Origin of the sequence: Halomonas citrativorans (genome assembly GCF_900163645.1) — a bacterium.
Taxonomy (GTDB): domain Bacteria; phylum Pseudomonadota; class Gammaproteobacteria; order Pseudomonadales; family Halomonadaceae; genus Vreelandella; species Vreelandella citrativorans.
This window is the reverse complement of sequence record NZ_FUKM01000053.1, coordinates 1-113321: the sequence shown is the minus strand read 5'-3', so window position 1 is coordinate 113321 and position 113321 is coordinate 1. Positions and strand designations below refer to the sequence as shown.

The following is a 113321-nucleotide window of genomic DNA, read 5'->3' as shown; positions in this document are numbered from 1 at the left end:
GGCCAAACCCTCAAGCGCGAGACCCTCTTGAGCAGGTGGTTGTTCTCGCCACTGGGTCGAGAACCAGGGCGAAACCGTGTCACTTTCCACCTCGGGCGCAGAGTAAAAGCGCAGCATGTTGTCCGTCGTTAACGCATCCAGATACGCCTGCTGACGCTCAGTGTCCGGCGCGTCCATGCGATACGCGGCATACTGCACATCCTCTACCGGGTAGCGGGATAAACTCATGGAGAGCCGAGTGGCTTCCTGCTGAGGTGCGCCGTGCTGTTGAAAACGAAATGCCTGCTCGCTCAAATCGCGCAGTTCAGTGTAGCGCCAGTCAGCCAACCCATCGTCACGCAGCTGATCAATGGCGGCAAATAGCGTAGCCTGAATATCATCAAGCCGTTCGGCACCGGCGGGCGTCAAGCTAATGGAAACCGTAAACAGGGCATCCTGACCATCACCGCGCTGAACACCTGAGGACAGGCCATCGGCTAAACCTGCGTTACGGAGTACCGCCAAAAGGCTGCCATCCCCTTCATCGCCTAACAAATGCGACATTAAATGAGTGGGTTTTGCGCGATACTCATCTTCGGGGTCTGGGATCGGGAAGTAAAAACGCAGCTGGCGGCGATCTTGCAGTGACTGACGCTCAACGTAGCGTGGCGGGGTATCGGTATCTATCAGCGGTGCGTCAATCGTAGGAACGCTCAGGCCATTGTCAGGAATATCCGCGAAACGCTCCACCACCCACTCTTCCAGCGTATCAAGCGGCTGAGGGGCGACGACGGCCAAGTTCATTACGTTGGCATCGTAATGTTGGTGGTAAAAATCGATGACACGTTCGCGCAGCGTCGCTTCGCCTGCCGGCGGGCTGGCTAACGTCTCGCGGCTACCAACGGCAAACCCTGTGGTGGCATTGTCAGGGTTGAGCAGTTGGTTAAGCACATCGTTTTCGCGTCGGGACTCATCGCGAATTCTTGCCATGTATTCAGAATGAACGATATTGCGCTCGCTCTCTAAATGGTCGGCATTAAACAGCGGTGACAGGAAAAATTCGCTAAAGCGATCAAGCGCTTCCGGTAGGGCGGAGGGCTCGATATCAAAAAAGTAGTTGGTATCTTGCTGAGCGGTAAAGGCGTTATGGGAGCCCGCATGGTCAGAAATAAAGCGCTGATAAGCGTCCGGAGCGGGATACGCCTCGGTACCCAGGAACAGCATGTGTTCAAGGAAATGGGCAAGCCCTTGCAGATCATCTGGATCCTGGGCGCTACCGACCCGGACGTTCATTGATGCAGCGGCTTTGTCAGCGTCAGGGTCGCTTACCAATAGCGCTTGTAGACCGTTTTCAAGCGTCAGCACGCGATAGTCGCGGCTGTCAAAAGGGCTGGCAATCGGTATTACGATGTCTTCTATCGGATCATCACCAGCGGCCAGCACGCCGGGAGAAAACCATACGGTGCTGAGCACCGCTGCCAGTACAACGCGCGAATAAAATAGTCTACTTTTCGGTCGTAACATTACGGCTCCTGTGGGACGGTCCATTGCAGCATTGGCCCAACCGGGTGGGCGCAAGCGGCTGATTGATAGGCAGGATTGTTGACATGCTTGGATACTGGGAACGCACCCAATAGTTCCAAGGGTGCGGGTGTTAATAGTGTCTTTACGGTTTCCAGAGGGCTATCGGGATCAAGCCATGTGGTCAACACATGAGGGGGAATGACCACCGGCAGTCGGTCGCTAAGCGGTGCCAGGCATGCGTTGGCCGGTACGCTAATCAGTGCTGTTGAGTCAGTAAACGCGGTAAGCGTTGTATGGTAGCGACACCATAACGCACCTAGCAGTAAGGGTGCGCGCCTAACCTCTGTGACCAGATAAGGCTGTTTGTGTCGCGGCAGTACTTTCCAGACGTAAAAGCCGCTGACAGGAATAACGCAGCGGCGAGCCTGAAACGCTTCATGAAACATGGCTTTTGAACTTAGTGTCTCAGCTCTGGCGCAGTGCGGAGCGTGATCCAGCACTGTTAGCCACGGCGGCGTTAACCCCCAAAAAAGTGACTCAAGCTGCAACTCACCCTGGGCTAAACGAATAGCCGAAACGGGTTGGCGGGGTGCCAGATTGGGGGATTCCACCAGCGCGGATGGCGCCTTGAGTGAGGGCAGAAGACGCTTGAGCGGTAAATTGTGTACATGTAGGCGTCCGGTCATGCCAGTCTCCTTAAGCAGAATCGACTCAATCATGTCATGGGAGAGGTTAAAGATGCACAAGAATGCGCTAAATGTGGCGCTTTAGTGTCGAAAACAGTGTTCGATATAAGGTATCCTATATTACCCCTTGCTCACGCTAAAGCGCTGTGAGGCATTCTTTCTTGTTATTCGTTGACCTGAAGAGATCGCCATGGCCCGTCCTAGACAGCATGCGCCCGATGCCCTCCATGCGCAGGTCATGAAAGCTTGTGATGATTGGTTGGCTGTACAGTCAGTCCACGATTTATCACTGCGTGCCCTGGCTAGAGAGGTTGGCTGCGCGCCCAGTACGCTGCTTAAACTTTACGGCAGCTTTAACAACTTATTGCAGCACGTTAACGTCGAAACGTTGGCGGGTTTGAAGCAGACCATTACGTCATTATCGGCAGACGCGCCAGAGCCTTGGCTGCGTTCGCTGGCGCATGCGTACTGGCACTTTGCCGAGCAAGACTGCTACCGCTGGAAGCTGCTGTTTGATTACCCCTTGGCACAAGAAGGGGAGCTGGATCAGCGTCAAAGCCATCTAATTGAAGCGCTGTTTACCCAGGTGGAATCCGCTCTCAAAGAGTACCAGCCCACGCTTGATGATCTCGAAGCTCGGCGGCTGGGGCGCACGCTATGGGGCAGCGTACATGGGCTTGTACAGCTGGGATTAAATGAACGGTTGGGGTATTGGCAAGGCCAGCAGCTTAAAGTGGATGAACTGCTGGATCAGTTGGTCAGTACGGTGCTGGCAGGGCTTCGGCTCCGGGAGCCGGCATCGTGAGATGGTGGATCAATGCTGTCCGCCAAGTGCTGCGTAGCCTGATTTATCTGGCTATGCGCCTTTGCTACCGCTTGCATGTGCATGGGCGTTATCACCTGCCCAAACGCGGCGGTGCGCTGGTTGTATGCAACCACGTAAGCTTTATGGATGCTCTGGTCCTGGGGGGCGGTAGCCCTCGGCCACTGCGTTTTGTTATGGATCAGCCAATTTTCGATTCGCCTTGGCTCAAGTGGTGGTTTCAGCTTGTCGGTGCGATCCCCATTGAGTCCGAACGGCGTAGCCCCGGCGCCTTGCGGCGTACGCTGGATGAAGTGAGCCAGGCGCTGCGCCGAGGGGAGGTCGTTATGGTATTTCCGGAAGGGCGGTTAACGCCAGACGGTGATATCCATACCTTCAGGCGCGGGCTGGAAACTATTCTGGCACGCGATAATGTGCCGGTGATTCCCGCTGGGCTGGCAGGCTTGTGGGGGTCCTGGACATCACACTACAACGGTAAAGCGCTTAAAAAGTGGCCAAGCCGCTTTAGGGCACCGGTTAGCCTGCATTTTGGTCCACCCATTAATGTGCAAGAGGTGGATGGGGTTACGCTGCGTGGCTATTTGGAAACGCGGGTGCGAGCGCTAAAAGTGGCCGCCGATAAAGATATTGACGCGCGCTAACGCGCTTCAGCGCTACCTATTATATGCCGTCCCAAGTGCTAGCCATCTCAAGCGCTATCTATCTCAAAGTGCTGTCAGGGTTGGCGTCTTGGAAGACGCACGTTTTGCCAGCAGCGGGCAGAGGTGATCAGGTTGTCGCGGATCTCCAGTATTTCCATACGGATATTGTTAATTTGCAGGCTGGCGGGACCTTCGGGGAACGCTTCAAGATGCTCTAAAATCAACCCGTTCAGGGTCTTGGGGCCATCTGTTGGTAAGTGCCATCCCAGCATTTTATTGATTTCACGAATGTTAGCCGTACCCTCAATCACATGGCTGCCGTCGTCCTGCTGATGAATCTCTTCATCTTCTGATACGTCCGTGGTGAACTCGCCAACGATCTCTTCCAGAATATCTTCAAGCGTTACCAACCCTTCGACATCGCCATACTCATCTACCACGATACCGATACGCCGCTTCTGCTTTTGAAAGTTAAGCAGTTGAGTATGGAGCGGTGTGGACTCAGGAATAAAGTAGGGCTCGCGTGCTTCCTGAACAATCGCCGCTTTGGTTACTTCGTCACGGGATAAAAAGCGCGCGGCATTGCGCAAGTGCAGCATGCCGATGATGTTGTTGATATCGCCTTTATAAACCGGTAAGCGGGTGTGCTGGCTGGTGCGAATTTGGGTCAGAATATCTTCCAGCGAATCGTCCAGGTCAATTCCCAGTACTTCATGGCGCGGCACCATAATGTCGTTGACCGTGACATTCTCAAGGTCCAGGATCGATAGCAGCATGGCCCGGTGGCGGTAGGGAATCAGCGTGCCCGCCTCATGCACCACGGTACGCAGCTCGTCGCGGGTAAGGTTGTCGCCGCCATTTTCCACGCTTTTCACGCCCAGTATGCGCAGTAGGCCGTTCGAGATCATATTCACCAGCCACACCAGCGGATAAAGCAGCTTCAAAAGTGGCTCCAGCGCCATAGAGCTGGGGTAGGCTATACGCTCAGGTTTAATCGCCGCGTAGGTTTTGGGAGTAACCTCGGAAAAAATTAAAATAGTAATCGTTAAAATGGCAGTAGAAATCGCTGGGCCTGATACTTCGCCGAAAAAGTGAATAGCGATGATGGTCGCAATGGACGCCGCAAGGTTATTGACGAAATTGTTGCCGATTAGAATGACGCCAATCAACCGGTCAGGGCGGGTAAGCAGGCGCATGACCCGTTTGGCGCGCCGATCACCGCTGTTGGCCTGATGGCTCAGGCGATAACGATTAATCGACATCATGCCGGTTTCAGAGCTGGAGAAAAAAGCCGATAGTAGTACCAGTAAGCCAAGAAGGCCGAATAGTAATCCCAAGGGGAAGTCGTCGCTCAAGTCGAAAATTCCTTTATGCTGTATCAAGCACGGTTTGTAGAAGCTAGAAGAAGGTGTGTCAAGACAGCCATAGCCGTGTATATGGGCTTAGCGATTGAGCAGTATCTCAAGCACAAACTTACTGCCAAAGTAGGCCAGTATCAAAAGCGTGCAACCACCCAGCGTCCACCGTACTGCGCGCATGCCACGCCAACCGAAACGATAGCGGCCAATCAGCAGGGTTGTGAAAATAACCCACGCACCTAACGAGAGAACGGTTTTATGTAATAAATGCTGGGCAAAAATATTATCAAGAAAGATAAAGCCGCTCACAATCGAGAGCGTTAGTAGCAAAATGCCTGCCCAGACCAACTCAAACAGGACGCGTTCCATCGTGGTTAAAGGAGGCAGCGACTGCACGATGCCGCGAATATGGTGATGGCGTAGCGCCTGGTTTTGTAATCCCACCAGAATTGCCTGTATCGCTGCAATCGCGAGCATGGCAAACGCCAGCGCAGAGCTAATGGCATGCAGCAGAATGCCGGGTGTCAGGCCCGTTTGGCTAGTGTGACTGGGGAGCCAAGTGGCGGTAATCAGCGCGACACCCGCTAAAGGAAAGAGAACGATGCCGACGTTAAGCACCGGCTTGAAAAGGCTCGCTATCAACAGCACATTAACGGCGACCGCCATGAAAAGCGTAGCGCTGGTGGTAAACCCAGGCAGAAGGCCTGGGGATTGCCCCATCAGTTGGACGACCACCGGGATATGGAGCAACAGGCCCAAGGCACCCAGCAGGCGCACCATGCCCTGGCGTGGCGGCACGCGGCGAAAAAGGGTCATGCCCTGCCAAGTGGCAGCAGCAACATAGAGTACAAAAGCGATCGTGGCGAAAGGCAGCGCCTGCATGATGCTATCCGTGCGCGCATTTCGCGCGTTGCAGTAAAAAACAGTCAAGTTAACGTGTACCGACTACTATAACCAATCAAAGCAGTATCGCACAGCCATCGTTAGCCCGCGCGGACAGTCATGGAGACTCAAGGCGTGAGCGCGTATAATCCATGCACATCAGTCCAGGGGCGTAGGCGCCCGGCGACAGCGACGGAGGCAGAGAGGCCCCATGTTTCAGAATCTCAGTGAGCGTCTTTCCCAGACGTTGAAGTCGATTAAAGGTCAGGCGCGCCTGACCGACGACAATATTAAAGATACCCTGCGCGAAGTACGCAAAGCGCTGCTTGAAGCCGACGTAGCGCTGCCGGTCGTTAAGGCCTTTATCGAACGCGTGCGCGAGCGGGCGGTTGGGCAGGAAGTGTCCAAGAGCCTGTCGCCCGGCCAGCAGTTCGTCAAAATCGTCCAGCAGGAGATGGAAGCCATTATGGGCGAGGCCAATGAAGGCCTAACCCTCAAAGGCTCGCCAGCCGTTGTGTTGATGGCCGGTTTGCAAGGGGCGGGTAAAACCACCTCGGTCGCCAAACTTGCCCGCTACCTGCGCGAACGCGAGAAGAAAAAAGTCCTGGTGGTGTCGGCTGACGTTTATCGCCCGGCAGCCATCGACCAGTTGGAGACGCTGGCCAAAGAGATCGAAGTCGACTTCTTCCCCTCGCGCTCTGATCAAAAGCCTGTTGATATTGCCGAAGCGGCGATCAAACACGCCAAAATCCAGTTCCACGATGTGGTGCTGGTAGATACCGCGGGTCGCTTGGCAATCGATGAAGCCATGATGGCGGAGATCCAGGCGCTGCATAAAGCGATCTCGCCTCAAGAAACGCTGTTTGTCGTCGATGCGATGACCGGCCAGGATGCGGTTAATACCGCGAAAGCATTCCACGATGCGCTGCCGCTGACCGGGGTTATCTTAACCAAGGCCGATGGTGATGCGCGTGGCGGTGCGGCGCTGTCCGTGCGTCATATTACCGGCAAGCCCATCAAGTTTATGGGGGTGGGCGAGAAAGTTGACGCCCTGGAGCCTTTCCACCCGGATCGTGTTGCATCACGCATCCTCGGCATGGGCGACATGCTGTCGCTGATCGAGGAAGCCGAGCGCACGGTTGATAAAGACAAGGCTGCTAAGCTTGCCAGTAAGGTCAAAAAAGGCGATGGCTTTGATCTGGAAGACTTCCGTGACCAGCTGCAGCAGCTTAAAAAGATGGGCGGCATGGGTGGCCTCTTGGGCAAATTGCCTGGCATGGGGCAAATGGCGGAAATGGCCCAGGGCCCGGGCCCTGAGAAGGAGTTGGGCAAGCTTGAAGCGCTGATCAACTCCATGACGCCTAAAGAGCGCCGCGCGCCAGATATCATCAATGGCTCGCGCAAGCGTAGAATTGCCGCCGGTGCAGGCCTGCAGGTGCCCGACCTGAACCGACTGCTTAAGCAGCATAAGCAGATGCAGAAGATGATGAAGAAGGCGGGTAAAAAAGGCGGTATGCAGAAGATGATGCGCGGTATGTCCGGCATGATGGGCGGCGGCGGTGGTCCCGGCGGCCCGGGCGGCATGGGTGGCGGTGGTATGGGTGGCCCCGGCGGCCTGCCCTGGCGCTAGGCGCACGCTTAGCCCCCGATTGGCGGGCCAATAAAAGGCCCGCATGCTTTGAAAGCCAGCACCGTTCGGTGCTGGCTTTTATGCTATATGGCGCAGATGAACCAAAATGCTGCCATCGGGTTGGCAGTCATGCAATGGATAGCAGTAGGGCATGTCGCCAAGAGTCGGCTTCGCTTGACTGCCTGGCACCAGGTTGTATTGAAACGCAGGACTGCCCGCAATAGCACTGTAGTGTTGCCCCCACAAAGTGTGGAAGGGCTGATGAATATGCCCACATAGAATGCGTTTGGGAGATGCGCCGATAATAGTCTTGAAACGCTCCCGGCCCTCAATCAGGCTGTAGTCATCCCAGTGAGGGTTACCCGTCATAAAGGGCGGGTGATGCATCACCAGAAACGTTAACGGCTGGGTATGGCGAAGCTGGTTTTCCAGCCAGCCCAGGCGTTCGCTACATAACGCGCCCTGGGGTTTGCCAACAATAATTGAATCCAGACCCAGTAACGTGACACCGTCTGCCTCCACTCTGGAGTGCAGAAACTTCCCAGGCTGTAAGCCCGCAAGCCGATCACCCAGTACTGCGCGCATGGCTTCACGGCGGTCGTGGTTGCCAGGTACGGCCAGAATGGGCATATCCAGCGGCGCTAGCAAACGGCGAATCAGTCGATAGTCGTCTTCGGTCCCGCCGTCGGCCAGGTCACCACTGATTACAACAAGATCGGGTGGTGGGCTAAGCGACACGAGATCGGTCACGATGCGCTCAACCACTTGGGCGATATCCGCACGGGATTCACCGGTTTCAGACTGCGTAGTAAACACATGAAGGTCAGATAAATGGGCAATCAGCATGCACAGAGAACTCAATAACGTGACGCGGGCTGTTAACGGCCCACACGTGACAGGACATCGGCTTTTAGAAAACGCTCAATGACCAACATGAAGCCGACCGACGGGATCAGCAAAATCAATGCGGTGATGGCCGCCACCTGATAGTTGCCGCCCATGGAGGCGTTAAACATCAACAGTGGCAGCGTGGTGATTTCCGGTGCGCCGACAAAAAACGTGCCGGTGAACTCATCAATGCTGTCGAGGAATACGAAGATGGACGCAGCAAGCAGACCAGGCAGCGCTTGGGGCAGGGTGATACCGGCAAACGTACGCAGCGGAGAGGCACCCAGGTTGCGGGCGGCTTCTTCCAGCGAGCGATCCACGGTAGAAAACGCGGCGGTTGCGATCCAAACGGCATACACCAGGCCCGGCAGTGAGTGCACCAGTACTACGCCAATTAACGTGCCGTTAAGCCCCCACTGATAAAAAATGGCGGCGATATTGACGAAAATCGGCAGATTGGGAAATGCCTGAGGCAATAAAAACAGCAGCATAATTACGTTGCGCGCGGGTAATGCCTGACGTGCCAGGGCGTAACCTGCAGGAATGGCCAGCGCCATTGAAAGTATAACGGCGGAAAAGGCAACCAGTACGGTATTGAAAAGCGATGTCCAGGCTCCGGCACGCGGGCGGAACACGCGCTCCCAAAAGGAAAAGCCCCAGCCGGTAGGCAGTCGATTCGGGTAAAACCACTGCTCGGCAAAGGCCCAAAGAGCAAGATTCAACAGCGGCCCGAAAACAATAAAGGCGACCACGCCCAGTAAAAGGCCCAGTCCTATCGGCGAAAGTACGCGGGTGATACTCATGAGGCCACCTCGCGGCGCAGTGTCAGACGCAAATAGATCCATGCGGTTACCGCCGTTAAAGCGTAGGAGAACAGCCCCAGCGCATTGGCGATGCCGTAGTCACCGTAGTAAGTGATTCGGTGGGCCATCATTGAGGTCATCATGGTGGGGTTGCCGGCAATCAGCATCATCGGTACCGAGAGGACCGAAAGCATGGCCACCAGCGATAGAATTAGTCCGACCCAGAGGGTGGGCGCTGCCTGAGGCAGGATAATGCCGAAAAGGCAGCGCAGGCGGCTCGCGCCCATATTGCGGGCGGCTTCAATATGGCTGCGGTCAATCGCGGCCATGGCACCGGCCAAGAGAAGCGTCACAAACGGAATCTGTTTCCAGGCAAAGGTCAGTACTAATCCTCGCCAATCCAGAAAGCTCTGCGCGCTCTCGGGCATCATCAGGCCTGTTTCGATCAGTACGCCGTTCATCATGCCGTTGGTCGATAAAAACGAGCGGGCAATCTGTCCACTTACCACGAACGGAATAAACAGCGGCCAGCGGTACAGCCAGCGCAACAAGCGAACGGCCCAAGGCGTGGTGCCCAGCACTAGATAGCCTGCAATCGCAATGGAGATAACGGCGATGAGCACAAGTGCTGCTGATACGACGCCGATAGAAAAAAGCACGTCGCGGCCATAAAGCGAAAAGGCGCGAACGAGGTGGTCGGTGGTCCAGCCGCCATCACTGTCACGAAAAGCCGTTACTAGCGAGCGCAGCAAGGGCAGCGCATAGAGCAGCGTAATCGCGGTTAGCGCAGGCAGAACCAGCAAGATACCCAGGCTTATGCGTGGGAACCGCTTGCCAGGCATCGCCATGAGATAGGTTGAAGAGGGCGAAGTCGTCATAAACGCTTTCCACAGTGAAGGGGGCACGAAGGCCCCCAGGTAGTGATCATCAAAGCGTCACCATCGAGCGCTTGATCGCCCAGCGATTAGCGGCTGACGTGGCTTTCATAAGCTTCGAGAATGGCACGGAAGTAGTCCGCTTGTGGCATGGAGCGGCCGCGCTCGGCAAGTGTCTCTGGCGATACATCGGCATAGAGCTGCGCCCACTGCTCGTCGCTCAGTTCACTGCGAACGTGTTCGGCGTCAATGCCGGGGAACCAGTTAAACTGGCCGACAATACCTTCAGCCTGTACCTCAGGGCTCGTTGCCAAGGCAATGAACTCAGCCGCCAATTCAGCATGCTCTGCGCGCTCAGGGATCGCGTAGTACATCGGCTGGCCGGGCATGCCGGGTTCGAGCAGTAGCAGGCGGAAATCGGGGTTGAGGCGACCATCGGCCATCCAGGTGTAGTACATGCCCATCCACACCGGACCCATGGCGATTTCGCCGCGGTTCATGGCGTCCATGGTGCCCGCATTGCCGGGTGTCAGGGTGACGTGCTGGTTAAAAGTGCGCAGCTGATCAAGCGCTGTTGTCCAGCGCTCAGACGCGCTCTCTTCCCAGGGGCCGTTTTGCAGCGTGTCGGCCATGTCGGTAAAGGTATACATCCAGCCGAAGACAAAGCCTACACCCGCCATGCCGCCGGTGATGCCGTTATAGCCAAACTGGCCAGGGTTCTCCTCAACCCAGTCGGCAAGCGCTGCGTAGCTTTCTGGCGGCTGTTCCAGAAGGGCCGGGTTGTAGGCGATGGCAATCTGGCTCTGAAACATTGGCATCACGTAGCCTTCTACATCAACGCCCAGCGCATTACGCGCGCTGGCCGCGCTGACCAAATCACCGGTTTCAAGCGCGCTGGTATAGGTGCTTAGTAAACCTTCTTCCACCATCTGCCCAGCCATGCGCTGGTGGATGACTGCAACGTCGACGCCCCACGTCTCTTTATCACGCTGAGCGCTTAGGGTTTCGTAAATAGCCTGGCTACCCGCATCGCCGGGGCCGGTGCCCATGGCGCGGACGCTGACATCCGGATGCATGGCTTCAAAGCGCGGAGCGAGAAATTCATTAATGTACTCGACCATGTTGTCGTCGCCTGCCGTAAACACGTTAAGCGTTGTGGCGGCCATGGCAGGTGTAGCAATGGCGCTGGCGATCAGGCTAAGCGTAAGGGCGAAGGGTTTCATGCAATATCCTCTTGTCGATCAAGTGGCGGCAGATGCCGATCATCCGACCCGAAGGGAATCAGGGCCGATTGCGGTACCTGAACAACGGCAAAGGTACCCGGAGCAATAGGAGTGGCCGACGTAGCACAAAACTCAGCCCGTTCGGCGGCAAGCGATATCTGATAGCCATCGCCGGTGTAAACGCATTCGGTGACCCGCCCTTTGCGCGTCAGCATTGCAGGATGCTGGGGGGCATTGATCAAGGCGTCACGCGTACGAAAGCCAAATGTGGAGGCGGTAGAGGCAATCGCGGGGTCCGACGTTTGCCGAGTAACGGTGTTATCCACACCCAAAAAGCGCGCGGCGGCCAGGTCAGCCGGCTGGTGGTAAAGCGTTTGGGGTGGCGCTATCTGCACGATATGGCCTCCGCGCATTAGTACGATCTGGTCGGCCATTTGGAGCGCTTCTTCCTGGTCGTGAGTCACCATGATGGTGGTGATGCCCAGCGACTTCTGCAGGCGACGTAGTTCGCTGCGCAGGCTGCGCCGAATCGCGGCATCCAGGTTGGAAAGTGGCTCATCAAGCAGTAATAAAGGTGGGTCGATAATTAGCGCACGCCCCAGGGCGATACGCTGGCGCTGCCCGCCGGAGAGTTGAGTGACTGCACGGCTTTCAAAACCGCCAAGCTCCATGCGCTCCAGCATGGCGGCTACTTTTCGGGCGCGCTCCTCGCGAGAGACGCCGCGCAGTTTAAGCGGGTAGCCAAGGTTTTCACCCACGCTCATATGCGGCCATAGCGCGTAGGACTGAAATACCATCGCGGTCTGGCGCTTTTCAGGGGGAAGGTGAGTGATAGATCGTTTTCCCAAACGTATGTCGCCACGGCTTAGAGGCGTGAAGCCAGCAATGGCGCGCAGCAGCGTCGTTTTTCCGCAGCCGGAAGGACCCAGCAGGCAGGTGAAGCTTCCTGGCGCGACATCAAGATGGATGTTTTCCAGGATACGTTTCTGCCGGAGGTCAATCGTCACGTCATTGAGCGTCAATGCCTCGGTGCTCATTCTCAGGGCTCCAGAAAAGGTAGAAAACGGATAACAAACGTATTTTTGAAAGCGCGTGCAAGATTTCAATAAAATTATTTTACGAGGCGTTGATGACGCTTTGATGTAGGTTTTAAAACGCTTAAAAGGCAACCAAGGGGTGCTAGGATGGCGGGATTATCTTGCTGATTGAGCGGTCATCATGTTGAAAAACACCAGAGGCGCTGGCGCATGTCGATACGCGTAACCGCCGATGATGTAGCCCAAGCGGCAGGCGTATCGCGCGCCATGGTCTCACGCGCTTTTACACCCGGAGCGTCGGTGTCGGCAAAAAAGCGCGAACACGTTTTAGCCGTGGCTCAGGCGCTGGGTTATCGGCCTAATCTTATCGCTCGGGGGCTGACGGGGCGTAGCACTGGATTGATCGCGGTGGTAGCCGGAGAGATCTCGCGTCCTTATGAGGCTTGGCTACTTGAGCATTTGGTGTTTGAGCTCAGCTCCCGTGGCTATCAGCCGCTACTATTGCCAGCGCTGCGCGGCGGTAACGTCACCGAGATGATCGATCATGCGTTGGCCTATCAGGTTGAGGGCGCTATTGTGGCGGCAGGCTCTGTGAGTCGTGAGATCGCCGACCGCTGCCGGGCTTCAGGGGCACCGCTGGTATTGATTGGGCGCGTGCTGGAAAGCAGCGGTGTTGATGCCGTGTGTTGTGACAATATAAAAGGTATGCATTTGCTGGTGAATCGGCTGGTCCAGCAAGGACGACGACGGATCGCCTGGTTGGGCGGCACTGAGGATACGTTTTCTGACCAGGAGCGCAGGCTGGGCGTCGAGCAGGCGCTGAGCCATTACGGCTTGACGTTAATGGCCGTGCACCGGGGAGACTTCTCGCTGCAAAGTGGGCTGAATGAAGGGCTGGCGCTGCTGGGTGCCGGGCAGCCATTGGATGCAATTATCTGCGCCAACGACGCCATGGCGCTGGGCGTTGTCGAAGCCGCCGCCCAGCGCGGTATGCGGGTGCCGGATGAGATAGCGGTTACCGGGTTTGATGATGTTCCAAGTGCTGCCTGGGGGCGCTGCCCTTTAACGACAGTGCGTAACCCGGTGCAGGAAACGGCCCTTGAGGCACTGCGCCTGCTTGAAGCAAGAGTGAAAACGCCTACGCGCGCCACGCAGATCGTGAGAGTTGGCGTCACGCTTGTTGAGCGTGTCAGTGCTTAGTCGCCAATGCAGTGGTTGACGTATTGTGAGTTTTCTGGCTGTCAGGCTTTCCAATCAGAGCGCATTTGCGTAGAATGCGGCCTCTTCATGCGTGGGTGTTGGCAAAATATGCGTAAGCATTGCCGTCACATCCGATTATGAAGGCCTAAAAATGGTACAAAGCAGCCACTTATCTTCAAGTGAGCGGCGTATCAAGAAAACAGTATGATGAGTGTTCTGGTGGCGGTTTGCGCTATTTCCCACTCTCGTAACCTCAACCGAAGGATAGTTATCGTATGGTTACCATTCGTTTGGCACGTGGTGGCGCCAAGAAGCGTCCCTTTTATCACCTGACTGTTACCGACTCGCGTAAAGCCCGTGATGGCCGTTTCATCGAGCGTATTGGCTTCTTCAACCCGGTTGCCCGTGGCCAGGAAGAGCGTCTGCGCGTTGATCTAGAGCGTGTTACTCACTGGCAGAGCCAAGGCGCCCAGCTGTCTGGTCGTGTTGCTGAGCTGGTTAAAGAAGCGCGTAAACAGGCGTAAGTCTGTTCACGGTAGAATCTGGACTGCTGTACGTTGAGGTCGTCGATGACGCGTTTTGAAACAAGCCAAACTGACGACACGCATGTGGTGTTAGGCAAGCTGACTAGCCCCCACGGGGTGCAGGGTTGGCTCAAGGTGTATTCTTACACCAGCCCCATGGACAGCATTTTAGATTATCCCGAATGGTGGGTGCGCCAAGGGGAAACCCTGACGCGAATGACCATTATTCAGGGGCGTCGGCAAGGTAAAGGCCTTGTTGTGCAGATTAAAGGCGTAGATGACCGCAATGCCGCTGAAGCACTGGCGCAAGCGGATATCTTACTGCCAAAAGATGCACTGCCTGCACTGTCAGCCGATGAGTATTACTGGCATGAGCTTGAAGGCTTGGCTGTCTTCACTCAAGCCGGCGAGCGGTTAGGACGGGTAAGCTACCTGTTTGAAACCGGCGCCAACGATGTCATGGTGGTTCGCGGCGATGACGACGCGATCGACAAACGCGAGCGGTTACTCCCGTTTTTGCCTGATGATGTGATTGTCGAAATCAGTCTTGAAGATGACCGTATGGTCGTTAACTGGGACTCTGAGTTTTGATCAATGATGAAGCGGCCGATGTGCGAACACCGGTGCTTGGCAATGATGTGGATACGCCCGCCATGTGGATCGGCGTAGTATCGTTGTTTCCTGAAATGTTCGATGCACTCACCCAACAGGGCGTAGTGGGTCGGGCGATAGAGAAGCAACGTATTACCCTGGAGTTCTGGAACCCGCGAGATTACGCCACCGACCGCCATCGCAGTGTGGATGACCGCCCTTATGGCGGCGGCCCGGGTATGTTGATGAAAGTCGATACACTCCGTGGCGCTATCCACGATGCCCGCGAGCGGGCACATCAAGCCACTGGCCAGGTGCCTACTGTGATCTACCTTTCGCCCCAAGGGCGTAAGCTTGATCAAAAAGGCGCTCAGGCATTAGCCGCTGCTGGCCCCCTTGTGGTGGTTGCAGGGCGCTATGAAGGTATTGATGAGCGCGTGGTGGAGAGCGACATCGATGAAGAGTGGTCGATTGGCGACTATGTGCTGAGCGGCGGTGAGCTGCCCGCCATGGTGCTGATTGACGCAGCGGCGAGGTTGGTTCCCGGTGTATTGGGGCATCAGGACTCCGCTATCGAAGACTCGTTTAATGACGGTCTTTTGGACTGCCCGCACTATACCCGTCCAGAAAGTATCGACGGGCGCCAGGTGCCGGATGTGTTGCTAAGCGGTAATCATGCAGCGATCAAGCGCTGGCGGTTGAAGCAGTCTTTAGGCCGCACATGGCAGCGCCGTCCCGACCTGCTAGAAGGTCGCGAGCTTAACGCTGAGCAACAGCAGTTGCTGAACGAGTTTATCGAGGAACACGCTCTGTCTGCCAAGTAGGTTATTTTCAATTACCTGGTACAGGGCGGCGGTGCAGGACGAGAAGGGGTTATACCCTACGGACCTGTGTCACCCATAACGACTCCCGTGTGGCTCGATTCGAGCGCCGGGATCACGGTTTGCCCCTTCCACAACTGCGTGGCAAACCATTCCGTTATTTAGGAGTATGAAGATGAGCAGCAAGAACAAGGTGATCCAGGCGATCGAAAACGAGCAGATGGGCAAAGAGATTCCTTCTTTTGCGCCGGGCGACACCATTATCGTTCAAGTAAAAGTCAAGGAAGGCACCCGCGAGCGTCTGCAGGCGTTTGAAGGTGTTGTTATTGCCAAGCGTAACCGTGGCCTGAACTCCGCTTTCACCGTACGTAAAATTTCTCACGGTGTTGGCGTTGAGCGTACTTTCCAGACCTACAGCCCGCTGGTTGACTCTCTTGAAGTCAAGCGTCGTGGTGACGTGCGTCAAGCCAAGCTGTACTACCTGCGTGAGCGTAGCGGTAAGTCAGCACGTATCAAAGAAAAGCTGTCCTAAGCGACGCTTTCTCGGGCGCGCACTGTTCTTGACGTACGTCTTGGGCATGCGTCGCACTGGATACCAGAACCCCGTCACCGCTTTGCGGGGCGGGGTTTTGTTTATGTGTCCATACACCCAGTAAGAGACGATTAACGTATGAGTGTCATTGATGCCTTTTTGGATGCCCTTTGGTTAGAGCAAGGCGCCAGTGATCATACATTAGCCGCCTACCGGCGCGATTTAACCGCGTGGCAGCACTACCTGATAGCAGAAGGTGAGGATATATTGTCCCCTGCGGGGCAGCGGCTTCCCGTATGGCTGGATGCCCGCCGAGAGCAAGGCTATCAGTTGCGAAGCAATGCCCGGTTGTTATCGAGCCTCAGAAGTTTTTATCGCTGGGCGCGCTTGCACGGGCATGTGGCTAGCGACCCGCTGGTGGATGTTAAACTTCCCAGAGTGCAGCCAGGCCTGCCCAATACGCTGGAGGAGGCGGAGGTCGAGCGCCTGCTGATGGCGCCTGATGTTGATACGCCGCTGGGCGTGCGCGACCGCACCATGCTGGAGCTGCTTTATGCCTGTGGGCTGCGCGTGTCGGAGCTTGTGTCGTTAACCGGTGATGCGGTGAACTTGCGCCAAAATGTGGTGCGTGTGCGTGGTAAGGGGGATAAAGACCGCCTGGTGCCCATGGGGGAGGAAGCAGCAGATTGGCTTGCGCACTATATGAAAACGGCCAGACCTGCGCTAATGAGCGATCCGACAAGGCCAGCGCTTTTTCCAGGGCGCCATGATAAAGCCATGACGCGGCAGACCTTCTGGCACCGCATAAAAGCACATGCCATCACGGCTGGGATCTCGCGTCCGCTGTCTCCGCATACGCTGCGACATGCTTTTGCGACACATTTATTGAATCATGGGGCCAATTTACGGGTCGTACAGCTGCTGTTAGGCCACAGCGATTTATCCACGACTCAAATTTATACGCATGTCGCCCAAGCTCGCTTGGAGCATTTGCATGCTGAACACCATCCGCGAGGTTGAAGATAGAATGCGTCAACGTACGGTTACTCCTTCTTTACGCACGGCATTACTCACGCTCGCCATCGCCAGCGTTTTACCGGTCGCCGCTCACGCAGATGCCATCACGCAACGACTGAGTGAGTCGCTGAGCGTTAATGGTCAGCCGATGCCGGTTGAGCACGTAACGACGACCCCGATGGAAGGCATTTATCACGTGCGTCTGGAAAGCGGCGAGTCGTTCTACACCAACGCCGATGGCAGCCACTTTTTGGTGGGTGATCTTTTCGAAAATGCCGAGACGGGGCTGGTCAATTTAACCGAACAGTCCAAAAACCAGGAGCGTGTTGCGGCACTGGCAAGCATTCCCGAGTCTGAGCGCGTTGTGTATCGCGGTGTCGATGAGCCAAAAGCTACCGTGGTAGTATTCACCGATCCCACTTGCCCCTACTGTGAGCGTCTTCACGAAGCCGTGCCTGAGCTTAATGAGCGCGGGATTGCGGTACACTATTTAGCATTCCCGCGGGCGGGCATGGGCAGTGATGCGGCTACCTCCATGCAGCAAGCCTGGTGCTCGGATAATCGTAGTGAAGCCATGACCCGTGCCCAACAGCGCCAGCCACTATCAGGTCCTTCTGATTGCGATAACCCGGTGGCTGAACAGTATGAGCTGGGTATGGCGCTGGGCGTACAGGGCACGCCAGCGATTATTCTGCCCGATGGCCAAATGGTGCCAGGCTATGTACCGCCAGAAAGGCTTGCCGTCATGTTAGGCTTGGGCGACATCTAAGCCTGATCCGTCAGGCGCAAGTTGCCAAGTGCTGGTTGTGAGGTGCTTGGAAGCGAGACTTTGAAACGAGCACTTCAAAACAAGCACGTTGAAACAAAAAACATGGCAACAGAAACATAGCAACAGGCACGATCAACACGTGCCCACCAATAGAGAGCACCGTTAACGAGCGGTGACGCTGAGACACTGAATTTAAGACCGGGTGCCAAGGGCGCCCACCACGAAAGGGGATGTATTTTGAAACCGGTAAGAGTAGGCATTTGTGGGCTAGGCACGGTTGGCGGCGGCACGTTCAATGTATTGACGCGCAACGCTGATGATATTGCACGTCGTGCAGGCCGTCCTATTGTGATTGAGCAGGTGGCTCATCGCAGTATTCACCCTGACTGCGATATTACCGGTATTAACGCAACCACCGATGTTTTCGAGGTGGCCACTAACCCTAACGTTGATGTTGTGGTCGAGCTGATCGGCGGCTATGACATGGCGCGTGAATTGGTACTCACCGCGATTGCCAACGGCAAGCACGTGGTTACCGCCAATAAGGCGTTGATTGCCGTTCACGGTAATGAAATCTTCAAGGCTGCCCATGAAAAGGGCGTTATCGTTGCTTTTGAAGCCGCCGTTGCGGGTGGTATTCCGGTTATCAAGTCGCTGCGTGAAGGCCTGGGTGCCAACCGCATTGAGTGGGTGGCAGGCATCATTAACGGCACCGGCAACTTCATTTTGACCCATATGCGCGACGAAGGCCGAGCTTTTGAAGACGTGCTTGCCGAAGCGCAGGCGCTGGGTTACGCCGAAGCCGACCCCACGTTTGACGTGGAAGGTATCGATGCGGCGCACAAGCTAACCATTCTGGCCTCGATTGCCTATGGCGTGCCGCTCCAGTTTGAAAAAGCCTTCACCGAAGGTATTTCACGGATTACCGCTGAAGATGTCGAGCAGGCCGATAATCTGGGCTACGTCATCAAGCACCTGGGTATTTCCAAGCGTACCGACCAGGGGCTTGAGCTACGCGTTCACCCGACATTGATTCCCAAAGAGCGTTTGCTGGCCAATGTGCATGGCGTCAAAAACGCCATCGCCATTATGGGCGATGCGGTTGGCCCCACGCTTTACTACGGTGCCGGTGCAGGTGCTGAGCCCACTGCGTCAGCGGTAGTTGCCGACCTGCTGGACGTGGCCCGCGATATCTCCACTGACCATCACTACCGCGTGCCGTATCTGGCGTTCAGCGGTATTGATGAAGACGTCAGCCAACTGCCGATTATGCCGATGGAAGACATCATCACGGCGTATTATCTGCGCCTGCTGGCGGTGGATCGTCCCGGTGTACTGGCGCGCGTAGCCACCATCCTTTCGGAACAGGGCATCTCTATTGAGGCGCTGATTCAGAAAGAGGCGACCGAAGGCGAGCTGGTGCCGATTATTCTGCTGACGCACCGCACCAAAGAGAAGCAGATGAATGAAGCGATTCGTGAAATCGAAGCGATGGCCGATATCGCCGGGCCAGTGACACGCATCCGCGTGGAAAGCCTGAGCGAAGGGGAGTAACCCACTATGCGCTATATCAGTACGCGTGGGCAGGCGCCCGCGCTCTCCTTTGAAGAAGTCGTACTAACCGGCATGGCCAGCGACGGCGGCCTTTACGTGCCGGAAGAGCTGCCCACTCTCTCGAAAGAAGCGCTGGCCGATATGGCCGGGCTCTCTTACGCCGAGATTGCCTTTCGCGTCATGAAGCCGTTCGTGAACGGCGAGATCGACGACGACACCTTCCGCGCCATCGTGACCGAAGCGTACTCCACCTTCACTCACGATGCGGTCGTGCCGCTCAAGCAGCTCGATGCCAACCACTTCCTGCTTGAGCAGTTCCATGGCCCGACGCTGGCGTTTAAAGACGTCGCGCTACAGCTGCTGGGCCGTCTGCTTGATCACTTTTTGAAAAAGCGCGGCGAGCGTGCGGTGATCATGGGCGCCACCTCGGGAGATACTGGTTCAGCCGCTATTGAGGGCTGCCGCCACTGCGACAACCTGGATATCTTTATTCTGCATCCGCACCAGCGGGTGTCCGAAGTGCAGCGCCGCCAGATGACCTCCGTGCTGGCCAACAACGTTTTCAATGTTGCCATTGAAGGCAATTTTGACGACGCCCAGGCCATGGTCAAGGCAAGCTTTGCCAATCAGGACTTCCTGAACGGTACGCGCCTGGTGGCGGTCAACTCGATCAACTGGGCGCGCATCATGGCCCAGATCGTCTACTACGTCGCTTCAGGCGTGGCGCTGGGGGCACCGCATCGCGAGGTCAGTTTTTGCGTGCCGTCGGCCAACTTTGGCAATGTGTTTGCGGGCTACATGGCGTACAAAATGGGGCTGCCGGTGAAGCAGTTTATCATCGCCACCAACTCCAACGACATCCTGCACCGTACGCTTGCCGCCAACGACTTTTCCAAGAAGGAGCTTGAGGCAACGCTCGCGCCTTCCATGGATATCGTGGTGTCGTCGAACTTTGAGCGTCTTCTGTTTGATGCTTATGAGCGTGATGGCGCCGCTGTGGCCGCACTGTTGGAGCGCTTTCAGCAAGAGCCTACGACACTTGCCGATGCGCCGCTTGCCAAGCTGCGCGAGAAGTTCTCAAGCTACAGCGTGGACGATGCGACCATTTTGGAAGTTATCCGCGAAGCGCATCACCGTACTGGCGAAATGCTCGACCCGCATACCGCCACAGGTTACCGTGCCGCTGAGCGGGTTCGTGCCGATCAATCCACACCGATGATAACGCTTGCCACCGCGCACCCGGCCAAGTTTGCCGAAGCTGTGGTGAAGGCAGGTTTCCAGGGCGTACCGCTGCCCACGCATATGGATGATTTGCTGGAGCGTGAAGAGCGCTACACGGTATTGCCTGCTGAGCTGAGCGCCGTACAGCAGTTTGTTGCGGATAACCGTCGTTAACGCATGATGACTGCTCTGTCAGATGCCAATCAGCACACCACACAGCTAAAGCTGGAGCCTCGTCCGTTGGACGAGGCTGTTTACGCCCGTGCCCAGGCACAAGGCTTGAGCGAGCTTCAGGCGCGTCTTCTCGCCTCAAGGCTGCCCGGCTATCAGGGCGAGCTTGCCCCGCTGGTAACGCCTAGCCTGCGCTACCTGGCCCACCCGGAAAAGCTTGCCGATGGACGTCGCGCTGCTGAACGTATTGCTCAGGCTGTCGCGGAGGGTGAATCCATCGGGATTCTGACCGATTACGATGTGGATGGGATTACCTCCCACGTCGTCATTCGCCGTACGCTCGTTGAGCTGTTTGGCGTGCCCGAACATAAGCTTCATAGCCTGATTGGCCATCGTATTCACGATGGCTACGGGATCAGCTTGCCGTTGGTTGAGCGCACGCTGGCGCTCAAGCCATTCCCAACCGTGGTCATTACCGCCGACTGCGGAAGCAGTGACGAGCCGCGTATCGCGCGCCTCAAAGCGGCAGGCATTGACGTGGTGGTCAGTGATCACCATGCGCTGCCGTTGGAAGGCCCGCCCACTTCGGCCTATGCCTGCGTGAATCCTACGCGTGATGACTGCGCCTACCCCGATAAAACCATCGCCGGGTGCATGGTGGCGTGGCTGTTGATGTCGTTGGCGCGTGGCGTATTGGTAGAGTGGGGGGCCTTGCCCGAGGCTACGCCCAAGCTTTCGCCGTGGCTCTCCTATGTGGCGTTGGGCACCGTGGCGGATTGCGTGTCGCTGGGCGGAAGCCCCGCTAACCGAGCCGTGGTGAGCTATGGGTTAACTCTGATCAACCGCATGGACGCCGCCTGCTGGCGCGCCATGGCCACACGCCTGGGTGCGGACAGCGTGCCGTTTAACGCCGAAACACTGGCCTTTCAGATGGGCCCGCGGATTAACGCGCGCTCTCGGCTGGATGACCCTTACGCCGCACTACATTTCATGCTGGCCGAGAGTGACGCCGTCGCTAACCGTCAGTTGGAAGTGCTGGACCAGGATAACCAGTCGCGTAAGGCGATTGAAGCTGATATGGCCGAAGAGGCACGGGCGCTGGCCGCCAGTGCGCTGATCGCCGATGAGCCCGCCGTGGTGGTGTTTCTGGAAGATGGCCACCCCGGCGTTCAGGGCATTGTGGCCTCCCGGCTGGTTCAGTCCTACGGGCGCCCCGCGCTGGTGCTGACGCAGGCGGCGGCACCCAATATGCTCACCGGTTCCGGGCGCTCAATCGATGGCTTGCACCTGCGCGATGCGTTGCAGCGTACTTTTGAGCTGGCCCCAGAGGCGCTGCCACGCTTTGGCGGGCACAGCGGTGCCGCCGGAGTGGGCGTTCCCAGCGAACAGCTGGACGTGTTTAAACAGGCGTTTCTCAAAGCCGTAGCGGAGCAGTTGGAGGGGCGTTCGCTCTATCCCAGGCTATGGACGGACGGCGAGCTTTCCACCGCGCAGCTTTCGCTGGCAACGCTTGAAGAGATCGATGCGCTGGGACCCTACGGGCGTGAATTTGACGCACCGCTTTTTGAAGGGCGTTTTATCGTCGAAGCGCTGCGCCCGGTGGGTGCCGATGGCGCGCACTTGATGCTGGAGCTCTCCATGGGCGCCATCACCTGTAAAGCAATCTGGTTTCGCGCCTTAACACCAGGCGAGCTGCCCGCATTCACCATCGGCGATACGCTGCACTGCGCTTATAAACTTAACCGTAACCGCTGGCGGGGGCGGGAGTCGTTGCAGTTGATGGTTGAGCACGCAAGCGCCGTTTAAAGGGTTTTCATCAGCCCGCCACACTTCATAAGGGCGTTTTAATGCGCGTGGACGATTTACCCAAGGACCCGCACCGCCTCTATGAGGATGTAATGGCGATGCTGCTCGGCACATTCTTCGTTGCCTTGGGCGTTACCTTTTATACCCAAGCGGTGCTGCTAACCGGCAGCACCGCGGGTTTGGCGCTGCTGCTTAATTACGTGACGCAATGGAGTTTCGGGCTTTGGTTTTTTGCCATCAACCTGCCGTTTTATTATCTGGCGATCAAGCGTATGGGGTGGAGCTTTACGCTGCGCACCTTTATCGCCATTGGCCTGGTATCACTGTTTTCTGAATTAACCCAAGGCTGGGTACAGCTCGCAAGCGTACCATCGCTCTACGCGGCACTCATGGGCGGGGCATTGATGGGCATTGGCATGCTGATGCTGTTTCGCCATCGTACAAGCCTGGGGGGCATCAATATTCTGGCGCTTTACCTGCAGGACCGCCATGGTCTACGGGCGGGCTATGTACAGCTAGGCATCGATGGGGTGATTTTGCTAGTAGCGCTTACCCAGCTACCGTTAGACCGCGTTGGCTACTCGGTGCTGGGGGCGCTGACGTTGAACTTGATTATCGCCCTTAACCATAAGCCCGGGCGATATATCGGCGTGAGCTAGCGCGTTTAGCTAAGCCAGAACCACCAAACGACCAGGGCAATGAGCCCGAGGCCTGCCGCGTTAACCAATAAGCTCATGAGACCTCCTGTTGAGAGGGTTTCCAGAATCGTAGGCGATTGGCGTTACTCACCACGGTGATGGAGGAGAGCGACATAGCGACCCCGGCGATAATCGGTGAAAGCAGCATGCCGGTTACCGGGTAGAGCAGGCCTGCTGCAATCGGGATGCACAGCACGTTATAGCCAAAGGCGCCGACCAGGTTCTGCTTGATGTTGGCAAGCGTGGCGCGGCTGATTTCAATGGCTGAGGCCACGCCGTGAAGTGACCCACGCATGAGGGTAATCCCCGCGCTTTCCATGGCGATATCTGTCCCCTGGCCAATCGCAAAGCCGACGTTAGCTCGCGCCAGCGCCGGGGCGTCGTTAATGCCGTCCCCCACCATGCCTACGATTTCCCCTGCTTGCTGTAAACGCTCAATCTCCGCGTGCTTGTCTTCTGGTGTTAGGCCTGCTTTGAATGTCGTAATGCCGACTTCGCGGGCAATCGCTGCGGCGCTATGCTGATTATCGCCGGTCAGCATGACCACGTTTAGGCCATCCTGCTGCAAGCGCTTAACGGCCGCGACGGCATCGTGGCGTAACGGGTCGCTAATCCCGAATAGCGCCGCTAGCTGATTATCCACTGCCAGATACACCAGCGTACGCGCCTTATTTTGTAGCGCGTTAACCTCTTGCTGGGCAGATGAAAGATCAACCCCGGCTGCCTCAAGCAGACGCGTATTGCCCAGCAGCAGCGCTTTGCCATCGCGATTTTCGGCTTTTACGCCACCGCCCGTGACACTTTCAAACCCTTGGATCTCGGCAGGCGCGGCGCCCTGCGCATCCGCGTAAGCGATAAGGGCTGCTGCCAGCGGATGCTCAGAACCGCGCTCCAAGGCACGGGTCAGGCCCAGCGCAGTGGTTTGGTCCATGCCAAACAGATGCACATCGGTGACGCTGGGTTTTCCTTCTGTAAGCGTGCCGGTTTTATCGACTACCAGCGTGGTGAGTTTGCTGGCGGTTTGCAGCGCTTCGCCGTTTCTTACCAGCACGCCCTGCTCGGCGGCTTTGCCCACGCCAATCATGGTGGAAATAGGTGTGGCCAGGCCCAGCGCGCAGGGGCAGGCAATAATCAGCACGGTCGTAGCCGCCACCAGCATATGAATCACGCGTGGCTCAGGGCCAACGTTAAACCATACCAGCGCCGCCAGTACGGCAATAATGATGACGGATGGCACGAAGATGCTCGATACCTTATCCGCCAACTCACCAATTGGCGGGCGTGAATTCTGAGCGCTGGCGACCTGCTCGGTGATTTGCCCAAGCCGAGTATCACGACCCACACGAGTCGCGCGATACACCAGCCCGCCCTGCCCATTGATCGTGCCTGCGCTGACGTCATCGCCGGTTTGCTTACTGACGGCCAGCGGCTCGCCGGTCAGCATGGACTCATCAATATGGCTCTGGCCTTCGGTGACTTCGCCATCGACGGGTAAGCGCTCACCGGGGCGTACGCGGAGTTGGTCACCTTCACGAACCTCATCCACGTCTATTTCCTGCTCCTGGCCGCCGCGAATGACGCGCGCCGTGCGGCTTTGCAAATCAAGCAGGCGCTTTAGCGCATTGCTGGTACGCCCACGGGCGCGAAGCTCCATGGCGTTACCCAGCAGGATAAGCCCAATCACCATCGCCGAGGCTTCAAAGTAGATCCCTTGGGCTATTTCAGGCAGCCAAGGTGCAAACAGCACCACCGCCATGGAATAAAGCCAAGCGGTGCCCGTACCCATCGCCACCAGCGTATCCATATTGGCCTGATGGCGTTTGAGGTTCTTCCACGCATTTACAAAGAAGTGGCGCCCTGGAAACGCGAGCACACCCAGGGTCAAGACACCAATCACCAGCCAATAAATGCGGCCCAGGCCCATGACATGCGGATGATAGATAAACATGCTGAGCATCAGTGGAATGGCCAATGCCAGCGCGATGGCACTGCCCCGCAGCCGCTGGCGGTACAGGGTGGCGTCCTGCTCGGCGCGAACGCGCTCGGCTTCACGCATGTCCACAATCGGCTCCGCCGTGTAGCCCGCTGAGGCGACCGCGTTGATAAGGGCTTGCGTATCGGCGCTGCCCATCACTTGGGCGGTGTGGGTCGCGAAGTTAACGCTGGCGGCATCCACCCCTTGTGTATTTTTCAGCGCATCCTGAACGCTTTTAACGCAACTGGCGCAGGTCATGCCGCTAATTGCCAAGCGTATGTTGGGTCCAGCCGTGGCCGGTATATCAACTGTTTCTGGGGGGGATTCAAGCGCTACCGGCGAGGCGGGTTCGCTGCTGGCCGGATAGCCGGCTTTCTCCAATGTGGCGTTCAGGCGGCGATCGTCCAAACAGGTGGTCACTTCAAGGCGCTTTTCAGCCGGTGTACCCACCACCTCAGCCGCTGGGTCTTCTGCCTGAATCGCCTCGCGCATCCGCTTAACGCAGCCCTGGCAGCTCATGCCACCTACCGTACGGAAAACCGTATGGCGTGAAGAGGTTGTGTCGTTCATAAGACCTCCCTGGAAGAGGGATCGTCGGGAAAGCTTTCAATAAGGCGGCACACGCTATGCCCATCGGGTGTGCCGTCAGGCATATGCTCCCAGCTTCCCAGCGCCTGTTCCATGCGCTGGGCCAGCGCTTCAAGTTCGGCAATCCGTGTACGGATCTGCGGCAGGCGGCTGACCAGCAGGTCGCGCACCAGCGGGCAGGGTGAGTCTCCCTGGTCGGCATGCAGGAGAATGTCGCGTATCTCCGCTACGCTAAACCCCAGTTTGCGTGCTCGCTGAATAAAGTGCAGCCGCTCAAGGTCGGTGCTTGAGAAAAGCTGATAGCCGTTATCTGGATGGCGGCTCGGGAGAAGTAAGCCTTCACGGGTGTAGTGGCGCACTGTCTCTGCCGTTACACCGCCCTGTTTAGCAAGCTCGCTGACTTTCATCGCGCACTCCTTACGTTTTCGTCCGCTGTTAGTAAACGGTGGGAATACACGTAGTGTAAAACCTATGGGTAACACGCAGGTCAAGGTGGGCTGTTCAATAATTCGGTAAAAAGGGCTTAAAACGAATAAAACAATGATTTAAAACGGTCGTACGACTAATGTATGAGCGAAAAATAAAATAAAACGCTCGTTTGCCCTTGAACCAAGGGCCGCATTGGGCGAAAACTGAGGTGTATGCCTACGCTATAAGAACAGTACCAGCGGATGTCGCCATCCACGGGATCATCGGGACAAGAGGCCGACCATGTATAATAAATTTAATAAACTCACTCTAGCAGCTGCGGTTTCGGCAGCTGTCTTCGCAAGCCAAGCGCACGCTGGCGGTTATCAAATTAACGAGCAAAGCGTTAGTGGCCAAGGGTACAGCCATGCTGGGCGTAGCTCTAACGTACACGATGCCACTATTGTGTACGGCAACCCGGCAGGGATGTCGTTTCTTGATCGCGCGCAGATCACGGTGGGGGGCACCTATCTTCATGTAAATACCGATGTCAATAATGCTACCTCTGGGCGTTCTTTGGAAACGCCTACGGGCTCATTGCCTTTGGGATCAGTAACAGGAACCAATGAAGGTGACATGGTGCCTGGTACGCTGGTTCCTTTTGCTTTTTATGCACAACCGGTCAATGAGCAGTTAGCGTTTGGTTTCGGCGTATATGCACCGTTTGGTTCAAAAACAGAGTATGAAGGTGGTTTCGAGGGACGTAACCAAGGGGATTATACGGAGGTGAAGGTAATGACTGCCCAGCCAACCGTCTCCTACCGCTTTAACGAGCAGTGGGGTGTCGGTGCGGGTATTACCTATAACCGTGTTGATGGGGAGCTACGCCGTCAGGTGCCCGTTGCTGTTGGACAGGCAGCTAATGGGGCTCCGATCATTACTGAGGTGGATTCACGTGTTAAGGGTGACGATGATGCATGGGGGTATAACCTGGGGGTGATTTACCAACCGGTGCCCGAAACCACGTTTGGTTTAACGTATCGCTCAAAAGTTGATTTCAATTTGGACGGTAACTTCTCCGCAAGTTCGCCCGTACTTGATCAGCTAGGTATTGGAACCGTAACGGATACTGCCGCGTTAGATTTGACTACGCCTGAAACGGTCAACTTCTCGGTAACCCAGCAAATGAGTGACAATCTCAAGCTCATGTTTGGCGCTTCCTGGTCGCGCTGGAGCCGCTTTGATCAAATACTGGTTACCGGCACTGAGCGTGAAGAGATCACTAACGAGCAGCAAAATTACTCCAATGCTTGGGCGTTTGCCACCGGCGGGGAGTATCAGTTAACGCCTGAGCTGGCGTTGCGAGCAGGGCTAGCGCTGGACTTTACACCAACGCAGGATGCGACACGTAGCGTGCGTATTCCTTCTGATGACCGGCGTATTTTCTCGCTGGGTGCTGGTTGGAGCCCTACACCAGACCTAACGCTTGATTTCGCTTACTCTTATCTAACCGAGCGCTCAACCCAAGTGGATCAAACAAAGACGGATAGCTTCACTGTGGCTGGACAGCAGACACCGCCCATTACGTCTACCTACTCTGCCGGCTATAAAAACGAAGCCCACGGCTTTGGTGCTCAGTTGACCTATCGTTTTTAAGCCCATCGTTTTTAAGCCCATGTTTTAGGCGTCTCGATGGAACAAGTTTCTCACGTGTTAAATCGGTCGCTCTACTCCTGAACCCGGCACTCGCCGGGTTCAGGCATTCGTCGTCATGGCGAGTGGATGCGAGAAACGCCAGGTTTCGTTACAATGGGTTTTCAGAATTTCGCCGCTGTGGTGCTGGCTTGGAATCATCAAGCCAAGACGCCACAGCGGCGCGTCTTTCTTTTGAACCATGTCATTTTGACCAAGGCCAGGGCGATCCATGTTGGAAACCAACCCGATACATAACCAGATCAAAGACCTGTCTGAGCGGACAGACGTTCTTAGGGGGTATCTTTGACTATGCCGAGCGTAAAGATCGGCTAGAAGAAGTCTCTCGTGAGCTCGAAGACCCGAATGTCTGGAATGATCCAGACTACGCCCAAAAGCTGGGTAAAGAGCGCTCTTCCCTGGAAGCCATTGTGGCGACCATCGACGAACTGGACCAAGGCCTTGGCGATAGCCGCGACCTTCTAGAACTCGCCGAGATGGAAGAGGATGAGGACACGGTTGAAGAAGTGCGCCAAGAGCTTGATGGCCTTCAGGCCGCGCTTGAAAAGCTCGAATTTCGTCGCATGTTCTCTGGCGAAATGGATGAAAATAACGCCTACCTGGATATTCAATCCGGCTCGGGCGGTACGGAAGCTCAGGACTGGGCTAATATTCTGCTGCGCATGTACCTGCGCTGGGCAGAAAGCCACGGGTTCAAGGCTGAAATAACCGAGATTTCCGCAGGCGAAGTCGCGGGTATCAAGTCGGCCTCGCTGCATGTTCAGGGCGACTATGCGTTTGGTTGGCTACGTACTGAAACCGGTGTTCACCGGCTGGTGCGTAAAAGTCCGTTCGACTCCGGCGGCCGTCGTCATACGTCGTTTGCGTCGGTATTCATGTCCCCGGAAGTTGATGACCGCTTCGAGGTTGATATTAATCCCTCGGACCTGCGCGTTGATACGTATCGCTCCAGCGGTGCGGGCGGTCAGCACGTTAATACCACCGATTCGGCGGTACGGATTACCCACGAGCCTACCGGTATTGTGGTGGCTTGCCAGAACCAGCGTAGCCAGCATGCCAACCGTGACTTCGCTATGAAGCAGTTAAAGGCGAGGCTCTGGGAGCATGAAATGCAAAAGCGTAATGCCGCCAAGCAGGAAGCGGAAGACTCCAAGGCCGATATCGGCTGGGGCAGCCAGATTCGCTCTTACGTGCTTGATGACCAGCGTATCAAGGATTTGCGCACCGGCGTGCAGTCCAGCAACTGTGACAAGGTACTCGACGGCGACCTGGACCAGTTTATCGTCGCCAGTCTCAAGCAGGGTTTGTAATCTTTTTAGCGTTCGAACATGAATAGGGTGCCCCATGGCTAACCAAGACGCGTCTTCTCCTGAAAACGAAAATCATCTAATTGCCGAACGCCGCGCGAAGCTCACCGCGCGTCGTGAACTGGCCGCAGAGCAAGGGAAGAGTGCTTTCCCGAATGACTTTCGCCGCGATAGCCTGACCGTTGAGCTGCAGGACCTGCTGGGCGAGAAGGAAAAAGCCGAGCTGGAAACGCTTGATCATCACGCATCCGTGGCGGGGCGTATCATGCGCCAGCGCGGCCCGTTTATCGTGATTCAGGACGTGGCGGGGCAGATCCAGCTTTACGTGGATAAAAAAGGCCTGCCGGCGGATGTGCTTGAAGACATCAAGGGCTGGGATATTGGTGATATCGTGGCGGCGCGCGGCCCGGTGCATAAATCCGGCAAGGGCGACCTGTACGTGATGATGGTCGATGCCCAGCTTCTGACCAAGAGCCTGCGTCCGCTGCCGGATAAATTCCACGGCCTGACGGATCAGGAAGCGCGCTATCGCCAGCGCTATGTGGATCTGATCATGAACCCGCAGTCGCGCAAAGCGTTTGAAACGCGGGCGGCGGTGATCAGCTCCATGCGCCGTTTCTTTGAAACGCGTGGCTTTATGGAAGTGGAAACGCCGATGCTCCAGGCAATTCCTGGCGGTGCGACGGCGCGCCCGTTTGTGACTCACCACAACGCGCTGGATATGGATATGTATCTGCGTATCGCGCCTGAGCTTTATCTTAAGCGTTTGGTGGTGGGTGGTTTCGAGAAAGTCTTCGAAATCAACCGCAACTTCCGTAATGAAGGTCTGTCGACGCGGCACAATCCTGAATTCACCATGGTCGAATTCTACTGGGCGTATGCCGACTACAACGACCTGATGGATATGACCGAAGCGATGCTGCGCACTGCAGCCGAAGAAGTGCTGGGCACCACCATGCTTGAGTACCAGGGTGCAAGCTACGACTTCGGCCAGCCGTTCAAGCGTTTGACGCTCAAGCAGTCGATTCTGGATCACGGTGACGGCATTAGCGATGCAGACCTGGATAGCCTTGAAGCGGCGCGCGTGACCGCTCAGGCGCTGGGCATCAAGGTCAAAGACAGCTGGGGCCTGGGGAAAGTCCAAACGGAAATTTTCGAAGAAGTGGCCGAGCACAAGCTCGACCAGCCGACGTTTATTACCGAATACCCGGCTGAAGTCAGCCCGCTGGCGCGCCGCAATGATGCCAACCCGTTTGTCACCGACCGCTTCGAGTTCTTTGTGGGTGGGCGTGAAATTGCCAACGGCTTCTCGGAGTTGAATGACGCCGAGGACCAGGCCGAGCGCTTCCGCGCACAGGCCGCCGAGAAAGATGCAGGCGACCTGGAAGCCATGTACTACGATGCTGACTACGTGCGTGCACTGGAGTACGGCATGCCGCCTACCGCCGGTGAGGGCATCGGGATTGACCGGTTGGTCATGCTGTTTACCGACAGCGCGTCCATACGTGATGTATTGCTGTTCCCGGCAATGCGCCCTGAGGCTGAGTAGCACGCTGGATTGAATGAGGTAGACTAAAAGTTGGTAAGGGCGCGATTTAGCGCCCATAATGGTCAACGTTTCGACGGCGAGGAGAATCCCATGAAACTGCTAAACCGCTCCGCTCTGAGCGTCAGGCCGACCCAGCCCTTTGTGGACTGGATCAATGCGCTGGAACCCACCATGGGAGACGACGACCTGACACTGGACGACGTCGAACGTGAAAGCACCATTTACCTGATTCCTGAAATGGATACCCCGGAAGCGCTCGAAACCTTCGTGCACGACCGCTATGTAGAAATCCTCGAAACCGAGTTGCGCGCTTGGGAAGAGGATGAACGCCAATGGCCAGAGCCGCTTGATTGGGCGCTGTTCAAGACATTTCTTAGCGTTGAGCACAGCTATCTCGCCATCGATTTGGATGATGAGACAGCGCTTGAGATTTCAGACGTTGATGATGCGTTGCTGCTCGACAGCGACCAGGATTAACGTTCGGCACTAGTTAGGCGCTATCTCATCATGACGTAACTCATGACGCACATCTTGTTCTCAAGCAGTTGCGCTCATGCACGTTAAAACCGGCTTAGGCCGGTTTTAACGTGTTAGCCGTTTCGCTTTAGGAATACCCCACCGATGCGACTGTTTCAAACCCGTCCTGAAGACGACGGCCTGCCCGGGCCGGAACGTGCCTTGGCGGTATTGGCCCTGATTACCGGCACGCTAATGGCGGTGATGGACACCACCATGATTAATTTGGCGCTGCCGACCATTGCAGCAGACTTAAACGCCTCTGCCGCACGCTCGGTGTGGATCACCAACATGTTTCAGGTGGTATGTGCCGCCTTCTTGCTGGTGTTTGCCGGGATCAGCGAACTGGTAACGCGGCGGCGTATTTATCTGTTTGGGCTAGGCACGTTTATGGTGGGCGCATTGGGGGCGGCACTGTCACGTAATTTAGAAACGCTGCTGGTGTTTCGTGCCGTGCAGGGGCTAGGCGCCGCCGCCACGCTCTCTATTGGCCCTTCGCTTTACCGGGCGATATTTCCCTCACGCCTATTGGGTAGTGCGTTAGGGTTAAGTGCGCTCGTTGTCGCGGGTGGCTATGCGGCAGGGCCGACGCTGAGCGGCGTTATTTTATCCTTTGCGGACTGGCCGTGGCTGTTTGCACTTAATCTGCCCCTTGGGCTGTGCTCTTTATGGTTTGCCAAGCGCGCACTGCCTCGGGATAAACCCCGCCAGGGAAGTTTTGATTTTCTGGGGGCGCTGTTGTCCATGCTGATGCTGGCGAGTTTCTTCCTGGCCATGGACGCGGTGGGGCACGCGGCATCGTTTGGCCTGGTGGGTGCCTGGGTACTGCTTACCGTAGCAAGTGCAGTGGGGTTTATCATGCGCCAACGTCGAGCACTGTATCCGTTGCTGCCGCTGAGTATTTTTGCTGAAAAGCGCTTCACGCTTGCGGTATCCGCCTCCGGCCTTGCGTTTATTGGTCAGGGTCTGACCTTTGTGGCGCTGTCGTTCTATTATCAGGAGCAAATGGGGCTTTCGCCCCTGGAGACCGCTTGGTTGTTTACCCCATGGCCGCTTGGAATCATGCTGGTAGGGCCGTTGGCGGGTCGCCTGGCGGACCGTATCAATCCCAGTGTGCTTTCAAGCACTGGCCTGGGGCTGATCGTTACCGGCCTGGTCGCGCTGGCGCTGGTGGATGAAACCATGGGTGTCATGGAAAGCCTATGGCGTACGGCACTATGCGGTATCGGTTTTGGCCTGTTCCAGCCGCCCAATAACCGCGAAATGATGGGGAGCCTTCCGCCGGAGCGCAGTGCCAGTGTGTCGGGCGTGATGAGCACGATTCGCACGGTAGGTCAGTCGTTTGGGGTGGCGATAGTAGGGGCAGCCCTAGCGCTTGGGTTTGAGGTTCAGATAACTCTCTGGCTGGGAGCGGTTACATCGTTTCTGGCGCTTCTGGCAAGCCTTTCAAGAGTGTCGCTTGCCCGGCGTGCGCTGGTTGAACGCCGGGCATCGTCTGGTGGCTAGTAAGCGCGTACAATAAAAATGTTGAATATTGAGGAGAGCAGTAATGACGGTGCAAGCACAGATCGAACAGAAGTTAGCGGCGCTAGCGCCGGAAGTCGTGCGCGTGGAGAACGAAAGCCACATGCATAACGTGCCCGCCAACTCCGAAACCCACTTCAAGGTAACGCTGGTTAGCGACATTTTCGATGGCCTGATGCCGGTGAAGCGTCACCAGAAGATTTATGCACTGCTGGCCGGTGAACTTTCTGGCCCGGTGCATGCGCTAGCGTTGCACCTTTATACGCCGGTTGAATGGCAGGCGAGGGGCGGCGAGCGTCCTGATTCACCCAACTGTCGTGGCGGCGGCCAGTGACGCCAGAGGTTACCCGGCGCCACTACCTGGATGCCATGGGCATTACCGCTTGGGCATCACGCTATCAACTGCCCAATGCGCTGCCGACCGAAGCCTGCGAGTGGGATGAAACGCCGCCGGAAAAAACGCCCCCGCGTGAGCGTCTCCAGGCGTTGCTTGATGACGCGCCAACCCCGCGTAGCGAGCCCAAAGCACCGAGCGTTAACTCGCCTGCGTCAGCGCCCTCTTCAGTGCGTGCTTTGCTCGGCCAAGCGCCAGCGGATAAGGCGCCTACTGAACCATTGCCCGTTGAATCCGTACCCGTTGAATCCGTACCTGGCTCGATGCCCGCGGCACCGGCTAAACCGTTGCAGTTTTCGCTTTCCTGCGTGTGTATAGGACAGCGATGGTTGAGCTTGCACCCTGGTGAGATAACGCCCCAGGCGCAGCGTTTGCTTGCCAATATCTGGCAGGCCGTCGGAATCGCGCCGGATGCGTTGTCCAGCGTCACGCTGTTTAAGTGGCCGTTAATGGCCAATACCTTTGCAGAAGACCCTCTTGAAGAAGCCAGAGAAGGGCTCTCTGCGTTTATGTCAGGCTGCGCTAGTCGGCAGGGCTGGGCGCTTGAGCGCGTACTCTGGTGGGGGGAACAACCCGAAGACGATAGCGCTGCTGATATCATTAGCGTCTTGAATATTCAGCAAGCGCGTAGCGATACACTGGAACTGCCGGTATGGCAGGGCGTAGCACTTGAACATCTTGCTAAAAATGGCGCTGCCAAGCGTAACCTTTGGCCCCAGCTGTCCGCATTAGGCCAACAGTGGAAAACGCTCAAAGCCCCCGAAAATGATCGCTGAGCTTCAGGCAAGTGATGGCCTACGGTTAGCAACTCTTGAGGCGCAGGCCCAAAGTGGAGTGAGTGAGCGCCAACTTAATGCGGCATTAGCCGATACAGATGCCTGCGTAGTGGGTTATTTTCAAGAAAATGCCCTGGCAGGCTATGCGCTGGTAGCGCGCTTACCCTTTGATACTGAGCTTCAAGCCATTGGCGTAGACCCTGCTCACCGCCATTTGGGGCTGGGGTATGCGTTAATGCAGGCAGTGATGTTAAAAGCGTCTGAGTGGCAAAGTGAGCGTTTACTACTGGAAGTGCGGGTGAGCAACAAGGCTGCGATTAGCCTTTATCAACGTTTTGATTTTAAGGTGGATGGGCAGCGTAAAGGCTACTACCCGGCAGTACAGGGTGCCGCCGGGCGTGAAGATGCGCTGCTAATGTCGCGTACGCTTAGCTAGCGATCCCTTCAAACTTGCTGAGTAAGCTGTTCAAGCGGCGTTCCCACTCTTCGCGCTCTTGCTTGAGTTTGGTGTTTTCGTCGCGCAGCTCTTCATTTTCCAGCTTCATCATTTCCAACGCTTCCACCGTATCGGTGACTTTTTGCTCAAGCTGATTGAACAGTTCCAGGCTCATGTAAACCTCCAGGTTATAAAAACAAACAACAGGCGTGCCAACAGGTTGAATCAGGCGAGCGTAACGCTCGTAGGCGTCATCGGCAAGCGCTGTTTACGGGGTCTGGCGTTGATAAAGTCGGGCAGTACTTTCACCCGCTTGGGTTTCGCGGTGCAACTGCCAGTTAGTGGGAGGCGTTGGGTCTAGTGAGCGTTCGGTTTCCAGGTAAATCATGGCGTCGGGTGCAAGCCAGCCAAGGGTCTCCAGTGCGTTACAGCAACTCGTAGCAAGCCCCTGGTGAAAGGGGGGGTCAAGAAATACCAGGTGATAAAGGCGAGGCGGCTGGCTCAAGAACGTGTTTGCATCGCACGCAGTGACTTGGCCTCGGGTTGCGCCAAGCGTGGCCAGGTTTTGGGTAATATAGGCGGCTACGCTGTTGTCACGCTCGATAAAGTCAACGTGAGCGGCACCGCGCGAAAGCGCTTCAATACCCAGTGCGCCGGTGCCCGCGAACAGGTCCAGCACATGTTGGCCATAGAGCTGCTGCCCCAGCCAGTTAAACAGCGTTTCACGTACTCTGTCTGGCGTTGGCCGTAAGCCGGGCCGGTCAAGCACAGGTAGCTGGCGGCGGCGAAAGTCACCACCGATAATACGAAGCTTGCCAGGCTGCCGGGTGGGCGTGCCTTTGGAAGCTGATGGGCGAGAGGAGCGTTGTCGTGTCATATCGGGGATTGTAGCGGGCTACTTATCCAAAGTCTTGGTTGGCGGTGGTAGGATGGTCACAATGTTCACCTTTTAAGTCGGATGACTCCCATGTTTGGTTTTTTCAAACGTAAGAAAAAGCACGACTCCCAACAGGAGCCGCAAGAGCAACGCCCGCAGGAACTCAATGATGATGCGCAGCTTGACGAGCCGCCGCAGGAACCGCTAGCCGACGTTGAAAATGTCGCGCCGGTGACAGAGCCTGAACCTGAAGTTGAGCCAGCCCCTGCGCCTCCTGAAATTAAGCCAGAACCGCCTGAGCCTGAAGTTGAGGTTGAGCCCGCACCTGCTCCATCTGAGGTTAAGCCGGAACCGCCTGAGCCTGAAGTTGAGCCAGCGCCTGTGCCTCCCGAGGTTAAGCCGGAACCGCCTGAACCCGAAATTAAGCCAGCGCGTGAGCCCGACACTAGCCCGGTTCCTGAGCCTGAAGTTGACCCGGAACCGGCTGAGCCTGACGTTCAGCCTGAGATCCAGCCCGAGCAGAAGCCTGCACTTCAAGAAAAGCCTGGCGAGAAGAAGGGCTGGTTTGCGCGAATTAAATCAGGGCTGGGCAAAACGCGCGCTAACTTAACCGACGGCATCGCCGATCTGTTTTTGGGAAAAAAGCAGATTGATGATGAGCTTTTAGAGGATCTGGAAACCCAGCTGCTGATGGCGGATGTGGGGATTGAAGCGACCAGCGAGATTATTGGACGCCTAGAAGCACGCGTCTCGCGTAAAGAGTTGAATAACCCTGAGGCGCTTTATCGTGCTCTTCAAGAAGAGCTTGCTGCCATGCTTGGGCAGGTGGCAACGCCGCTTGATTTGAATAAGCAAACGGACGGCCCCTTTGTGATTTTGGTCGTAGGGGTGAACGGTGTGGGTAAAACCACAACGATCGGCAAGCTGACCCAGCGTTTTCAGCGCGAGGGAAAAAGCGTCATGCTGGCCGCAGGGGATACCTTCCGGGCGGCGGCGGTTGAGCAGCTTAAGGTGTGGGGGGAGCGCAATAGCGTACCGGTCATCGCTCAACATACTGGCGCCGATAGCGCTTCGGTCATTTATGATGCTGTCGCCGCCGCCAAAGCGCGCGGCGTGGATATCCTTATCGCCGATACGGCAGGCCGCTTGCACAACAAAAGCCATCTGATGGAAGAGTTAAAGAAAGTCCATCGTGTGATGCAAAAGCTCGATACCACTGCGCCGCATGAAGTGATGCTGGTGCTGGATGCAGGTACGGGGCAAAACGCGATTGCGCAGGCGAGCACATTCAACGAAGCCGTGCCCATCACAGGGATTACGCTAACCAAGCTGGACGGTACGGCCAAAGGGGGAATTATTTTTGCCTTGGCCAAACAGCTTGAGATGCCCATCCGCTTTATTGGTGTAGGCGAGGGGTTGGACGATTTACGCCCCTTCGAGGCAGATGACTTTGTTAGTGCACTGTTTGACCGCCAAGGGGACGATGCCAGCGCATGATCGCTTTTGAGCATGTCGGCAAGCGCTATGGGGGGCGCTTTGAAGCCTTGGCGCACCTGGACTTTCGTGTGGCCCGCGGTGAAATGGTGTTTTTGACCGGCCACTCGGGCGCGGGTAAAAGCTCCTTACTGCGCCTGATTATGCGACTTGAAAAGCCTAGCCGTGGTCGTGTGATCGTGGCGGGGCACGATATTGCCCAGCTTCATGCAAGCCAAGTGCCTTTTTATCGGCGCCAGATTGGGGTGGTGTTTCAGGATCACCAACTGCTGTTTGATAGAAGCGTGTTTCATAACGTCTCGCTGCCGCTGGATATTCAAGGCATTGAGCCGCGGGAGTCGGCGCGCCGCGTGCGCGCCGCGCTCGATAAAGTGGGGCTTTTACACCGTGAGAAGGCCCTGCCCGTTGAGCTTTCCGGTGGAGAGCAGCAGCGTGTCGGCATTGCCCGAGCGGTGGTTAATAAGCCCGCACTTCTCTTGGCCGACGAGCCAACCGGTAACCTGGACCCCCAGCTTTCCGCCGATATCATGGCGCTTTTTGAAGACTTCAATCGCATCGGCACCACGGTAATGATCGCAAGTCACGACCTCGCGTTGATTGCTCGCTTGCGCCACCGTATTTTGCGCTTGCGTGATGGGCGCTTAGTGGCTGATGAGGGCGCAGTATGAAACCATCGGCAACACCGCGTCGCGCAAAAGGCGCTGCACCGAAAGCGGGGCGCAAAGTATCTACCCAGCGTCAGGAAGCTCCACCTCCCAAGCGGCGCGGAGCCAATTCGCAGCAAACGCGTTTTTCAAGCCGTTTACGTGCCTGGGGGCGCCACCATCGGGCGGTGAGTTGGGACAGCTTTTATCGGCTGTTGCGCCACCCCGTCGGCAGTCTGCTGACAATGCTTGCGATTGCCATTGCCCTTGTGCTTCCGGCTGCGCTATGGCTGACGCTGGATAGTGCTCGATTGCTGGATGCCGAGCTGGATGAGAGCGCGACCCTCACGGTGTATTTAGAAACAACCGTTGACCCGGCTCAAGCGGCGCGAATTGATGAAGCGGTAAGCGCTGAGCAGGCGGTGCTAGAGACGCGCTTGATCAGTGCCGAGCAGGGCATGGTCGAGTTTCAGGAGTCGCTGGGGCTGGACGATGCGCTGGCGGGGCTTGATGCTAATCCGCTTCCCGCTAGTATTGTGGTGCGTCCACAAAGTGTGGAGCTGGCATCAATGGAGCAACTGTCTGTTACGTTAGCATCTCTGACAGGCGTTGATGAGGTTCGGGTGGATTTGGCCTGGGTGGAGCGCTTACGCCATTTGGCTGCGCTTGGCCGACGCGTTGCGTTAGCGCTAGGTCTGCTGTTTGGATTAGGGGTGCTCTTGGTGGTCGGTAATACGATTCGTTTGGCCGTTGAAAGCCGACGCCGCGAAATCGAGGTGGTCATGCTGATTGGTGCCACGCACGCTTTTGTACGTCGCCCGTTTTTATACAGCGGGGCGTGGTATGGTCTTGGGGGCGGTATATTGTCGCTGGGTTTGCTGGGCTTGGGAAATCACTGGCTGTCGCTGCCGGTCGCCGCATTAGCGGCTAGCTATGGTGCAAGCTTCTCATTGCCGCAGCTGGATATCACAGGCTCTACAATTTTGCTATCCTGCAGTACACTATTAGGTTGGTTGGGCGCTTGGCTGGCAGTGACCCGTCATCTTTCCAGTATCCGCCCCCGCTAAGCGTGCATGGCGCTGTCTGCGAACGGTAATAATGTTTTATTACTCTGGCTAGTGCCATCGCAAGTCGTTAGCACCAACGCAATCTGGCGGTTGAGTAGTGCTGGTTGATAAAGTAAATCGATGGCACATTTCGGCAAAACAGGCAGCAGAAACAAGTGAACTTTGCCGCTTAGGCAAGGTCTTAATTGTTAATTGAGGCGTACGGACGTAATTTCAAAGACGTACGTCAATCACGATAGATGATAAGGGAGACCACCTGCACATGAGCACTAGTCTTCTACCGGTGGGACAGCTTTCTCCAGGTCACGACTTGGGCGGCTACATTCGAGCGGTTAACGGCATTTCGGTGCTGAGTGTTGAGGAAGAGCGCGAACTTGCTTTTCGTCTTTATGATGAAGCTGATCTAGAAGCTGCGCGCCGCTTGGTTCTCTCACACTTGCGCTTTGTTGTGCATATTGCTCGCAGTTACTCAGGCTATGGGTTGCCCCAGGCAGACTTGATTCAGGAAGGTAACGTCGGCTTGATGAAAGCCGTAAAGCGTTTTGATCCTAACCAGGGTGTACGCCTGGTATCGTTTGCGGTTCATTGGATCAAGGCTGAGATACACGAATTTGTACTGCGTAACTGGCGGATTGTTAAAATCGCCACGACGAAAGCCCAGCGTAAGCTGTTTTTTAACCTGCGCAGCGCCAAGAAACGCCTTGCCTGGTTGAACAACGATGAAGTGGATGCCATCGCTAAAGACCTCGACGTTAAGCCGGAAGTTGTGCGGGATATGGAAGGTCGCCTTTCCGCTTATGATGCAGGCTATGATGCCTCACCGAGCGATGACGAAGAGAGCACGTATCAGGCGCCCGCTTACTTTTTGGATGACGCCTCTGCTGACCCGGCGACTAAGCTTGAAGACAGTGATTTTGAGGAAGACTCAACGCGCCGTCTGCAGCTTGCTTTAAAAGGTCTGGATGAGCGTTCGCGGGACATTTTGCAGCGCCGCTGGCTGACCGATAACAAAGCGACTCTGCATGATTTGGCCGATGTGTACGGCGTTAGCGCTGAACGTATTCGCCAGCTTGAGAAAAACGCGATGAAAAAGCTGCGCCAAAAGATGGGCGATGCTATCGCGGCGTAAGTCTACGTAGTTAGCTGTTCATAGCCAAAAACCGGCCTCTATCAATTAGAGCGCCGGTTTTTTTATGGCTGTTTTATGCACGTATGGAGTGATTTTTAACGCCGTGCTCTGACATATTTCCACAGCCCGCCACCAGGCATTATTAACGCGATAAAGCAGCAGGCTGCTGCTGGCGCTGCAACGTCCAAAAACGAGTCCAACGTCCAGTGATTGAATAAACCATAGAGGTACCACACCTCGTTGGACCCGCCACCCGCATATTCATGCTGGGCTATCTCGCGGCCTAAAAAGACGGCCACTATCAAAGAACCCGCCACCCAGCGGCCAACAAATGGCCATAGCAAGCCTTGAAAGATCAGCGCGATAATAGTGTGCTCAAGATGGGTAATATTCAAAAGCGCCTTCCTTTGGCGGGATGGTTGGGGTAAGCATGTTGGTGGGGGGGAGTCAACGTCCCTGTTGACCAGCTTGATGCTGTTAAGCGGGTTGGGGCGCCTCGAGTAGTAGCTGTCTTGAAAGAAGCGTCCACTGATCTTCCCAGTACTCAGTAGGCAGACGTTTAAAATCGCTGCGCACGTATTGAGAAATGCGCCCTTCCGCTTGGGCGGCGAGCAGGTTAGCGGCCGCTGAGGCCGGAATGCTGGCGCGGCGTCCTTCGCGCAGTTCGGCCTCACGAATAATCTGCTTGAGCTGTAGTTCCAAACGCTCAAATAGCTGATGAACTCGCTGGCGCAGGCGGGCTGTTTCGCCGGTCAGCACGTCGCCGCCCATCACGCGGGCAAGCCCTGGGTTCTTTTCGGCAAAGCCCAGTAGTAGCGCCAGAATAGTGCCGCAGCGGGGGATGGCGTCGGGTACCTCTTCTAAAATACGTGTTATGCGCGCAAAAATGCTCTCTTCAATAAAGTCGATTAAGCCCTCAAACATTCGCGCTTTGCTGGGAAAGTGGCGGTACAGCGCCGCCTCGGAAACGCCGACCTGGCGTGCAAGGGCGGCCGTGGTAATACGCTTTCCACTATCTTCTTCCAGCATTAACGCGAGTGCTTGAAGAATCTGCTCGCGACGGCGAGGTTTACGGTCGTCACTCATGACGTTAGCCCTCCGTTGCAGTTAGCTCGCGTCAGTAATAAGCGTACCTACGCCAGCGTTGGTGAAAATCTCCAACAACACTGCATGAGGAACACGACCGTCGATAATATGCGCACTGTTAACGCCATTTTTAACGGCATCAAGCGCACAGCGTATTTTGGGCAGCATGCCGCCATAAATGGTGCCGTCGGCAATCAGGGTGTCCACTTGAAGCGTGCTTAGCCCGGTTAACACCTCGCCTTCAGCATTCATGAGCCCGGCGACGTTGGTCAGTAGCATTAGCTTTTCAGCGTTTAACGCCTCGGCTAATTTACCCGCCACCAGGTCGGCGTTAATGTTGTAGCTATGGCCTTCATCGTCAACGCCGATGGGCGCGATCACTGGAATGAAGTCGCGGGCAGCGAGCATTTCGATCAGGTCTGTTGAAATGGACTCGACTTCTCCCACATGCCCAATATCGATAATTTCCGGAGCGGTCATTTCGGGACTTTGGTGCTCGACCTTGAGCTGACGAGCACGAATTTGTGCGCCATCCTTCCCCGTTAGGCCTATTGCCTTGCCACCGCTTTGGTTAATCAGGTTGACGATGCTTTTGTTCACCAGTCCGCCCAGCACCATTTCAACCACGTCCATGGTCTGGGAGTCGGTCACGCGCATCCCGTTCACAAAGCGCGATTCGATATTAAGCTTTTCAAGCAGGCTGCCAATTTGTGGGCCGCCGCCATGAACCACCACGGGATTAATACCAACTTCTTTCATGAGCACGATATCACGTGCGAAAGAGTTGATAAGCGTGTCTTCAGTCATCGCATTGCCGCCGTACTTGACCACAACGGTTTTGCCGGAGAACTGCTGAATATAGGGGAGTGCTTCGGAAAGCACCTCCACAACGACCTGCGGGTCGCGACTGGCTGAATTCATCGTGTTGTCCCTTGCTTGCTGTTTTCTTTTATCCAGATGATACGTGGCTAATAAGTATTGTTATCGTGCTGCATATAACGAGTGCGCGGTTAAGCCGGCATTTCGGGAATTTTGAGCGCCGGTGCCACACGAGCTAACGCGTTGACAAAGCGTTCCCGTATACGCATTAGTGCCACGGCACTTTTCCCTTCAAAGCGCATCACCAAGGCAGGTGTCGTGTTGGATGCGCGACATAGGCCCCAGCCATCGGGGTAATCAACGCGAATGCCATCCAACGTGGTTTTAATACCTTCGCCGAAGTCACCTTCACGGGCAAGTGCTTCGATCAGGCCAAATTTTTCGTCATCACTAACGATTATATTAATTTCTGGCGTGCTTGGATCTTGAGGAAAGCGGTCAAAAAAGTCGTCTGCATCTTCGTTATAAAGCGCCAGAATTTCCAGCAGGCGCGCGGCGGAATAAAGGCCGTCATCAAAACCATACCAGCGTTCTTTGAAGAAAATATGGCCGCTCATTTCCCCGCCCAGCAGAGCGTTGGTTTCCTTCATGCGCGCTTTAATCAGCGAATGGCCGGTACGCCACATTTCTGGCTCGCCGCCCGCTTCGCTAATGACCCGGGCAAGGTTACCTGTACATTTAATATCATAGATCACCTTGGCGCCTGGGTTACGCGAAAGCATATCGGTCGCAAAGGCCATCAGGAGGTGGTCAGCGTAGATGATGCGGCCGCGCGGTGTAACAACGGCAACTCGGTCGCCATCACCGTCAAAGGCAAGCCCGATATCCGCGCCGGTTGTCTGAACACTCTTGATCAGGTCTTGCAGGTTTTCAGGTTTGCCTGGGTCAGGATGGTGGTTAGGAAAATGGCCGTCAATCTCACCAAACAAGACCGTTGTTTCAACCCCCAGCTGCTTGATTAGCTCGGGGCCTAGCTCACCGGCTACGCCATTACCGCAGTCTACAACGGCTTTGATAGGGCGCTTGACGCTAGCATCTTCCAAAATACGGGTAAGGTATGCGTGCCGGATGTCGTATTGATGAACGCTGCCTTGGCCGCTGGTGAGTTCATTGGTGTGAATGCGTTCATACAGCGCGGTAATAGCGTCGCCTGATAATGTTTCACCTGCCAGAACAATTTTGAAACCATTGTAGTCGGGCGGGTTATGGCTGCCGGTCACCATGACGCCAGAGCAGCTCTCAGGCATCACGTGGGTGGCAAAGTAGAGAGCAGGAGTGGGCACCATGCCGATATCAATAACGTCGCGCCCAGCGGCTGTTAAGCCTCGAATCAGGGCGGCTTGCAGACGCTCGCCGGATAAGCGGCCGTCTCTGGCAACGATGACACACTGCTCACCCCGGGCGGCCGCTTCTGAACCAATCGCACGGCCAATCCACTCTGCGGTGGATTCGCTCAGCGTGTTATCGACAATGCCGCGGATATCATAGGCACGAAAAATCGAAGCAGGTACATCCATTGGCTACTCCTGTCAGTGCGTAACGTTCGCCCGAGCCTTGTTAATGACGGACAGTGTTAATGCCGACCCGTATTAATGACGGCCAGTGCTGCCAAATCCGCCGCCGCCTCGGGTGGAGTCGGTAAAGGCATCAACAATAGAGAGTTCTGCTTGCACCACCGGCACGAGAACATACTGGGCTAGCCGCTCAAAAGGCGACAGTGTAAAAGCGCTTTGGCCACGGTTCCACACCGAAATCATCAGCTCACCCTGGTAGTCCGAATCGATCAGGCCTACCAGATTGCCCAATACAATGCCGTGTTTATGGCCCAGGCCCGAGCGAGGAAGAATCATGCCAGCAAGGCTTGGGTCTTCAATATAGATGGCAAGACCCGTTCGTACGAGTTGGCATTCGCCAGGATTGAGCGTTAGCGGCTCGTCGAGCAGCGCCCGCAGGTCCATGCCCGCAGAGCCATCAGTGGCGTAGTGCGGCATGTGGTCGTGTAAGCGCTCATCAAGCACTTTGCACTGCAGGCGGGGGCGGGTGGTCATGTAGAACTCCAACATTTAAAAAACGATAGTAAAAAGGATATTGAAAATAGCTTTAAAATCAGGTGCTAAAGACTAGATTAGTGATAGCGCCTGACGAACAATGACCTGCGCAAGCTGAGTTTTTGGCTGAGGGGATTCCAAACGCTGCTCGGTGCCTTGCGCTGTACGCCAGAGCAGCAGCGCGGCATTCTCATTACTGCCAAAGCCCAGGCCCGCTTGAGAAACGTCATTGGCGACAATCATATCAAGCCCCTTGCGCTTAAGCTTATCGTGGGCGTAATGCTCCAGTTGCTGCGTCTCTGCGGCAAACCCTACAACCAAGGGGCGTTGTTCGGTAGGCAGCGCGGCCACATCGGCAATGATGTCAGGATTTTTGATCAGTGTAAGCGTGAACGTATCGCTATCTTCCTGCTTTTTAAGCTTATGTTCGGCAGGCGATGCCGAGCGATAATCAGCCACTGCCGCGCAGCCAATAAATAACGCCGCCTCGGGCGCCCAGTGCATGGCTTCTTGATGCATTTGCTCGGCCGATTCAACGTCAATGCGCGTAACGCCGTTGGGCGTTGGTAAGGCCACAGGCCCGCTAATCAGAGTAACCGTAGCACCCTGCGCCACCGCAGCCGCCGCCAGGGCGTAACCCATTTTACCCGAGCTGTGATTGGATAGGTAACGCACGGGATCAAGCGCTTCACGGGTAGGGCCTGCGGTAATGACCACATGAGGGGCGTTGCCTGCTTTGGGGGCACCTGAAAAGAGGCGTGCAACAACCTCAAAGATAGCATCAGGCTCGCTCATACGCCCTGGACCTACATCGCCACATGCCTGGTCGCCTGCAGCGGGGCCGATAAGTTGCCAGCCATCAGCGTGCAGTTGCGTTACATTGCGTTGCGTCGCCGGGTGGCGCCACATTGCCTGGTTCATGGCCGGGGCGATCAGCCTGGGGGCTTCACTGGCCAGGCACAGCGTGGTGAGTAAATCATCCGCCATGCCGTGGACCAGTCGAGCCATCAGGTCAGCCGTTGCGGGGGCAATCAGGATGATATCCGCCCAGCGGGCGAGCTCAATATGCCCCATCCCGGCTTCCGCTTCTGGGTCAAGCAGAGATGTGCGCACCGGCTCGCCGGATAACGCCTGCAGTGTCAGTGGCGTAATAAACGCCTGAGCACCACTGGTCATTACCACACGCACTTCACAACCGGCTTGTTTAAGCAGCCGCACGATCAGCGCGCTTTTGTAAGCCGCTATGCCTGCACTAATGCCCAACAGAATGCGTTTACCTGCAAGCGTTGAGAGCGTCGTTGGAGTAACAGAGGCAGAAATAGAAACCATGGTAAAGGGCCCACATGCGCGTTCTTAAAGAGGCTTACCATACCATTCGTCTTGCTAATTTGGCATGTTACTACAAATAATGCGTAAGCTAGGTTTACTGAGCTTTTTGCGTACATGTCTTTGGGGTGGGGAGGTAGGGTGATGGGGATAAATCATTGGCCGGAGGGTGAACGGCCACGTGAAAAGCTATTAACCATGGGCGCGCAGACGCTTTCTGATGCAGAGTTGCTGGCGATTTTCTTGCGAGTGGGCGTGCAGGGGCGCTCGGCGGTTGATTTGGCGCGTGATCTACTCACAGCATTTGGCGGCCTGCGTCCGCTGTTGGAAGCAGACCAAACAAGCTTTTGCGCGGCACACGGTTTGGGGAGTGCCAAGTTTGCCCAACTGCAGGCCACGCTTGAAATTTCGAAGCGCCATTTAGCCAGCCAATTGGCACGTGGCAACGCGCTGACATCACCTGAACTGGTGCGTCATTACCTGAGCTCTCAACTGCGCCATTTGGGGCATGAAGAGTTCGCGGTAATTTTTTTAGACACGCAGCACCGAATTATTCGCTATGAATCCCTGTTTCGCGGTACCCTAGACAGCGCATCCGTTTACCCCCGCGAAGTTGCCAAGCGCGCATTAGAACTTAGCGCTGGCGCCGTTATCCTGGCCCACAATCACCCCTCCGGTGTGGCTGAGCCAAGCGATGCTGATCGTCGTATTACAGAACGCTTAAAAGAGGCCCTTGGCCTCTTTGACGTACGCGTATTGGATCATTTCGTGGTGGGAGATGGAGACGTGGTCTCTTTTGCTGAGCGCGGCTGGCTATAGGCAGTAGATAGAGAGCAGGCATTTAATGTCAGCTGTCTAGGTAAAATACCTAAAAAGTGGCTTTTTTACGCCTTTTTAGACGGTTTTGCTTGCTGGTGGTCGAGTGCTCTGGTATAAAGTGCCACCTTTAAACTTGGGTTGAATAACGGATTTGGGTACAGCTAGGCGGTTAACGGCGTCGACTCCCTCTCTTCCGGTTTGCCCGACAGTTTTGAACACTCAGGCTTATACCCTGGCCAAGCGGTTGGAGGCTCTCATGTCCAAAGTATGTCAGGTTACCGGCAAGCGTCCGGTAACTGGTAATAACGTTTCACACTCCCAGCGTAAGACACGTCGTCGTTTCTTGCCGAACCTGCACACCCATCGTTTTTGGGTTGAAGCCGAAAACCGCTTCGTCAAGCTGCGCGTTTCCTCTAAGGGCATGCGCATCATCGACAAGAAAGGTATCGAGACGGTTCTGGCTGATATTCGTAAGCGCGGCGACGCCATCTAAGACAGCATTTTTGGGAGAGTAAAACCATGCGCGATAAGATCAAGCTGGTGTCCAGTGCCGGTACAGGCCACTTCTACACCACTGATAAGAACAAGCGGAACACGCCGGATAAGTTCGAATTCAAGAAATACGACCCGGTTGTCCGTAAGCACGTTATCTACAAGGAAGCCAAGATCAAGTAATCGCGTAAGCGATGATGATCGGCTTCCACTGCAGGCGAGCGCCTGTTGAAAAACCCGGCCCGTGCCGGGTTTTTGCATACATGGGGTTTGTAGATGCAGGCGACTTAATAGTGGCTTCGCATTGCCTGTCTTGTAAGTGCCTATCCTGTCGATATCCCTATCGTTAATCAGGTTCTCTTCATGCCCGAACTGCCCGAAGTCGAAACTACCAAGCGTGGTATTGCTCCTTATCTGGAAGGCCAGGAAATTACCGAGGTGCGTGTTCGTCAGCCGCGCTTGCGTGTTCCGGTGCCTGACGATTTGGCTGAGCGTTTGGTAGGCGCGCGTATCGGCACCCTGACTCGGCGTGCCAAATACCTGCAAATCCCCGTGAAGCAGTCGCCAAACGATGCAACGTTGCTGTGGCACCTGGGAATGTCGGGCAGTTTGCGCATTGCCCAAGTGGGTGATATACCCAAAAAGCATGATCATGTCGATATGGTCACCGCAGACGGCTATGTGCTGCGCTATCATGACCCACGTCGCTTTGGCTTTGTGGATTGGCAGTTAGGCGATGGGACGGCAGACCGGCGCCTTGTCCACCTTGGGCCTGAGCCGTTTGATGAGGCCTTTAATGGCCAGTGGCTATATACGCTTTCGCGTAACAAGCGCGTGGCGGTAAAACCTTTTTTAATGGATAACCGGGTCGTGGTAGGCGCGGGGAATATTTACGCCACTGAAGCGCTGTTCATGGCCGGTATTGACCCACGCCGCGCAGCTGGGCGTATTTCTCTTGCCCGCTATGAGCAGTTAGCGGCGGCTGTGAAAGAAGTATTGGCGGCGGCTATCACTCAAGGTGGTACCACGCTGCGCGATTTTGTGAGCGGCCAGGGTGAGCCTGGTTATTTTGCTCAGCGGTTAAATGTCTATGGGCGCCAGGGCCAGCCCTGCTTACGCTGCGGTATGGAGCTTCGTCGTATTACGCTTGGCCAGCGCGCCAGTGTGTTTTGCCCTGGCTGTCAGCATTGATAGCTGATCACCCTTTTGTTATCTGTTGTCTACGCTTTTGGAGACTGTTGTGACTCAACGCCTGCGCTTAAATAAAAACGCCGATCGCCGCTTAAAAGCAGGCCATCTGTGGATCTACTCCAACGAAGTGGATATTAAAGAAACGCCGCTTAAGAATTTCACTGCTGGCGAAACCGCGTTGGTCGAGGCCTCTAACGGTAAAGTCCTGGGCGTGGCGTATATTAATCCGCACTCGCTGATTGCGGGCCGCGTGATGTCCCGTGATCCGGACATGCGTCTGGACCGTTCGCTGTTTGTACACCGTTTCAATCAAGCGCTGTCACTGCGTGAGCGTTTATATGCCAAGCCTTTTTACCGCTTGGTTCACGGTGAGGGTGACCTGTTGCCAGGCCTGGTGATTGACCGCTTTGGCGATGTGCTGGTTGTTCAGCTAAATACCGCCGGCATGCAGGCGCTGGCCGATGAGATTGTCGATGCGCTTGAGAAAGTGGTTAAGCCTGAAGTAATCGTGTTCCGTAACGATACCGGCGGGCGTCGTCAGGAAGGGCTGGAAGCTCACGTCGATGTAGTGAAAGGCACACTGCCCGACGAAGTATTGATCGAAGAGAACGGCACACGCTTTGCCGTGCCGGTGCTTAACGGTCAGAAAACCGGTTGGTTCTTTGATCACCGCGAGAACCGCGCTTGGCTGAACCAGCAGGTGGCTGGCAAGCGCGTGCTGGATGTCTTTAGCTATGTGGGTGGCTGGGGTGTCCAAGCGGCGGCCAGTGGCGCCTCTGAGGTGCTGTGTATCGATGCTTCAGGCCCCGCGCTTGAGCAAGTGGCGCGAAATGCTGAGCTTAACGGTGTACAAGAGCAGGTCGCCATTGGCGAAGGCGATGCCTTTGAAGCTTTGGCAGCGCTGAAAGCCGACGGCGAACAGTTCGACGTGGTGATTCTGGATCCGCCTGCGTTTATCAAGAAGCGTAAGGATATTCCTAATGGCGAGCGGGCCTATGCGCGCTTGAACCGCGAAGCGATGCGTTTGCTGGGCCGCGATGGCCTGCTGCTTTCAGCGTCGTGCTCCATGCATTTGGGGGCAGATCGCTTGGTAGATGTCGTTCGAGGCGCGGTACGCCATCAGGATCGTCATGGGCAGGTGATCTTCCAGGGCCATCAAGGGCCAGATCACCCCGTTCACCCGGCCATTCCAGAAACCGCTTATCTTAAAGCGCTGGGCGTACGCGTGTTTCGCGATTAACCCATTGAGCCATTAGGCTGGGTGGGCAAGCTGGATTAGCAAGATAGTGGTACAAGGAGCAGAGCAATGGAGTGGGCGTTACCCGATCCCTTTGTGATCGATATTCATGTTAGCGAAGCGGCGATAGATGATTATCAGCACGTGAATAACAGCGAATACCTGCGCTGGGTTGAGCAGGTTAGCTGGGCCCACTCCGAAGCCTTGGGACTTTCCATTGAGCGCTACCGCGAGCTGGACCGCGCCCTGGCCGTACATCGCCATGAGCTGGACTATCTTGCTCCTGCCTTTGCGGGTGATGAACTTCAATTGGCGACGTGGGTCGTCGCGTGTGATGGGCGCTTTAGCCTTACCCGACGTTTCGAGCTTAAGCGGGTGCGAGATGCCAAAATGCTCTTCCAGGCGCGCACCCGGTTTGCGTGTATTGCGCTTTCAAGCGGGCGCCCCAAGCGCCTGCCAGAGGAGTATCAGAGAATCTACGGCGGGGCCTTAATAACAGAATGACGTTAAATTTTCGGTATAAAACCCTCAAACGCTGGATTTTTACTTCTGTAAAACGCCTTAACCGGCGTTTTTTTGTTTTGTGCTTAAGGAGGTGGTGGGTCGCTTGAGCTGTGCTGTAATGCTAAGACAGCCGTTTAACCTTACGCACAAAAAGAGAGATCGCTATGCAGATTGCCGTCCCCAAAGAGATCAAAAACCACGAGTATCGTGTCGCCCTAACGCCCACCGGCGTGCGTGAGCTTGCCCAGCGTGGCCACACCGTTAGTGTGCAGGCAAGCGCAGGCGAGGGCGCAGGTTTTAGCGATAGCGACTATGAGGCTGCGGGTGCGCAGACCGAAAGTGATGTCGACGCCTTGTGGAAAAATGCCGAGCTGATTCTTAAAGTAAAAGAGCCCCAGGTGGAAGAGGTTGCGCGTCTCACTTCCCAGCATACGCTGTTTACCTATTTGCACCTTGCAGCGGAAGAAGCCCTGACGCGGGGCTTAATGGAGAGCGGGGCTACCTGTATCGCTTATGAGACGATTACGGATGCCAATGGTGGGCTGCCGCTGCTTGCGCCAATGAGTACTGTGGCCGGGCGTATGGCTGTTCAAGCAGGGGCGCATAGCCTGGAAAAAGCCCAAGGGGGCGCTGGCGTTCTGTTGCCCGGCGTGCCGGGGGTTGCACCGGCAACCGTCACCGTAATAGGTGGCGGCGTCGTAGGTGAAAACGCCGCGAGAATGGCACTGGGGCTGGGCGCGGATGTCACTATTTTGGATACGTCACTGGCGCGGCTAGATGTTCTGGATCGCCGCTACCAGGGGCGTATCAAAACGGTTTATTCCACCGCTGATGCGCTGGATAACGCCGTGCGCGAGTCCGATATGATTGTTGGCGCCGTGTTAATACCTGGTGCGGCGGCGCCCAAGTTGATTACCCGCGCTATGCTTAGCGATATGAAGCCAGGCAGCGTGCTGGTGGATGTAGCGATCGACCAGGGCGGCTGCTTTGAAACCAGCAAGCCCACCACCCACGCTGAGCCCACGTATATCGTGGATGGAATTGTTCATTACTGTGTGGCCAATATGCCGGGCGGCGTGTCACGCACATCAACCCTCGGTCTCACCAATGCCACGCTGCCCTTCGTGTTGGCGCTGGCCAATAAAGGCTGGCAGCAGGCGCTAAGCGATGATCCCCACTTTCTGCCAGGGCTCAATGTCCATGCTGGCCAAGTGACCTACCAGGCCGTTGCCGATGCCTTTGGTTTGGCGTGTATCGCCCCAGCAAGCGCGGCAACACGATAAGTACGCATTTCCGATCAGAGGCGCTAACCCTCAGGACTCGGCAGTGGGTTTTAATGTTTGTCATCGTTAATAGTGAGGTGGCACCTCATCTTCAGGGCGGCTTTCCCCCTGATGGTCGCCCGCCTGGAACGCTTGATGCTGTTCACGCAGGCGTTCACGCATTAATGCGCTAAGCTGTTCTAGCTTGGCAAGCCGCTTTTCCTGTTGGACAACCGCTTGGTCAAGCGTGTCCAGCCAGTGTTCCTGGTAGGCCAGGCGGCTTTCGAGATTTTCGAAAAGTTGATTTAGCTCAGCAGGAGAAAAGTCTTGTGTCATGGTAACATGGCAACCTTGTGTAATATGTCCGGTACTGTTAGGAATGGGCCTGGTAGTTCGGGTATTGTCTTTCGTTCGTTACCCATACAACAAGAGAGCTTTTATCATCTATGAATCCAAAAGTTGTGTTTCGCTGTTTCTTAATCAGTGTATTACTAGCCGCCCCCACGCCGCTTTTGCTGGCGGGGATTGTTCATTTAACCAACGCGCCTCTGGCCGATTTATGGCAGGCAGAGTTAGCCATTAGCGGCATCAGTGGTGTTTACATTGCCGTTGCCTTGGGCAGCTTCATCGTTTTATTTATAGGTACGTTAGCGTCGGCTGCTCTAGCTCCGCCGCTAGTCGTTAAACCGAAAGTAGAAAGCTCAGGCGACACGCGTGTTAAAGCTGCGCCGCGTCAGCCCCAGCCTGCCGACGAACGGGACGATGAAGAGGAAGACGTCATCGATCCCAACGACGGTCGGGAAGAGGGTGAAGTAAAGTGGTTTAATACCAATAAAGGCTATGGCTTTATTACTCGTGATAATGGCGAAGATGTATTTGTTCACTTTCGTGCTATCCGGGGTCGCGGCCCGCGTATGCTGGCAGAAGGCCAAATTGTGCGTTACCACGTCATGAAGAATGACCGTGGTTTACAGGCCGATGATGTGAGCATTATTGAGTAGCATGTCCACAAGCGTAGTATCAATGTGAACATAATCGACCCCGCCCCGGCGGGGTCGATTGCATTTTAAGAACAGTACTTCAAAAAAACTGTATTTATGCCGTCTTTTTTCAGGCAGCGTTAGCGGCCTGAATCGGGCCACTCAATAGCGCCTTCTTTTCCGCCGGGTAGCACCTGCCAGAAGCGGTCAGGGTCATCGCCTGGATGCCAGCCGCCAAGCGAGCATCGCACTTCCGTTTGCAGCGCCTCTGCGGCGTGTTGCGCGCACTCTTGGTCGGTCATCCAGGGCGTATGGCTACTGTCAAACCATAAGCTTGCAAAGCGGTCAGCTGCTTTTTCGACCAACAGTATGGGCACCTCTTTCCCCTGGTGTTGGCCATGGGTTTTCCACTTGCCTTTGCCGGCAGGGCTTAATGGCGGTGCAGCAAGCGCACTGGCAAGCCATGCGTTAAGCGCTTCCAGTGAAATGCTGGCGACATACACTTCAATGTCCGGGTAGCGCTCCATCATACGTTGACCTCATCAAGCGTGAGTAGGGCCTGAAGCGTTGCCTCATAGATTCGGCTCAAATCATCCAGGTCGCTAGCGCGTACGCGCTCATTCACTTTGTGAATAGTGTCGTTAAGCGGGCCAAGTTCCACCACTTGAGCACCCAATGTAGCAATAAAACGCCCATCAGACGTGCCGCCGCTGGTGGATAGCGCCGGGCGTTTGCCGGTAACGGCTTCTACACCGCGTATGGCCGCGTTGACCAGCTCGCCTTCTGCGGTTAGGAACGGCTCGCCGTTCAGCGTCCAGTCCAGCTGATACGCCAGACCGTACTGGTCAAGAATCGCCTCTGTACGTGCCTTAAGCTGCTCATGCGTGACTTCCGTCGAGAAGCGGAAGTTGAATACCACTTCTACTTCGCCGGGGATGACGTTAGTCGCCCCAGTGCCCGCTCGCAGGTTGGAAATCTGAAAGCTGGTGGCCGGGAAAAAATCATTGCCCCCATCCCAGTGTTCATTGACGAGTGCATCCAGCGCGGGCATCGCCTGATGAATGGGGTTGCGCGCCAGGTGCGGGTAGGCTACGTGCCCCTGAATCCCCTGAATACGTAAAACGCCACCAAGCGAGCCGCGGCGGCCATTCTTGATCACGTCGCCAAGGTGTTCGGTAGAGGAAGGTTCACCGACGATACAGTAATCAAGCCGCTCATTGCGTTCGCGCAGCTGCTCGACCACGGCGCGAGTGCCATCCACCGCAGGGCCTTCCTCATCGGAGGTGATTAAAAACGCAATACGCCCATCGTGGTCGGGGTAGCGAGCCACAAAACGCTCCACGGCGGTTAGCATAGCGGCCAGGCTGCCCTTCATATCGGCGGCGCCACGGGCACAAAGCATACCGTGATCGTCAATACAGGGAGAAAACGGCGGGAATTCCCAGCCGTTCGGTGGCCCGCTGGGCACGACATCGGTATGACCCGCAAGGGCAATCACCGGGCCGTGATGGCCACGTACTGCCCAGAAGTTCTGTACATCGCCAAACGGCATACGCTCAATATGAAAACCGAGCGCTGTTAAGCGCTCGATCATTACGTCCTGGCAGCCTTCATCATCCGGCGTCACTGACGGGCGGCTGAGCAGATCAAAGGCAAGCTGTAGCGTGGGCGACAGCGTGTCAGGCTCAGTTATGGGCATGCAGCGCCTCATTTAGCGCGATGGCGCTTTTATTGGTCAGGCACTCGACGCGGCCATTTTTAGAGTTGCGGCGTAGCAGCAGGTCGTTTTGGCCCGCCAGTTCACGTGCCGCCAGCGTTTTCACTTCGTTGCCCTGATCGTCCAGCAAGGCCACTTTGGTGCCTGCGGTGATATACAAACCGGACTCCACCGTGCAGCGGTCGCCCAGCGGAATGCCGATACCGGCATTGGCACCGATCAAGCAGCCTTCGCCGACCTTGATAACAATATTGCCACCGCCTGACAGCGTGCCCATGGTGGAGCAACCGCCGCCCAGGTCAGACCCTTTGCCGACCATCACGCCGGCTGAAATACGGCCTTCAATCATGCCGGGGCCTTCGGTACCTGCATTGAAGTTAACAAAACCTTCATGCATTACCGTGGTGCCTTCACCCAAATGAGCGCCCAACCGTACCCGCGCCGTGTCGGCAATGCGTACACCGGTCGGCACAACGTAATCGGTCATTTTGGGGAATTTATCGACACAGTCGACGGACAGAGCACGACCGGCGAGGCGGGCTTTTAGGCGCCGCGCTGGCAGCTCTTCGATATCGATGGCGCCTTCGCTGGTCCAGGCAATATTGCGCAGCAGGCCAAACATGCCGGTCAGGTCAAGACCATGCGGCTTGACCAGGCGATGCGATAGCAGGTGCAGCTTAAGATAGACCTCTGGCGCCGTTTGCGGAGCCTGATCCGTTTCCAGGAACATGGCTACCAATGGGCGTTGGCTGGCGGCCAGCGACTCAGCAAGCTCAGCCTGTTCAGGGTGCCCGGCTGCCTCAAGCGCCTTGGCTAAGCGGGTGCAATCTTCTGGCAAAAAGCTAACGGCGACATTGCCATGCGGCGCATCAAGCGCTTGTTTGGCCGCATTTATCAGGCTTTCCTGCGGGCTGAAGAGCGGTGCCGGGTAGTAAATTTCCAGCCAATCGCCTTGAGTGTTTTGCGTGCCAATTCCAAGCGCAAAGCTCAGCATAAAAGTTCATCCTGTTGTTGATAACGTTGTTAACCGGGTCATTAGCTAACGTAAAAGCGGCGGTATAACAAAGTGTTGATTCAAAAATAAGCAAAATAGTAGCGTTGGATCAGCCACTGATTTTATCGTAATCGCCGTCGCGATAACCTACTTTTAAGGCGTCACTGCCGGTATCCAGCAGTGGTCGTTTAAGCAGTGTTGGGTGTTGGAGCAACAGCTGGCGCGCAGAGTTAGCATCCAGGCTGTCTTTGTCTTCCTGGGGAAGGTCGCGCCAGGTCTTGCTGCGCTTGTTGACGACTTCCAGCAGTGGTGCCCGCTCCAAAAGATGCTCAAGCAGGCTCGCCGAAAGACCATCTTTACGCAAATCATGGGTTTTAAAAGGCACGCCGTTCGCTTCCAGCGCTTTGCGCGCCTTACGACACGTATCACAGGTATCAATGACATAGAGTGTAAACATGGTATCTCCTTTCGAGCTGTTCGTGCCGTAAAAGGTGAATTAACCGCGCTCAATAAGCTGGCGGATACGCTGCGCTGCTTCCAGAGTGGGCGCAAGCTCCGCCACCAGGGCTAGGCGTAGCCGCCCCGTGCCTGGATTAATGCCCTGAGCATCAGGACGGCCCATCAAGCTGCCGGGCAGCACGCTAACGTGTTGCTCGGTGTAAAGTCGCTGGGTGAAACCGATATCATCCCCACCTGGTACAGCGGGCCACAGGTAAAAGCTTGCCTCTGGCGTTGGGAAGTCCATCACCGGGGCCAGTACCTCTACCACGGCGCTGAATTTTTCACGGTACGCATCGCGATTGGCGCGTACGTGCGCTTCATCCTGCCAGGCTGCTATTGAGGCATGCTGAACCGGCAGCGACATGGCACAGCCATGATAGGTACGGTAGCGCTTGAACGGCGTAAGAATGTCCGCATCGCCCGCAACAAAGCCAGAGCGCAAGCCCGGCAGGTTGGAGCGCTTGGAGAGCGAGTGGAAGACGACGCAGCGCCGGTAATCGTTACGACCAAGCTCAGCGCAAGCCTGTAATAGCCCCGGCGGTGGCGCGTTTTCATCCAGGTAAAGCTCGGAATAGCACTCATCAGAAGCAATGATGAAATCGTGCTCGTCGGCCAGCGCAATCAGTTGTTTAAACTCATCCATTGACGTAACCGCGCCGGATGGGTTGCCAGGTGAGCAGATAAATACGATTTGCACATCACGCCAGGTGTCGGGGCTGACACTGGCAAAATCTGGCCGAAAGCCATTCTCGGCCGTGCAGTTTAAATACACCGGTTGACCGCCAGCCAACAGCGTTGCACCTTCATAAATCTGGTAAAACGGGTTGGGCACTATCACCTTGGCAGGCCGAGTACGGTCCAATGCGGCCTGTACAAACGCAAAAATGGCTTCACGCGTGCCATTAACCGGCAGTACCTGGCGCTCGGCATCAAGACCCGCAAGCTTAAAGCGCATGGTCGCCCACTCAGCGAGTGCTTCACGTAAGCTTGGCAGGCCGTTGGTGGCCGGATAACGTGCCATATCAAGCTGATGCTTCACCAGCGCATCAAGCGCTGCTGGGTAGGGCGCGTGCTGCGGCTCGCCGATGGTTAAGGGAATATGCGCCAAATGGGCAGGCGGCGTAAGGTCAGCTTTGAGGCCGGCCAGTTTCTCAAACGGATAAGGGTGTAGGGCGGCGAGATCAGAATTCATGGCGTATCCGTTGAGAGCGTTCTATTGAGAGCATGCCCTGCAGGCGTATTAAACGGCAGGCTAAGCGCCGATTATAAGCAAGCCTCGGGGTTGGCTCAAATTTAACCACGGGGCGCGGCGTCTTTAAGTGTTTACACGCCTAGCACCTCAATTAATCGCTCGCGCAGCTCTTGCTGGCGTATCGGATCGGTTAAGGGTTCGCCTGCTTTCGTGGTGATAAAGAAAACGTCCTCAACGCGCTCGCCCAGCGTGGCAATTTTGGCCGCCGAAAGGGCGATACCCTGCTCCATAAAAATACGCCCTACGCGGGCCAGCAGCCCAGGTCGGTCAGGGGCCGTTAGCTCAAGGAGTGTGCGCTCGTTAGCCGGGTCTTGCTCAATCAGCACTTCGGTGGGTACCTTGAAGTGTTTTAACTGACGCGGCGTATGGCGAGTCACAATTTCTGGGTAGTCGTCTGGGTCATCCAGCTCTTCGATTAAGTGTTGGCGCATCTCTTCGATACGCGCCGTGTCGCGAATCGGTTGACCGTGGCTATCCAGCACAATAAAGGTGTTTAGCGTCCAGTTATTGCGCGAGGTAGCAATGCGGGCATCATGAATGGAAAGCCCGAGCTGCTCCATGGCGGCGGCGGTGGCGGCAAACAGGTCATCCACCGAGCGTGTGTGGATAAACACTTTAGTGCCGCCCTCTGCCATATCAAGCGTCGGTGCGCTGATTAATACCAGCGGCAAGGGAGAGGCGTTATGCGCCAGGATGCCTTGGGTTTGCCAGACAATTTCGCTGGGCGCGTACTGGAGGAAATAGTCCTCCCCAAGCGGTTCCCACAGTGCATCAATCTGCGTGCGCCCAAGCCCCATGATTTGAAGTAGCGAACGCGCTTCAGAGCGCGTTTCCCGCACCCAGTCATCACGGTCCGGTGGATTTTTTAACCCGCGGCGTAAGGCGCGCTTGGTTTCAGCATATAGCTGGCGCAAAAGCGATGCCCGCCAACCGTTCCAAAGCGTGGGGTTGGTGGCGTTAATATCGGCCACGGTGAGTACGTAAAGATAATCCAGGCGCATTTCGTTACGCACGATCAGTGCAAAGTCGCGAATGACGTCAGGGTCGCTAATGTCGCGCTTCTGAGCGGTCATCGACATGAGCAAATGGTGCTCGACCAGCCAGCTGGCAAGCTTTGTATCGTGGGCTGAAACATGGTGGTGCTGACAAAAATGCGTAACGTCTTTGGCGCCGATTTCAGAGTGGTCGCCCCCGCGACCCTTACCGATATCGTGAAACAGGCCCGCTATCCACAAAATGTCCAGCCTGGGAAGCTGGTGGATGAGCGCAGCCGCCACGGGGAAGTCGTCTTTGGCATCGGGTTTGCGAAAGCCGTGTAAAAACTTCAGCAGACGCAGCGTATGCGCATCCACGGTGTAGATGTGGAACAGATCATGCTGCATCAATCCTACGGCTCGGCCAAATTCGGGCAGGTACTTGCCCAATATGCCGTAGCGGTTCATACGCCGGAGCTGGCGCGGTACGTTGCCGGGGGCGCGCAGTATTTCCATAAACAGCCGCTGATGGTGAGGGTCATCGCGGTAGTGATCATCAATCTGATGGCGGTGGTCGCGAATCAAGCGAATGGTGTCCGCCCGTACGCCTTCGATTTCCGGGTGCCTGGCCATGAGCAGGAAAAGCTCCAACATGGCTTCAGGCTGCTCACGAAACAGCGTGCGCGAGCGTGCTTGAATATAGCCGCCCTTGGTTTCAAAGCGCTCGTTGAGCTGGATGGTTTCAAGTGCCTCTTTGCCGCGCAAAATCACTTCGTCGAAGTGCTGAAGCAGCATGTCGTTAAGTCCGGCCAGCGCCGTTACGTGGCGATAGTAGCGCTTCATGAACTGCTCAACGGCTAACCGCTCGGGCGTATCTTTAAAGCCAAACAGCTCAGCAATCGTGCGCTGGTGATCAAACAGCAGGCGGTCTTCGGCGCGGTCGGTCAACATATGCAGCGCATAACGCACTTGCCACAAAAACGCTTGGCCCTGGCTTAAGATACGCAGCTCGGCATCGTTCATAAAGCCATTGGCGACAATGTCGGTGTACTGTTCCGTACCGAAGTGGCGCTTAGCGACCCAGCCAATCATCTGAATATCGCGTAGGCCGCCAGGCGAGCTCTTCAGGTTAGGCTCAAGGTGGTATTCGGAGTTGTTGTAACGGTAGTGGCGGGCAATTTGCTCTTGCCATTTGGCTTCAAAAAAACGGTCGGCTGGCCAAATGTGCTCGGCGCTTAAGCGCTCGCGCATTTTTTCGCGCAGTGATGCAGGGCCTGCAATCAGACGGGACTCAAGCAGGTTGGTGATGACGGTGACGTCCGCTTTGGCTTCACGTTCGCAGTCGTTTAATGAACGTACGCTGTGGCCGATTTCCAGGCCGATATCCCATAAAAAAGTGATAAAGGCAGTGAGTGGTTCGCGGTAAGCGGTGTCGTCGTCATCTTCAAGCAGTAGTTGAAGGTCGATGTCCGAATGGGGATGCAGCTCCCCTCGGCCATAGCCGCCAACGGCAATCAGTGCGATGCCTTCATCTGGCCAGGCGTGCTGCGCCCAGGCAATGGCGAGCAGTTGATCCAAATACCAGGCACGCCCTCGCACCAGATCGCGTATATCGGCGCCCGCACGAAACCGGTCATCCAGCTTGGCCTGGAGCTCACGAAGCGCCGTTTTAAACGGCGCTATGGGTGAGCGCGAGCCGGATAGCTCTGTACGAAAAGCATCAAGGTCGTAAAGCGACGTATCCGGCTCGAACCGGTGGTGGTGGAGGAGCATTAGTTATCTAAAAAACTAAAGTCTTCATCGCTACGCGCGGTCAGTACTTCAACCCCGGTCTCGGTGACCAGCAAGGTATGCTCCCATTGCGCTGAGAGGCTCTTGTCCTTGGTAACGGCGGTCCAGCCATCGCGCAGAACTTTGGTTTTGTAGCCACCCACGTTGATCATGGGTTCGATGGTAAAGCACATGCCAGCCTCCAGAGCGATATCGGCGTCTGGCGCGTAACCATCGTAATGCAGGAACTGGGGGTCTTCATGGAAGCCTGCCCCAATACCGTGGCCGCAGAAATCACGAACGACCGAGTAGCCATGGCCTTCGGCGTGCTTTTGAATCACTCGCGCAAGCTCTGAAAGGCGTACGCCGGGTTTTACCAGCGCAATGCTTTTATACAAGCACTCCTGGGTAATCCGGCACAAACGCTCGCCCTGTATGGTTTCGCCGATGATAAACATGGCGCTGGAGTCACCGTGATAGCCGTCGGGGGTTTTGACGGTAATGTCCAGGTTCAGAATGTCGCCTTTCTTGAGTTTTTTACTAAAATCCGGAAAGCCATGACACACCACATGGTTGAGCGAGATGCACGTGGCGTGGGTATAACCGTGATAGTTGAGCGGGGCAGGAACCGAGCCCAATTCGTTAACAATATAGTCGTGACAACGCTTATCAATGTCGCCGGTGCTTACGCCTTCTTGTATGTAAGGAGCAATCATTTCCAGCACGCTGGCGGCTTGGCGCCCGGCTTCGCGCATTTTCTCGATTTCTGAAGGTGTCTTGATAGGAACGTTCATGAATTCTCGATATGGGTTCAGGCTGAGGTAGTAAGTGACAGCGTTAAAGCGACAGTATTAAGTGACAAATAAAGATCGTAACACGGGCTGTGACTTCATCTTGGTAATGATCTATGGTATAAAGCCGCGCGCTTTCCTGCAATCGCTCGCTCGCTTCTTTATGGTGGGTAGGCGATCATGGCAAGGCGAACAACCCGCAGCGGGTTCACTTTGAAGACGCTGCTTAATAGCAAGCCTTGAAAACACACATGCACCGACACATGGTCCCGGGTGCCGCTGACAACGTTTTATACGTGGTCAATGGTCGGATCCATGGGGTGCGTGGAGGCCTAACCCGAGTTTCAGGAGTTTTACCATGTCTCACGTTAATATGCGTGACCTGCTCAAAGCAGGTGCTCACTTCGGTCACCAGACTAAGTACTGGAATCCGAAGATGAACAAATTCATCTTCGGCGCACGCAACAAGATTCACATCATCAACCTTGAGCACACTCTTCCGGCGCTGAACGAAGCCGTTGATGTGGTTGAGAAGATGTCGGCATCCAACAACAAAATTTTGTTTGTTGGCACCAAGCGTAGCGCTAGCAAGATCATCAAAGAAGAAGCGAATCGCGTTAATCAGCCGTTCGTCAACCATCGCTGGTTGGGCGGTATGCTGACTAACTTCAAGACTATTCGTCAGTCTATCAAGCGTCTGCGCGAACTTGAAACCATGCGCGAAGACGGCACGTTCGACAAGCTGACCAAGAAAGAAGTCCTGATGGCAACGCGTGAGCAAGATAAGCTTGAGCGTTCTATCGGTGGTATCAAGAACATGGGCGGCCTGCCGGACGCACTGTTCGTTATCGACGTTGACCACGAGCGCATCGCGATCAACGAAGCCAACAAACTGGGTATCCCGGTTATTGGCGTGGTTGATACCAACTCTAACCCTGATGGCGTTGATTACGTTATCCCGGGTAACGATGACTCCATTCGCGCTATTCAGATCTACGTGAAAGCGATTGCTGACGCGTGTGGTCGTGCGAAGGAAGGTCGTCCGGACGAGTTCGTTGAAGTGACCGAAGAATCGGCTTCAGCCGACACTGACGCCGCTGCTGAGTAAGGTAGTAGCGGTTGCGGCGGGCAGTTAAGCCGCATCGTGTTGAAGAGGGGGCCTATGCCCCCTTTTTCCCGCTTTGGATGAACATCCGGGTGGGCCGATTACGCCGGGCCATCATGCGCCGGCAAGCGACCTTCAAAGTGATATATGATAGTCATTTATCGTGGCTACACTCTGTAGGGCGTTTAACTCTCATAGAACCATTTCCGAGGTGAATTCTCATGGCAGCTATCAGCGCCTCTCAGGTCAAGGAACTGCGCGAACGTACCGGTCTCGGCATGATGGAGTGTAAAAAAGCACTCACCGAAGCCGACGGTGATATCGACGTCGCGATTGAAAACCTACGTAAAAGCTCGGGCCTAAAAGCCGCGAAGAAAGCCGGACGTACCGCTGCTGAAGGCGCGGTCGTTACCCGCGTTGCTGAAGACGGCAGCTACGGTGTAATGGTTGAAATCAACTCCGAGACTGACTTCGTTGCCCGTGATGACAACTTCATCGGCTTCACGAACCAAATCGTTGATGCATTTTTCGCTGCGAAAAGCGAAGACGTTGCTGCTGTAATGGCGGGCGAACTTGAGTCTGTTCGCGAGCAACTGGTGCAGAAAATCGGTGAAAACATCGGCGTGCGTCGTGCCGTTGTTGTTAACGCGGTTGAAGGTGGCGTAGTGGGCGAATACGTTCACGGCGGCCGTATCGGCGTTCTGACCGTGCTCAAGGGCGGCACCGCTGAAGCAGCGAAAGACGTAGCGATGCACGTTGCTGCGATCAATCCGTCTGTTGCTCTCCCGGCTGATATGCCGCAAGCAGAGCTTGATCAAGAGAAAGCCATTATCCTGGCGCAGCCGGATATGGCAGGCAAGCCTGAGCAGATTGCTGAGAAAATGGTTCAAGGCCGTCTGAAGAAATACCTGGCAGAGAACAGCCTGACCGAGCAGCCGTTTGTTAAAGACCCGAACCAATCCGTTGCTGAGTTTGTTAAATCAGCCGGTGGCGAAGTGGTTAGCTTCACGCGCTTTGAAGTGGGTGAAGGTATCGAGAAAGAAGAAGTCGACTTCGCTAAAGAAGTTATGGAACAGGCTGGCCGTCGTTAAGGTCAGACGTTCTAGTCAGAAGATGGCGTGCGCGTAAGCGCACGCCTTCGTGTATCCGGCCCCTGCTAAATAGGGGGTTGCTTCGCCCACCTGTGTCCAAGTCTGCTTCAGGAGAGATGCCATGTCACGAGATGTTCAAGAGCCTACCCCGCTTGTTGTGCCCCATAAACTTGAAAAGTCGAAGTCAAAATACAAGCGTATTTTGCTGAAGCTTTCAGGCGAGGCGCTAATGGGAGAGCACGATTTTGGTATTGATCCTAAAGTGTTAGACCGTATGGCGCTGGAAATCGGCCAACTGGTGGGTATTGGTGTGCAGGTCGGGATCGTGATTGGAGGCGGCAACCTGTTTCGAGGTGCGGCGCTCAGCGAAGCCGGAATGGATCGGGTCACAGGCGACCACATGGGAATGCTGGCAACGGTCATGAACGCGTTGGCCATGCGCGATGCACTGGAGCGTTCAAATATTCGTTCGCGGGTAATGTCGGCGATTCCCATGAGTGGTGTGGTAGAGCATTATGACCGCCGCACTGCCATCCGTTATTTAACGTCAGGAGACGTGGTACTGTTTTCGGCAGGAACCGGTAATCCATTTTTCACAACCGACTCGGCCGCTTGCTTACGCGGTATTGAAGTGGATGTGGATGTGGTCATTAAAGCGACCAAAGTGGACGGGGTGTATAACAAGGACCCCCTAAAACATGCCGATGCCGTAAAATATGATCAGCTCTCCTACGATGACGCTCTGGACCAAAAGCTAGGCGTTATGGATTTGACCGCTATCTGCCTGGTACGTGACCATAATATGCCGGTGCGGGTATTTGATATGAATAAGCCTGGTGCCCTGCTGAACCTGGTAGTAGGGGGCAAGGAAGGCACGCTAATAGATAGAGGGTAAGAACGTGATTAATGATATTAAGAAAGATGCTGAATCTCGCATGAAAAAAAGCGTTGAAGCGCTGAACAGTAACTTCAACAAAATCCGTACCGGGCGTGCACACCCCAGTATTCTGGATGCCGTTACCGTCGATTATTACGGTAGCCAGGTGCCGCTTAGCCAGGTGGCATCGGTTAACGTTGAAGATGCGCGTACGCTTGCGGTGGCTCCCTGGGAGCAGGGTATGGTGCCGAAAATCGAAAAGGCTATCATGACCTCTGATCTGGGCTTGAACCCTTCAAGCGCGGGTAATGTGATCCGTGTACCGATGCCCATGTTGACCGAAGAGACACGCAAGGGATATATCAAACAGGCGCGTAGCGAAGCTGAAAATGCTCGTGTGGCTGTGCGTAACGTGCGTCGCGATGCCAATGGTGATTTCAAATCCTTGCTAAAGGATAAAGAGATTACCGAAGACGATCAGCGTCAGGGTGAAGATGAAATCCAAAAGCTGACCGACAAATATATTGCCGAAGTCGATAAAGCGCTTGCCGCGAAAGAGCAGGACTTGATGCAGGTATAAGCACCTGCCTTTTATTTAGCTGCGGGTAGCCAGGCTGCCCGCTAGGCCTATGGCTTTACTATGACTGAGCTTTTGTGCGAGACCTCATGACGTCACCGCAGTTTCCTCAAGAACAGCCGGACGACGCAAGCACGCCACCCAAGTGCCTGGGCGAAGCACTGCCGTCGCATGTCGCGATCATAATGGACGGCAATAACCGCTGGGCAAAGGCCCGCGGCCTCTCTGGCGTACGTGGTCATCGTGCAGGCGTCGAAGCCGTCAGAGCGGTAATTCAGCGCGCAGCCGAGCGCCAGGTAAGTACGCTGAGCCTGTTTGCCTTTTCAAGCGAGAACTGGAAACGTCCGGCTGCTGAAGTGAATGCGTTGATGGAGCTCTTTTTGATGGCGCTCAAGCGCGAAGTTAAAAAGCTTAATGAGCGCAATATTCGGCTAACGATTATTGGTGAACGGCGTGGCTTCTCTCACGCCATTCAGAAGTATATACAGCGTGCAGAAGCGCTGACCGAAGGTAATACCGGCATGCACCTGGTGATCGCTGCCAACTACGGCGGGCAGTGGGACATCGCACGCGCAGCGCGACATTTGGCTGAGCAGGTATCCGCCGGTGAGTTACAGCCTGCCGATATCGATGAAGCCTGCTTTGACAGGGCAATGGAAGCAGACCACGTGCCTCCTGTTGACCTGTGTATCCGAACAAGTGGCGAACAGCGATTGTCGAATTTTATGCTGTGGCAGTTAGCGTATGCTGAACTGCATTTCTCGCCCTTACTCTGGCCCGACTTCGGTGCCGATGCGCTGGACAGTGCGCTGTACGACTTTTGTCAGCGGCGTCGGCGTTTTGGCATGACCGACGAACAAATAGAGGCGCAAGGTGCTTAGACAGCGGATTATAACCGTAGCCTGGCTGGCGCCCTTGGTGCTGGTTGGTCTGTTTGGATTGCAAGGTGGCGCGTTTGCGCTTTTTACCGCTTTGATGGTGTTGCTTGGGGCCTGGGAGTGGACGAACCTGGCAGGCGTTATCCGGCAGCGTCAGCGTGTTCAGCTGGTTGCCGGGCTTGCGGTGGTGATGCTACTGATGTGGCTCACCGGTGCCGCGTTTGCAGTATGGCCTTTATGGTGCGCCGCCCTTGGCTGGCTGGTTAATCTTTACTGGGTGACCCATTACCCGGAAAAAGGACAGCAGTGGCAGTCAACGCCACGCCGCTTGGCGATGGGGCTATGGGTGCTGCTGCCCTGCTGGGTCGGCTTTAATATTCTGCGCGATAGCGGCGGCGTATGGCTGTTGTTTGTATTACTGCTGGTGTGGGCGGCGGATATCGGCGCCTATTTTGCCGGGCGTCGTTTTGGTAAGCGCAAGCTCGCCCCAAGGGTCAGCCCCGGTAAGTCCTGGGAAGGCGTTATTGGTGGGCTCGTTGCCACCACGCTACTGGCGCTTGCTTTCGCCTTTTGGCAGTCGTTAACCCCGGGTGTAGCTGTTGGCTTGGTGGTAGTCACCGTTATTGTCACGCTTATTTCAGTGCTGGGTGATCTGCTGGAAAGCATGCTCAAACGCTACCGAGACATCAAGGACTCAAGCCAGCTGCTACCGGGCCATGGCGGCGTGCTGGACCGGATTGATAGCTTGACGGCGGCGATTCCGCTCTTTGCGCTGCTTTATTTGCCCGTTCTTCAAGGGCAGGTGACTGTCTTATGAGTCAATCGTCCTGCCAGTGGATTACCGTGCTGGGCTCAACCGGCTCTATCGGGGTGAGCACCCTGGATGTCATCGCCCGTCATCCCGAGCGTTATCGGGTGTATGCGTTGACGGCCCATACTTCCAGGGAAGTGCTTCTGAATCAGTGCCTGGTTCATCGTCCCCGTATCGCGGTACTCGATCATAGTGACGATGCGCAATGGCTTCGCCAAGCGCTTGATGAAGCTGACCAACCGACCGTCGTGCTGGCGGGACGTGAAGCACTCTGCCAGGTTGCCCGTGAGGCGTGTGTAGATGCTGTTATGGCCGCCATCGTTGGGGCAGCGGGTCTGCTGCCTGCGCTGGCTGCTGCAGAAGCGGGCAAGCGCGTGCTACTTGCTAATAAAGAAGCGTTGGTGATGAGCGGTGCCCTGTTCATGCAGGCGGTTGAGCGCTCTGGCGCCACGCTGTTGCCCATCGATTCTGAGCATAATGCCATCTATCAGTGCCTGCCTGTAAAACATCGCGGCGGGCTTGAGCGTCACGGCGTTCGACAGCTGCTGCTAACAGCGTCTGGCGGGCCTTTTCGCACCTGGAGTGCGGACAAAGTTGCCAAGGCGACGCCCGACCAGGCCTGCGCCCACCCTAACTGGTCGATGGGGCGCAAGATTTCGGTTGATAGCGCCACCATGATGAACAAAGGCCTTGAATTAATTGAAGCGTGCTGGCTGTTTGATGCAACGCCCGAGCAAATTCAGGTGGTAGTGCATCCGCAGAGTGTGATTCACTCCATGGCGGCGTACATTGATGGCTCTGTCATCGCCCAACTGGGCAATCCGGATATGCGTATACCCATTGCCTATGGGCTGGCATGGCCCGAGCGCGTTGAGGCCGGTGTAGAAACCCTGGATCTGTTCCAGATCGCGCAGCTGGATTTTGAAGCGCCAGATGAAGCGCGCTTTCCCTGCCTACGCTTGGCCCGTGAAGCCATGCAAAAGGGCGGTGCAGCACCGGCGATTCTCAATGCAGCCAATGAAGTCGCCGTTGAGGCGTTCCTGGCGGAAAGGCTCAGCTTTGGTGAAATAGCCAACGTGGTTGAAGAGGTCGTGTCGCAGCCTTATGCAGGCAACGCCGATACGATTGAAAATATCTTGGCTGCAGACCACTGGGCGCGTCAGCAGGCAGCACAAAGGGTCATGTTACAAGCAGGCTAGGCAGTGCCGTACCGAATATTGAGAAGCAAGTAGGTCACTTAAGCATCGGCTGATGTGCAGGGTGCCAGGGAGTTTATTGTGGGCCTGTTACAAAACATTTTAGCGATCATCGTCGTGCTGGGTTTGTTGATTACCTTTCACGAGTTTGGCCACTTTTGGGTGGCACGTCGCTGTGGCGTCAAGGTGTTGCGTTTTTCGGTGGGCTTTGGCAAACCGCTATGGTCCACTGTGGACCGCCAGGGGACGGAGTACGCGATAGCGGCCATTCCGCTGGGCGGCTATGTCAAAATGCTGGACGAGCGTGAAGCGCCGGTACCGGAAGATCAGCTTGACCAGGCCTTTAATCGCAAAACGGTATGGCAGCGTATCGCCATTGTTGCCGCTGGACCTTTGGCAAATTTCCTGTTGGCTATTGTTGCCTACTGGGCGCTCTTTGTATCCGGGACGACCGTGGTCGCTCCCATGGTGGGCGATGTGCTGCCTGATTCGCCGGCAGCTGAAGCAGGCCTTGCCCACGGCGACGAAATTATCGCTATTCAAAATGATGCCGTACGCTCCTGGGAGGAGGTCAATCTAAAGCTTATCTCTATGATTGGTTTTAGCGGCTCGCTAGCCATCAATGTGTTGCCTGAGGGCAGTAGCAGTGAACGAGCTTACGCGCTGGAGGTCGATAACTACCTGACCCGCCAAGACCCGCCCCAGCCACTGCAATCCTTGGGTATGACGCCTTGGCAGCCAGAATTTCCAGCAGTATTAGGCCAGGTGGTAGATGGCGAAGCAGCCGCCAATGCGGGGTTGCAAGCAGGCGATCATATTATTGCGATTGACGACATGCCGGTGGAAGATTGGATGCAGTTTGTCACTATGATCCGACGTAGTGCGGGTGAAACGCTTAGCGTAGCCTATGAGCGAAATGGCGAGCAGGGCACACTAACACTAACGCCGGGCAGCAATCTGCTGGAGAGTGGCGGTGAGGTTGGGTACATTGGTGCAGGCGTTGAGTCGGTAACGTGGCCTGAGTCGCTACAGCGCGAAATTCGTTATGGGCCTATCGAAGCGGTTGGACAAGCGCTATCGCGTACCGGTGATATGATTTTGTTAACCGTTGATGCGATTCGTAAAATGTTGGTAGGTTTGATTTCACCTTCCAATCTTTCCGGCCCTATTACGATTGCGCAAATTTCGGGTGATTCGGCCCGTGCTGGAATGGAAGCATTTGTAGGCTTTTTAGCGTATTTGTCCATCAGCCTTGGCGTGCTTAATTTATTGCCTATTCCGGTGCTCGATGGTGGACACTTGCTTTACTATTTCTTGGAAATCGTACGTGGGCGGCCGGTCTCTGAACAAACCCAAGCCATTGGATTGCGCATTGGGCTTGCCATGGTTGGCGGCCTGATGGTGATGGCTCTGTATTTTGATCTGATGCGCCTTTGGTAATGACGCGTGTAGCGCGCAGGATGCCTTGTCATCTGCCTGCACAAATGTATATGGTGCTTATCTAACGTGATAGGCAGACCAACGCGAGCGAACTGACAGCATGAAAATCAAGACCCTTGGAATGGCAGCACTCTTGCTGGTAGGCGCTAGCGGCGCCCAGGCACAATCCTTTGATGTTTCGGACATTCGAGTGGAAGGACTGCAGCGGGTATCCGCTGCATCGGTCTTTAATGCGTTTCCTGTCAGTACTAATGATCGGGTTAGCGAGCAGCAGCTAGCGTCAGCCGCACGCGATTTGTTTGCCACTGGTTTATTTGAAGATGTTTCGCTAGCTCGCGAAGGCGATGTATTGGTTATTCAGGTCGTTGAACGATCGACCATCGCGCGCTTGAACCTCGCTGGCAATAAGCAGATTTCAGAAGAGGACCTGCGTAACGGCTTACGCCAGTCAGGGTTGTCGGAAGGCCAAGTGCTGCAACTCTCGACCCTTGAAGAGATTCAGCGTGAGCTTGAAGGTGTTTACCAGAGCCAGGGACGCTACAGTGCTCGAATTACGACCGAGGTTGAACAGGTTGATGAAGGGCGTGTACAGGTCAATATCAATATTAATGAAGGCGAAGTAGCCAAGATTCGTCAAATCAATATTGTCGGTAATCAGGATTTTGACGATGAAACGCTGCGCAATGTTTTTGAGCTGAACGACAAGCCGGGGCGCTTCTTTGGCTGGTTTTCAAGCGATGAGTACTCTCGTGAAGCTTTATCGGGCGATATCGAGCGCCTTCGCACCTTCTACCTTGATCGTGGCTATGTAAATTTTGACGTTACCTCCACGCAAGTCTCCATTGGGCCTGAAAAGTCCGAAATATTTGTTACGCTTAATGTTGATGAGGGTAACCAGTATCGAGTAGGTGATGTCCGCTTTGTTGGTGATATGCAAATCAGCGAAAGCGAAGCACGCCAACTAATGGAGATCCATAGCGGAGACATTTTCTCTCGCGGTCAGGTGAACGCATCTACCGAAGCGCTACGCCAGCGTTTGGGCGCTGAAGGTTTTGCATTCGCCGATATTCAGGGTATTCCTGAAATGGCGGATAACGGTGAAACGGTTGACCTGGTCATCGCGGTTGAACCTGGTCAGCGCACTTATGTTCGACGTATTGAGTTTTATGGTAATACCACCACCCAGGATGAAGTGCTTCGTCGGGAAATGATTCAAATGGAAGGCGCTCCCGCGTCGACCGACTCAATTACTCAGTCGCGCCAGCGCCTTGAACGGCTTGGCTTCTTTAGCCAGGTTGAAGTGGATACCCAGCCGGTACCAGGTCAGCCTGATCAGTTGGATGTCACCTATCGCGTGGAAGAGCAGCCCTCAGGCTCGGTGTCTGCCAGCGTGGGCTTTTCGCAAAGTGCTGGGGTAATCTATGGGGTTGGACTGGCACAAAACAACTTCCTGGGCACGGGTAACCGGGTCAATATTGGCGCGCAGCGCAGCGACACATTCACCAGCGTTAACTTTGCCTTCACGGATCCTTACTGGACACTTGACGGTATTTCTCGCGGCTACAACGTATTTTACCGTGAAACGGACTACGCCGACTCGGATATCTCTACCTACTCGACCGATGCGTATGGTGCGGGTATTAACTTCGGCTATCCGGTAAGTGAGCTGTCTCGCCTCAACTTCGGGGCGAGCATTGAAGAGCTTAAAATCAAAACCTACAACGATACGGCGTCAGAAATTCGTCGCTATGTGGATGACGAAGGGGAGCGCGCTCAAAGCTTTAAACTCACGGCGAGCTGGACGCGTAACAACCTTAACCGAGGCGTGATGCCGACAGCCGGTAACTATCAGCGCCTGTCGCTTGAAACCGGCGTGCCGGGCAGCGATGCAGAGTATTATAAGCTGCGCGCTCGGGCTCAGCAGCTATACCCGCTCAATAACGACGAGAGTTGGGCACTTAAGTTTAGCGGTAACCTTGGCTATGCCAATACGTTTGATTCAAACGATCCTTTTCCCTTCTATGAGAATTTTTACGCAGGTGGTTTAGGTTCGGTACGTGGCTTTACATCCAATACATTGGGGCAAGCTACCACGCCGGGTGTTGAAGGGGGGCGTGATCGCACAATGGGCGGTAATGTGTTGGTGGAAGGTAGTGCCGAAGTTATCTTCCCCATGCCTTTTGTAGAAAATCAGCGTTCTGTGCAGCCTTCGCTGTTCTTGGATGCCGGTAATACGTTCTTGAGCTCCTGCTACAAGGTATTAGAAGCTGATGCGGATCGTCAGCGGTGTAGTTCTGGCGTCGACCTGGGCGATTTGCGCTATAGTGTGGGCGTTGGCCTTTCCTGGTTAACACCGGTTGGCCCGCTGACCTTTAGCATCGCGGAGCCGCTTAAAGACAAAAGCGGTGATGACACACAGTTCTTCCAGTTCTCGCTGGGACAAACATTCTAATTTTGCTAAAGGGGCGCGCCCTTGGTAGCGCCCCCGCTTGATGATAAGGAAGTGACTCGATGCGTAAACTGACAGCGGCCGTGTGCTTATTTGGTGCGATTGTTTTACCGGTTCATGCAGCAGAAGCTGCAGAGGTTGCCGTGCTGGATTGGCGAGCTGCGCTGATGAATACCCAGTCGGCTCAAACCTCGCTAAATCAGCTGGAAAACCAGATTGGCAGTCAGCAGAGTGAAGCCCAAAGCCTGGGAAATGAGTTACAGCAGTTGCAAGAACGCTTGCAGCGCGAAGGCGAAACGATGTCTCAGTCGCAGCGTGAAACACTGATCGCTGAGCTGCAGCAGAAAGGTTCGCGTTTTGAGCAGTTACGTCGTGATGTTATGGAGGCTCAGCAGCGTTCAGAGCAGCAGTTTCTGGAAGGTGCGGAACTCAAGCTTGAGCAAGCGGTGGAGCAAGTGCTGAACCGTCACAATATTGATGTATTGGTTGAGCCTCAAGGAGTGCTTCATTCCTCGGTTGATTTGCCTAATGTGACTGATGAAGTTACGCAAATATTTGATTCGATGTAATTAATTTTTAATGACTGTCGGTGTAGCTGTGCTGCACTATTGCTTTATTGGGCTCCCATGACGCACGCATCTCACCATCTTACACTTGCGGACATTGCTCGCCATTTAGGGGTCACCTTTGAAGGTGATGCCGCGCTACCCATTCGTGGTTTAGCAACACTTAAAGAGGCCACATCTGATCAAGTGGCCTTTTTAACAAATCGCGCTTACCTCAAGGATTTGGCCACCACTCAGGCGGCAGCCGTGCTGCTTCACCCTGAGCATGGCAAGAGCTGCCCGGTGCCAAAGCTTGAGATGGAAAACCCCTATCTGGGGTATGCCAAACTCTCTCAGCTATTTGACCCACTGCCTGCACGTGATAAGGCGGGAATTCATCCCACCGCGGTCGTTGCCGACAGCGTAACGTTGGGTGAAGGCGTCTCGATCCAGGCCCACGCCGTAGTAGAAGCGGGCGTAACACTGGGTGACCACGTTGTGGTGGGCGCTGGGAGTGTCGTCGGCGCTGATAGCGTTATCGGCGAAAATACTCGGCTGCATGCCAATGTGACCGTGTGTCATGGCGTGATTATTGGCAAACGGGTCATTTTACAAAGTGGTTGTGTGATTGGTGGAGACGGTTTTGGATTTGCCCACGACGGTGAAGGTTGGCACAAAATTGCCCAGTTAGGTGGCGTTGTGCTGGGTGATAATGTCGAAGTGGGCAGTTGCTCCAGCATTGACCGTGGTGCGCTAGGCGATACCCTGATTGGCGATGACGTTAAAATCGATAGTCAGGTACAAATCGCTCATAACGTCACTATTGGTGCCCATAGTGCTTTGGCAGGCTGTGTCGGTATTGCAGGGTCCACCAAAGTAGGCAAGCACTGCATGTTGGGAGGGGGCGTTGGATTATCAGGCCACCTAACGATTTGTGATGGTGTTCAGGTCACCGGGATGAGTCTTGTGACCAACTCGATTCATACTCCCGGCGTCTACTCGTCAGGTACGGGGGCAATGAGTAATTCGCAGTGGCGTAAAAATGCGGTGCGGTTTAAGCAGTTGGATGATATAGCCAAGCGGTTGTCTCGGCTGGAAAAAACGACGCGTGACGCCTAAAAGCCATATTGTTTACTAAGTAAGTAGCTTGAGACGAGAGGGCGGCAGGGTATAATTCCTTGCCCTTTAACCAGACAAAGTGCTGGTATTTGCCTGATGCCTATCAGGCGTTTTTCATTTTGAGGTCGTTACGATGGTTATGGATATTAACGAAATTCGCGAATACTTGCCCCACCGCTATCCGTTTTTATTGGTGGATCGAGTAACAGCATTAACTGTGGGCGAATCCATCGTTGCGTTCAAAAACGTTAGTATTAACGAGCCTTTTTTCAACGGCCACTTCCCACATCATCCTATTATGCCGGGTGTGCTGGTAGTCGAAGCACTGGCCCAGGTTTGCGGTATTTTAGGCTTTAAAACAGTTAACAAGCTGCCAGCGGATGGCTACGTGTACTACCTGGTGGGTAGCGACAATGTGCGTTTCAAGCGCCCGGTTATGCCAGGTGACCAGCTTCAACTGGAGGCTAATGTAATTCGTGGCAAGCGGGGCATTTGGAAATTTGCGTGTCGCGCCACGGTTGACGGAGAGCTGGCCTGTGAAGCAGAAATTATTTGTGCTGAGAGGAAGGTTGCTTGATACATCCTACTGCACTGGTTGACCCAACAGCAACGCTCGCAGATGACGTTGAGGTTGGCCCTTTTAGTGTTATTGGGGCTAACGTCACGATCGGCGAAGGCTCCATAATCGGCCCGCACGTAGTGGTCAAAGGACCCACTGTGTTGGGGAAGCGCACGCGTATTTTTCAGTTCGCCTCGGTAGGTGAGGATTGTCAGGACAAAAAGTACGCTGGTGAACCTACTCGTCTTGTCATGGGAGACGATAACGTTATCCGTGAAGGCGTGACGCTTCACCGCGGTACGGTACAAGACCGTGGTGAAACGACGATTGGTTCCCGCAATCTGTTTATGGCCTACGTACACGTGGGCCATGACTGTGTCATCGGCAATGACTGTATCCTCGCCAACCAGGTAACGCTCGCCGGGCACGTAACGCTGGGTGATTACGCTATCCTGGGTGGCCTATCTGCCGTGCACCAATTTTGTCACTTTGGTGAACATGCCATGGCGGGCGGAGGCTCTATTATCACTAAAGACACGCCTGCCTACGTCATGATTAACGGCAACCCGGCAGAAGCGCGAGGCCTGAACCTCGTCGGCTTAAAACGCCGCGGCTTTAGCCGTGAGGCGATTAATGCGCTGAGCGCTGCCTATAAGATGGTCTATCGCCAGGGGCTTACCGTCGAGCAAGCGCTTGAAGAGATGCGTGCGAGCTTTGATATTGAGGAAGTGACTGAGTTCGCTGACTCTATCGAGCGTTCGACCCGGGGCATTACGCGCTAACCATGTCCATTCGCTTATGACTTTGCAGCGCGTTTATCTGGTGGCTGGCGAGCTTTCGGGGGATATCCTTGGAGCAGGTCTGATGCGTGCGCTTAAGGCGCGCCATCCAGAGGTTGAGTTTCGTGGGATTGGTGGGCCACGCATGATCGCTGAAGGGATGCAAAGCCGCTTTCCGTTGGAAACGCTTTCTGTGATGGGGCTGGTTGAGGTCATCAAACACCTGCCTGAGCTGGTAGGTGTGCGCCGCACGCTGCGTCACGAAGCGCTCGCCTGGCAGCCGGATATCATGGTGGGTATTGACGCGCCTGATTTTACGCTCGGCTTGGAAAAGCAGCTGCGTAATGCCGGAATCAAAACGGCCCACTACGTCAGTCCTTCGGTTTGGGCATGGCGACAGGGTCGCGTGAAAGGCATTGCCAAATCCGTTGATGGCATGCTCACCCTGCTACCCTTTGAAGCGGATTTTTACCTGCGCCATAACGTTCCTGTCGTGTTTGTGGGCCACCCGCTTGCTGATGAGCTGCCGCTTGAAAATGACCGCATCGCAACGCGCCAGGCACTAGGTCTTGATGCAGATGCGCTGGTGCTTGCTTTATTGCCAGGCTCGCGCAGCAACGAAATACGTTTTCTGGGTCATACGTTTTTAGCCGCCGCTGAGCTGCTGTGCCAGCGCCATGCCACACTAAAGGTTTTGATTCCGGCTGCCTCAGCGCTGCGTCATGACGAAATTCAGGCGCTCTTGTCTCACTATCCAACGCTTGCCGAGCGTGTACAGCTGTTAAATGGCCAAGCGCGAGAGGCAATGGTTGCCAGTGATGCCGTGCTCCTGGCGTCAGGGACCGCCGCGCTTGAAGCCATGCTGTGTCACCGGGCGATGCTGGTTGCGTACAGGATGGCGCCGGCCACGCATTGGCTTGCCAAGCGTATGGTGAAAACCCAGTGGGTATCGCTACCCAATCTGATCGCGCAGCAAAGCGTGGTGCCTGAGCTTATTCAGGACGCGGCGACACCTGAAGCTATCGCAGACCAGCTTCATGAGTTGCTTAGCGATCACGAAGCACGATTGGCGTTAGAGGCACGCTTTGCAACGATGCACGCCGACTTGCAGCGCAACGCTAGTCGACGCGCCGCTGAGGCAATCACCGCTATCGCATTAGGCCAGCCACTGGAGCGCTACAATGCCCGCTAAACCAGGCGATTTTCCGCCGCTTGAGATCGCCTATGTGGGCGAGCGCTTGGCGGGGGTCGACGAGGTTGGGCGTGGGCCGTTAATCGGTAGCGTCGTGGCCGCGGCGGTGATTCTGGACCCAGCACGCCCCATTGACGGTCTGACTGACTCTAAAAAGCTCACCGCCCGTAAGCGTGAAGCGTTAGATGTGTTGATACGCGAGCAGGCGTTAGCCTTTGTGGTCGCTGAGGCAAGCGCTGCCGAAGTTGATCAGCTTAATATTTACCACGCCACGCACTTGGCAATGCGTCGTGCGATTGACGGTTTAGCCCCTGCGGCCGAGTACTTGCTGGTGGACGGTAACCGTTTGCCGGGACATAGTTTGCCGGGGCAAGCAGTGGTCAAAGGTGATGCGCGCCATCCCGCCATTGCTGCGGCGTCGATTCTTGCCAAGGTCGCGCGCGATTCCCAGATGGTTGCGCTGGATATGCGCTATCCTGAGTATGGCTTTGCACGTCACAAAGGCTACCCAACGAAAGAGCATCTTGAGGCGCTATCCGCTCATGGGCCGCTTGAGGAGCACCGCCGAAGCTTCGCCCCCGTTCAACGTCAATTAGCACTCATTTAAGTGCTGTCGCTACGTTAATTAACGTTATTTCATTTCTTTTTACCGAGATTCTACCGAGAGTGTCATGACGGTACCGTTTGTTCATCTACGTTTGCACAGTGAATACTCCCTGGTCGACGGCTTGGTAAAACTTAAGTCGTTGGTCAGCACTACCTTTGATCGCGGCATGCCGGCATTGGCGCTAACCGACGAAACAAATCTGTTCGGCCTGGTGAAGTTTTACAAAGCCGCTCAAGGGGCCGCACTCAAGCCCATTATTGGCAGCGACTTATGGCTCTTTAATCCCCACGATGAGTCACATCCTTACCGTATAACGCTGCTGGCGATGAACGATGTCGGCTATCGCAACCTGACCGAGCTGATCTCCAAGGGCTGGACCCACGGACAGCGCCAGGGGAAAGCCATTTTGGACAAGCGCTGGGTGCTTGAACAAAGTGAAGGCCTGATTGCGCTTTCCGGGGCGCGGGAGGGCGAGATTGGCCGCCATCTGCTTTCCGATCATGAGCGTGAAGCGCGTCAGCTGCTTGAAGAGTGGCAGGTTGCCTTTCCGGATCGTTTCTATCTGGAGCTGATTCGTACCGGGCGTCCGCTTGAAGAGGCGTGCGTGCATGCCAGCGTCAAGCTTGCCATCGATACCGGCACGCCAGTGGTGGCTACCAATGACGTACGCTTTCTTGAGCGGGAGGATTTCTGGGCGCATGAAACGCGCGTCGCCATTGGTGAAGGCAAGGCGCTGGATGACCCCCGCCGTGAACGCCGCTACACCGAGGAGCAGTATTTAAAAAGCCCGGACGAGATGGCAGCACTGTTCTCGGATATCCCCGAGGCGCTGGAAAACAGCGTGATGATTGCCGAGCGCTGCAGCGTGGATGTACGCCTGGGTGAGATATTTTTGCCTGAGTTCGAAATCCCCGAGGGAATGACCCAGGATGAGTTTTTCCGCAAGGTCTCCCACGACGGCCTAACGGATCGTCTGAACTTCCTGTTTCCTGTCGAGCGCTACCCGCGCGAAAGCGACGAATACAAGGAAATTGACCAGCGTTACCGCGACCGGCTTGAGTTTGAGCTTAACGTTATTATTCAGATGGGCTTTCCTGGCTACTTTCTGATCGTAATGGACTTCATTCAGTGGGCGAAGGACAACAACGTGCCGGTCGGGCCCGGGCGGGGTTCCGGTGCGGGCTCCTTGGTCGCCTACGCGCAAAAGATTACCGATCTTGACCCCATCGGCTACGACCTCCTTTTCGAGCGCTTTTTGAACCCTGAACGTGTCTCCATGCCCGACTTTGACGTCGATTTCTGCATGGAAAAACGCGACAAGGTGATTGAGTACGTGGCCGAGCGCTACGGGCGCGACGCGGTATCGCAGATTGTTACCTTCGGCACCATGGCGGCCAAAGCTGTGGTGCGCGACGTGGCACGTGCTCAAGGGCGGCCCTATTCGCTGGGTGACAAGCTCTCCAAGCTGATCCCGTTTGAAGTGGGCATGACGCTTGGCAAGGCGATCGAGCAAGAGCCTGCGCTTAAAGAGTTCATTGCTAACGACGAAGAAGCTGAAGAGATCTGGGAAATGGCCCTCAAGCTTGAGGGCACGACGCGCGGTACCGGCAAGCACGCGGGCGGCGTGGTGATTGCTCCTACCAAGCTGACCGATTTTTCGCCTTTGTTGTGCGATGAAAACGGCAATGGGCTGGTAGTTCAGTTCGATAAAAACGATATCGAAGACGCCGGGCTGGTCAAGTTCGACTTTTTGGGTCTGCGTACGCTGACCATTATCGACTGGGCGCTTGAGATGGTCGATAAGGTTCGCGGTGTGAACGGCCAGGAACCGCTGAACATTGATGCGATTCCGCTGGATGATGGCAAAACGTTTGAAATGCTCAAGCGTGCTGAAACTACCGCCGTTTTCCAGCTTGAGTCCCGCGGCATGAAGGAGCTGATCAAGCGTCTGCTACCGGACTCGCTGGACGACATGATCGCTCTGGTGGCGCTGTTCCGCCCCGGCCCGTTGCAGTCGGGCATGGTCGATGACTTTATCAACCGTAAGCATGGCCGTGCCGAAGTATCTTATCCACACCCGGATTACCAGCACGAGCTGTTAAAACCGGTGCTGTCGCCTACCTACGGTATTATCCTTTACCAAGAGCAGGTCATGCAGATCGCTCAGGTAATGGCAGGCTACTCGCTGGGCCAGGCCGATATGCTGCGCCGAGCAATGGGTAAGAAAAAGCCCGAAGAGATGGCCAAGCAGCGCGATGGCTTCATGGAGGGTTGTGCGGCCAACGGTATCGATAAGAATCTTGCCGGTAACATCTTTGACCTGGTGGAAAAGTTCGCCGGTTACGGGTTTAACAAGTCGCACTCTGCCGCCTACGCGCTGGTGTCTTACCAGACCGCGTGGCTGAAAGCCCATTATCCAGGGCCATTTATGGCCGCGGTTATGTCTACCGAGATGGACAATCTGGATAAAGTGGTACCGCTAATCGAGGAGTGCCGCAACCTTAAACTGACCGTTACACCACCAGACGTGAATGTAGGCGGCTACAAATTTACCGTGGATACCGAAGGGCGCGTGGTTTACGGCTTGGGTGCGATTCGTGGGGTGGGCGAGGGGCCCATCGGGGCAATTGTCGAGGCGCGCCAGACGGGTGGGCCGTTCACCGACCTGTTCGATTTCTGCCGTCGGCTTGACCCTAAGCGTATGAACAAGCGCACCCTTGAGGCGCTGATTCGCTCAGGGGCGCTGGATAATCTTGGTCCTAACCGGGCCGTGCTGGCGGCCTCTATGGAAGATGCCCTGAAGGCTGCCGCCCAGAACCACACCAACCAGAGCTTGGGCATGCTGGACATGTTCGGCGAGGCCTTTGCTGATGCCGAAGACGAAGCGCCCGACGTCTACACTGAGTACCTCGGTGCGCGAGAATGGACCGACCGCGAGCGCCTTTCAGGCGAAAAAGATACCCTCGGTCTTTATCTTACCGGGCATCCGATTGATGAATATGAGCGTGAATTAAAACGCTTTGTATCAACACGCATTAGCGATTTAAAACCCTCCCGGGAACCTCAGCGGGTGGCCGGGCTGGTGGTTGCGATGCGTACCATGAAGTCCAAACGTGGCGATACCATGGCGTTTATCACCCTGGATGATCGCACCGGGCGTATTGAAGCATCGTTGTTTGGTGAGCTATTCGATCAGTTGCGTGGTCAGATAGAAGCTGACCAGGTATTGATTGTTGAAGGCGAAGTTTCCAGTGACGATTTCTCCGGCGGGCTTAGACTGCGTGGAAAAGATGTAACGCCGATGGTCACGGCCCGTATTCGCTATGGCGATGCCGTTGAGCTTGCTCTGGACGCCGAGCGTATCAATGGCCGCTTGGTCGAGAGTCTGCGTGATAGTTTAGCGCCCTACCGGGATAATGGCGGTTTGCCGGTGCGGTTGCAGTATCGCCATGCCAAAGCCGTCGGCTGGCTGGAGCTTGCCGGTGAATGGAAGGTCGCGCCCAGTGATGACTTGCTGCTTGCGTTGCGCGATGTGGAAGGGCAGGCGGGGGTTCAGCTACGTTACCGCTAAACCTGACCGTAAGACGGTTGGGTAGCGTAATTGAGCAGACCCTGCCTTGCGTGGCAGGGTCAGGATGCGATAATACGTCTATTAGATACTCGTTTCGACAAGGCCTTTTTTATAGGCAGCTTACAGGCAGAGCCGATGAATCCCAATTATCTCGATTTTGAACAGCCCATTGCCGAGCTTCAGGCAAAAATTGAGGAGCTACGTTTGGTTAGCTCCGACAGCGTTAATCTCTCCGATGAGATATCTCGGCTGGAGGAGAAAAGTCGTAAGCTGACCGAATCGATCTTCAAGGATTTGACTCCCTGGCAGGTCTCTCAGCTATCGCGTCATCCTCAGCGCCCTTATACGCTCGACTATCTTGAGCATATGTTTAGCGACTTTGACGAGCTACATGGCGACCGTAACTTCGCTGATGATGCTGCCCTGGTAGGCGGCGTTGCGCGCTTGAATGATAAGCCGGTAATGGTGATCGGCCACCAGAAAGGACGCGATGTTAAAGAGAAGGTGCGCCGTAACTTCGGTATGCCTCGCCCCGAAGGTTATCGTAAAGCGTGTCGTCTGATGGAAATGGCCGAACGCTTCAAAATGCCGATTTTAACCTTTATCGATACCCCCGGTGCTTATCCAGGCATTGACGCGGAAGAGCGTGGTCAGAGTGAAGCGATTGCCTACAACCTGGCGGTCATGTCGCGCTTAAAAACACCGATTATATCAACGGTTGTTGGCGAAGGCGGCTCCGGTGGGGCATTGGCGATCGGCGTATGCGATGAGCTGTACATGCTTCAGTACTCCACCTATTCGGTTATTTCACCAGAAGGCTGTGCGTCTATTCTCTGGAAAAGTGCTGAAAGAGCCTCTGATGCGGCCCAGGCAATGGGGATCACCGCAGAGCGCTTAAAAGAGCTTGGCTTTGTAGATGGGCTGATTAAAGAGCCGCTAGGCGGTGCGCATCGTCATCCGATGACGACGGCGGAGCGCGTTAAAGAGACCATCACCGCGAGCCTTGAACGCCTTCAGGCACTGGATACAGATGCCCTGCTGGAGCGCCGTTATAAGCGTTTAATGAGCTATGGCGCCCCAACTGCCTAATCAGCTTGAACGCCTGTTAAACGACGCCCTGGTGGAAACCCCACCGGGGCGCTCTATTTGGGTCGCGCTTTCCGGGGGGCTTGATTCCGCCTTATTACTGACGCTGGCAGTTTCTGTTTGCCGCCAGGCCAATCGCCCACTGCGCGCCATCCATATTCATCATGGCCTGCAGGCCGCTGCCGATGACTTTGAGCAGCACTGCCAAGCGCTTTGCAAGCAGCTTAGCGTGCCGCTTAGTGTGGTGCGCGTATCGGTTGACGCCACTGGCGGTATTGAGGCGGCAGCGCGCCAGGCGCGCTATGCTGCGTTTCATGAACATGTTCCCTCAGGGGGCACCGTTTGGCTGGCTCAGCATCAGGATGATCAAGCGGAAACGTTTCTGCTGGCTGCCCTGCGGGGAAGCGGTATTCGCGGGTTAGCGGGAATGCCACACTGCCGTCATGCACACGGCCTTACCTTCATTCGGCCCTGGCTCTCGATTGCCCGGCGCTGCCTGGAGGGACGAGCGCATCAAATCGGCCTTGAATGGCGCGAAGACCCCACTAATAGCGATGTCACGCTTGATCGTAACCGCCTGCGTCATGACGTGTTGCCTCTTCTCAAAGCGCGCTGGCCCGAAATGGCTGGCGCGTTTTCCCATAGCGCTAAGCATGCCGGGGAAGCGGATGCACTGCTCAGTGAGTATGCTCAAGCGGAATTGGAGACGCTTCGCACAGATGCTAACAGCACCGATTTGGAGAGTATTGATGCCCTTGCGTTGGCCACGCGCTCACGGCCTCGCCAGCGGTTGCTGGTACGCTCCTGGTGCCAACAGCGATTATTGCCGACCCCGCCTCAGCGTCGCCTTGAGACGCTGCTTGATCAATTAACGGCCGCACCGGACGCTGGTGTACACGTCACGTGGCCAGGAGCCGAGACTCGGGTATGGCAACAGCGGCTTTATCTAATGGCGCCGCTTGAGCCGCTACCGGCTTGGCAGTGTGCCTGGGATGGCAGGGCAGGGCAAGCAACACCGCTAGGTGCGCTGGAGCTCTCGTTGAAGTCCGATACGCCGTTAATGTTGCGCTGGCGCCAGGGAGGTGAAGTGATTGCGCTTGCCGAGCGAGGGCGCCGAGATGTTAAAAGGCTGCTTCAGGAGGCCCAAATTCCCCCATGGGAGCGCGAGCGGCTGGTGATGGTCATGGCGGAAGACACTTGCCTTGGCGTGGTTCAGCCGCCTGCCAGAGTGCTCTGGAAAGCGGCTAACGTAAGGTTTGTCTCGTAGGCGGTGCGCCCGTCTGCCTCTCTTAGCCTTCCTGTACGACGTTCAGAGTGAAGCCTGCGGCATCCATATAAGCCTGCTCCTGCTCAATATCGGTGCTGAGTAGCGTTGGTTCATCGCTGGCGGGCAGTGCCAGCGTTAAGCTGTCGGCATCAACACTAATGTTCGGCAAGGGCGGGGCGTTTTCGGGGCGTGAGTGGTTAATCAGTACTGCCAGGCGCAGCAATAGGGCAAGCCGTATGCTGTGCGTGTGCTGCGCCTTGGGGAGCGCCTGCCACTCCTTGAGCGGGAATTTACGCCGATGGGCACGCACTAGAAAGGCCAGCTGATGCTGCTCCGGACGTGAAAAACCCGCCAGATCAGAGTTTTCCAGCAGGTAAGCGCCATGGCGATGAAACTGGCTATGGGAAATAGCCAAGCCAATTTCGTGTACATGGCTGGCCCACTGAAGATAGTAACGGTGTTCATGGGTGAGCGACCAGGCGCCTTGCACCTGCTTAAACAGACGTAGTGCGGTCTCGGCCACGTTATCGGCCTGTCGGGTATCCACGTCGTAAATGCGCTGGAGAACGTCAAGGCTTTTGGAGCGCGTGTCTTCTGCGCTATTGCGTCCAGCCATATCATAGAGCACACCCTCGCGCAGGGCGCCGTCGGCAAAACGCATTTGATTCAGATCAAATGCCTCGAAGATGGCACTTAAAATGGCCACCCCAGCAGGGAAAACTCGTGCGCGGTCAGGCTTTAGCCCGTCGAGCTCGACTTTGTCCAGCTGTTTGCACTTGAGCAGGCGCTCACGCAGTTTTTTGAGCCCGCTACGCGTAATCACACCTTCAGTGGGTGTGTCGCCGTAGGCGAGAAGAACGCTGGCTACTGCTTTAATAGTGCCACTGGAACCTACCGGGTCTTCCCAGCCAAGGCGTAGGTAGGGGCGCTGGATATGGGCAAGTTCTGATAACGCGGCCAGTTCGGCGCGGCGCATGCGCTTTTCACTAATCTCGCCGTCAGGAAAGTAGCGGCTGGTAAAGGTCACACAGCCCATGCGCAGGCTTTCCAGCGCATTGGGCTCAAACTCCTCACCAATGATAAATTCTGTTGAGCCGCCACCAATATCGACAATCAAGCGGCGTCCGTTTTCGGCCAAGGCATGAGCAGCCCCTAGATAGATAAGCCGGGCCTCTTCACGGCCCGCAATAATTTCGATGGGGTGACCAAGCTGTGTTTCAGCCCGTTCAATAAACGCTTGGCTATTGTGGGCGTCACGCAGGGCGTTGGTGCCCACGATACGCAGGTTTGCGCTCTCAATATCGCTTAAAAACGGCGCGAAGCGACCCAGGCAATCCAGGGCGCGCTGAATGGCTGCTTCGTTAAGCTTGCCTTCTTCATCCAGTCCAGCCGCCAGTTGGACTTTTTCACCCAATCGAGCAACGACTTGTAGACGCTCATTTTGATAGTTGGCTACCAGAAGGTGAAAACTGTTGGAGCCGAGGTCAATGGCGGCTAGCCGCTGTGGTACTGCGTTTTCCAGTTCGCTAACAGGAGGTGAAATGTCCTTGGGCATGAGCTATCCTTCGTATTGGCTTTGCCAAGGTTGCGGTGCACTTGGGCTATTGTCAATTGGCAAAGACTTGCGTTTATCGCGGGCCTTGACTACCATCGAACTACAGGCCTGACTCGACCTTGCCTGCTACAGGGCTGATTGCTAGAAATTACCCAAAAATTACTAGAAATAGCTCTGCTGACAAGAGATCGTTGATAGCGTGTCGATTCAGTTGTCTTGGTGCTAAGCTTTCCTGGTACTAGGTTTTCTTGGTATTACCGGGACTTATTGAACGTCGTATTTATTTAATGCTGTACTTACCTTGGCTAAGCACGCGATGATTGTGCTGCGCATGTTGACTAACTAACGCTTATCCAGCATGTTAACAAGATACTGCTTATCCATATAGCATCAGCCATATTTCCAAGTCGTCAGATGACCCGCTGATTGGTTCTTTCCTTATGCTAATCAGAGCAAACAGCTGCATGTACCCTCGAACTGAGCAATAACTCATATGCCTCATTGCACCAACGCCATGAGTTTGCACATGCCCAGCGGCTTACCATCGAGTACGTGCTTTATCGGGATCTGAACGCATCACACGGCGCCTAGCCATATCAGTACGTGCTACGCCTCCTGTCTTATTCTGGCGCCTTGCGCCTAGCTTCCAGAGCAACTTTCTAACACACCGATGAATCTCACTGAACTCAAGCAAAAAACCGTTCCCGAGCTGCTCGATATCGCCCGCGAAATGGGTATCGATAACCTGGCCCGTTCGCGCAAGCAGGACATCATTTTCGCCATCCTCAAACGACACGCTAAAAGCGGTGAGGATATTTACGGCGACGGTGTACTGGAAATTCTTCAGGATGGCTTTGGCTTCCTGCGCAGCGCCGACAGCTCGTATCTCGCCGGACCGGACGATATCTACGTATCGCCCTCGCAGATTCGCCGCTTTAACCTGCGTAAAGGCGACTCCATTTCCGGCAAAATTCGCCCGCCCAAAGAAGGTGAGCGCTACTTTGCCCTGCTCAAAGTTAGCCAGATCAACTTTGACCGTCCGGAAAATGCCAAGCACAAGATTCTCTTTGAGAACTTAACGCCGCTGTTCCCGGATGACCGCATGCGGATGGAAATCGGCAACGGTTCCACCGAAGATCTTACGGCCCGTATCATCGACTTGACTGCGCCGATTGGTAAAGGTCAGCGTGGCCTGCTGGTGTCTCCGCCTAAAGCGGGTAAGACACTGATGCTGCAGAACATCGCCACCTCGATTACGCGCAACAACCCTGAGTGCCATCTGATCGTACTGTTGATCGATGAGCGCCCGGAGGAAGTTACCGAAATGTCGCGTACCGTACGCGGTGAAGTCGTGGCTTCCACTTTTGATGAGCCGCCGGCGCGCCACGTTCAGGTCGCTGAAATGGTTATCGAAAAAGCCAAGCGGTTGGTTGAACACAAGAAAGACGTGGTCATCCTGCTGGACTCGATTACCCGCTTGGCCCGTGCCTACAACACCGTCGTGCCGAGCTCCGGTAAAGTGCTTACCGGTGGTGTCGACGCGCATGCGCTTGAGAAGCCTAAGCGCTTCTTCGGTGCGGCGCGTAATATCGAAGAAGGTGGCAGCCTGACCATTATTGCCACGGCCCTTGTGGATACCGGTTCGAAGATGGATGAAGTCATTTTCGAAGAGTTCAAGGGCACCGGTAATATGGAAGCGCACCTTGATCGCAAGCTGGCGGAAAGGCGCGTCTTCCCGGCAATCAACATTCGTCGCAGCGGCACGCGGCGTGAAGATCTGCTGGCGTCTGAGGAAGAGATGCAGCGCATGTGGATTTTGCGCAAGCTGCTCAACCCGATGGAAGACACGGCTGCCACGGAATTCCTGATTGATCGTCTGAAGGATACCAAGACGAATCTTGAGTTCTTTGAAGCGATGAAACGCCGCTAGGATTGATGAAAATCACTATAGCGGCGCAAGCCTAGCGGGGAGTGTGTCTTGAAGTATAACGACTTGCGCGACTTCATCGCGGCGCTGGAAGCGCGCGGTGAACTCAAGCGTATCCAAGCCGAAGTCGATCCTTACCTGGAAATCACCGAAATTTGCGACCGCACGCTGCGTGCCGGTGGCCCGGCACTCTTGTTTGAGAATGTGAAGGGCCATGATATGCCGCTGCTGGGCAATCTTTTCGGTACGCCAAAGCGCGTGGCGCTGGGGATGGGGCAGGAGTCGGTCGAAGCGCTGCGTGAAGTGGGTAAGCTGCTGGCCTTTTTAAAAGAGCCAGATCCGCCCAAGGGATTGAAAGATGCCTGGGACAAGCTGCCTATCTTCAAACAAGTGCTTAGCATGGGGCCTAAAACCGTTAAGCGGGCGCCTGTGCAGGAAGTCGTTTTTGAAGGTGACGAGGTTGATCTTGACCGCCTGCCTATCCAGCACTGCTGGCCGGGCGATGCGGCGCCTTTGGTCACCTGGCCGCTGGTCATTACCCGAGGCCCGCATAAAAAGCGTCAGAACCTGGGGATTTACCGGCAGCAAAAGATCGGCAAGAACCGCCTGATCATGCGCTGGCTCTCCCACCGTGGCGGCGCGCTGGATTTCCAGGAGTTTCAGCAAGCGCATCCAGGCGAGCCTTTCCCGGTTGCCGTGGCGCTGGGTGCCGACCCGGCCACAATCCTGGCGGCCGTTACCCCCGTTCCTGACTCACTCTCCGAATATGCGTTTGCCGGGCTTCTGCGCGGCTCGCGTACCGAACTTGTTAAGTGCGGCCATTCAGACCTTGAAGTGCCTGCCTCCAGTGAGATTATTCTGGAAGGGGTTATCTATCCTGATGATATGGCACCGGAAGGCCCGTACGGTGATCACACCGGCTATTACAACGAGGTGGATCACTTCCCGGTCTTTACGGTAACGCGTATGACCATGCGTCGGGATGCGATATATCACTCCACCTACACCGGGCGACCACCGGATGAGCCTGCCGTTCTCGGGTTGGCACTCAACGAAGTGTTTGTGCCGATACTCTGCAAGCAGTTTCCTGAAATTGTCGACTTTTACCTGCCGCCTGAAGGCTGCTCGTATCGCATGGCGGTTGTCACCATGAAAAAGCAGTACCCAGGTCACGCCAAGCGCGTGATGATGGGGGTATGGAGCTTTTTACGTCAGTTCATGTACACCAAGTTCGTGATTGTGCTGGATGACGACGTTGATGCGCGCAACTGGGAAGACGTGATCTGGGCGATTACCACTCGTATGGACCCGGCGCGAGATACCGTGATGGTTGAGAATACGCCTATCGATTATCTGGATTTCGCCTCGCCCGTCTCTGGCCTGGGTTCCAAAATGGGGCTCGATGCGACCAACAAATGGCCAGGCGAAACGGACCGTGAGTGGGGCACACCCATCGTGATGGACGATACGGTCAAAAAGCGCGTTGACGAGCGGTGGGAAGAGCTGGGAATCGGTATTCCTCTGCCAGCACCGCGGCATGGCGGTTAAGAAGGTAGTCAAGTTTAGCGGCGCACGTTGATCGATTTTTCATATAGAGGTTTTCATGAGCGCAAGGACGTTAACCTGCCAGGTAACGGCCGTTGAGGATTTAAATCCTGACGTATTTGGCGTGACGCTAAAAGGGCGCGCAGAATCAATGCAGCATGCGCCTGGGCAGTATCTAGAACTTAAATTGGATGACAACACCTGGGTGCCCTTTTCAATTGCCAGTGCCGAGCAGGGCGATGGCGTCATTGAACTGCATATTCAGCACTGGCCTGAGCGCGATAATTCAGTACGACTTCGAAACTTGCTCCAGGTTGCCAATCAGCTAACGCTGCGCTTGCCCGGCGGTGAATGTGTGGTTGACGCGCAAAGCGAGCGTCCGCTGCTACTGATTGCTGCTGGCACAGGGTTTTCACAAATGAAAGCGATTGTTGAGGCCACCCTGCGTGACCAGCCTGAGCGGCCAATCTCACTCTGGTGGGCTGCCCGTGAGCATCGCGACCTTTACGCTGAAAGCCTGGCGACTGAGTGGGCGCAGCGCTATCCCAATGTAACGTTTAAAGCGGTCACCGAATTTCCGCTAACCGAGCCTTTGGCAAGCGGCGAGCGTATTCATCACCATCAGGGCCGGGTTGATCTTGTACTGGAGAAAGCGGCGCTGACGTTCAGCGATTATGACGTGTATCTCTCCGGCTCGCCCGGCATGGTATACGCCTGCCTGGATGTGTTGGAAGCCAGAGGCGTGGTGAGTGAGCGGGTTTTTTCCGACGTATTTGCTTATGCGCCGCGTGGGTGATTGACCCACGGTGTTAGTCTGTCACATTTGGCTATGGCGCTGTTTGTTAATCAACAGTTGCCATTTGCCAAGCTTAAGGGCAGGATAAAGATATACATTTTTTAAAACGACTTTTCGCGACCCCTTGGCTTACCAATCATCAGGAAAAATATGCACACACAAGCGCCTTTCCACACTGCTAACCGCCTGCCTTTTATGGCGGTTAGTGTGTGCATGAGCGTTGTGGCCTATTTTGGATATTGGTTTAGCCACGGTGTGCCCGCGGCCGACGGTTAACGTCGCGCTACCAGGCACACCTTCCAGGTTGCCTGCCGAATCTTCAAGCCCCGGTTGGTAACCCCGCCGGGGCTTTTTGCGTTTAACGGCTTTTGCCATAGGAATTTCATTAAGGAGCTTCACCATGATGTATCGCGCTTATAACGTCACTATCGCTACCGGCTATGTGGGCTATGGCTGGCGATTTAGCGACGCGCGGTCGGTGCAAGCTGCCACCTCCGACCGTGCCCGTTTGGGTGGTAACGCCAATCAACGATGTCATGTGATACCGGAGAGTTAATGATGAATGCCCAGGCAAGCCTAGCCCCGATCAAGAATGCTAACGCCAAACCCCTTGGCGACAGTACGCCCAGCCCTGTTAATCACTTACCGACACCCGCCGAGTTACGCCAAAGCGTTGCCGTTGATGCTCGGTTAGGCCAGCAAATTTCTCAACAGCGAGAAGCGGTTCAGAAAATATTAAGTGGTCAGGATAAAAGATTATTGGTGGTGGTAGGCCCCTGTTCTATCCATGACCCGGACGCAGCGCTTGAGTACGCTGACCGTTTGGCGGCGCTAAGTGAACAGGTGGATGAGCAGATTTTACCGGTAATGCGGGTTTACGTTGAAAAGCCGCGCACGACGGTTGGCTGGAAAGGGCTGGCCTATGACCCTGATTTAGATGGTCGTGGCGATATGCCCAAGGGCATTACCCTCTCTCGTGAATTGATGCATGCCGTTGCCGCCCGAGGCCTGCCGGTGGCCACCGAGCTGCTTCAGCCCATGCTCGCGCCTTACCTGGATGACCTCTTAAGTTGGGTAGCGATTGGTGCGCGCACGACAGAGTCGCAGCTGCACCGTGAGCTGGCCAGTAACCTGGCCGCGGCGGTCGGATTCAAAAATGCCACCAGCGGTGATGTACAGGTCGCGATTGACGCAATACAAGCTGCCGCTCATGGGCATCAGCGCTTTGCTCAGGACAGCCATGGACGTCCCATCATGCAGCAAACAGCCGGTAACCCTCATACGCATGTCGTGCTTCGCGGTGGGCATGGCGAGCCGAACTATCAGGCGGCGCATGTTCAGGCAGCGATCAAGGCGCTGCATGAGGCGAGTCAGAACCCACGTTTAATGGTCGACTGTAGCCACGCCAATGCACGTAAAGATCATCGTCGCCAGAATGAAGTAATGCTGGATGTACTGGCTCAGCGGCAGGCGGGCAACGCCAATCTGGTCGCCTTGATGCTTGAAAGCCACCTGTTTGAGGGCAAGCAGCCGTTGAATCCTAGTGCACTGCGTTACGGTGTCTCGGTAACCGACGCCTGTGTTGGCTGGGAGGCAACCGAGCGGTTGTTAAAAATGGCCGCAGAGCGATTAAGCTCACATTAAGCGACGCAGGCTTGTTTGCGTTGGTCAGCCCCGTATTATAGAGCACTCATTTGGATTGCGAGGTTGGCCATGGTGTTTACCCTTGAGCCGCATGACGTACAACGCTACCGCCGTAAGGCGCGTATGATTAGCTTTGCGATGGCGGGCCAGCTGGCTATTTTTGGAATGCTGTTTTCCATGCTGCTGACCTCTGCCTTGGGCAGCAGCTTATGGCTCTACGCGTTGGGTATCTTCCTGGGGCTTCTAGCCACCAGCGCACTCTTTGCGGTACTGCGCGAACGGCCCTGGATGACCGAGATGCGCTACGTATGGCAGTTAAAGCAACACCTATCGCAAATCAGGGGGTATTTACCTACGCTTAGGCGTGCACTTGAAGACGATAATCAAGCCGCGCTTAATATCGTGACCTTTTACCATCAAGGGATAACGCAGCTAGCCGAGCTAAATGGTCGTGAGCCCTCTCAAGACCCCACGTGGCTGGCCGAGAAACATCACTTGGCGGAAAAGCGGGCAGCATTGGGATTGCCGCCCAGGTTTGATACCTTTGATCCGCAGGATCTACACGCCTTTAAGCGAAGCTAATGCATTACACAGTAAATCACGCGCGCAGGGAGCCTTGAGAGATGACGTTTTTTACCCCCCTTCGACTAGCCGCTGTGGGTGCTTGTTTGATGGCACTCACCGGCTGTGCCTCTACGTCTTCACCAGCAGACGAGTCTGGCACAATGACCGTTAACAGCAGTGCCCCATTGCTGCCCTCGGTACTTTTTGCTGGAAACGCCGAGCAGTACCAGGGCTGGCACTGTCAGCCTGCTGACCAGAATTTAGTGACAGCGACGAATACTAATGACCTGCGGCTTTGGTCGCTGCACGGTGCCTGGCAGCTGCCTCAAGCGGTTGTCGCCAACGGGGCTCGCTATCAAGAGGGCGGTATCAGTTTTTGGAACCGAGGTAACCAGGCCATGGTGGAAACACCGCGTGGCCAGCTGCAGTGCACCCTTGGCGAAGAGAGAAACGTTCTTACTCGTTCAGAGCGTCCAGGCGTTATGTTTTTTGGGCATGGCAATGAGCCTGGTTGGGTGGTAGCGCTCGCACACGATTCCCCCACGTTAACCCTGGAGCTTAACTACGGCGAAGAGCGTATTGAGTTGCCCTATATGGTGAGCGTGATGGACAACGAAGCGGGCCGGGTGGTGCTTGAAAACGCCCGCGTTGAGCCTTTCTTTCGCGTGCGTATTGAAGCGGGCGCTTGCTTTGACAATATGAGCGGTTTTCCCTTCCCTGCGCGGGTAACGCTCAGCTACGGAGGTGAGCAGTTCAGTGGTTGTGGGCAGGGAATCGCCCCCTAAGTTTTTATTTCAGCGCCTATCAGCCATCACTGCTAGCGGTGCGGTGGCCACCGCTTAGCAGTGGTATTGAAGCGGGTCAGCGCGCCACTCAGGCGAGATAAAGTCGCTTGCACAAAGCGCCATGGCATCTCCAGCGGCCCTTGCTGCGAGACGCGACAGCATATTTAGCTGCAGCCCACGTGCGGTCTCGATCTGCTCGCTGACATCCACAGGTATCCATGTGTCATCCTGCAGCGCTGCGAGGGTGAAGCTGAACGGGTGAAAGCCGGGATAGCCCAGCCGAAGATCGGTAGCAATTAATGTTTCATGCCCCTCAATATTGATGGTGTCATAGCGCAAAAAAGGGCCAGTAAACCACATTAGCCGCTGGCCAAGCGGGCCCGCCAACGCACTCTCTTCAAGCGCTATATTGCGGTATAACGGCTCCAAACGTGGCTGACGCTTGCCATCAAATACGCTAATCAGACCTTCATAGTAGTGATCCTCATTGACCACGGTAGCCCGCCATAGCACCGTGTTAAAAGGGGTTGGTTGAACCAGTAAAGGCGCCTCCTCTAGCCCCATCTCGGCAAGAACCGTTGCCAGCCGGTGCTCAATGTTCAGCTTCGCTCCGGCTGCTAGTAATAAGTAAACGCTTGAGACAGCCAGCGCGGCCGTAGCGTACTTTTGTACCTGTTTTGACGCGATGCCTACGATTAAACCAATTAGAAGAGGCAGGGTGTAGAGCGGGTCAATGATAAATACAATCGGCCAAGCGACCGGTGATGTTTCTAGCGGCCAGAAGAGCTGCGTGCCATAGGTGGTCAGAGCATCAAGCAGTGGATGCGTGATTAGCGTGAGTGTAAAAAACCACCACCAGTGGATAAAGGAAATATCGCGTGCAGGGGCAAAACGGCTGCTAAGCAGGGCTAGTAACGTCGCGAGTCCGGTCAGTACAAATAACGAGTGGCTAAACCCCCGGTGCTCGGTCACATTAGCGATAGCATCGCCATAGTCCAGCGCTACGTCCAGGTCGGGCAGCGTGCCCATTAGTGCCCCTATGAGAATGGCTTTACGGCCCAAGCGCCGACCCAGCACCGCACCGCCAATCGCAGCGCCCAACGCCGCCTGTGTGATTGAGTCCACTAACGTCTCCTTTGAGATAGCCCTCAAATAGCACTATACAGATTTTTCTTTGAATTCGACCTTGTATACTAAATCTGTCTAATGGTTGGTTAAAGCAGGCCGTCATTTAAACCGATAGTGGTGTAGGTCGGGCTGAATAATGAGCTTTGATGAGCATTTGGGCATAAGCCATCTGATATGCACAAGATTTGCTGGTTAAGACCTATTCTGTTTCCATCCACATAATGGATATCCGCGTTAACATTCATTCACCGGTCTTAATGAAAAGGAAATAACATGCAGTTTTTACACACGATGGTACGTATCAGCGATCTGGATGCATCGCTTCACTTTTACTGTGACCTGCTGGGTCTTAAAGAAGTACGCCGTAAAGAGAACGAAAAAGGCCGCTTTACGCTGATTTTCCTTGCCGCCCCCGAAGATGAAGAGCGCTCTGCGCAGCTCTCCGCTCCCGAGCTTGAATTGACGTATAACTGGGACCCTGAAACCTATACTGGCGGCCGTAATTTTGGTCACCTAGCCTATCGGGTAGACGATATTTACGCGCTTTGTCAGAAGCTCCAGGACGCCGGTGTTACTATTAACCGCCCCCCACGGGATGGGCACATGGCATTTGTAAAATCGCCTGACGGTATCTCAATCGAGCTACTGCAAAAGGGTGACACGCTAGCACCTCAAGAGCCATGGGCTTCCATGGAAAACAGTGGTAACTGGTAAAACCTATAAGGTGACGATTATGTCCATGAAGACGTTAACGCTGCGTCATTGCTTGCTGCCCTTGTGTGTATCGGCGGCTTTGCTTTTGAGCGCATGCAGCAGTTCGCCCGCGCCTCAAGAGGGGCATGAAGCACCGAGCAGTGCGGAGCTTTCAGGAGCGATAGTGGATCAGCGCTGGGATCTTCTGTTGATCGGAACAGATGAGAAGTTAGCGTTTAATGAAACGCCATTTTTTGAAATCTCTAGCGATGGAACGATTGCCGGTTATGACGGCTGTAACCGCTTTACGGGGCAGATAAGCTTGGGCGAAGGGCACCGCTTCGATGTAAAAGAGCTGGCGAGCACGCGTATGGCGTGCCCCGATATGGAAAACGCCGCGCAGGTAACGAACATGCTGGAAGGCGCCTATCGTTATCTCATTGACCATGACCGGCTGGTCTTGTTCGGCCCGGATAGCCGAGTGCTTGGCGGCTGGCGAGAGGGAAGCTAGCATCATCGCAACAGCGCGTGGGAAGCGTGATTGACGAAGCCTGCCATAGCTTCGGCGTATACGTAGAGTTATAGATAAACTATAAAAAAACGCCCGGCTCCATTAAGAGCCGGGCGTTTTAAGCTGAACGAGTTACGCCAGCGGTTTACAGCGCTTCAATCTTGGTTTTCTGTTCTTGCAGCAGTTTTTTAGCCGACTGGAACTCGGCTAGCTTGCCGCGCTCTTTTTCGACGACGGCATCGGGGGCTTTAGACATAAACCCGGGGTTGCCCAGTTTTTTCTCAATGCCGCCAATCAGCTTGTCCTGCTTCTCGATCTCTTTATTCAGGCGGGCAAGCTCGGTGTCTTTGTCGATCAAATCGGCCATCGGCACCAAGACTTCCATATCGCCGACAAGCTGCGTTGCTGAAAGCGGGGCATCGTTGGGGTTTTCAAGCCAGGTCGCGCTTTCCAACTTGGCCAGCTTGGCCAGGAAATGGCGGTTACTTTCCAGGCGCTTGGCATCTTCCGGTTTGCCCTTGGTTAACAGAACGTCCAGCGGCTTGCCGGGGGAAATATTCATCTCGGCGCGAATGTTACGCACGGCGATAATGACGCCTTTGAGCCATTCGATATCGCGGGTGGCCTGCTCGTCGATCTTGTTCTCATCGGCTTCCGGCCATGCCTGAAGCATCAATGAGGTGCCTTCGCCCATAAACGTGCCCGCGAGGGGCGACACGCGCTGCCAGATCTCTTCTGTAATATAAGGCATCATCGGATGCGCCAAGCGCAGAATGGTTTCCAGCACGCGCACCAAGGTACGACGTGTGCCGCGCTTGGCTTCAGCGGAGGCATTTTCATCCCACAGCACCGGTTTGGAAAGCTCGAGATACCAGTCGCAATACTCATTCCAGACAAACTCGTAGAGCGCTTGTGAGGCGTGGTCGAAGCGGTATTCGTCCATCGCCTTGGTCACCTGGGCTTCTGTCTTCTGCAGCTCGGAAATGATCCAGCGGTCGGCCAGCGATAGCTCAACCTCGCTGCCGTCGGTGCCACAATCCTCGCCTTCTGCATTCATGAGCACGTAGCGCGAGGCGTTCCACAGCTTGTTGCAGAAGTTGCGGTAACCTTCCAAGCGGTTCATATCAAATTTAATATCGCGCCCAGTGGTGGCCTGGGAGAGGAACGTAAAGCGCAGCGCATCGGTGCCATGGGCTTCAATGCCGTCTTTAAATTCGTCCTTGGTCGCTTTGGCAATCGCCTTGGCTTTTTGCGGCTGCATCATGTTGCCGGTGCGCTTTTCAAGCAGTGCATCCAGCGTAATGCCGTCGATAAGATCAATCGGGTCGAGTACGTTGCCCTTGGATTTGGACATCTTCTGTCCCTGCCCATCACGTACCAGACCGTGGACATACACGGTTTTGAAGGGCACTTGGTCGGTGAACTTTAAAGTCATCATAATCATCCGGGCTACCCAGAAGAAGATGATGTCAAAGCCTGTCACCAACACGCTGGTGGGGTGGAAGGTTTCAAGCTCCGGGGTTTTTTCTGGCCAGCCAAGCGTGCCAAAGGTCCATAAACCTGAGCTGAACCAGGTATCCAGAACGTCTTCGTCCTGGGTGAGCACCAGGCCCGCATCCAGGCCATGTTTTTCACGTGCTTCGGCTTCGCTGCGGGCAACGTACACATTGCCTTCTGCGTCATACCAGGCCGGAATACGGTGGCCCCACCACAGCTGACGGGAAATACACCAATCCTGAAGGTCGCGCATCCATGCAAAATACATGTTTTCGTAGTTTTTAGGGACAAACTGAATGTCGCCGTTCTCTACGGCTTTAATCGCTGGTTTGGCCAGCGACTCAACGGCCACGAACCACTGGTCGGTAAGCAGCGGCTCAATCACATCACCCGAGCGGTCGCCATAGGGCAGAGTGTTGTTGACGGCTTCCACCTGCTCCAGCAGGCCAAGTGCGTCCATGTCGGCGACAATCTGTTTACGCGCTTCAAAACGATCAAGGCCTGCGTACTTGGCGGGCAGGCTAGCGTCTTCTTCAGGCTGGGGCTGGCCCTTAAGGTTGAAGATTTCCGCCTGTTCAAGAATCGCGGCGTCTTTGGAAAAAACGTTGATCAGCAGGTGGTTCTGGCGCTTGCCGACTTCATAGTCATTGAAGTCGTGGGCCGGGGTGATTTTCACACAGCCCGAACCTTTCTCCATATCGGCGTGTTCGTCGGCCACTACAGGGATGCGGCGGCCCACCAGCGGTAGCTCAATAAACTTGCCCACCAGCGAGGCGTATCGTGCATCTTCTGGGTTGACTGCAACGCCGGTATCGCCCAGCAGGGTTTCGGGGCGGGTGGTGGCAACCACGACATAATCCTTGCCATCGACGGTTTTAACGCCGTCGGCCAGCGGATAACGGAAGTGCCAGAAGCTGCCTTGCTGCTCCTTGTTCTCCACTTCCAGGTCGGAAATCGCCGTGTGTAGCGTCGGGTCCCAGTTGACCAGCCGCTTGCCACGATAAACCAGTTTCTCCTCATGCAGACGCACGAAGACTTCCTGAACGGCTTTATAGAAACCGTCATCCATGGTGAAGCGCTCGCGACTCCAATCAACGCTGGCGCCCATGCGGCGTAGTTGGCGGGTAATGTGCCCGCCAGACTCTTCCTTCCACTCCCAAACTTTATCAATAAACGCATCGCGGCCCAGGTCGTGGCGCGTTTTGCCCTCTTCTGCAGCGATCTTGCGCTCAACCAGCATTTGCGTGGCGATACCGGCATGGTCGGTGCCTACCTGCCACAGCGTATTGTTACCCTGCATTCGCTTCCAGCGCGTCAGGGTATCCATGATGGTGTCCTGGAATGCGTGGCCCATGTGCAGGCTGCCGGTGACGTTGGGCGGCGGAATCATGATGGAGAAAGGCGCGCCCTTACCCGAAGGGGCAAAGCGGTTATCGGCTTCCCAGCGCTTATACCAGCGGGTTTCAATCTGTTCGGGTTGGTAGGTCTTTTCCATGGGGAGTCGGCTCACAACGTGCAAAAAAATGGTGACAAGTATAGCGCGATAAGAGGCAGAGCGTCAGGCCTTTGCCGAGGGGAGATGTAACCCACGCATCGCGATTAAACCCAACACAGGGCCTGGCAACAACCACCAGATAACCGCCACGCTCTGGCTTGCCCAAAGGGCGGTTACCAAGGCAATGGAGGGAATGGTCAAACCAAAGCCGATAGCGTTCATCATGGCCAAGGCCGCGCCCAGCCGCTCAGCGGGCGCGTGGGCCGATGCCAGCGCCGAAAACTGCGCTGAATCGGCAATCACGCTAACGCCCCAAACGCCCAGCAGCGCCAGCAGTAACCAAGGTGAAAGGCCGCCCAATAGAGGGTAAACCAGGCAAAGTACGCCCGATGTTAATAGCGCCACAGAAGCAACGTGGGCGCTACCCGCTTTCCGGCTCCACCGACCTGCCCACACGCAGCCAGGCAGGCCAAGGGCAATAACGGCAAAGCTTAGCCACGGCTGAAGGCTTGCTGACGCATTGACCCGCTCAAGCTCGCGGCTAACCAAAAAAGGCACCAGTGCCCAGAATGCATAAAGCTCCCAACAGTGGCCGAAGTAACCCAGTGCGGCCTTGCGAAACTGACGCTGCTTGAACGCACCAAGCCCGGCCCAGGGGCGTCCGCTTCCGGCTTTAGCGGGCAGGTGGGGCCCAACGCCTAGCCGGAAAACCATCAACGCCGCGACCAGCGCCAACAGCGATGCCAATAGCAGTGGCCATTGCCAGGGCAGGTGCAACGTTAATCCGCGCAGTAAATGGGGAGAGGCGATGCCTAGCGTTAACATGCCGACAAGCCAGCCCAGAGCCGCGCCCGCATGCGAAGGTGTCCAACTCACCACCAGCTTCATGCCCAATGGGTAGATGCCTGCCAGGCAAAGGCCGGTGGCAAAGCGTGCCACTGCCGCCAACGTTATGCTGTCGGCAACGCCAATAAACGCCGCGTTGATAAGCGCACCGAGCACCGCTGACAGCGCAAACAGGTGGCTTGCCCGCATGTGGTCGGCAAGGCCGGTAATGGCAATTAGTAGCGTGCCGGTGATAAACCCGGCCTGCACCGCGATGGTCAGTAAACCGAGATCACCTTCACTAAGACCCACCACCTCCTGTAATGCCAAGCCAACGCCATTAACGCTAAACCACAGCGAGGTGCCAAACAGCTGAGCAATAACAATCACAGCGAGCGGATGGCGAGTTAAAAAAGAGGCAGACATCATCATACTCTTCCGCTAATTCGTTATTGTTAGGTGCAAAAGTTGTGGAAGCATTACCCAAGCTTATGCGGCACCACTTCATGCCCAAGCTCTTTATAGCGCTGCCAGCAGGCGCGTTTGGCGACCAGAACGTGTTGATGCTGGTTGATAATTTCGGCAACGCGCGCATAGCGCTCAACGCCATCAGGAATATCGGGATGCAGATTGAGAAGCGCGGTTTCTTCTTTGGGCGTAGGCAGGGTTTGCCAGCCCAGCGTTATCGGTACGCTGGCCGCCATTTCACTGTCTTCAAGCGCGTGGGGCAGGTAGGCGTCTTCGCGAAAATTCCACAGGGCCGCATCAGCCTGCTCGGCCAAGGCCTTGTCTTCGCAGTGAAGGTGAAGCCGGTACCCCTTACGCCAAATGGTTTCGGCCAGCTTACAGGCGAATGCCAAACGCGCTTCCAGGGTGGTATCCGGGAGGATATAAAAATCGATGCGCGCCATAGCGGCTCCAGCTCTTTCAAAACGCGTTTAAAACAGTGCCGCCGCCATGGCTGGCGGCGGCGGGAGGCATTACACTAACCGGGTGAGCCAGCCGTGCTTGTCTTCACTGCGCCCGTACTGCACGTCGAGCAGCTTTTTACGAATGCGCATGGCCACGTCGTTGCCGCCGTCGCCGTTCAGGCGAATACGCTCATTTTCCGTCACCAGCTCGCCCACCGGAGTGATGACCGCCGCGGTTCCGCAAGCGAACACTTCGGTAATTTCGCCGGAAGCCGCGCCTTCGCGCCACTCATCAATGCTGATTGGGCGCTCTTCGGGCGTTAAGCCTTCATCTTTCGCAAGCGTGAGCACTGAGTTGCGGGTAACGCCTTCCAGAATGGTGTCGGTCAAGCGTGGCGTCACCAAGCGCCCATCCTTGAAAACAAAGAACAGGTTCATGCCGCCCAGCTCTTCAACCCATTTGCTCTCCTCCGCGTCCAGAAACGCCACTTGGCCGCAGCCGTGAGCTTCAGCTTCTTTTTGCGCGGCCAATGAGGCCGCGTAGTTACCGCCGCACTTGGCAAAGCCGGTGCCGCCGGGGGCTGCCCGCTTGTAGTGCGAGGAGAGCCAAATCGAAACGGGGCTGATACCGCCCTTGAAGTAGGACGCTGCCGGAGAAGCGATCACGTAGTAGTCGACTTCGTGAGCCGGGCGTACGCCTAAAAAGGCTTCAGAGGCGATCATGAACGGGCGCAGATACAGGCTGCACTCGTCGGTATCGCTTGACGGTGTGGGCACCCAGGTATTGTCCTGGGCCAGCAGCGCCTTGATGGAACCAATGAAGTCTTCGTCGGAGAGTTCCGGCAGTGCCAGGCGGCGGGCGCTGCGGCGAAAACGCTCGGCGTTTTTCTCAGGGCGGAAAGTCCAGACCGAGCCATCGGCATGACGGTAGGCTTTGATGCCTTCAAAAATTTCCTGGCCGTAATGCAGAACCGATGCGGCCGGATCAAGCGTCAGCGGGCCGTAGGGGCGTACCTGGTGGCCGTGCCAGTCGGCATCTACCGTCCAGCGGATATTGACCATATGGTCGCTGAAATGCTTGCCAAAGCCTGGGTTGGCCAGGATGTTGTCACGAATGCTGTCGGCCGTTGGTTGATTGGACGGCAGGATTTCAAAACGAGTCGTAGAGCTAGTGGGCACGGCGTGTTTTCTCCGCTAGAGCCAGGCCCCGAAGGGCGATATAAGCGTGTCGTTAGCGTAGCGCGTGCCATAAACGATAGAGCACACGCTAATACTTCCAGATTTAACGGTTGTGGCACTCAAAGGCAACCATTGAGCGCGCGATCGTGCGATTAGTTGACGCTGGTTTCTACTTGGGCATCGGCTTCACGGTCCAACAGGTACTGGGAAAGCAGGCCTACCGGACGGCCGGTGGCGCCTTTCTGTTTGCCCGAGTGCCAAGCGGTACCGGCGATATCCAAGTGCGCCCATGGGAAATGGTCGGCAAAGCGCGATAAAAAGCACGCGGCGGTAATTGTACCTGCCGGGCGCCCGCCAATATTGGCCAGGTCCGCAAAGTTGGATTCCAACTGCTCCTGGTACTCATCCCACAAGGGTAAATGCCAGGCGCGGTCCCAGGAAGCTTCACCGGCCTCCAGCAAATCGAGCGCCAGGTCGTCATCGTTGGAGAGCAGGCCCGTCGCGTGGTGGCCCAGGCCAACAATTACCGCGCCTGTTAGCGTGGCGATATCGACAACGCTTGCTGGTTTAAAGCGCTCGGCGTAGGTCAGTGCGTCGCAAAGTACCAGGCGGCCCTCGGCATCAGTATTAAGCACTTCAACCGTTAGACCTTTCAGCGTTTTAATAATATCGCCAGGCTTGGTGGCAAGGCCATCGGGCATGTTTTCTGCAGCGGCGACAATAAAGACCAAATTGAGCCTGGGCTTGAGCGTAAGCATTGTCTTCACGGTGCCGAATACGCTGGCGGCGCCGCACATGTCGAATTTCATTTCGTCCATGCCTTCGCCGGGTTTCAGCGAAATGCCGCCGGTATCAAACGTGATCCCTTTGCCTACCAGGACGTGGGGGGCTTCTTCACTCTCCGTTGCACCGTTGTACTTCATGACAATCAAGCGCGTAGGTTCGTGGCTGCCTCGGCCAACCGACAGTAGTGAGCCCGCGCCGAGGGCATCCAGCGCCTCTTCGTCGAGAATATCCACCTCTAACGCGCCGTTGGATGTCTTGCTCAACTGCTCGGCCTGTTGGGCAAGGTAGCTTGGCGTGCACACATTGCCAGGTAAATTGCCCAACGTACGGGCGTAGTTGATGCCTTGGCCAATCGCTGCGCCAATCTGGGCGCCTTGCTGGGTAAGCGTCGCGTTTTCAGGCTCGCTAAAAAGCGTGAGTGCGTTAAGGCGCGCTAAAGGCGCTGGCTGCGACTTAAACTGGTCAAAGCGGTAAACCGCGCGTTCTGCGGCCTCCAGCACCTTACGCGCTTTCCAACTGCTGTCGCGGCTTTCAAGAGGAACATCATTAAACGCGATGCTTGCTTCGTCGACGGGCAGCTTGGTCAGCGCCACCATGGCCGCGTCCAGCGCTTTTAAAAAGGCGCCTTCCTGGCACTTTTCGCGCTCTCCGAGGCCTACTAACAAAAGCCGTTCTGCGCAAAGCCCCGGCGCGAAAGGAATCATCTGTACGTTGCCAAGAGCAGGATCGAAATCGCCGCGCTCAAGCAACTGACCGATTAAACGTTCACTGGCGTCGTCCAGGCTGGCGGCCGTGGGCAACAAGTCGCTACCTTTAAACATGGGGATGACGAGACAAGCCGTTTCGGTTTTGGCCGGATTGGCGGTCTGAACGGAAAATTCCATAACGTCTCCAACAAGACAAGCATCGAGGGATTCGGGATAATGCCCCGTACTGGGTGTTGGGTTAGTGTACCCAAGCCATGGGCGCATTGCATGGCATCCTGCACGATTAGCCGGAGAGGGCATTGATTTTATTTCGGTACTTAACTCGCGAAGTGTTACTCACCATGTCGGCTGTGGCAGGGATCTTACTGCTGGTCATTATGGGCAGTCGTTTTATTCGTTACTTCTCTGACGCGGCGGAGGGAGATATCCCCGTTACCATTCTGGGTAGCTTGATGGTGTTTCACCTACCTGGCTTTATGGAACTGGTGCTGCCGCTCGCGTTTTTTCTGGGCATCCTGCTGGCCTATGGCCAAATGTACATGAACAGCGAAATCACCGTGATGGTGGCCTGTGGCATGAGCCCTCTGCGGCTGTTGCGAGTAACGTTGCTGCCCGCCTCGGTAGTGGCGGTGCTGGTGGGCTTTTGTAGCTTGTGGCTAACCCCCGCTGGGGCGTTGCAAACGGCAGCGACGCTTGAAGAGCAGCGCAGCCGGTTGGATGTATCGGTACTGGCGCCCGGGCGATTCCAGGATTTCGGTGGTGGGCGTACCGCTTATATCAGCGATTTCAGCAGCGACGGCACCGAGATGCAGGAGGTGTTGGTTCATGAACGGCCTAATACAGAAAATCCACATAGCTTTGTTACTCGGGCCGGTTCGGGGTATCAGGAAACGCGCGTTGAAACGGGCAGCCGCTTTTTAATATTGGAAAATGGCGAGCGTTACGGTGTGGTGCCGGGCCAGCAGGATGCTCAACGGCTAACGTTTGAACGCTATACGATGCGCCTGGGGTTAAGTCGCGGCCTTCAGGAGTTTGATTCTATTGAGTACGCTACCACCGCGGCGCTTTGGGATGATCCTAACCCACGCGCCCAGGCGCAGTTTCAGTGGCGTACCGGCTTGCCGTTCATGGTCTTTGTATTAGCGCTCATCGCCCAGCCGCTTTCTCGGGTGAACCCACGCCAGGGCCGGTTTGCCAAGCTACTACCGGCGGTATTTTTGTATGTGGCTTATTTGAGCTTACTGCTTGCAGCGGTCGATGCGATTGGCAGTGGAAAGCTCTCGCCATTGGTTGGCGTTTGGCCCGTGCATCTCTTGTTTTTAGGCCTCGGCTTGCTGCTTTTGTGGCGCTCACAACGTAAGGGGATGCGCTAATGCTGGCTGATCGTCTGGATCGTTACATCGCTCGCAACGTGCTGGGGGCAATTATCGTTGTGCAGTTCGTCCTGCTGGGGCTGGATATCACCATTGCCTACATTGGCGACCTGAGCGATGTACAAGGGAATTTTACCGCGCTTGATGTGTTTCTCTATCTGCTGATGCGCGTGCCTTGGCGGTTTTATCAATACGCGCCCGTAGCGGTACTGATAGGCGCGCTCATTGGCTTGGGAAGTATGGCTTCCAGCAACGAGTTGACCGTGATGCGTGCTTCAGGTCGTTCGCTGGCGCGCATCGTCTGGGGTGTGATGAAACCGGTGTTGCTGGTGGTTGTGGCCGTGCTACTGGTTGCTGAGTTTGTAAGCCCGCGTACCGAGCAGTTTGCCGAAGCGTGGCGGCTTGAGCAGCGCCAAGGGGAAAGTGCTCAACCCGCCAGCCGTAGCGGCTGGCAGTTTGAAGGCGACAGCGTTTACCGATTTGGTGCCATACGGGCCGATGAGGTCGTGCTTGATTTAACCCGCTACCGGTTTGATGGGCGCCGCTTGGTGGAAGCCACCCACGCTGACCGGGCGCACTGGGAAGAGGGCGCCTGGCGGCTTGCAAACATCACCACGACACGTATCTATGATGACCGCACTGAATCCGACTATCAGGCCAGTGCTGTTTGGGAAACACAGATTACGCCGGTGCAGTTAGAGCGGCTGCTGCGCTCGGTCGATAGTCAGGCACCCAGCGAGCTATGGGCGTATGCACGCTACCTGCAAGAGCAAGGCTTAACGGCGGATCAACCGCTGTTGTACTTTTGGCAAAAAGTCTTAATGCCCCTCACCATGGGATCGCTGGTATTGATAGCGGCGTCCTTCGTGTTTGGCCCGCTGCGTACTGTGGCGGCAGGGACTCGCGTCTTTTATGGCGTCGTGACCGGGCTGTCATTTAAATATATGCAGGATCTGCTTGCGCCAGCATCGACGATCTTTGGGTTTTCGCCCGTATGGGCAGTGCTGGTGCCAACACTCGCCTGCGCTGCTGTTGGGGTTTACTTCCTGCGCCGTAATGGCTGATGTCATGTGCGCTGGTTTAGGTCGCCGCCTGGGGGCTCTGCTCTACGACAGTGTGTTGGTAGTGGCGCTCTGGCTGACCGTAACAATCGTCCATCTGGCTTTTTTTCGACTGGTGTTGGGGCAGCCCGTTGAAGCCGTGGGTGCTTCTGCGCTATCGGTTTGGAGCCTACGCGCGCTGTTACTTGTTTCCGTCACTTTTTTCTTCTGCTTTTTCTGGTCTCGTAGCGGTATGACGCTGGGTATGCAGGCATGGCATCTGCGCGTGCAAACACCGAACGGGCAAAGAATTACGCTTAAACAAGGCCTTGTTCGCTGTGCCACGGCTTGGCTCTCGTTGGCGGCGCTGGGCATGGGCTATGGGTGGGTGTTTGTCGATAAGCAGCGGCGTAGCTGGCCAGACATCGCCTCCCATACCTGTACGGTGGTAGTGCCAAAACGCTAGGACAAAAAAACATTAGTTTCTTCGCAACTAAATAACTAACAAGCTGAATTGAATACTAAAAGCTAAATGCTAAGGGCAATCACTGCTAAAGAGCATCTGTTTTTACTTGCAAAGATGTATGCGAATCATTTACATTCACCTCATGTGATTAATGAGGTGTCGCCATGTACGTTTGTGTGTGCAAGGGAGTAACCGATCATCAGATACGTCAGCAGGTGAGCGACGGAGCGCGCAGCTGGCGAGAAGTGCGTGAAGCCACCGGCTGTGCGACCCAATGCGGCAAGTGCGCCTGTATGGCTAAATCGCTAACGCGTGAAGCGGTACAAAATGCCCGTTTGGAAGCCGATATGAGTCTCGCTTACGCCGTATGACGCGAATCACTCTTGTTAGAGTTATCGTTAGCAAATAACTGATTTGTTTGAATTTTTTGATCTCTTCTTTATACTCTCAGAAAGCTGGGAGTATGCCTTTTCGTGGCCTATACTCCTTATTAACGTAACTATTTGATTGCTTAGATGAACTCTCAGCATTACAACGAAAAGGTGACGTCATGAAAGGTGATCCCCAGGTAATTCAGCATCTCAATAAAGCGTTGGGCAACGAACTTATCGCTATCAATCAGTACTTCTTGCACGCCAAGATGTACAAGGATTGGGGCCTAAAAGCGCTCGCCAAATGGGAATATGACGAGTCCATTGAAGAGATGCAGCACGCCGATAAGCTAATTGAGCGCATCCTGTTCCTGGAAGGTATTCCTAACCTTCAGGACTTGGGCAAGCTGCACATTGGCGAAAACGTTAAAGAGATGCTCGAAAGTGATCTGCGTATTGAGCACGACGGCCGTAACGATTACATCGAAGCCATCACTTATTGTGAAAGCGTTAAAGACTACGTTTCACGTGATTTGCTGCGCGATCTGCTCGCCGATGAAGAAGATCATATCGACCATATCGAAACCGAGCTGAAGTTGATCGAGCAGGTCGGTATTCAGAACTACATGCTGCGCCAAATGCAGCTGGCGGGCGACCACGAGTAAGCATTACTCCTGGAGTCGCGCTTATTCGCCACCGCCCAACAAAAATGCCCCCGACACTGTCGGGGGCATTTTTTTGCCTGTCATGAGTGCTATTGCCTAACGGACGGGCTTGCTTGAACCCACAAAACTTGAAAGCGATACCGCCAGTACCGAGAGCAGCACCAGCGCCAGCGCAGGAATCAGCACCGCCCAAGGGGCGCGTTCAATGTATGGCATGCCTTCTGCCAACACTAACCCCCACTCTGGCGAAGGTGGCCGTGGCCCAAGACCCAAAAAGCCCAGTGCCGCAAGCGCCAGCGCAACCCCAGGCAAGCGCAGCATGGCGTGGCGAAATACCGGGCCAATCACCGCAGGAAGAATATAGCGGCCCATCAACCGAAGCTGCCCCACCCCAAGAAGTGGCGTTATGCGTACGTGGGGCTGGGCTTTTGCCTCGGCGACCAGCGCTGCTGTATGCGCCGCCAGCGGCGCCCAAGCCACCGCTGTAACCGCAATAACGGCGCCGCTGGTGCTGGGCCCCATCAAACCGGCCACGATAAGACCTGCAATGGTGGGCGGCGTTGCCTTGGTAATCTCAATGGGGCCGGTGGCAAGCTTGGGTGCCAGGCCAATCAAGAGCCCCAGAATCAGCGTGAAAAATACCACTGCAACCGCCATGCCAATCGTGGAGAGCGCACCATGGGCCACGCGGGCCAGAATATCGCGCCCAGTGCCGTCCGCCCCTAGCGGCAAGCCCAGGCTGGGTGTTTCCAGGCGCATAAAGGCCGAGCTAAACGGATCTCGGGTAATGCCTGCGACCACCAGCACACACAGCAGAAGGACCGCGATGGTCGGGACGATCCACGCTCGACGCGACACGCTCTGTTCGGAGTGGGCCACGGGCAGTGCGCCCAGCCGAAATGCCCGGCCGAGCAGCAGCGCGCGACCAATATTGGCAAGGCTGCCCAGCACAATCGCAATCACCAGCAGAATAAGAATGCCGGTTTGCAGTGCAGGCATGTCCTGGGCCGAGGCTGCCCCCAGCGTTGCCCGGCCAAGGCCCGGAATCGAAAACACCTGCTCAACGGCTATCGCACCGCCGGTTAGGCCGACCATGACCATACCCACCTGGGGCATAAGGCTTGGCAGCGTACGGCGCAGAACGGAGAGCGTAATACGGCGATGAGAGAAGCCCGCCACACTCCAGGTCGCCACCCAGCGCTCGGTAAAGGTGGCCGAGAGGCCATCGCTGAACAAACGGCCCAGCAGCCCGCCTGCGGGAAGCCCCAGCGCCAACGCTGGAAGCACCGCGTAGTTCAAACCCCGCCAGCCATAGGGCGGCAGCCAGTTAAGCCAGGCGGCAAACACTACCAGAAGCAACGAGGCGAGCAGGAATTCTGGCAGCGCCGTTAATGCCGCGCCCACGATGCCAGACGAGCGGCTAATCTGGCCACGCAAACCTTGCCGCACCACTGGCAGGCAAATAAGCGTTGCAGTAACAACAGCCACCAGCATGGCAAAGCTCATCAGCAGCAAGGATACCTGGGCACTCTTTAGCATGCCGGGCAGCACCGGTGCGCCTGAAATCCACGAGTTGCCCGCATCGCCATGCAAAAGCCCCAGCAGCCAGTGCTGCAGCATCTCCAGCGGCCCGGATTCCAGGCCCAGCTGGGCACGAATGGCCGCCAGCGCTTCAGGCGTTGCCTCCTGCTCGGCAGAGCGCGCCCGCAAGATGCTGAGCGCCGGGTCGCGGCCTGAAAGCCAGGGCAGTAGGCCCACCAGAGCCACAACGCCTGCCAGCATCACTAGGCGTGACAACAGGGGAATAAACGGCTCAATGCGTAAGCTGCGCCACAAGGTCTGCGATGTTGCGTTAATCATGCGTGGCGCGCCTTCAGGACTCGCTATCAGTATCGATAGCGGTTTTTTCGGTGATCAGCATGCGCTCACGGGGGTCGCGTTCGGCATTGCTAACCCGTGCCGATTCCCCCTGAATGACTCGCTCGTGGAGCATCGGGATCGCCGCATCGGTGCGCAGAATGGCGGCTTCAGCGTCGATAATCGCTTGGCGGCGTGCCTCACCGGTGGGCTGCTGTGAGGCGTTGGCAAGTGCCTCATCAACGGCCGGGTCGCAAAGCTGGGCGATATTGAAAGAGCCCTCGCAGGCGAAGTCGCTGTACATGTAGGCCACCGGGTCGCCAGAATCCAGCACGGTGGCACGCGACAGAATAAAGGCATCAAACTCACCGGCTAACGCGTCGGATTCAATATGCGCATACTCGCGCACTTCCTGCGTCACCTTGAAGCCAGCCTGGGTCAACTGCTGCTCAAGCAGGACGGCGACTTCCGGCAGCTCAGCGCGATCGGTAAAGGTCGCCAGAGTGATTTCGACGCCCTCTGGTGCGGTAGGCGCGGTACGGTCGTCTATTGAGGTACGGTAGTCGCTTGCCCAGGCCAGCGCCGGACCCAGCAGACCTTCGGCAATATCGGCACGGCCTTCGTAAACGGTCTTCACAATGGACGAGCGATCAATCGCTTCACGCGCGGCCGCTCGCAGGCCGGGGTCAGCCATGGGGCCTGATTGCGTGTTCAGATACAGCGTGTTGGTGCGCGGCATGGGCACTTCGTGCACCAGCGCCTGGTCCAGCAGCGCCACCTGCGACACCGGAATGGCTTCTACTACATCGGCAGTGCCGGTTCTCAGGGCCGCAGCGCGCGCCGTACCGTCGGATACATAATCTGCATCAATGCCGGCAATGGCGGTGGGCTCGCCCCAGTAGCCATCGAACCGGTCAAGCGTGGCGCTGGTGGTGCCGTTGATCTCTTTCAAAACAAAAGGGCCGGTGCCCGCTTCGATGGGATTCACCCGGCCATCGTCGCCGTAGGCGCTAGCGGCTAGAATCGCCAGCTGTGGGCTGGAAAGTCGGTTGGCAATCAGCGGGTCGGCTTCCTCGGTACGTACCAGCACGGCATTGTCACCATCGGCTTCAATGGTCATGTTGACGCCGTCCAGAATACGCGGCTTGGGGGCTGCTTGAGTGGCGGCTGTCAGGGAGTTCACGACGTCGTTGGCGGTCAGCTCGGTGCCGTCGTGGAAAACCACACCGTCACGAATCACAAAGCGCCACGTCTGCTCGTCCACCTGCTCCCACCCGGTCGCCAGGAATGGCTGAGGATCACTGTTGGCATCCAGGCGAATCAGGGTTTCAGCGCTACTCCAGCGCGATAGTTTAAACGCGTCGTCGGATAATGGGCTCAATCCTGAGCGCGGCGGCTGAAGCATTGCTACGCTAATTCGCTCGTCGGCGTCTGGCGAGGCAGAGGTGTCATCACGCTGGTTATCAAAGCAGCCAGCGAGTAGAAGCGGTGCGGCCAGGGCAACGGGTAACGGTAGGCGAAGCTTGCGGCGTAGCATTGGGGAGTCTCCATGTCAGGAATAGAAGTAGACGTTAAAAACAGCCGCCAAACGTTCGTAAGCAAACGCTTAGACGCCATGTTGGCGAAACGGGTTTTAGTCGCGGATAGGTTGTTTATAAGCCCGCTATAAAAGCGCCCCCACGTCCGCCGGATGACAGTGCGGGTAAGCGCAGGTAGGCAGTTGAGAGACGGCCTTGATCAAATCAAGCGTGATGGGGTGGCGAGGTGTGCGCCAAAGCTCAGTGGTAGGACGGTCTTCAACAATCCTGCCGTCGTCCATTACCAGGGTGCGCTTGCAAAGGCTGGCGACCACGGATAAATCGTGGGACACCATCAGCAGGCCTGTGCCGTTCTCATCGCAAAGCCGCTTCAGCACGTTAATCACCTGAGCGCGCACCGGCAGGTCAAGTCCGCTAAGCGGCTCGTCGGCCAGTAAAAAGCGCGGGCGGGTAGCGATGGCTCGGGCAATCGCCACCCGCTGCGCCTGGCCGCCGGAAAGCTCATGGGGTTTGCGGTCTAGAAACGGGGCACCTAAACCCACTTGCTCAAGCGCTTCCTGGGCACGCTCAACTGGGTCGCACGCTACCTTGAGCCGAATCAGCGGCTCGGCAACCAGCGCGCGTACGCTCATTCGTGGGTCAAGCGAAGAAGCCGGGTCCTGGGGAATATACTGAACCGCCTGGCGGTACCAGCGCAGGCGGGCCGTGGACGCGGGGCGCACCGCTTTATGCTGGCAGGTAATCGATCCGCTATCAGGTGCTTCAATGGCTAGAAGCGAGCGTAGTAAGGTAGTTTTGCCTGAGCCGGACAAGCCCACCAGCCCCACGCGCTCGCCGGGGTAAAGCGTAAGGTCAACATCATTCATGATGCGTTTACGCTCACCTGCCCGCCAAAATACCTCACGCGGTAACGTGACGCTTTTATTGAGGCCGCGTGCCGAGATAAACGCTTCTCTGCCAACAAATGTTGTTTGACTACCCAAGGGTACGGGGCTTTGCATCTAGGCGCTCTTTAAGTAGTCAACGGGCATTTGCTCAGCAGAATCCGTGAGTTCTGCTGGCTGTACGCTATGCGCAGCGGCCACCAACTCTTGAGTAAAGCGGTGTTGTGGGGCGGTAATCAGCGTATCCAGCTCACCGCTTTCAATCATGACGCCGCGCTCGATAACCACCGCGCGTTGGCACAGCTGAGCGGCGGCGTGAAGGTCGTGAGTGATAAACAGCAGAGACGTGGCCGTTTTGCCGGTATGTTCGCGCAGGGCGCGGAGTACCTGCGCTTGGGTGACGACATCCAGTGCGGTCGTAGGCTCATCAGCAACGAGCAACGAGGTTTTACAGGCCATGGCAAGCGCGATACACACGCGCTGGCGTTGACCACCGGAAAGCTCGGCAGGCGTGCGTTTTATCAACCGCTGCGGGTCAGGAAGACCCATGGCTTCCAGTAACGCAATAACAGCCTGCATGGCCGCTTTACGTGATAAGCCGTGGTGGCGCGTGAAGGGCTCGCGCAGCTGGGAGCCGATAGTCACCAGCGGGTTGAGCGCCGAAAGCGAATCCTGAAACACCATGGAAACACGGGTTTCATTGCGCCGCTGTGCAGCAGGGGTGTGAATAACGTCCTGGCCAAGAAGGCGAATGCTTCCCTGTACCTGAGCATTAGGTGGCAAAAGCCCTAACACCGCTTTCGCGGTAAATGATTTCCCCGACCCCGATGCGCCCAATAGGCATACGCGCTCATCGGCCATCACGTCAAAGGAGAGGCCATCAACCACCGGCTGTTGATCAATTTGAATGCGCAGATCACGCACGGATAAAACGGGGTCGCTGCACATTGCCAACATCTCAAATCAGGCCATTAAATCGCTATTAATGGTTATGATATAACGTTTTCTATGGGGTCGACAATATACCGTAATAAAATCCGGGGGCAGAGGAAGAGAGTAATAGAAAGAGCAGGCGCGGGAGTGATGAAAAACGTAGCAGAGATGACAAAAGGATAGGCACAAAAAAAGCGCTGACGGTGCAGCGCTTAATGCTTGCCGGGCAGCAGGCTGCCCGGGGTATGGATTTATTTGGAGGAGGCCGCGAGAACGTCTTCACTAAAGTTAGTGGCAGGCTCATCAACCGTAAAGGTCGCACGGCTCAAACGACGTACACGCTTCATAAACAGGGCGATGCACACCAGCGTACCCATTGCCGCCACCACATAGCTCACCTGCAGCGACAGGCCAAAACCAATGGGCGCATAGGCGATATAGGTAAAGGTGGCCATGGTCATGAAGACCGCCGGAATTGACGTAATCAGGTACGGTTTGCGCGATAGCACCAGATACATCGTGGCGACCCATAGCGCAATCACGGCGGTGGTCTGGTTTGCCCAAGAGAAGTAGCGCCACAGTAGCGTGAAGTCCATGTGGGTGAGTGCGTACGACACGACAAACAGAGGTACGGCAATCAGCAGACGCTTAACGATCGGGCGTTGATCAATTTTCAGGTAGTCGGCAATGATCATGCGTGCGCTACGAAACGCGGTGTCGCCAGAGGTGATCGGAAGAACGATAACGCCCAGTATCGCTAGCGTGCCGCCTACGGCGCCAAGCATAGTAGTGGACACTTCGCTTACCACGGCCGCAGGGCCGCCCGCCGCCAAAACGTCAGAAAGGCTTTGGTCTCCGTGGAACAGGCTCATGGCTGCTGCTGCCCAGATCATGGCGATAATGCCTTCGGTGATCATCATGCCGTAAAAGATTTTGCGCCCGCTGGTTTCGTTTTCCGTTGTGCGCGAAATAATGGGCGTTTGGGTGGCATGAAAACCCGAAAGCGCGCCGCAAGAAATCGTTAAAAACAGTAGCGGGAAGATAGGTGCGCCTTCCGGATGCATATTTTGGAACGAAAGCTCAGGGATCGGCGCGCCCGTCACGATCATGCCAATGCCGATACCCGCTGCGCTGAACAATAACAGCGCACCAAAGTAGGGGTAGATGCGGCCGATCACCTTATCAATCGGTAGTAGTGTCGCAATCAGGTAGTAGACAAAAATCGCCATAATAATCAGGGTAAGTGATATCGGCGTCATATTGTCCAGCAGCGCGGCGGGGGAGGTGACAAATACGGTACCCACCAGCAACAGTAGTAAAATCGCAAAGCCGTTAACCACGTGCTTCATGATTTTACCCAGGAACTTGCCCGCCAGTTGAGGCAGGTGAGCGCCGTGGTTGCGAATCGAGATCATGCCCGTTAGATAATCATGCACCGCACCGGCAAAAATACACCCAACCACGATCCAAACGAAGGCGACCGGACCGTAAAGTGCGCCAAGAATAGGGCCAAAAATGGGCCCGACACCGGCAATATTAAGTAGTTGGATAAGCGAGTTACGCGTTGTGTTCATCGGTACGTAGTCGATGTTGTCACGCATACTATAGGCAGGCGTTTGACGCTTGCGATCAGTGACAAAGACCCGTTCAACGAATTTACCGTAGGTAAAATAACCCACGATTAACAGCAGTATCGAGACGATAAAGGTAATCATGTTGGGCACTCAGTGGTCAGGGGATAGTGAAAGACGACAGATGAAAAATCAGCTAGGGCGCTGATTAGTTGGCAGAATGTACAGTGTCGTTAAGAAAACCGCTTTAAGACTTTAGTGGCCCACTGAGCGTCATGGCACACATCAATATGAAAACGGGCAGCCTTAGGCTGCCCGGTCATCTTCTTGCGTAACGTAAGCGCGTTATGAAGGTGTCACACCGCAGAGCATACGCGCACCACCGCCACCCAAGTGTGGCTCGTCTTCATACGTGTCGCCGCCCTCATGAATAATCAGGGCGCGGTCTGTTATGTCGTCCATGCTAAGCCGAGGTGCCAGCACGGGCAGGTTCGCTTCCCCATCGTCGTTGACGGTCAGTACCGGCAGGTCACCCAAGTGGCCTTCGCCGTAAGGACCTTGGTGAGTATCGGTATTGTCCGGGTCGTAGTGGCCGCCGGCGGCCTGGGCAGCGGTCATTTCGCCGTCATCGTTTTCGGCCGGTTCGCAACTGGGGTTTTCATGCAGATGAAAGCCATAAATACCCGGCTCTAGACCGGTGATGGAAGGCGTCAATAACACACCCCCGAATTCGGAACTTTCAATTGTCACGGTACCGAGTGCATCGTTTACACCTTTGGATGTTACCTCGTGCATATTCACTTCAAGCGATTCGCTCTCATTTGTCTGAGCACTAGCGGTAGTGGCCAGTAGCAGAGCTGCGGCGACACCGGTGAGCGGAGCTGAATAACGCATCGTTCGTTCTCCTTTCCTGTTCCGTGGAAGCCCCCGAAGGGGTGCCTTTACAAGGTAGTTGCCGAGTCCCCATGTTGCCAACGCTGGCTGGCTAGCTTTAACATAACTTCACGGATGACATCTGCCTGCCCAGCCGCGACAATAGCGCCTCGTTTTTACCCAGGAAGTGCTATGTTGCCGCTTAGAATCCTCTATCAGGATGAGCACCTTGTCGCCGTGCATAAGCCCTCCGGGCTTTTAGTACACCGCTCGGCGCTGGCACGGGGTGAAACGCAGTTTTTGTTGCAGCAACTGCGTGACCAGATAGGCAAACGCGTTTATCCCGTGCACCGGCTGGACCGGCCAACGTCGGGCGTTATTGTGTTTGCCCTCTCCTCGACTGTCGCCGGGCTTTTAAGCGAAGCGTTTAGTGAACGTCAGGTCGAAAAGCGCTACTTGGCGGTGGTGCGTGGCAAAGCACCTGATGAGGCGCGTCTGGACTATCCGCTACGTGAAGAGGATGGCTCGCGGCCTAAAGCAGAAATGCCTGCGATGCCCGCCATGACCGATATACGCCGCCTGGACAGTGTCGAGCTTCCCGTTCAGGTCGACCGCTACCCGGTAGCCCGTTATTCGCTTGTGGAAGCGCGCCCACTCACTGGGCGTCGCCATCAAATTCGCCGCCATTTATCGCGGCGCGGTTACCCCATTATTGGTGATGCCAAGCACGGTAAAAGCGTCCATAATCGTTTTTTTGCCGACCAACTGAATGCGCCACGCTTGTTGTTAGCGGCCATGCATTTAGCCTTTGATCACCCCGTGCTGGCTAAACGGGTTGCGCTAACCTGTGCCCTGGATGACACCATGACCGCCTTGTTCCATCATTTAGGCTGGGCAGGCCACCTGCCGTTGGACAGCGTGTGGACACCGCCGCTGACAGCGCCCTCTGCCCTTCAAATGCTTTAAAAAGAGCTTGCCATGTCTACTACGCCTTCACTTCCACCGGTTACCCCGGCAAGTGCTGAGCCAGCCTCTGCTGGCACGGCTTTTAACGATTATGCTTCTAACGACTATGAGTTCCGTTTTGGCGGTATTCGACGCCTTTATGGGCAGCGCGCGGCCACCGCGTTTCGCCATGCGCACGTGGTGGTGGTGGGCGTAGGTGGCGTAGGTAGCTGGTCGGTGGAGGCGCTGGCGCGTTCAGGTATCGGTAAGCTTACCTTGATCGACCTGGACGATGTGTGTGTCTCCAACATCAACCGTCAGCTGCACGCGCTGGACGGCACCATCGGCCAGCCCAAGGTAGAGGTGCTGGCTGAACGCTGTCGCCTGATTGCGCCGGAAATCGACATTGTCGCTGACACCGCATTTGTCACACCCACGAACCTGGCCGAGCGCATTCCCGAGGACGCCGACCACGTAGTGGACGCTATCGACAGTGTTATCGCCAAGGCCGCGCTGATTGCCTGGTGCAAGCGGCGTAAAATCCCGATTACCGTGACCGGTGCCGCCGGTGGGCAAACCGACCCCACACGTATTCAAGTGGCCGACTTAACCCGTACTGAGCACGACCCGCTGTTATCCAAAGTGCGCTCGCGCCTGCGCCGGGATTACAACTTCTCGCGCAACCCCAAGCGGCGCTTCTCGGTCGAGTGTGTCTACTCCGACGAGCAACTGGTGTATCCCGGTAGCGACGGTGAAGTGTGCCTGCAAAAGCCCGGCAGTGGTGATGCCACCCGGCTGGACTGCGCCTCCGGTTTTGGCGCCGCCACGTTCGTCACCGGCACGTTCGGCTTTGTAGCGGCCTCCAAAGTGCTCGAACGCTTGGCTAAAAAAGCCAACCAGCCAGCCACTCAGAAGGAAAGCCAATGACCGCCCCTGTTCCCGGTATTTACCGCCACTATAAAGGCGCACTTTACGAAGTGGTTGGCACCGCCCACCACAGCGAAACCGAAGAGCCGCTGGTGGCCTACCGCGCCCTTTATGGGGAGTACGGTTTGTGGGTGCGCCCGCTTGAAATGTTTATGGAGACGGTTACTAAAGAGGGCCAGACCCAGCCGCGCTTTGCGCTTGAGAAGGCGTTTTAGTAAAAGTTAACTTTGGTTATGTAAGAGATATCTTACAAGCTTGTAAGACATTACCGCCACGTATTGGTCAGGCCTTGCTCTGTTGATCCTGGTCGCTATCCTCATCGCTCCTATTGACGAGATAACAATCCAGGGAGCGGGCGGATGGCAAATGGAAATGGTCTTTACTTCACTCTGACGCTTCCGGGCGAGAGCAGCGTGGCGGTGGTCGATTTCACCTATCGCGAGGCGCTCTCACAGCCTTTTGAACTGGTGCTCAATCTGGCCAGCCGAGATGGCAGCCTGGACGCCACCGAGATGCTGGATCGCAACGCCACGCTAACCATCTGGCAGTCGGGTGAAGCGCTACGCCAGGTGCACGGCATCATCAGTGAGTTTGCTCGCGGCGACCGTGGCCACCGCCGCACCTTTTACTCCCTGGTACTTCGCCCCGCCCTATGAACTGCACCCCAAAAGTTGGACACTCATCCAACGATTGGGGTGTTTTTCATGG

At 55.7% G+C, this 113321-nt stretch carries 112 protein-coding genes (1 of these 112 running past the window's edge); 70 read left to right on the top strand and 42 right to left on the bottom strand.

The features are described 5' to 3' along the window. Both CZ787_RS13620 and CZ787_RS13615 read right to left on the bottom strand, forming a co-directional pair. Positions 1-1503 carry the 5' portion of an insulinase family protein gene (locus CZ787_RS13620; protein WP_087110120.1) on the bottom strand. It extends 1338 nt beyond the left edge of the window, so the window shows 1503 of its 2841 coding nt (coding positions 1-1503); the start codon lies at positions 1501-1503; its stop codon lies off the left edge, out of view. Beyond that, positions 1503-2189, bottom strand: a complete 687-nt coding sequence (locus CZ787_RS13615) for an SOS response-associated peptidase (protein ID WP_087110118.1) — start codon at positions 2187-2189, stop codon at positions 1503-1505. The genes CZ787_RS13620 and CZ787_RS13615 overlap by 1 nt, the downstream gene beginning before the upstream one ends. A 190-nt stretch (positions 2190-2379) precedes the next feature. Between CZ787_RS13615 and CZ787_RS13610 the strand changes: the two genes are divergently transcribed. Continuing rightward, complete coding sequence (locus tag CZ787_RS13610; protein WP_087110116.1) at positions 2380-2994, top strand: TetR/AcrR family transcriptional regulator; 615 nt, start codon at positions 2380-2382, stop codon at positions 2992-2994. Between the two features lie 53 nt (positions 2995-3047). Then, positions 3048-3653 carry a 1-acyl-sn-glycerol-3-phosphate acyltransferase gene (locus CZ787_RS13605; protein ID WP_140398993.1) on the top strand — a complete coding sequence of 202 codons (606 nt, stop codon included), beginning with the start codon at positions 3048-3050 and terminating at the stop codon, positions 3651-3653. A gap of 74 nt (positions 3654-3727) precedes the next feature. On the opposite strand, the gene CZ787_RS13600 is transcribed toward CZ787_RS13605, so the two are convergent. Together CZ787_RS13600 and CZ787_RS13595 are read right to left on the bottom strand one after the other, a co-directional pair. Next, positions 3728-5008: an HlyC/CorC family transporter gene (locus tag CZ787_RS13600; protein WP_087110112.1), complete on the bottom strand. Its 1281-nt coding sequence runs from the start codon at positions 5006-5008 to the stop codon at positions 3728-3730. Between the two features lie 87 nt (positions 5009-5095). Then, positions 5096-5893, bottom strand: a complete 798-nt coding sequence (locus tag CZ787_RS13595) for a cytochrome C assembly family protein (protein ID WP_087110110.1) — start codon at positions 5891-5893, stop codon at positions 5096-5098. 211 nt (positions 5894-6104) lie between these two features. Here CZ787_RS13595 and ffh point away from each other — a divergent pair, with 211 nt between their 5' ends. After that, positions 6105-7523, top strand: coding sequence for a signal recognition particle protein (gene ffh / locus CZ787_RS13590; protein ID WP_087110108.1), 1419 nt, complete (start codon positions 6105-6107; stop codon positions 7521-7523). 78 nt (positions 7524-7601) lie between these two features. Here the strand turns inward: ffh and CZ787_RS13585 are convergent, their stop codons facing one another. The 5 genes from CZ787_RS13585 to CZ787_RS13565 form a co-directional block, all read right to left on the bottom strand. Further along, positions 7602-8369, bottom strand: coding sequence for a metallophosphoesterase (locus CZ787_RS13585; RefSeq protein ID WP_087110106.1), 768 nt, complete (start codon positions 8367-8369; stop codon positions 7602-7604). Between the two features lie 32 nt (positions 8370-8401). Next, complete coding sequence (locus CZ787_RS13580) at positions 8402-9214, bottom strand: ABC transporter permease (RefSeq protein ID WP_087110104.1); 813 nt, start codon at positions 9212-9214, stop codon at positions 8402-8404. Further along, on the bottom strand, positions 9211-10092 hold the full coding sequence (locus tag CZ787_RS13575) for an ABC transporter permease (RefSeq protein WP_254908626.1): 882 nt from the start codon (positions 10090-10092) through the stop codon (positions 9211-9213). Before CZ787_RS13575 ends, CZ787_RS13580 begins: the two co-directional genes overlap by 4 nt. A gap of 86 nt (positions 10093-10178) precedes the next feature. Then, the gene (locus tag CZ787_RS13570) at positions 10179-11312 is read right to left on the bottom strand and encodes an extracellular solute-binding protein (RefSeq protein ID WP_087110100.1); all 1134 of its coding nucleotides are present in this window, start codon (positions 11310-11312) and stop codon (positions 10179-10181) included. Beyond that, positions 11309-12349, bottom strand: a complete 1041-nt coding sequence (locus CZ787_RS13565; protein WP_087110098.1) for an ABC transporter ATP-binding protein — start codon at positions 12347-12349, stop codon at positions 11309-11311. The genes CZ787_RS13570 and CZ787_RS13565 overlap by 4 nt, the downstream gene beginning before the upstream one ends. Before the next feature lie 210 nt (positions 12350-12559). Here CZ787_RS13565 and CZ787_RS13560 point away from each other — a divergent pair, with 210 nt between their 5' ends. The 11 genes from CZ787_RS13560 to CZ787_RS13510 all read left to right on the top strand — a co-directional run bounded on the left by CZ787_RS13560 (position 12560) and on the right by CZ787_RS13510 (position 23214). Continuing rightward, complete coding sequence (locus CZ787_RS13560; RefSeq protein WP_087110096.1) at positions 12560-13549, top strand: LacI family DNA-binding transcriptional regulator; 990 nt, start codon at positions 12560-12562, stop codon at positions 13547-13549. A 275-nt stretch (positions 13550-13824) separates the two neighbouring features. Then, entirely contained in the window at positions 13825-14073 is a 249-nt protein-coding gene (rpsP, locus tag CZ787_RS13555; RefSeq protein WP_087110094.1) for a 30S ribosomal protein S16, read from the top strand. Between the two features lie 45 nt (positions 14074-14118). After that, positions 14119-14664: a ribosome maturation factor RimM gene (gene rimM / locus CZ787_RS13550; protein WP_087110092.1), complete on the top strand. Its 546-nt coding sequence runs from the start codon at positions 14119-14121 to the stop codon at positions 14662-14664. A 62-nt stretch (positions 14665-14726) separates the two neighbouring features. Next, positions 14727-15488 carry a tRNA (guanosine(37)-N1)-methyltransferase TrmD gene (trmD, locus tag CZ787_RS13545; protein WP_087110175.1) on the top strand — a complete coding sequence of 254 codons (762 nt, stop codon included), beginning with the start codon at positions 14727-14729 and terminating at the stop codon, positions 15486-15488. Between the two features lie 172 nt (positions 15489-15660). Next, positions 15661-16017: a 50S ribosomal protein L19 gene (gene rplS / locus CZ787_RS13540; protein WP_087110090.1), complete on the top strand. Its 357-nt coding sequence runs from the start codon at positions 15661-15663 to the stop codon at positions 16015-16017. A 138-nt stretch (positions 16018-16155) separates the two neighbouring features. Beyond that, on the top strand, positions 16156-17037 hold the full coding sequence (gene xerD / locus CZ787_RS13535) for a site-specific tyrosine recombinase XerD (RefSeq protein WP_087110088.1): 882 nt from the start codon (positions 16156-16158) through the stop codon (positions 17035-17037). Then, positions 17012-17803 carry a DsbC family protein gene (locus tag CZ787_RS13530; protein ID WP_087110086.1) on the top strand — a complete coding sequence of 264 codons (792 nt, stop codon included), beginning with the start codon at positions 17012-17014 and terminating at the stop codon, positions 17801-17803. The genes xerD and CZ787_RS13530 overlap by 26 nt, the downstream gene beginning before the upstream one ends. Positions 17804-18040: 237 nt before the next feature. Next, positions 18041-19357, top strand: a complete 1317-nt coding sequence (locus CZ787_RS13525; protein ID WP_087110084.1) for a homoserine dehydrogenase — start codon at positions 18041-18043, stop codon at positions 19355-19357. A 6-nt stretch (positions 19358-19363) separates the two neighbouring features. Continuing rightward, positions 19364-20752 (top strand): threonine synthase, encoded by a 1389-nt coding sequence (gene thrC / locus CZ787_RS13520; RefSeq protein ID WP_087110083.1) that lies wholly within the window; start codon positions 19364-19366, stop codon positions 20750-20752. Positions 20753-20755: 3 nt separating this feature from the next. Continuing rightward, complete coding sequence (locus CZ787_RS13515; protein WP_419866537.1) at positions 20756-22555, top strand: single-stranded-DNA-specific exonuclease RecJ; 1800 nt, start codon at positions 20756-20758, stop codon at positions 22553-22555. Between the two features lie 41 nt (positions 22556-22596). Further along, entirely contained in the window at positions 22597-23214 is a 618-nt protein-coding gene (locus tag CZ787_RS13510; protein ID WP_087110081.1) for a YitT family protein, read from the top strand. Between the two features lie 73 nt (positions 23215-23287). Here the strand turns inward: CZ787_RS13510 and CZ787_RS13505 are convergent, their stop codons facing one another. Together CZ787_RS13505 and CZ787_RS13500 are read right to left on the bottom strand one after the other, a co-directional pair. After that, on the bottom strand, positions 23288-25798 hold the full coding sequence (locus CZ787_RS13505; protein ID WP_087110079.1) for a heavy metal translocating P-type ATPase: 2511 nt from the start codon (positions 25796-25798) through the stop codon (positions 23288-23290). Continuing rightward, positions 25795-26223 carry a MerR family transcriptional regulator gene (locus CZ787_RS13500; protein WP_087110077.1) on the bottom strand — a complete coding sequence of 143 codons (429 nt, stop codon included), beginning with the start codon at positions 26221-26223 and terminating at the stop codon, positions 25795-25797. Before CZ787_RS13500 ends, CZ787_RS13505 begins: the two co-directional genes overlap by 4 nt. Positions 26224-26527: 304 nt before the next feature. On the opposite strand from CZ787_RS13500, the gene CZ787_RS13495 reads away from it, so the two are divergent. Beyond that, positions 26528-27880 (top strand): OmpP1/FadL family transporter, encoded by a 1353-nt coding sequence (locus tag CZ787_RS13495; RefSeq protein ID WP_087110075.1) that lies wholly within the window; start codon positions 26528-26530, stop codon positions 27878-27880. A 99-nt stretch (positions 27881-27979) separates the two neighbouring features. Here CZ787_RS13495 and CZ787_RS18870 read toward each other — a convergent pair whose 3' ends face one another. Beyond that, positions 27980-28150: a hypothetical protein gene (locus CZ787_RS18870; protein ID WP_176372224.1), complete on the bottom strand. Its 171-nt coding sequence runs from the start codon at positions 28148-28150 to the stop codon at positions 27980-27982. Between CZ787_RS18870 and prfB the strand changes: the two genes are divergently transcribed. From prfB to CZ787_RS13460, 7 genes are all read left to right on the top strand, one after another. Beyond that, a protein-coding gene (prfB, locus tag CZ787_RS13490; protein WP_140398991.1) for a peptide chain release factor 2 occupies positions 28149-29247 on the top strand; the annotation gives its coding sequence in 2 pieces (ribosomal slippage) (positions 28149-28223 and positions 28225-29247; 1098 coding nt in all). The two genes, CZ787_RS18870 and prfB, sit on opposite strands and share 2 nt — an antisense overlap. Before the next feature lie 34 nt (positions 29248-29281). Continuing rightward, positions 29282-30793 carry a lysine--tRNA ligase gene (gene lysS, locus CZ787_RS13485; protein WP_087110071.1) on the top strand — a complete coding sequence of 504 codons (1512 nt, stop codon included), beginning with the start codon at positions 29282-29284 and terminating at the stop codon, positions 30791-30793. 90 nt (positions 30794-30883) lie between these two features. Continuing rightward, positions 30884-31270 carry a hypothetical protein gene (locus CZ787_RS13480; protein WP_087110069.1) on the top strand — a complete coding sequence of 129 codons (387 nt, stop codon included), beginning with the start codon at positions 30884-30886 and terminating at the stop codon, positions 31268-31270. A gap of 144 nt (positions 31271-31414) precedes the next feature. Then, on the top strand, positions 31415-32815 hold the full coding sequence (locus CZ787_RS13475) for an MFS transporter (protein WP_087110067.1): 1401 nt from the start codon (positions 31415-31417) through the stop codon (positions 32813-32815). 43 nt (positions 32816-32858) lie between these two features. Further along, entirely contained in the window at positions 32859-33167 is a 309-nt protein-coding gene (locus tag CZ787_RS13470) for a BolA family protein (protein WP_087110065.1), read from the top strand. Next, positions 33164-34003, top strand: coding sequence for a hypothetical protein (locus CZ787_RS13465; protein ID WP_087110063.1), 840 nt, complete (start codon positions 33164-33166; stop codon positions 34001-34003). The genes CZ787_RS13470 and CZ787_RS13465 overlap by 4 nt, the downstream gene beginning before the upstream one ends. Next, complete coding sequence (locus CZ787_RS13460) at positions 33993-34439, top strand: GNAT family N-acetyltransferase (RefSeq protein WP_087110061.1); 447 nt, start codon at positions 33993-33995, stop codon at positions 34437-34439. Before CZ787_RS13465 ends, CZ787_RS13460 begins: the two co-directional genes overlap by 11 nt. On the opposite strand, the gene zapB is transcribed toward CZ787_RS13460, so the two are convergent. Both zapB and rsmD read right to left on the bottom strand, forming a co-directional pair. Further along, positions 34432-34614: a cell division protein ZapB gene (gene zapB, locus CZ787_RS13455; protein WP_087110059.1), complete on the bottom strand. Its 183-nt coding sequence runs from the start codon at positions 34612-34614 to the stop codon at positions 34432-34434. The two genes, CZ787_RS13460 and zapB, sit on opposite strands and share 8 nt — an antisense overlap. Positions 34615-34707: 93 nt before the next feature. Next, positions 34708-35316, bottom strand: coding sequence for a 16S rRNA (guanine(966)-N(2))-methyltransferase RsmD (rsmD, locus tag CZ787_RS13450; RefSeq protein WP_087110057.1), 609 nt, complete (start codon positions 35314-35316; stop codon positions 34708-34710). Positions 35317-35406: 90 nt separating this feature from the next. Here rsmD and ftsY point away from each other — a divergent pair, with 90 nt between their 5' ends. From ftsY to rpoH, 4 genes are all read left to right on the top strand, one after another. Next, a complete protein-coding gene (gene ftsY, locus CZ787_RS13445) occupies positions 35407-36813 on the top strand; it encodes a signal recognition particle-docking protein FtsY (protein WP_087110055.1) in 1407 nt (468 codons plus the stop codon). Beyond that, the gene (ftsE, locus tag CZ787_RS13440; RefSeq protein WP_087110053.1) at positions 36810-37478 is read left to right on the top strand and encodes a cell division ATP-binding protein FtsE; all 669 of its coding nucleotides are present in this window, start codon (positions 36810-36812) and stop codon (positions 37476-37478) included. Before ftsY ends, ftsE begins: the two co-directional genes overlap by 4 nt. Then, a complete protein-coding gene (gene ftsX / locus CZ787_RS13435; RefSeq protein ID WP_087110050.1) occupies positions 37475-38521 on the top strand; it encodes a permease-like cell division protein FtsX in 1047 nt (348 codons plus the stop codon). The genes ftsE and ftsX overlap by 4 nt, the downstream gene beginning before the upstream one ends. Before the next feature lie 262 nt (positions 38522-38783). Next, entirely contained in the window at positions 38784-39650 is an 867-nt protein-coding gene (gene rpoH / locus CZ787_RS13430) for an RNA polymerase sigma factor RpoH (RefSeq protein ID WP_087110047.1), read from the top strand. Between the two features lie 95 nt (positions 39651-39745). On the opposite strand, the gene CZ787_RS13425 is transcribed toward rpoH, so the two are convergent. The 6 genes from CZ787_RS13425 to coaBC all read right to left on the bottom strand — a co-directional run bounded on the left by CZ787_RS13425 (position 39746) and on the right by coaBC (position 44992). After that, positions 39746-40045, bottom strand: coding sequence for a hypothetical protein (locus tag CZ787_RS13425; protein WP_087110046.1), 300 nt, complete (start codon positions 40043-40045; stop codon positions 39746-39748). An 82-nt stretch (positions 40046-40127) separates the two neighbouring features. Further along, entirely contained in the window at positions 40128-40736 is a 609-nt protein-coding gene (gene slmA, locus CZ787_RS13420) for a nucleoid occlusion factor SlmA (protein ID WP_087110043.1), read from the bottom strand. 21 nt (positions 40737-40757) lie between these two features. Beyond that, positions 40758-41657: an acetylglutamate kinase gene (gene argB, locus CZ787_RS13415; RefSeq protein ID WP_087110041.1), complete on the bottom strand. Its 900-nt coding sequence runs from the start codon at positions 41655-41657 to the stop codon at positions 40758-40760. Positions 41658-41746: 89 nt separating this feature from the next. Further along, positions 41747-43132, bottom strand: coding sequence for a phosphomannomutase/phosphoglucomutase (locus tag CZ787_RS13410; RefSeq protein ID WP_087110039.1), 1386 nt, complete (start codon positions 43130-43132; stop codon positions 41747-41749). Positions 43133-43204: 72 nt separating this feature from the next. Beyond that, the gene (gene dut / locus CZ787_RS13405; protein ID WP_087110037.1) at positions 43205-43663 is read right to left on the bottom strand and encodes a dUTP diphosphatase; all 459 of its coding nucleotides are present in this window, start codon (positions 43661-43663) and stop codon (positions 43205-43207) included. A 72-nt stretch (positions 43664-43735) separates the two neighbouring features. Next, on the bottom strand, positions 43736-44992 hold the full coding sequence (coaBC, locus tag CZ787_RS13400) for a bifunctional phosphopantothenoylcysteine decarboxylase/phosphopantothenate--cysteine ligase CoaBC (protein ID WP_087110035.1): 1257 nt from the start codon (positions 44990-44992) through the stop codon (positions 43736-43738). A gap of 141 nt (positions 44993-45133) precedes the next feature. On the opposite strand from coaBC, the gene radC reads away from it, so the two are divergent. The 7 genes from radC (at position 45134) to ald (ending at position 50515) form a co-directional block, all read left to right on the top strand. Beyond that, entirely contained in the window at positions 45134-45808 is a 675-nt protein-coding gene (radC, locus tag CZ787_RS13395; RefSeq protein WP_087110033.1) for a RadC family protein, read from the top strand. 256 nt (positions 45809-46064) lie between these two features. Next, positions 46065-46301: a 50S ribosomal protein L28 gene (gene rpmB, locus CZ787_RS13390; RefSeq protein ID WP_009724126.1), complete on the top strand. Its 237-nt coding sequence runs from the start codon at positions 46065-46067 to the stop codon at positions 46299-46301. Positions 46302-46327: 26 nt separating this feature from the next. After that, positions 46328-46483 (top strand): 50S ribosomal protein L33, encoded by a 156-nt coding sequence (gene rpmG, locus CZ787_RS13385; RefSeq protein WP_009098622.1) that lies wholly within the window; start codon positions 46328-46330, stop codon positions 46481-46483. 180 nt (positions 46484-46663) lie between these two features. Continuing rightward, positions 46664-47491 carry a bifunctional DNA-formamidopyrimidine glycosylase/DNA-(apurinic or apyrimidinic site) lyase gene (gene mutM, locus CZ787_RS13380; protein WP_087110031.1) on the top strand — a complete coding sequence of 276 codons (828 nt, stop codon included), beginning with the start codon at positions 46664-46666 and terminating at the stop codon, positions 47489-47491. 49 nt (positions 47492-47540) lie between these two features. Next, complete coding sequence (locus tag CZ787_RS13375) at positions 47541-48731, top strand: class I SAM-dependent rRNA methyltransferase (protein ID WP_087110029.1); 1191 nt, start codon at positions 47541-47543, stop codon at positions 48729-48731. A 66-nt stretch (positions 48732-48797) separates the two neighbouring features. Then, complete coding sequence (locus CZ787_RS13370) at positions 48798-49232, top strand: acyl-CoA thioesterase (RefSeq protein ID WP_087110027.1); 435 nt, start codon at positions 48798-48800, stop codon at positions 49230-49232. Positions 49233-49396: 164 nt separating this feature from the next. After that, positions 49397-50515 (top strand): alanine dehydrogenase, encoded by a 1119-nt coding sequence (ald, locus tag CZ787_RS13365; RefSeq protein WP_087110025.1) that lies wholly within the window; start codon positions 49397-49399, stop codon positions 50513-50515. A gap of 66 nt (positions 50516-50581) precedes the next feature. Here ald and CZ787_RS13360 read toward each other — a convergent pair whose 3' ends face one another. After that, on the bottom strand, positions 50582-50830 hold the full coding sequence (locus CZ787_RS13360) for a SlyX family protein (protein WP_087110022.1): 249 nt from the start codon (positions 50828-50830) through the stop codon (positions 50582-50584). Positions 50831-50940: 110 nt separating this feature from the next. Here CZ787_RS13360 and CZ787_RS19200 point away from each other — a divergent pair, with 110 nt between their 5' ends. Then, positions 50941-51495 (top strand): cold-shock protein, encoded by a 555-nt coding sequence (locus CZ787_RS19200; protein ID WP_087110020.1) that lies wholly within the window; start codon positions 50941-50943, stop codon positions 51493-51495. A 119-nt stretch (positions 51496-51614) separates the two neighbouring features. Here the strand turns inward: CZ787_RS19200 and CZ787_RS13350 are convergent, their stop codons facing one another. The 7 genes from CZ787_RS13350 to map form a co-directional block, all read right to left on the bottom strand. After that, entirely contained in the window at positions 51615-52004 is a 390-nt protein-coding gene (locus CZ787_RS13350) for a hypothetical protein (RefSeq protein ID WP_087110018.1), read from the bottom strand. Next, complete coding sequence (dapE, locus tag CZ787_RS13345) at positions 52001-53173, bottom strand: succinyl-diaminopimelate desuccinylase (protein ID WP_087110016.1); 1173 nt, start codon at positions 53171-53173, stop codon at positions 52001-52003. Before dapE ends, CZ787_RS13350 begins: the two co-directional genes overlap by 4 nt. Next, a complete protein-coding gene (dapD, locus tag CZ787_RS13340) occupies positions 53160-54185 on the bottom strand; it encodes a 2,3,4,5-tetrahydropyridine-2,6-dicarboxylate N-succinyltransferase (RefSeq protein WP_087110014.1) in 1026 nt (341 codons plus the stop codon). Before dapD ends, dapE begins: the two co-directional genes overlap by 14 nt. Before the next feature lie 109 nt (positions 54186-54294). After that, the gene (locus CZ787_RS13335; RefSeq protein ID WP_087110012.1) at positions 54295-54642 is read right to left on the bottom strand and encodes a Spx/MgsR family RNA polymerase-binding regulatory protein; all 348 of its coding nucleotides are present in this window, start codon (positions 54640-54642) and stop codon (positions 54295-54297) included. 39 nt (positions 54643-54681) lie between these two features. After that, the gene (gene dapC / locus CZ787_RS13330; RefSeq protein ID WP_087110010.1) at positions 54682-55878 is read right to left on the bottom strand and encodes a succinyldiaminopimelate transaminase; all 1197 of its coding nucleotides are present in this window, start codon (positions 55876-55878) and stop codon (positions 54682-54684) included. Positions 55879-56009: 131 nt separating this feature from the next. Next, positions 56010-58685 (bottom strand): [protein-PII] uridylyltransferase, encoded by a 2676-nt coding sequence (locus tag CZ787_RS13325; RefSeq protein ID WP_087110008.1) that lies wholly within the window; start codon positions 58683-58685, stop codon positions 56010-56012. After that, the gene (gene map / locus CZ787_RS13320) at positions 58685-59476 is read right to left on the bottom strand and encodes a type I methionyl aminopeptidase (protein ID WP_087110006.1); all 792 of its coding nucleotides are present in this window, start codon (positions 59474-59476) and stop codon (positions 58685-58687) included. The genes CZ787_RS13325 and map overlap by 1 nt, the downstream gene beginning before the upstream one ends. Positions 59477-59831: 355 nt before the next feature. Between map and rpsB the strand changes: the two genes are divergently transcribed. The 18 genes from rpsB to tilS all read left to right on the top strand — a co-directional run bounded on the left by rpsB (position 59832) and on the right by tilS (position 80622). After that, on the top strand, positions 59832-60581 hold the full coding sequence (gene rpsB, locus CZ787_RS13315) for a 30S ribosomal protein S2 (protein WP_087110004.1): 750 nt from the start codon (positions 59832-59834) through the stop codon (positions 60579-60581). 218 nt (positions 60582-60799) lie between these two features. Then, positions 60800-61669 carry a translation elongation factor Ts gene (tsf, locus tag CZ787_RS13310; protein WP_087110002.1) on the top strand — a complete coding sequence of 290 codons (870 nt, stop codon included), beginning with the start codon at positions 60800-60802 and terminating at the stop codon, positions 61667-61669. A gap of 121 nt (positions 61670-61790) precedes the next feature. Then, positions 61791-62564, top strand: coding sequence for a UMP kinase (pyrH, locus tag CZ787_RS13305; RefSeq protein ID WP_087110000.1), 774 nt, complete (start codon positions 61791-61793; stop codon positions 62562-62564). Between the two features lie 4 nt (positions 62565-62568). Next, positions 62569-63126 carry a ribosome recycling factor gene (frr, locus tag CZ787_RS13300; protein WP_087109998.1) on the top strand — a complete coding sequence of 186 codons (558 nt, stop codon included), beginning with the start codon at positions 62569-62571 and terminating at the stop codon, positions 63124-63126. A gap of 86 nt (positions 63127-63212) precedes the next feature. Beyond that, positions 63213-64004 carry a polyprenyl diphosphate synthase gene (uppS, locus tag CZ787_RS13295; RefSeq protein ID WP_087109996.1) on the top strand — a complete coding sequence of 264 codons (792 nt, stop codon included), beginning with the start codon at positions 63213-63215 and terminating at the stop codon, positions 64002-64004. Then, a complete protein-coding gene (locus CZ787_RS13290; protein ID WP_087109994.1) occupies positions 63997-64818 on the top strand; it encodes a phosphatidate cytidylyltransferase in 822 nt (273 codons plus the stop codon). Before uppS ends, CZ787_RS13290 begins: the two co-directional genes overlap by 8 nt. Then, positions 64815-66011: a 1-deoxy-D-xylulose-5-phosphate reductoisomerase gene (gene ispC / locus CZ787_RS13285; RefSeq protein WP_087109991.1), complete on the top strand. Its 1197-nt coding sequence runs from the start codon at positions 64815-64817 to the stop codon at positions 66009-66011. The genes CZ787_RS13290 and ispC overlap by 4 nt, the downstream gene beginning before the upstream one ends. Before the next feature lie 78 nt (positions 66012-66089). Then, positions 66090-67448 carry an RIP metalloprotease RseP gene (gene rseP / locus CZ787_RS13280; RefSeq protein WP_087109989.1) on the top strand — a complete coding sequence of 453 codons (1359 nt, stop codon included), beginning with the start codon at positions 66090-66092 and terminating at the stop codon, positions 67446-67448. Positions 67449-67548: 100 nt separating this feature from the next. Continuing rightward, positions 67549-69900, top strand: coding sequence for an outer membrane protein assembly factor BamA (bamA, locus tag CZ787_RS13275; protein WP_412767832.1), 2352 nt, complete (start codon positions 67549-67551; stop codon positions 69898-69900). A 59-nt stretch (positions 69901-69959) separates the two neighbouring features. After that, a complete protein-coding gene (locus CZ787_RS13270; protein WP_087109986.1) occupies positions 69960-70466 on the top strand; it encodes an OmpH family outer membrane protein in 507 nt (168 codons plus the stop codon). Between the two features lie 57 nt (positions 70467-70523). Then, positions 70524-71561 carry a UDP-3-O-(3-hydroxymyristoyl)glucosamine N-acyltransferase gene (gene lpxD, locus CZ787_RS13265; protein WP_087109984.1) on the top strand — a complete coding sequence of 346 codons (1038 nt, stop codon included), beginning with the start codon at positions 70524-70526 and terminating at the stop codon, positions 71559-71561. Positions 71562-71694: 133 nt separating this feature from the next. Further along, on the top strand, positions 71695-72138 hold the full coding sequence (gene fabZ, locus CZ787_RS13260) for a 3-hydroxyacyl-ACP dehydratase FabZ (protein ID WP_087109982.1): 444 nt from the start codon (positions 71695-71697) through the stop codon (positions 72136-72138). Further along, a complete protein-coding gene (gene lpxA, locus CZ787_RS13255; protein WP_087109980.1) occupies positions 72135-72902 on the top strand; it encodes an acyl-ACP--UDP-N-acetylglucosamine O-acyltransferase in 768 nt (255 codons plus the stop codon). Before fabZ ends, lpxA begins: the two co-directional genes overlap by 4 nt. A gap of 16 nt (positions 72903-72918) precedes the next feature. Then, positions 72919-74091, top strand: a complete 1173-nt coding sequence (gene lpxB, locus CZ787_RS13250) for a lipid-A-disaccharide synthase (protein WP_087109978.1) — start codon at positions 72919-72921, stop codon at positions 74089-74091. After that, a complete protein-coding gene (gene rnhB, locus CZ787_RS13245) occupies positions 74081-74698 on the top strand; it encodes a ribonuclease HII (protein WP_087109976.1) in 618 nt (205 codons plus the stop codon). The genes lpxB and rnhB overlap by 11 nt, the downstream gene beginning before the upstream one ends. A gap of 64 nt (positions 74699-74762) precedes the next feature. Further along, a complete protein-coding gene (gene dnaE / locus CZ787_RS13240) occupies positions 74763-78269 on the top strand; it encodes a DNA polymerase III subunit alpha (protein ID WP_087109974.1) in 3507 nt (1168 codons plus the stop codon). A 135-nt stretch (positions 78270-78404) separates the two neighbouring features. Next, positions 78405-79358 (top strand): acetyl-CoA carboxylase carboxyl transferase subunit alpha, encoded by a 954-nt coding sequence (accA, locus tag CZ787_RS13235; protein WP_087109973.1) that lies wholly within the window; start codon positions 78405-78407, stop codon positions 79356-79358. Further along, positions 79339-80622: a tRNA lysidine(34) synthetase TilS gene (tilS, locus tag CZ787_RS13230; RefSeq protein WP_087109971.1), complete on the top strand. Its 1284-nt coding sequence runs from the start codon at positions 79339-79341 to the stop codon at positions 80620-80622. Before accA ends, tilS begins: the two co-directional genes overlap by 20 nt. A 22-nt stretch (positions 80623-80644) precedes the next feature. Here tilS and ppx read toward each other — a convergent pair whose 3' ends face one another. Further along, on the bottom strand, positions 80645-82177 hold the full coding sequence (ppx, locus tag CZ787_RS13225) for an exopolyphosphatase (protein ID WP_087109969.1): 1533 nt from the start codon (positions 82175-82177) through the stop codon (positions 80645-80647). A gap of 670 nt (positions 82178-82847) precedes the next feature. Here ppx and rho point away from each other — a divergent pair. From rho to CZ787_RS13210, 3 genes are read left to right on the top strand one after another with little or no spacing between them, the layout of a single operon-like run. Next, the gene (rho, locus tag CZ787_RS13220; protein WP_018918241.1) at positions 82848-84107 is read left to right on the top strand and encodes a transcription termination factor Rho; all 1260 of its coding nucleotides are present in this window, start codon (positions 82848-82850) and stop codon (positions 84105-84107) included. A 48-nt stretch (positions 84108-84155) separates the two neighbouring features. Further along, the gene (ubiD, locus tag CZ787_RS13215; protein ID WP_087109967.1) at positions 84156-85652 is read left to right on the top strand and encodes a 4-hydroxy-3-polyprenylbenzoate decarboxylase; all 1497 of its coding nucleotides are present in this window, start codon (positions 84156-84158) and stop codon (positions 85650-85652) included. 55 nt (positions 85653-85707) lie between these two features. After that, positions 85708-86445, top strand: coding sequence for an NAD(P)H-flavin reductase (locus tag CZ787_RS13210; protein WP_087109965.1), 738 nt, complete (start codon positions 85708-85710; stop codon positions 86443-86445). Between the two features lie 129 nt (positions 86446-86574). On the opposite strand, the gene CZ787_RS13205 is transcribed toward CZ787_RS13210, so the two are convergent. Further along, a complete protein-coding gene (locus CZ787_RS13205; RefSeq protein ID WP_140398990.1) occupies positions 86575-86820 on the bottom strand; it encodes a hypothetical protein in 246 nt (81 codons plus the stop codon). Positions 86821-86845: 25 nt separating this feature from the next. Between CZ787_RS13205 and CZ787_RS18865 the strand changes: the two genes are divergently transcribed. From CZ787_RS18865 to CZ787_RS13190, 4 genes are all read left to right on the top strand, one after another. Further along, positions 86846-87001, top strand: coding sequence for a hypothetical protein (locus tag CZ787_RS18865; RefSeq protein ID WP_172118479.1), 156 nt, complete (start codon positions 86846-86848; stop codon positions 86999-87001). Between the two features lie 2 nt (positions 87002-87003). Further along, positions 87004-88089 (top strand): 3-deoxy-7-phosphoheptulonate synthase, encoded by a 1086-nt coding sequence (locus CZ787_RS13200; protein WP_087109961.1) that lies wholly within the window; start codon positions 87004-87006, stop codon positions 88087-88089. Between the two features lie 69 nt (positions 88090-88158). Further along, a complete protein-coding gene (locus CZ787_RS13195) occupies positions 88159-88671 on the top strand; it encodes a DUF3087 family protein (RefSeq protein ID WP_087109958.1) in 513 nt (170 codons plus the stop codon). Positions 88672-88712: 41 nt separating this feature from the next. Further along, positions 88713-89438 (top strand): MliC family protein, encoded by a 726-nt coding sequence (locus tag CZ787_RS13190; protein ID WP_087109956.1) that lies wholly within the window; start codon positions 88713-88715, stop codon positions 89436-89438. Between the two features lie 54 nt (positions 89439-89492). Here the strand turns inward: CZ787_RS13190 and CZ787_RS13185 are convergent, their stop codons facing one another. Then, positions 89493-90563 carry a metal-dependent hydrolase gene (locus CZ787_RS13185; protein WP_087109954.1) on the bottom strand — a complete coding sequence of 357 codons (1071 nt, stop codon included), beginning with the start codon at positions 90561-90563 and terminating at the stop codon, positions 89493-89495. A gap of 276 nt (positions 90564-90839) precedes the next feature. On the opposite strand from CZ787_RS13185, the gene gloA reads away from it, so the two are divergent. Then, entirely contained in the window at positions 90840-91280 is a 441-nt protein-coding gene (gene gloA / locus CZ787_RS13180) for a lactoylglutathione lyase (protein WP_087109952.1), read from the top strand. A 19-nt stretch (positions 91281-91299) separates the two neighbouring features. Further along, a complete protein-coding gene (locus CZ787_RS13175; RefSeq protein WP_087109949.1) occupies positions 91300-91770 on the top strand; it encodes an META domain-containing protein in 471 nt (156 codons plus the stop codon). 145 nt (positions 91771-91915) lie between these two features. Here CZ787_RS13175 and CZ787_RS13170 read toward each other — a convergent pair whose 3' ends face one another. The 5 genes from CZ787_RS13170 to CZ787_RS13150 form a co-directional block, all read right to left on the bottom strand. Next, positions 91916-94762, bottom strand: coding sequence for a valine--tRNA ligase (locus CZ787_RS13170; RefSeq protein ID WP_087109947.1), 2847 nt, complete (start codon positions 94760-94762; stop codon positions 91916-91918). Between the two features lie 63 nt (positions 94763-94825). Further along, entirely contained in the window at positions 94826-96016 is a 1191-nt protein-coding gene (locus CZ787_RS13165; RefSeq protein ID WP_087109944.1) for an MFS transporter, read from the bottom strand. Positions 96017-96066: 50 nt separating this feature from the next. Next, positions 96067-96498: a DNA polymerase III subunit chi gene (locus tag CZ787_RS13160; RefSeq protein WP_087109941.1), complete on the bottom strand. Its 432-nt coding sequence runs from the start codon at positions 96496-96498 to the stop codon at positions 96067-96069. Positions 96499-96567: 69 nt separating this feature from the next. Then, entirely contained in the window at positions 96568-97677 is a 1110-nt protein-coding gene (locus CZ787_RS13155) for a branched-chain amino acid aminotransferase (protein ID WP_087109939.1), read from the bottom strand. 152 nt (positions 97678-97829) lie between these two features. After that, positions 97830-99347, bottom strand: a complete 1518-nt coding sequence (locus CZ787_RS13150) for a leucyl aminopeptidase (RefSeq protein ID WP_087109937.1) — start codon at positions 99345-99347, stop codon at positions 97830-97832. A gap of 122 nt (positions 99348-99469) precedes the next feature. On the opposite strand from CZ787_RS13150, the gene lptF reads away from it, so the two are divergent. From lptF to bfr, 5 genes are all read left to right on the top strand, one after another. Beyond that, positions 99470-100543 carry an LPS export ABC transporter permease LptF gene (lptF, locus tag CZ787_RS13145; RefSeq protein ID WP_087109935.1) on the top strand — a complete coding sequence of 358 codons (1074 nt, stop codon included), beginning with the start codon at positions 99470-99472 and terminating at the stop codon, positions 100541-100543. Beyond that, entirely contained in the window at positions 100543-101607 is a 1065-nt protein-coding gene (gene lptG / locus CZ787_RS13140; RefSeq protein ID WP_087109933.1) for an LPS export ABC transporter permease LptG, read from the top strand. Before lptF ends, lptG begins: the two co-directional genes overlap by 1 nt. Next, positions 101600-102049 carry an RDD family protein gene (locus CZ787_RS13135; protein ID WP_087109931.1) on the top strand — a complete coding sequence of 150 codons (450 nt, stop codon included), beginning with the start codon at positions 101600-101602 and terminating at the stop codon, positions 102047-102049. The genes lptG and CZ787_RS13135 overlap by 8 nt, the downstream gene beginning before the upstream one ends. Before the next feature lie 164 nt (positions 102050-102213). Next, positions 102214-102420, top strand: a complete 207-nt coding sequence (locus CZ787_RS13130) for a bacterioferritin-associated ferredoxin (RefSeq protein WP_087109929.1) — start codon at positions 102214-102216, stop codon at positions 102418-102420. A 179-nt stretch (positions 102421-102599) separates the two neighbouring features. Then, positions 102600-103085, top strand: coding sequence for a bacterioferritin (bfr, locus tag CZ787_RS13125; RefSeq protein ID WP_087109927.1), 486 nt, complete (start codon positions 102600-102602; stop codon positions 103083-103085). Positions 103086-103181: 96 nt separating this feature from the next. On the opposite strand, the gene CZ787_RS13120 is transcribed toward bfr, so the two are convergent. The 6 genes from CZ787_RS13120 to sodC all read right to left on the bottom strand — a co-directional run bounded on the left by CZ787_RS13120 (position 103182) and on the right by sodC (position 110762). Then, the gene (locus CZ787_RS13120) at positions 103182-104945 is read right to left on the bottom strand and encodes an ABC transporter permease subunit (RefSeq protein WP_087109925.1); all 1764 of its coding nucleotides are present in this window, start codon (positions 104943-104945) and stop codon (positions 103182-103184) included. 13 nt (positions 104946-104958) lie between these two features. Next, a complete protein-coding gene (locus CZ787_RS13115) occupies positions 104959-106479 on the bottom strand; it encodes an ABC transporter substrate-binding protein (RefSeq protein ID WP_087109923.1) in 1521 nt (506 codons plus the stop codon). Between the two features lie 126 nt (positions 106480-106605). Next, positions 106606-107481, bottom strand: coding sequence for an ABC transporter ATP-binding protein (locus CZ787_RS13110; protein WP_087109921.1), 876 nt, complete (start codon positions 107479-107481; stop codon positions 106606-106608). Then, positions 107482-108321 (bottom strand): ATP-binding cassette domain-containing protein, encoded by an 840-nt coding sequence (locus tag CZ787_RS13105; protein WP_254908625.1) that lies wholly within the window; start codon positions 108319-108321, stop codon positions 107482-107484. A 227-nt stretch (positions 108322-108548) separates the two neighbouring features. Continuing rightward, a complete protein-coding gene (locus CZ787_RS13100) occupies positions 108549-110012 on the bottom strand; it encodes a carbon starvation protein A (RefSeq protein ID WP_087109916.1) in 1464 nt (487 codons plus the stop codon). A gap of 201 nt (positions 110013-110213) precedes the next feature. Continuing rightward, positions 110214-110762 carry a superoxide dismutase family protein gene (gene sodC / locus CZ787_RS13095; RefSeq protein WP_087109914.1) on the bottom strand — a complete coding sequence of 183 codons (549 nt, stop codon included), beginning with the start codon at positions 110760-110762 and terminating at the stop codon, positions 110214-110216. Between the two features lie 171 nt (positions 110763-110933). On the opposite strand from sodC, the gene CZ787_RS13090 reads away from it, so the two are divergent. The 4 genes from CZ787_RS13090 (at position 110934) to CZ787_RS13075 (ending at position 113269) form a co-directional block, all read left to right on the top strand. After that, positions 110934-111707 carry a pseudouridine synthase gene (locus CZ787_RS13090; protein ID WP_087109913.1) on the top strand — a complete coding sequence of 258 codons (774 nt, stop codon included), beginning with the start codon at positions 110934-110936 and terminating at the stop codon, positions 111705-111707. A gap of 12 nt (positions 111708-111719) precedes the next feature. Continuing rightward, the gene (gene tcdA / locus CZ787_RS13085; RefSeq protein WP_087109911.1) at positions 111720-112613 is read left to right on the top strand and encodes a tRNA cyclic N6-threonylcarbamoyladenosine(37) synthase TcdA; all 894 of its coding nucleotides are present in this window, start codon (positions 111720-111722) and stop codon (positions 112611-112613) included. Beyond that, positions 112610-112828, top strand: a complete 219-nt coding sequence (locus tag CZ787_RS13080; RefSeq protein WP_087109909.1) for a DUF1653 domain-containing protein — start codon at positions 112610-112612, stop codon at positions 112826-112828. The genes tcdA and CZ787_RS13080 overlap by 4 nt, the downstream gene beginning before the upstream one ends. A gap of 144 nt (positions 112829-112972) precedes the next feature. Then, the gene (locus CZ787_RS13075; protein WP_087109908.1) at positions 112973-113269 is read left to right on the top strand and encodes a contractile injection system protein, VgrG/Pvc8 family; all 297 of its coding nucleotides are present in this window, start codon (positions 112973-112975) and stop codon (positions 113267-113269) included. Positions 113270-113321: the final 52 nt, after the last annotated feature.

Excerpts from the sequence above, each read along its gene's own strand:
- trmD (WP_087110175.1), top strand. The coding sequence starts at position 14,727 with ATGTGGATCGGCGTAGTATCGTTGTTTCCTGAAATGTTCGATGCACTC.
- CZ787_RS13470 (WP_087110065.1), top strand. The coding sequence starts at position 32,859 with ATGACGGTGCAAGCACAGATCGAACAGAAGTTAGCGGCGCTAGCGCCG.
- rpsP (WP_087110094.1), top strand. The coding sequence starts at position 13,825 with ATGGTTACCATTCGTTTGGCACGTGGTGGCGCCAAGAAGCGTCCCTTT.
- CZ787_RS13090 (WP_087109913.1), top strand. The coding sequence starts at position 110,934 with ATGTTGCCGCTTAGAATCCTCTATCAGGATGAGCACCTTGTCGCCGTG.
- dnaE (WP_087109974.1), top strand. The coding sequence starts at position 74,763 with ATGACGGTACCGTTTGTTCATCTACGTTTGCACAGTGAATACTCCCTG.
- CZ787_RS13335 (WP_087110012.1), bottom strand. The coding sequence starts at position 54,642 with ATGTTTACACTCTATGTCATTGATACCTGTGATACGTGTCGTAAGGCG.
- rho (WP_018918241.1), top strand. The coding sequence starts at position 82,848 with ATGAATCTCACTGAACTCAAGCAAAAAACCGTTCCCGAGCTGCTCGAT.
- CZ787_RS13515 (WP_419866537.1), top strand. The coding sequence starts at position 20,756 with ATGATGACTGCTCTGTCAGATGCCAATCAGCACACCACACAGCTAAAG.
- thrC (WP_087110083.1), top strand. The coding sequence starts at position 19,364 with ATGCGCTATATCAGTACGCGTGGGCAGGCGCCCGCGCTCTCCTTTGAA.
- CZ787_RS13570 (WP_087110100.1), bottom strand. The coding sequence starts at position 11,312 with ATGAAACCCTTCGCCCTTACGCTTAGCCTGATCGCCAGCGCCATTGCT.
- sodC (WP_087109914.1), bottom strand. The coding sequence starts at position 110,762 with ATGCGTTATTCAGCTCCGCTCACCGGTGTCGCCGCAGCTCTGCTACTG.
- CZ787_RS13195 (WP_087109958.1), top strand. The coding sequence starts at position 88,159 with ATGGTGTTTACCCTTGAGCCGCATGACGTACAACGCTACCGCCGTAAG.
- xerD (WP_087110088.1), top strand. The coding sequence starts at position 16,156 with ATGAGTGTCATTGATGCCTTTTTGGATGCCCTTTGGTTAGAGCAAGGC.
- lptG (WP_087109933.1), top strand. The coding sequence starts at position 100,543 with ATGCTGGCTGATCGTCTGGATCGTTACATCGCTCGCAACGTGCTGGGG.
- ffh (WP_087110108.1), top strand. The coding sequence starts at position 6,105 with ATGTTTCAGAATCTCAGTGAGCGTCTTTCCCAGACGTTGAAGTCGATT.
- CZ787_RS13595 (WP_087110110.1), bottom strand. The coding sequence starts at position 5,893 with ATGCAGGCGCTGCCTTTCGCCACGATCGCTTTTGTACTCTATGTTGCT.
- bfr (WP_087109927.1), top strand. The coding sequence starts at position 102,600 with ATGAAAGGTGATCCCCAGGTAATTCAGCATCTCAATAAAGCGTTGGGC.
- CZ787_RS13460 (WP_087110061.1), top strand. The coding sequence starts at position 33,993 with ATGATCGCTGAGCTTCAGGCAAGTGATGGCCTACGGTTAGCAACTCTT.
- CZ787_RS13205 (WP_140398990.1), bottom strand. The coding sequence starts at position 86,820 with ATGGCAAAAGCCGTTAAACGCAAAAAGCCCCGGCGGGGTTACCAACCG.
- argB (WP_087110041.1), bottom strand. The coding sequence starts at position 41,657 with ATGAATTCAGCCAGTCGCGACCCGCAGGTCGTTGTGGAGGTGCTTTCC.
- CZ787_RS13410 (WP_087110039.1), bottom strand. The coding sequence starts at position 43,132 with ATGGATGTACCTGCTTCGATTTTTCGTGCCTATGATATCCGCGGCATT.
- dapC (WP_087110010.1), bottom strand. The coding sequence starts at position 55,878 with ATGAATTCTGATCTCGCCGCCCTACACCCTTATCCGTTTGAGAAACTG.
- CZ787_RS13580 (WP_087110104.1), bottom strand. The coding sequence starts at position 9,214 with ATGAGTATCACCCGCGTACTTTCGCCGATAGGACTGGGCCTTTTACTG.
- radC (WP_087110033.1), top strand. The coding sequence starts at position 45,134 with ATGGGGATAAATCATTGGCCGGAGGGTGAACGGCCACGTGAAAAGCTA.
- CZ787_RS13270 (WP_087109986.1), top strand. The coding sequence starts at position 69,960 with ATGCGTAAACTGACAGCGGCCGTGTGCTTATTTGGTGCGATTGTTTTA.
- CZ787_RS13165 (WP_087109944.1), bottom strand. The coding sequence starts at position 96,016 with ATGATGTCTGCCTCTTTTTTAACTCGCCATCCGCTCGCTGTGATTGTT.
- CZ787_RS13505 (WP_087110079.1), bottom strand. The coding sequence starts at position 25,798 with ATGAACGACACAACCTCTTCACGCCATACGGTTTTCCGTACGGTAGGT.
- CZ787_RS13130 (WP_087109929.1), top strand. The coding sequence starts at position 102,214 with ATGTACGTTTGTGTGTGCAAGGGAGTAACCGATCATCAGATACGTCAG.
- rsmD (WP_087110057.1), bottom strand. The coding sequence starts at position 35,316 with ATGACACGACAACGCTCCTCTCGCCCATCAGCTTCCAAAGGCACGCCC.
- CZ787_RS13475 (WP_087110067.1), top strand. The coding sequence starts at position 31,415 with ATGCGACTGTTTCAAACCCGTCCTGAAGACGACGGCCTGCCCGGGCCG.
- rpmG (WP_009098622.1), top strand. The coding sequence starts at position 46,328 with ATGCGCGATAAGATCAAGCTGGTGTCCAGTGCCGGTACAGGCCACTTC.
- CZ787_RS13100 (WP_087109916.1), bottom strand. The coding sequence starts at position 110,012 with ATGATTACCTTTATCGTCTCGATACTGCTGTTAATCGTGGGTTATTTT.
- CZ787_RS13370 (WP_087110027.1), top strand. The coding sequence starts at position 48,798 with ATGGAGTGGGCGTTACCCGATCCCTTTGTGATCGATATTCATGTTAGC.
- coaBC (WP_087110035.1), bottom strand. The coding sequence starts at position 44,992 with ATGGTTTCTATTTCTGCCTCTGTTACTCCAACGACGCTCTCAACGCTT.
- mutM (WP_087110031.1), top strand. The coding sequence starts at position 46,664 with ATGCCCGAACTGCCCGAAGTCGAAACTACCAAGCGTGGTATTGCTCCT.
- ald (WP_087110025.1), top strand. The coding sequence starts at position 49,397 with ATGCAGATTGCCGTCCCCAAAGAGATCAAAAACCACGAGTATCGTGTC.
- tcdA (WP_087109911.1), top strand. The coding sequence starts at position 111,720 with ATGTCTACTACGCCTTCACTTCCACCGGTTACCCCGGCAAGTGCTGAG.
- CZ787_RS13495 (WP_087110075.1), top strand. The coding sequence starts at position 26,528 with ATGTATAATAAATTTAATAAACTCACTCTAGCAGCTGCGGTTTCGGCA.
- ispC (WP_087109991.1), top strand. The coding sequence starts at position 64,815 with ATGAGTCAATCGTCCTGCCAGTGGATTACCGTGCTGGGCTCAACCGGC.
- CZ787_RS13075 (WP_087109908.1), top strand. The coding sequence starts at position 112,973 with ATGGCAAATGGAAATGGTCTTTACTTCACTCTGACGCTTCCGGGCGAG.
- CZ787_RS18870 (WP_176372224.1), bottom strand. The coding sequence starts at position 28,150 with ATGGATCGCCCTGGCCTTGGTCAAAATGACATGGTTCAAAAGAAAGAC.
- ftsY (WP_087110055.1), top strand. The coding sequence starts at position 35,407 with ATGTTTGGTTTTTTCAAACGTAAGAAAAAGCACGACTCCCAACAGGAG.
- CZ787_RS13360 (WP_087110022.1), bottom strand. The coding sequence starts at position 50,830 with ATGACACAAGACTTTTCTCCTGCTGAGCTAAATCAACTTTTCGAAAAT.
- CZ787_RS19200 (WP_087110020.1), top strand. The coding sequence starts at position 50,941 with ATGAATCCAAAAGTTGTGTTTCGCTGTTTCTTAATCAGTGTATTACTA.
- CZ787_RS13120 (WP_087109925.1), bottom strand. The coding sequence starts at position 104,945 with ATGATTAACGCAACATCGCAGACCTTGTGGCGCAGCTTACGCATTGAG.
- map (WP_087110006.1), bottom strand. The coding sequence starts at position 59,476 with ATGAACGTTCCTATCAAGACACCTTCAGAAATCGAGAAAATGCGCGAA.
- dapE (WP_087110016.1), bottom strand. The coding sequence starts at position 53,173 with ATGCCCATAACTGAGCCTGACACGCTGTCGCCCACGCTACAGCTTGCC.
- dapD (WP_087110014.1), bottom strand. The coding sequence starts at position 54,185 with ATGCTGAGCTTTGCGCTTGGAATTGGCACGCAAAACACTCAAGGCGAT.
- ppx (WP_087109969.1), bottom strand. The coding sequence starts at position 82,177 with ATGCCCAAGGACATTTCACCTCCTGTTAGCGAACTGGAAAACGCAGTA.
- bamA (WP_412767832.1), top strand. The coding sequence starts at position 67,549 with ATGAAAATCAAGACCCTTGGAATGGCAGCACTCTTGCTGGTAGGCGCT.
- CZ787_RS13560 (WP_087110096.1), top strand. The coding sequence starts at position 12,560 with ATGTCGATACGCGTAACCGCCGATGATGTAGCCCAAGCGGCAGGCGTA.
- CZ787_RS13105 (WP_254908625.1), bottom strand. The coding sequence starts at position 108,321 with ATGTTGGCAATGTGCAGCGACCCCGTTTTATCCGTGCGTGATCTGCGC.
- CZ787_RS13190 (WP_087109956.1), top strand. The coding sequence starts at position 88,713 with ATGACGTTTTTTACCCCCCTTCGACTAGCCGCTGTGGGTGCTTGTTTG.
- rnhB (WP_087109976.1), top strand. The coding sequence starts at position 74,081 with ATGCCCGCTAAACCAGGCGATTTTCCGCCGCTTGAGATCGCCTATGTG.
- CZ787_RS13610 (WP_087110116.1), top strand. The coding sequence starts at position 2,380 with ATGGCCCGTCCTAGACAGCATGCGCCCGATGCCCTCCATGCGCAGGTC.
- CZ787_RS13575 (WP_254908626.1), bottom strand. The coding sequence starts at position 10,092 with ATGACGACTTCGCCCTCTTCAACCTATCTCATGGCGATGCCTGGCAAG.
- zapB (WP_087110059.1), bottom strand. The coding sequence starts at position 34,614 with ATGAGCCTGGAACTGTTCAATCAGCTTGAGCAAAAAGTCACCGATACG.
- gloA (WP_087109952.1), top strand. The coding sequence starts at position 90,840 with ATGCAGTTTTTACACACGATGGTACGTATCAGCGATCTGGATGCATCG.
- rplS (WP_087110090.1), top strand. The coding sequence starts at position 15,661 with ATGAGCAGCAAGAACAAGGTGATCCAGGCGATCGAAAACGAGCAGATG.
- ftsX (WP_087110050.1), top strand. The coding sequence starts at position 37,475 with ATGAAACCATCGGCAACACCGCGTCGCGCAAAAGGCGCTGCACCGAAA.
- uppS (WP_087109996.1), top strand. The coding sequence starts at position 63,213 with ATGACGTCACCGCAGTTTCCTCAAGAACAGCCGGACGACGCAAGCACG.
- CZ787_RS13480 (WP_087110069.1), top strand. The coding sequence starts at position 30,884 with ATGAAACTGCTAAACCGCTCCGCTCTGAGCGTCAGGCCGACCCAGCCC.
- lpxD (WP_087109984.1), top strand. The coding sequence starts at position 70,524 with ATGACGCACGCATCTCACCATCTTACACTTGCGGACATTGCTCGCCAT.
- CZ787_RS13325 (WP_087110008.1), bottom strand. The coding sequence starts at position 58,685 with ATGCTCCTCCACCACCACCGGTTCGAGCCGGATACGTCGCTTTACGAC.
- CZ787_RS13080 (WP_087109909.1), top strand. The coding sequence starts at position 112,610 with ATGACCGCCCCTGTTCCCGGTATTTACCGCCACTATAAAGGCGCACTT.
- rpsB (WP_087110004.1), top strand. The coding sequence starts at position 59,832 with ATGTCTCACGTTAATATGCGTGACCTGCTCAAAGCAGGTGCTCACTTC.
- fabZ (WP_087109982.1), top strand. The coding sequence starts at position 71,695 with ATGGTTATGGATATTAACGAAATTCGCGAATACTTGCCCCACCGCTAT.
- pyrH (WP_087110000.1), top strand. The coding sequence starts at position 61,791 with ATGTCACGAGATGTTCAAGAGCCTACCCCGCTTGTTGTGCCCCATAAA.
- CZ787_RS13585 (WP_087110106.1), bottom strand. The coding sequence starts at position 8,369 with ATGCTGATTGCCCATTTATCTGACCTTCATGTGTTTACTACGCAGTCT.
- CZ787_RS13565 (WP_087110098.1), bottom strand. The coding sequence starts at position 12,349 with ATGAGCACCGAGGCATTGACGCTCAATGACGTGACGATTGACCTCCGG.
- CZ787_RS13175 (WP_087109949.1), top strand. The coding sequence starts at position 91,300 with ATGTCCATGAAGACGTTAACGCTGCGTCATTGCTTGCTGCCCTTGTGT.
- CZ787_RS13500 (WP_087110077.1), bottom strand. The coding sequence starts at position 26,223 with ATGAAAGTCAGCGAGCTTGCTAAACAGGGCGGTGTAACGGCAGAGACA.
- CZ787_RS18865 (WP_172118479.1), top strand. The coding sequence starts at position 86,846 with ATGATGTATCGCGCTTATAACGTCACTATCGCTACCGGCTATGTGGGC.
- CZ787_RS13110 (WP_087109921.1), bottom strand. The coding sequence starts at position 107,481 with ATGCAAAGCCCCGTACCCTTGGGTAGTCAAACAACATTTGTTGGCAGA.
- CZ787_RS13200 (WP_087109961.1), top strand. The coding sequence starts at position 87,004 with ATGAATGCCCAGGCAAGCCTAGCCCCGATCAAGAATGCTAACGCCAAA.
- CZ787_RS13530 (WP_087110086.1), top strand. The coding sequence starts at position 17,012 with ATGCTGAACACCATCCGCGAGGTTGAAGATAGAATGCGTCAACGTACG.
- lysS (WP_087110071.1), top strand. The coding sequence starts at position 29,282 with ATGGCTAACCAAGACGCGTCTTCTCCTGAAAACGAAAATCATCTAATT.
- CZ787_RS13160 (WP_087109941.1), bottom strand. The coding sequence starts at position 96,498 with ATGGCGCGCATCGATTTTTATATCCTCCCGGATACCACCCTGGAAGCG.
- CZ787_RS13115 (WP_087109923.1), bottom strand. The coding sequence starts at position 106,479 with ATGCTACGCCGCAAGCTTCGCCTACCGTTACCCGTTGCCCTGGCCGCA.
- tsf (WP_087110002.1), top strand. The coding sequence starts at position 60,800 with ATGGCAGCTATCAGCGCCTCTCAGGTCAAGGAACTGCGCGAACGTACC.
- CZ787_RS13605 (WP_140398993.1), top strand. The coding sequence starts at position 3,048 with ATGCGCCTTTGCTACCGCTTGCATGTGCATGGGCGTTATCACCTGCCC.
- slmA (WP_087110043.1), bottom strand. The coding sequence starts at position 40,736 with ATGAGTGACGACCGTAAACCTCGCCGTCGCGAGCAGATTCTTCAAGCA.
- rpmB (WP_009724126.1), top strand. The coding sequence starts at position 46,065 with ATGTCCAAAGTATGTCAGGTTACCGGCAAGCGTCCGGTAACTGGTAAT.
- accA (WP_087109973.1), top strand. The coding sequence starts at position 78,405 with ATGAATCCCAATTATCTCGATTTTGAACAGCCCATTGCCGAGCTTCAG.
- CZ787_RS13135 (WP_087109931.1), top strand. The coding sequence starts at position 101,600 with ATGGCTGATGTCATGTGCGCTGGTTTAGGTCGCCGCCTGGGGGCTCTG.
- rpoH (WP_087110047.1), top strand. The coding sequence starts at position 38,784 with ATGAGCACTAGTCTTCTACCGGTGGGACAGCTTTCTCCAGGTCACGAC.
- lpxB (WP_087109978.1), top strand. The coding sequence starts at position 72,919 with ATGACTTTGCAGCGCGTTTATCTGGTGGCTGGCGAGCTTTCGGGGGAT.
- tilS (WP_087109971.1), top strand. The coding sequence starts at position 79,339 with ATGGCGCCCCAACTGCCTAATCAGCTTGAACGCCTGTTAAACGACGCC.
- rimM (WP_087110092.1), top strand. The coding sequence starts at position 14,119 with ATGACGCGTTTTGAAACAAGCCAAACTGACGACACGCATGTGGTGTTA.
- CZ787_RS13150 (WP_087109937.1), bottom strand. The coding sequence starts at position 99,347 with ATGGAATTTTCCGTTCAGACCGCCAATCCGGCCAAAACCGAAACGGCT.
- dut (WP_087110037.1), bottom strand. The coding sequence starts at position 43,663 with ATGACCACCCGCCCCCGCCTGCAGTGCAAAGTGCTTGATGAGCGCTTA.
- CZ787_RS13350 (WP_087110018.1), bottom strand. The coding sequence starts at position 52,004 with ATGATGGAGCGCTACCCGGACATTGAAGTGTATGTCGCCAGCATTTCA.
- ftsE (WP_087110053.1), top strand. The coding sequence starts at position 36,810 with ATGATCGCTTTTGAGCATGTCGGCAAGCGCTATGGGGGGCGCTTTGAA.
- CZ787_RS13615 (WP_087110118.1), bottom strand. The coding sequence starts at position 2,189 with ATGACCGGACGCCTACATGTACACAATTTACCGCTCAAGCGTCTTCTG.
- CZ787_RS13170 (WP_087109947.1), bottom strand. The coding sequence starts at position 94,762 with ATGGAAAAGACCTACCAACCCGAACAGATTGAAACCCGCTGGTATAAG.
- CZ787_RS13210 (WP_087109965.1), top strand. The coding sequence starts at position 85,708 with ATGAGCGCAAGGACGTTAACCTGCCAGGTAACGGCCGTTGAGGATTTA.
- CZ787_RS13510 (WP_087110081.1), top strand. The coding sequence starts at position 22,597 with ATGCGCGTGGACGATTTACCCAAGGACCCGCACCGCCTCTATGAGGAT.